The following is a 110,992-nucleotide window of genomic DNA, read 5'->3' on the forward strand; positions in this document are numbered from 1 at the left end:
GCAAACACGCCGCATAATCAAGCCAAACAGATGAGCCAAACTCTCTCTTAGTTCAGGCCGCCTTTAGTTCCACAAACTCTGACGACGGACATCCTCTTCCTAACAACGCAACGATCTCTTCTTCTTCCGCCGAAGCAAACGTGGTCTCCTCACCATCTAATGCAGCCAATGCTTCGAACAATGCTTCGCGCAGTTGGTCAACGGATTGAAATCGTCTTCGTGGCTGTCGGAAAGTGCATTTTTCAACTACGTCTTTCAGTGGACCCACTACACTTAGTTGATCATAAGGCAGTCTGTTTCTGAGGCCCCCAAAGATGTCATGAAGAATGGCTCCAAACGAGTATATGTCTGCTAGATTTGTCGCTCGGCGAAAGTTAGTTGTGCATTCTGGCGCGCAGTATAACGGAGTCCCACCTCCAGCGTTGGTCGCAGTCAGAGTCGTCGTTTGGCCTGCTGCAGGCGTCATGAGACCAAAGTCCGAGATTGCATATCGTTGGCTTCCAGCGGGATCGACAAACTTGAGGATGTTCTGGGGTTTCAGATCACGGTGTTTATAGCCCTTTGCGTGGATCACTTCTAAACCCGCCAATATGTCAAAAAGAACTGGCGAAACGTTACCTCCCAATGTCCTGTCCGCCTCAAGCTCATCCGCCAGGGTGCAGTTGGCAAGATCCATGACAAACCACGGCGGCTCACTGTCGAGACTGTATTCGACTATCCTAGCAACGTTTGGATGCACAATGGCGCTCTGGTATTTGATTTCGCGGCGAAAACGCGCCCCGATGCCGGCTTCAGGGTGCTGAAGCTCCACACCCTCTTTTAAAGTCTTCAGCGCAAATTTTTGACCGTTGTCATCAATGACTTCAAAAACAGCACCAAAACCCCCTTCACCTATTTGTCTAATTGTATGGTAAGGCAAAGCTAATCCTCAATCCTGCGTCCCCGGCGACACTAGTTCCGCGTTTTGTGAATGTCGAACAATACGATGCGAAACGCGAGAATGACCTATAGCGATCAAAGAGGATAGTGGTACCCGCGGCCGGACTCGAACCGGCACGGCCTTCCGGCCCAGAGATTTTAAGTCTCTTGTGTCTACCATTCCACCACGCGGGCATGCTTGTCGGGCCTATTTCGGGCCTGAAAAAACCAGTAAGGCCACAAGGCCATGAATACAATGCGCTTTACGGGCGGAAGCGAAGGATTTTAAGTCCGATATGTCTACCATTCCATCACGCCCGCAGACCTGCCCATGCTGCAGCCCAGACTGCACCGAACAAGATCGCGACACACTTACAGCCAACCAAATCGATTGAAAAGACGCGCGTTGCGTTGGATGTGTGTGAACATGCAAAGAAGCCTTTGCTTGACAGCGCCGGACCATTCCGGTCACGTCGGCGCATCATGTAAGGGAGCCTGCGATGAAGACAGTCAGCAACCCGTATCGGAATGGGGCAAAGCTTGCCAATCAAGCGCCCTATCCCTCGGTCGATACGTCCGGGCTGAGACGGCATCGGCTGTTTTCCCCGGACTTCACCGAAACGCCCCTGGTCGATGCCACGGCCCTTGCGCCGGTGGCAAAGCTCTGGGTCAAGGATGAACGGCCTCGGATGGGGCTTGGTTCGTTCAAGGCGCTGGGAGCGGCGTATGTTATTGCCTGCCAGGCTGATGAGGCCCCTGATCAGACCCTCAAGGGGCGCACCTATGTCACCGCCAGCGCGGGCAATCACGGGATGAGCATGGCTGCAGGCGCGCGTGTGTTTGGGGCTGATGCGGTGGTTTACATCGCCGAAACGGTCCCCGAAAGCTTCGCCGACCGCCTGCGGGCGCAGAACGCGCAGGTGGTGCGCGAGGGGGTCGACTATGCCGCCAGCATGGAGGCCGCCGCGCAGGCGGCGCAACAGAACGACTGGACCCTGTTGTCGGACAGTTCCTGGGATGGCTACACCGACCTGCCGCATCTGCTGATGGAAGGCTATTTGCAGATGGCGCTGGAAGCGGTGGAACAATGCACCGAGGCGCCGACTCATATCCTGCTGCAGGCCGGTGTTGGCGGCATGGCCGGCGCGGTCGCTGCCTATGCGCGCAAGGTCTGGGGGGATACTCCCCGGATCGTGGTGGTCGAACCCGATGCGGCCCCGGCGCTACAGGCCAGCATCGAGGCCGGACATTGCGTCTTCGCCGATGGCCCTGACAGTATCATGGGGCGGTTGGATTGTAAGGAACCCTCGCTGATTGCTCTGAACGGGCTGGCGCGCGATGCCGATCTGTTTCTGACGCTGACAGATGAGGAGGTGGCCGCGCAGCTTCCCGTCATGGCCGGGGCCGGGCTGGAAACCAGCGCGTCGGGTGGGGCAGGCATCGCGGCGGTGATGAACGACGCAGCGCGCGCAGCCATAGCGATCGGCCCGCAATCACGCGTCCTGTCCATGTTGACCGAGCAACCCGCATGACCGGTTTCGCGCCCGAGGAGTTTCAGGCGCGACTGGACCGCGCGCAACAACGGATGGCGGACGCAGGCCTCTCGGCGCTGCTGCTGACCACCGAGCCCGAGATACGTTATTTCACCGGCTATCTGACCCGGTTCTGGGAAAGCCCGACGCGACCGTGGTTCCTGATCGTGCCTGCCTCGGGCAAGCCGGCGGCGGTGATCCCCTCGATCGGCGCGGCTTTGATGGCGCAGACTTGGGTCGACGACATTCGTACATGGAGCGCGCCGGACCTTGAGGATGACGGCATTTCCTTGCTGGCGGATACGCTGATTGAACTGACCCCGAACGGTGCCGCAATTGGCTGCCCGGACGGGCATGAGACTCATGTGCGGATGCCACTGGCCGACCTGACGCGCCTGCAGACCGGAATTGAAACCCGCCGCATCACCGGTGATCACGGCATCCTGCGCGCCCTGCGCATGGTGAAATCCGAGACCGAGGTCGCCAAGATACGCACCGCCTGTCAGATTGCTGCCCGCGCCTTTGCCCGCGCGCCCGAAATCGCCTCTGCGGGTACGCCGCTGGATCAGGTGTTCCGCCGCTTCCAGATGCTGTGTCTTGAGGAAGGGGCCGACTGGGTGCCTTATCTGGCAGGTGGAGCCGAACAGGGCGGATACACCGACGTAATCTCACCCGCCACGCAGACGCCGCTGCGGCCGGGGGATGTGCTGATGTTGGATACCGGCCTCGTGAAGGATGGGTATTTCTGCGATTACGACCGCAACTGGTCGGTTGGTCCCGCTAGCGCGCCGGTTCGGGATGCACATGCCAGACTGATCGAGGCGTCGGATGCCGCATTCGAACAGGCGCGCCCCGGTGCCACCGCGTCGCAACTGTTTCATACGATGAACGCGATCCTGACCGATGGTGGCGTGGGCACCGATGCCGGGCGTCTAGGGCATGGGTTGGGGATGTCGCTGACCGAGTGGCCCTCGCTCATCCCCGATGACCATACTGAGTTGCAGGCCGGAATGGTGCTGACGCTGGAACCGGGCATCGCCGTGAATGGTAAGATCATGGTTCATGAGGAAAACATCCTGATCACCGAGGGCGCACCGGAATTCCTCAGCCCCCGCCTTGGACCGGAGATATCCGAGATATGACCACGCTGCGCTACACGCTGGACCCCGATGATCCCGCCGCCGTGCCCATGGGCCTGATCGTGCTGCAAACGGATGAGACCATCGAGCCCGAATTCCGCACGTTGTTCGCCCGTGACAAAAGCCCGCTTTATGTCAGCCGTATCCCAAGCGGGGCCGAGGTCAGCACCGATATGCTGGCCAAGATGGAAACCGCCCTGCCCGCCGCCGCCGACCTGCTGCCCAAGGCGCGGCCCTATCGGGTTGTGGGTTATGGCTGCACGTCGGCCAGTTCGGTGATCGGGTCCGAGCGGGTCGAGCAGATGGTCAAACAGACATGCGATGTCCAGACCGTGACTAACCCCCTGCGCGCGGCCGCCGCTTGTGCGGCAGATCGCGGCGTGTCGAAATTTGCGCTGCTGTCACCCTACGTTGAAGAGGTAAACACGCCGTTGCGGCGGGCCTTCGCCGCGCAGGGCATCTCGATGGATGTGTTCGGCACGTTTGGCGAGGCCGAAGAGGCAAAAGTTGTCCGGATATCAAACGATTCGGTGGTCGAGGCCGCAACCCGGCTGGGCGCGGATACAGCCGTGGATGCGGTATTTCTGAGCTGCACGAACCTGCGCACGCTGGCCGCTATCCCGCAGATCGAGGCGCGGATCGGCAAACCGGTTCTGTCGAGCAATCAAAGCCTCGCCTGGCATATGAATCACCTGAACGTGTCGTAAATTTGGGCAAAAGTGACGTTTTAGATGGCCCCTTCGCTTTACGGGCTTGCGACCTTTTGTTAGCTTCGGCATCAATGCACGAGAAGATCAATGAGATCCGGGTCAACCGGATAATCATTTGACGCAACAGGGGGTCTTGTGACCGACATAAATAACGACGGCGCGTTTGTTGAATTTCAGCGCGTTCAAAAATCTTATGACGGCGAGAATCTCGTCGTTAAAGATCTCAACCTGGCTATGCCAAAGGGCGAATTCCTGACCATGCTCGGGCCGTCCGGATCGGGCAAGACAACCTGCCTGATGATGCTTGCCGGATTCGAAACAGCCACCCATGGCGAGATTCTGTTGGATGGCAAACCCATCAACAACATCCCACCGCATAAACGCGGCATCGGGATGGTGTTCCAGAACTACGCCTTGTTCCCGCACATGACGGTGGCCGAGAACCTCTCGTTTCCGCTTGAGGTCCGCAAGCTGGACAAATCCACCCGCGAAGCCAAGGTCAAACGCGCTCTGGACATGGTGCAGATGGGCGATTTCGGCAACCGCCGCCCAGCGCAGCTTTCGGGCGGTCAGCAACAGCGTATCGCCCTGGCCCGCGCGCTGGTCTTCGAACCAGAACTGGTGCTTATGGACGAGCCGCTGGGCGCGCTCGACAAACAACTGCGCGAGCATATGCAGTTCGAAATCACCCGCCTTGCGCATGAGTTGGGCATTACCACCGTCTACGTGACCCACGACCAGACCGAGGCGTTGACGATGTCCGATCGCGTGGCGGTGTTCGACGATGGCCGCATTCAGCAACTGGCCCCGCCGGATCAGCTGTATGAAGAGCCTGAAAACAGCTTTGTTGCGCAGTTCATTGGCGAAAACAATACGTTGGAAGGCGTTGTTAAATCCATCGATGGCGACACTTGTCTGGTTCAACTGGATGACGGTTCGGAAATCGACGCGGTGCCGATCAACGTTCACAACCCGGGCGAACGCACCAAGGTTTCGATCCGCCCCGAGCGTGTTGAATTCAACAAGGACCGCCTGCATGCCGATGCGCATACGCTGAAGGCGACGGTCAAGGAATTCATCTATATGGGTGACGTGTTCCGCTTCCGCATGTCGGTGGCTGGCAATGACGAGTTCATCGTCAAGACACGGAACGCCCCCGATGCCATCCGCCTGAAACCCGGTCAAGAGATCGAGATCGGCTGGCTGCCACAGGATTGTCGTGCGCTCGACGCATAGACCAAATCGCGCGGTACAAGCGCGGTTTCACTGAGGGACCGGCTGGCGAAAACCCGTGCGCCAGCTGACCATACAACAAACGGGAAGTACTGGGAGTAACACATGAAACCAACAAAAACTCTGCTGACGGCAGCGGCTCTGGCAACTGCAGCTGGTGGCGTTTCCGCCGAAGAGATGACCATCGTCTCGTGGGGCGGCGCCTATTCGAAATCGCAGCTTAAGGCGTATCACGAGCCCTATTCGGAAAAGACCGGCGTCACCATCCTGAACGATGACAGCTCGGCCGAAGCGGTTGCCAAGCTGCGCGCGATGAACGAAGCGGGCAACATCACTTGGGACGTTGTTGACGTTGTTGCGGCGGATGCGATCCGCCTGTGCGACGAAGGTCTGGCGATGGAAATCGACCCTGACACCATGCTGGCCCCTGCACCCGATGGCACGTCGGCTGCGGATGACTTCGGTGACCTGCTGGTCAGCGACTGCTTTATCCCGCAGATCGTCTATTCGACCACTTTCGGGTATCGCACCGATCTGGTTGGTGACACTGCGCCGACTGACGTCTGTGCGGTTTTCGACACCGAGGCCTATCCGGGCAAGCGTTCGCTGGAAAAGCGCGCGATCAACAATATGGAATGGGCTCTGATCTGTGACGGCGTCGCCAAGGATGACGTTTATGACGTTCTGGCGACGTCCGAGGGGCAGGATCAAGCGCTGGCCAAGCTGGCAACGATCAAAGACGATGTTGTCTGGTGGTCTGCCGGTGCCGACACCCCGCAACTTCTGGCTGACGGCGAAATCGTCATGGGTTCGACCTATAACGGTCGTCTGTTCAGCGTCATCGAAGAGCAGAAGCAGCCTGTCGCCATGCTGTGGGACGCGCAGATCTTTGATCTGGACGGCTGGATCATCCCGGCCGGTCTGAGCGAAGAGCGTCAGCAGCGCGCGCTGGACTACATTATGTTCGCGACCGACACCCAGCGTCTGGCAGATCAGGCCAAGTACATCTCGTACGGTCCGGCCCGCGCCTCGTCGGCTCCGCTGGTGGGTCAGCACGCCGAACTGGGCATCGACATGGCACCGCATATGCCGACTGATCCGGAAAACGCTAAGAACACGTTCCTGTATAACTACGAGTTCTGGGCCGACTACCGCGACGATATCGAAGCCAAGTTCCAGGCATGGCTGGCGCAATAAGCGCTTGAATTCATGATACAGTCGGGGGCGGTGCGCCGCCCCCGGACCAAAGAAAACCCAAGGGGCACCGATGACTGACGCAAGCCAAAACGCCGGACCAATGCTGGCAGCGGATGGAACGCCGCTCAAGCAATCGCTGGCACGTTCGTTGCGGCGGCAAAAGCTGCGCGCGCTGATGCTGGTGGCCCCTCTGCTGCTGTTTGTTCTGTTCTCGTTCATCGTGCCGATTGCATCGATGCTGTTCCGGTCGGTGGAAAACAGCATGGTGCAGGAAACGCTGCCCCTGACGGTCGAGGCGTTGCAAAGCTGGGATGAGACCAGTGGCGAACTGCCGGACGAGGCCGTCTATGACGCGTTTGTCCGTGACATGGTCGTAGCCGTCGACAACAAGACCCATACGCGTCTCGGCTCACGTCTGAACTATGAAGAAACCGGTATGTCCTCTTTGTTCCGCCGGTCAGGACGCAAGCTTGGTAAGCTGGACCCTGAAACAGATGGACCGTTCAAGGAACAACTGATCGAGATTCACGAAGGCTGGGGCGAGCCGCAGACATGGGCGGTGATTAAGACCCACTCGCCCGCCATTACGAATGGTTACTTCCTGAACGCGGTCGATATGCGCCGCACGCCCGAGGGCGCGCAATCACAGCCCGAGGACAAACAGATCCTGATCAAGCTGTTCGGGCGCACGCTGTTCATGTCGCTGGTGATTACCGCGTCCTGTATCCTGCTTGCCTATCCAGTCAGTTATCTGCTGGCGACCCTGCCGATGAGGGTGTCGAACCTGCTGATGATATTGGTCCTGCTCCCGTTCTGGACGTCCCTTCTGGTTCGCACATCCGCGTGGAAGGTGATGTTGCAGCAACAGGGCGTTATCAACGAAACGCTTGTTTGGCTCGGACTGGTGGCGGATGACGCACGATTGGTAATCATCAATAACCAGATCGGCACAATCACTGCGATGACGCATATCTTGCTGCCGTTCATGATCCTGCCGATGTATTCGGTGATGCAGACCATCCCCGCATCCTACACCCGTGCTGCTAAATCCATGGGCGCGACGAACTGGACGACCTTCTGGCGGATCTATTTCCCGCAATCCATTCCGGGCATTGGCGCGGGGTCGATCCTCGTGTTCATTCTGGCCATCGGCTACTACATCACGCCCGAGATCGTCGGCGGCACCAAGGGCGTCTTCATCTCGAACCGGATCGCCTATCACATCTCGTCCTCGCTGAACTGGGGATTGGCGGCGGCACTTGGGACGATCCTGCTTGCGGTCGTGCTGTTGCTCTATTGGGTCTACGACAAGATCGTGGGCATTGATAACGTGAAGTTGGGATAATCGACATGGCCGCACTTACTCCGATATCCCGCAAACCTCTGTCCATGGTTCTGCCCAGCCTTGCGCTGGCAGGTGCCTTCGCCGGTGTCTTCGTCGGCGCGGGCAATGGCTCGGTCTTTCTTGGCATCGCTGGCGGGGCTGCTCTGATCGCAGCGCTAGGCTGGATCTACATCACTGTTCTGAAAAACGAGAGACTGGCCCGGTGGATCAATATCATCGGATTCGGCATCGTCGGGTTTTTGATGTCTGGCCCGATGGGCGGCATTCTTGGCCTGCTGGGCGGCTGGTTCTTCGGCTGGTTCACCTATTGGCTCTATGAGGGCCGCTATCGCCGGAAACTGCTGCCCTATCTGACGCCGAAACAGGTATTCTACCACTACCTGTTCCGGGTGATCTGCGGTGCGATCTTTGTCTTCTTGATCACGCCGATCCTTGTGGTTCTGCCGCTGTCGTTCAACGCGCAGGACTTCTTTACCTTCACGCCCGAGATGCTGCGCCTGGACCCCGAAGGATACTCGCTGAAGCATTACCGCGATTTCTTCACCAACAACGAATGGCAGCGCAGCTTCAAGAACTCGCTGATCATTGCGCCGATTGCGACGATCATCTCGGTCTCGCTAGGTACGCTGGCGGCCATCGGCCTCAGCCAGAGTCACGTTCCCGGTCGCCGTGCCATCATGGGCATCCTGATCTCGCCCATGATTGTGCCGCTGATTATCTCGGCCACCGGCATGTTCTTTTTCTACAGCGATATCGGCCGGTTCCTTGAAGGTACATTGGGCATGAACAAGAACTTCGTCGGCTATCTGAAGGTCATTCTGGCCCATGCCGTTCTTGGTATTCCCTTCGTCATCATCACCGTGACCGCGACACTTGTCAGCTTTGACCGCTCACTGACGCGCGCCGCTGCAAACATGGGGGCCGGACCGGTTCGTACCTTCTTTTCGATCCAGATGCCCCTGATCCTGCCTGGCGTGATCTCGGGTGGCCTGTTCGCCTTTATCACGTCATTTGACGAGGTGGTCGTGGTGCTGTTCGTTGGCTCTACCAGCCAGAAGACGCTGCCGTGGCAGATGTTCACCGGCCTGCGCGAACAGATCAGCCCAACCATTCTGGCAGTTGCAACGATCCTTGTTGTGCTGTCGATCGCACTGCTAACCACGGTTGAACTGCTGCGCCGCCGGTCCGAGCGTCTGCGGGGTCTTTCCCCCGCTTGACGCAGGCGATGGCCTGATTTAACGATTCACCCGTTCACCTCAGCCGCGATGGCGTCGCGGTATCATCGGGGGTGATCGGCTCTCGGACCCCGAGACCGCCTGTCCTGAACGCCGGGACAAGTGGCCGGGTTTGCCGCCCGGCAAAGATGAGAGACCTGAACATGACAAATCGCCCCGAATTCTTCACCTGTCACAATGGCGACAAAGCACCCCTGCCCTTCAGCAAGGGAGAATATGACCGCCGTCTTAGCAAACTGCGCGCCATCATGGCAGCGCGGGATATTCCTGTGGTTCTGCTGACCTCGATGCAGAACATCGCCTATTACTCGGGCTTTCTTTATTGCGCCTTTGGCCGCCCCTATGGCTGCGTCGTCACGCAGGACGCCTGCACCACTGTCTCGGCCAACATCGATGCGGGCCAGCCCTGGCGCCGTTCGGTCGAGGACAACGTGATCTATACCGATTGGAAGCGCGACAATTACTGGCGCGCGGTCGCCAGCCTGATTGGAGGTGCGAAACGGATCGGAATCGAGAGCGACCACATGACACTGGCTGCGCGCGACACTGCGCTGGCCATGCTGGGTCAGCTCGAATTGATCAACATCGCACCCGACACCATGGCCGCGCGCATGGTGAAATCCGCCGAAGAGATCGAACTGATCAAAGGCGGCGCGCGTACTGCTGATGTCGGCGGGGCTGCCATTCACGCGGCTATCCGTGAAGGCGCCACCGAGATCGAGATCGCCATGGCAGGCCGCGACGCGATGGAGGCCGAGATCGCCCGCGCTTACCCGGATGCCGAATACCGCGACACGTGGGTCTGGTTCCAGTCCGGCCTGAACACCGACGGTGCCCATAACCCGGTCACCAAACGCGCGCTGCAAAAGGGCGATATCCTGTCGCTGAACACGTTTCCGATGATCTCGGGCTATTACACCGCGCTGGAACGCACCCTGTTTCTGGGCGAGCCCGACGCCGAAAGCCTGCGTATCTGGAAAGCCAACGTCGCAGCCCACGAACTGGGCCTGAGCCTGATCAAGCCCGGTGCGACCTGCTCGGGCATCACCGCCGAGATCAACCGCTTTTTCGCCGATGAGGGCCTGCTGCAATACCGCTCGTTCGGTTACGGCCACTCCTTTGGTGTCCTCAGCCACTACTACGGGCGCGAGGCGGGCCTGGAACTGCGCGAAGACATCGACACGGCGCTGCAACCCGGCATGGTCGTCTCAATCGAACCGATGCTGTGGATCCCCGAAGGCCAGCCGGGCGCGGGCGGCTACCGCGAACACGATATCCTCGTGGTCGGTGAAGCCGGGGCCGAGAACATCACGGGCTTCCCTTACGGTCCGGGCCACAACATCATCGGTGCGTAAGAGAACACGTAAGGTTCAAGGCCAGTGCTTCACCGTGAGAGGTGCGGCCAAGCGATGATAACGCTCGGAGCGCATTGTCCGCTCCGAGCCCAAACTTACTTCCTGCCACCGAACCACCAGTTCGATAGCCCAACAACGGGTCCCAGCAAATAGAGCATCAAAAACAGCCAGCTCCAGACCAAAACGTTTGAAGCGATAGCAAGGTGATCTGGGAAAAGGGAAACAGCGGTTCTCCATAACAATAAGAAAACGAACTGCGTCGCCAATAATAAGGCAATTGCCCTTACTGGGTGTCGCTTCAGTTCTCCATCGAAATCAAAAAGTAACTTTTTCAATGTTCTGGCTCCAGCCTCTCAACCTACTCTGCACATCCCAGAACAAACGGTAACTTTGTCCGCGTGGCAGTCGCCGAAACCGAGCGGGGTGAATGAGCGTTCCGGTTCCATGGCAGACATCGGCACTACTCTTTATTGATCTCGGTCATTTAACAACCTAACCACAATCGCGGCAAAGTACGAACCGATACTAATCGCCGCAACAAGCAGCAAGCCAATCCTGTCTGAATAGACAAAGAGAAGAATTGCAACCAAAGCTAGCGCGAGCATCCATAAGTTCTTGGTGGCCTCAGATTTCACGGCTCCAACACTCCAGTTTGTAGACTATCTCGACTGTAAAATCAGGCCCGTCTTTGCCGTGAGACTGCCACAGGTTGCCTTATGCGTTTGTCTACATCCTGGACTTGCGACAATCCAGAGCGCACCCTCAGTGATTTCAGCCGCCCAATGTCCGATTTGACCGCCTCGCAGACATTCAGCTCGAAGAAGCTTCGCCCAAACTGTACCACGAGATGCGAAAGGCAGTTGTGGCAAGCCCGCCTTTATCGTTTGGCGCGTTCGTGAAAAATGAACCCCAGAAAGTTCAGCAACAGCTGCGCGGCCAGAATCTGAGTGCTCTCGGTCGGGTCATAGGCCGGGGCCACTTCGACCAGGTCGATACCCGCAACATCCCCGCGTTTCGCCAACCCCTGTAGTATCTCCAGCACATCATAGTACAGAAACCCGCCATGGCTGGGCGTGCCGGTGCCTGCCGCAATCGACGGGCAAAACGCGTCGATATCAATCGTCACATAATACCGTGCGCCCTGCGGGACGCGCGCCAAAACCGCCTCGGTTCCCAGCTTGCGCACCTGCCGCACTGAAAGGATATCCGACCCACGCGCGCGGGCATCCGCGTACCCTTCCTTCGCGGTGGACGAGACATTGCGAATGCCCAGCTGCGTCATGCCCGAGACATAGTCTTTTTCAATCGCCCGCCGCATCGGGTTGCCATGCCCGGCGGTCACGCCGTGGCGTTCATCGACAAAATCCAGATGTGCATCGATCTGAACGACATGGATCGGCCCGTTCTGCGCGCAATCTTCGGCAAAGGCGTTGATGCAGGGGATGTTGATCGAATGATCCCCGCCAATGATCACGGGCAAGGCCTCCGCTTGCAGGATCTTACCCACGCCATAGGCAATATTGGCATGGCTCTCGTCAGTTTTGGTGTGGATGATATCCGCATCCCCCAGATCGACCATCCGCACCGAGCCGTCCAGATAGGTCGCGTCGTCCTCGTGATCATAAGCCCCGGCATGGCCAAAACTGAACAGGGTCGAGGCCTCTCGCACCGCTCGCGGTCCAAACCGCGCGCCGGGCCGCCACTGGGTACCGAAATCGAACGGCGCCCCCAGTACGGCGACATCCGCCTCGATCCGATCCCAATCCGGTACGTATGGCGATTTGGCAAAGGTCGAAATTCCGACAAACGGCAGATTCAACCGCCCCGATTCATAGCCATGATCCTGCATTCATCCTCCTGTCACGTCCTGATCAGCGGGGTTGCGGTGTCGCTTGTCTGTCTCGGGCAAGTTCCAAAATCGCATCCCTCGGCTTTTTTTGAGAAACCAGGCGCCTGACCGGGCCGATTGATCGAACCTCCTAGATTGACCCGATATCCCCGAGAAAGCTCAGAACTCGCTGCTTTGCACAAGATCAATGGTCCGCAAAATCTCATCGGGATTGATATAATAGTCTTCCCCACGCCCCTCGCCAACGACAAAGCCGTATTTCATACCCAGGCCATCGGCGTAGTCTTTCATCATGTTGTTGAGCCGCCATGGCGGAAACAACATGATCAACGAGGTGCCAGGAGCCATAGCAAGCATTCCGTGCGTCATGCCACTGCCTTCAACGCCAACCAACACCTGCGCTCCGCGGGCCCGCGCGACAATCTGATCCACGGTCAAATGGCGCGGGTCGATGATCTCATATCCCTGAGCCGCAAAAAAGTCTTCAAGCGCAGCCTCGTTTGCCGGGGCCCGGTGAGCACCCCATCCACGTCGGCGGATGAAAATGCCATGACCGTCGCGCGTTCCGGGCAGAGCCCGAACACGGGCGCTCAGGTTTTCCAGGCGCGCAATCTTGTGACTGTTCATGCCTCGGTCTTCGAAAATCCAGGCATGGCGAATTCGCACATCCCCGACCGCCTCGTACGACAAGCCGAAAAGGTCCCAGTACCGCGATACATGCCCGGCCATGTCGGCCGCGACTTTGGCGTCAACATAGCTTTGACCAAAATCCGGGGCCATCAGCGCAGTCGCCCCCCCATCAAAAATCATATGGCCGAAATACATCGTCGCAAAACTGGACAGCGGCAAGACGGCTGTATCCAGTTCTCCGGTCACCTTTGCAAAAGGTCTGGTTCTTTGGGCACCACCCTGATCGTGCCGCATCCGACCGGTCAAAAGCCGACCGCTGGAAAACACCGCGCCATCTATCCTGTAGGCGACCGTCGCAACATCCAGGCGATCCCTCCCAGCCAAGCGGAGGTTCTCCAACTCAAAGGACGAGTAGCTGTCAACACCGGTCACACGATCCAGCTGGCCATTCAGGTGAATCGCCGCTGCCACCGGATTACGTTCTTCGGGGCAGATAACCACCTTTTCGGAAGCCACTTCCTCACAGGATCTTGCAAGACCCAGATGCCGCATCACAAATTGAAGCGTCGGCTTGGCGCTAATTCTTCTGCCGAAGACAGTGTTCATTGATCAGCAACCCAAGCGTCCGGAAAGTGTTTCAAGATAGCCTCTAGCACGACGGTTGATCGTAATCCCAGCCTAAGCTTCCGGCAATGACAAAAATCGCCGGTGGCAGATCCAACGGTGTAAACATCCTGCCATCTGGTCGATGAAGCACCGCGCCGGTCTTCGGACCGACCAGCCTTGCCGAGGATCGTGGAACCATGCCGAATCCTGCACCCTTCTTCGCCCTCTGAAGGCGGTGCACGACCGGCTTCGGTCGAACGCATACTTTACATACTTTTGGATAAGTCGGCAGACCTCATCTAAGGTACGTCCCTACTGGTTATCGATTTCTATTTTTAATGAATATGATCAACAAATTGACCTCATGCGTCCGTTCCAGGTCAATTGCGGCAGAAGGTCCGGAAATATCGTCCTCTCAAAGATACTTCTGATCGCAAGGTCTCAATTTCGTCAGCCGAAGTAAGCCCGCTCGCCCAGGCCCTTTTTCTGCCGGGTGAGTTGTACAGAATAAACAGAACTCATTCTATGGCTGCCAGCGTGTCGGATGAGATTGAAAAAGCTCTTGCATCGAATCTGATCAACACCGAAACGCGCGCTAATCTGATCCGAAACGCTGTGATTGCCGATAACCGGGTCAGCACCTGGTCTGGTTTCAAGGACCTCTCGCCTCGCGACGCTCGCACAAGGCCTGTCCACATCTCTGAGGCGCTCGAAACCGCCGCTCTGTGCTCCTCGTGGCCAGGCGACAACCATTTCGCGCATTTTCCAATTGATGGTGCCCCCACACGGACTCGAACCGCGGACCTACTGATTACAAATTTATTGATTTTTGTTTTTCTTCAAGAAGTTAGAATGCGGTTTATAACTGAAGTTTATAACTTCCGGTCGCTTTGCTGTGTCATTTGCCATGCAAATATGTTATTTTTCAATGAACTAGAACGATAAGAGCTCAGAGACACACGAAGGCTAGCCGCTACTATAATGCCCAAACTGCCATCTGCAAAGAAAGTTTCGAAAGGCGTCTCGATCTACCGGGTGAAGAACTCACCGTTTTGGATGGTCAGGGTTTGGGACCGACGCAAGAAGAAATACAAAACGAGATCGACCGGCGAGACTTCAGCCATTGAAGCAAAGGCGATGGCTCAGGAATTGGCGATAAGCATCTTCAGGTCTGAGCCTGTGGTGGACAGCGACTATCGCTTTGAAACTTTTGCCAAAAAGTTCCTTCACAAATCCCGCATTCAGGCTGAAGCAAAGGAACTCAACGCTAACTATGTCAAGACGATGCATTGGGCAGTCACCAACCAAGACTGGGGTCTCTACGAGTATTTCAAGGATGAGGACATTCGAGAGTTGAGGACACATCATTGGCAGCAGTATTTGATGTGGGTTGAGAAACGGAGACCTAACCTCTCGGCCTCCACTAAGAACACTCTCACTGCGACCTTTCGCAATGTCCTGAAGATCGCTCAAGAAGAGGGTGCCATCGGAAACCTTCCGCAAACCAGCCGATCAAAAATGAAAGACAACCCGAGGCCATTCTTTAGATTTTATCCTCTAGTTCCGAAGGAGGAAGATGCCTACCAAAAGCTCTTACGAACAGCCAAGAAGATGGCGGAAGACAAAATCGTAGTACGGGGTACAACCGTAACGGAAGAACTATACGACCTGATTTTGTTTGTGGTTCACTCATTCGTTCGCCCAACGACAACAGAACTGTACGCCTTGAAACATTCAACCGTCATGGTTGGTGATGATGAGCCACGGAGATTGATACTAACTATCAGAAACGGAAAGACTGGTTACCGTTCCTCCAATACGATGGAAGCTGCTGTATCTGTTTACGAGCGGATTTGTGCGAGAAACCCGGAAGCATCACCGGAGGATTTCTTGTTCTTCCCGGAGTACACCAATCGGACAACCGCAAGGGACGTAATAAAACGACAGTTCGCAGAGCTACTTAAAAGAGCCGATCTTATTATAGATCAAAACACCGGAAAGAACTTCTCGCTATACTCACTCAGGCATACGGCAATTTGCATGAGGATCGTCAACAGTAAGGGCAAAGTAAATATCTACAATCTAGCCACAACAGCAGGGACTTCTGTGGACCAGATCGAGCGTTTCTATACCAAGTATCTACCGGCATCGAGAGAGCTTGCTTTGAACTTGCAGAGCTTTGGAGAATGACAGCGTGTGAAAGATGCGATGTCTGCGACACAGAAGGACCCACCTCCGTCGTTTCGAGCGGAATTGCTCCCTATACATACGTCAAATGCAGCAACTGCAATGAAACTGGCGCTGAGGCCATGGAAATTGTTTTGACATGGCTGACCATCGACAATGCCGCCGACATTCATCCTGAGTTTTGTATGGGCTTGGTGTCATACTCTGACGGACAATATCTTCATTGGCCCGACATACTTAAGATATTTGAGCGAAGAAAATCGAGAGGGTAGCTTTTTCTTGTTTAGCTTTCTACATCCCTCATCACCTTCACTTTGCCATTTTAGCGACATCTACGAGTGTGTTGATCCACTCAGCCGGAAGTGGATCAACAGCAATCTCAAGACGAGCGATTGCTTCAGATTTAACTGCATCATAACCTGCGGAGCTATTTTTGCTGATGAGACGATCAACTGAGATCTCAAGAGCGGCAGCTAATGCAACGAGCATCTCGAAGGAGGGTTTGTTAACACCAGTTTCAAATTTACTGAGCGCTACAACCGAACAATCGGCTCGTTCGGCGAGTTGATCTTGGGTCAGACCAGAGTTCTTTCTGGCGGCCTTAAGGCGCTTTGGGAAGTTGGCAGAAGCTTGAAGGGCGTGTTCTTTAGGTGTCATACCCCTCTGATGGTATGAATTTTATCAACCCAACATATCCAACCGTATTAACTTTCACCACGACTAGTATATAAGGATAATATGAGCGAAAAAAGAGATACAACTAGGTGAAATTTGGAGCCCTCCCCGTACCAATCAAGGCAGGATCGCCAAACGTCTTCTTCGCCGAGAGTGGCTGATGCAGGTCCAGATGCAGATGTGTGTGCAGGTCCAGATGCAGATGTATGTGCAAATGCAGATGCAGATGCAGGTCCAGATGCAGATGCAGATGCAGATGCAGATGCAGATGCAGATGACCAAACGACGAAACTCGAAAAATATGTAACCCCGCTAGGGCTACCTTTTTCCCTTGTCCTCAATCAAAACAAATCAGGAAATTAAAAATGACCTCGACATGGAAAACCGCAACGAGACTGTCTCTAATAGCAGCAGCCGTTGCTCTTTCAGGATGCCGAGTAGACAGCGATTTTGATCTATTCACCTCAGACGTTTTCTTAGTTTCTGAGGGAAAGAATGACCTCTTAACAACCACAAGGATCAAAATTGAAACGACATCCCCCTCGGATTGTGAAGCAAACAAGGAACAGGTAAGAACTATCCTTTCCGACTATTATCCCATCACTGATGGCCCTGTTTGCCAAACTGAAGGTTTCGATACCTTCATGGCGTTCGGTGTCAAAGTTCCCGTGATGACGATGCCGAACCAGAGTGGGTTCGAAATACCAAACGACGCCCCCACTGCACTTGGGCTAAAAAATTCCGACAACGGATTAATTGAAGTCTGGGGCCTTGTTTCGCCTTCCCGATTTGACGCTATGGAAGAACAGTTTAAGCAGCTAAACTCTTCGCTAACCTTGGAGGTAGGGAAAGTACAGGTAACTCTTACCAATGATGAGAGGCATCCCTATAAAGTGTTTGGCCCTGCATCTTGGATCGACAACATTCCATATTTCGGGCCGTCAATTCTATTGAATCAAAGGGATAGAGTAGTTTGGCGGGCGTCAGACGTTGCCGTCGGGTTTCTTTCCGCAAACAACTTCGTCTGGCTCATGACGATACAGAAGTAAAGCACTCCTGGTCGATACCGTTCTAACCAAATCGGCTCCCTAGTTTTCAAGCCTATTTTCGTGGGCTTTCAGAAAACAAAGACCGCAAAGCCCAAATCAAATGAGGCAGATCAAGCATATGTTCAAAATCCGAAATAGATATCTCAAAATGACCTCAGTGGCATTATTTTGTTGGGCCACTACACTACCTCTATCAGCGACAGCAAATGTCTGCGATCCGGATCAATCCCTTGAGTTTTCGGTTAGCGGTGTCCGAGCAGACGACACATTGAACGTGCGAAGTGGGCCTACGACGGAATACCCTGTGGTCGCCGAGCTTCTGCCTAACGAAGTTGGCATTCGATATGGCGGAGACAAGTACTTTCTCGATTGGGAGTGCCAGGCGCTATGTCGAAAGGTTTCTAATGGTCGCCCAGAATTATTTGAAACAGCTCAATCGCAATGTTTTCAGAAAAACAAAGTTTGGTTTGAGATTATTACACCGGCCTCAACTATTGGATGGGTCTCGGCCAAATACCTTTCAAGTTCGTCTGGTCAACAAACTAGTAACTCACCCCAAGTACAAGAAGATGAAAATGATCTATCAACAGAAAATGGGATCGGCAGCATCAACGCTCAGGAGTTTTCGAATTTCGTTATAACTCGTTCCATACTCAATGTGTGTGCCAAGTACGGTTACATAACGCCAAGCACGATGGAAAATATTCGTACCACCTATGACGATTATACTTCAGAACTGCCTCTTCCCGACGGTGAGCTCGCAAACTTCGAAAAAATGGCACGAGAAAGCGACTTAGTCCGCTTGTATCAACTATCGTTCGCACAAAGTAACGGTATCTTCAATTACGACTTACAAACGGACTGCAACGATTTCACAGGTGCCTTTCTGGCGAAGCAAATGTTGTGGGGGCAGTAGCAAAAAACTCAAATTTGGCTTTGGGCTGTACGACTAATGCCCCTGCCCAAAGTCCAAAAAAATAACTTAAAAACAGTTAGTAACCGCATCTCAAAGATTCAAAGTGGCTATCAAAAGCAAGCCTGCCACAGCGCAAAAAAGGCATGGTCCCTTGACCATGCCTTACATTTAAAATTGAAGCTGACCGGCTCTAAGCCGCCTGATCCGTACTGTTTCCTCTGATCTTCTGCCGGTATCGAAGCTCAATGTACTCAGAAACCAGTTGCCGCTGCAGATCGACAAGATACGACTCAATTCGCTTTTGCTCGCTTACATTAATCATATGTTGCTTCATGTCGTGCATTTCTTGGCTATCGTCGAGTGTGCAGCCGCTATCCTCGATTTTCCGATTTATCCCGTTTTCAATTTTGGATAGATGCTCATCAAACATTATATCAAATCTCGAGGAGCTACACTGCCAATACAGCGACATGAAGGGATTCTGATTGAAACTTCTGTCGTCATTCACCTCGTTCACTACCGAAAATAACTTTTCAATGACATTTGGATCAAGCTGCATCCCTCGCACCAATTCCAAAAGCTGCCCAAAATTAGTTTCAGGAGGCAATGCCTTAAAGCCCTCGCCGCTACCCTCATAATCCATGTATCCCCAAAGGTGATCTACACATGAGTGATCTTTATCGCCTTCAAGGATGATATTATCAAATTCTACTTTTCTAACTGACAAATTTATCTCCATTAAAATATGAGGAGACCACCCCCTCACTTCAAACGCAGAACTATATAGGCGACAAGAACCTGAAACTGATGACCTTTTGGAAAAAATATAACAAATTCCTCTAAGAGGTTGATTTCAATTATTTTTAAATTCAGAAAGCAATATGTTCGATTTCAATTGGTTATATTATTATTTGATTTAGAAATTTTAACACCAGATCGGACGGATAATGGCACTAAAAAAACAAGCAAAGATACTAAGCCCAAAACAAGCACAGATACTTTTAAATTATGTATCCAGATTGAGGAATGGAACCAGAAATGCCGCTATTGTTCTTCTCTCGACTAAATCTGGCCTTCGAGCAAAAGAGATTGCAGAACTCAAATGGGAGATGCTCTTGAACCCTGACAGAACTCTAGCCGATGCGATCCACCTAACGGACTCTGCCTCCAAGGGGCGATCGGGCCGAACCATTCCTCTAAACAAACATCTCAAACGAGTACTGCAAGAGCTTCTGAAGCAGAGGAAGAAGAACGGCGATTTCGCTGTTACGTCAAAGGTGATCCAGACTGAGCGTTCAAGCCAAACTTCTGCTCAAGCAGTCGTTAATATGTTCAGTCGCTGGTACTCTGATTTGGGTTTCGTTGGTTGTTCGTCCCACAGCGGCCGACGAACCTTCATTACGTCAGCAGCAAAAAAGGCAGCCACGGTCGGCGGAAGTCTTCGTGACGTGCAAATGCTTGCAGGCCATTCCAGTCTTCAAACGACCCAAAGGTACATTGAAGCCGATACAGATGCCCAACGAAAACTCGTCGATTTGGTGTAATCAATAAGTCGAGATGGGGTGATCCTGAGAGACAGTATTAGCCTGTCGTAATTCAAAAACCTAAACATAGACAGGCAAGGCAGACATGGAGTCTGCGGTTACGTCTATTGCCGAGAAGGTTGGTGCACTTTTTTGAGCGGTAAGTCCGCAGGTAGCCTCATACCTTTTGATACTATTAACAACTCCGAGCCAAGTCGCTTAGTTTGTGCAGAATACTGCACACAGAATTCGTATTGTCGCCTCAGTTTGTAGATCTCGGCGATTTCAGGGCAGTTATCGTACGTTGTGATCCAAGGGCTTTTGACTTTCAACATGCTTGCAGCTAGCACGGCATGATCTTCCGGTTTGTAAAAGCTAGTGTAGAGGTTGGCACCTTTTCCGAAGTAAGGTGGATCAGCGCAAACAAGAGATCGTTGCGGAAGTATCTTTTCAAGTTTGGGAAGAAATTTTAGTGCATCTAGTTGTGTGAAATGTATGCGGTGACGGTATTTTGCGATGCGTTTTATTCGCTTGATGAGGTCAGGTTTGTTGAATCTGCAATCTAGCAGATAGTTTCCTGTCTGCCTGAGCCCCCCTATGACACCTGCGCCTTTAATAATACCGGATCGGTTGGTTCGGTTGAGAAACAAGGTTGCGAAGCCCAATTTTAGGTCATCGTTACCTTCCTGCAAATCCGCATACATTGATTTCTGCTCATGCCATTCGTCAATGGTAACGGGCGTTACCTCAATCAGCTCGCAGATATCGTCATTGTGCTCCAAAATTGCTCGCCAAAAGGCAGCAATCGCAGGATCAATGTCATTGAGGTGCACTTCACGCACTACACCCTCAAAAAGCAAAGACAGAGCGAGTCCGCCCCCGCCTGCGAAGGGCTCCGCATAGTGGCCGCCATCCAGTCCATTCGCATACAGAATGTCGCTCACTAGGTTATGGAGAGCAGATTTTCCGCCCGGATATCGCAGAGGTGAAGCTGTTCGTGTCATTGGAGTTGGGTAGCGCTATCCGGGTCAAGGGTAAATGAGTAATTTGGTCTGTTCACGGATCAACATCAGTCGGGTAGATTTCGTAACACAGCCAGCATCAACGGTGTCAAAACGTCGAAGTCATTTGCCACTTGATTGCCGTCAAAGCTGGCAGCGATAGCGCTGTGTTTAGTCGAATTGCCTTTGCTGGTCAGGTGCTTCAACGATGCTATTATGTTCTTCCGTTCTTCTTTGCCAGAAAAACCAAAGTTATTCTGCAACCTTTGGTGATTAAAGTATCCCTCGAAAGTACTTCCTTCGCCTCCGTGCAAGGCAGCGAGGCTTTCCATCAGTGACCAGAAACCAACTGTAACGATTGGGCAGTGTTGCTTCAATGAGAGGGTGGTAATGGAAACATACAGCGACTGTAGTTTCTGGCTTCCAGATTTTGCGAATGCTGTTTCTAGTTCCGAGGTACCGCCGATCTTCAGGCGAGGTCGGATGCCTACTTTTTCATCATCTTCTTGATTTTCGTCGTCACCCCCTTCACCGTCACCATCTTCATCGCCGTCACTATCGTCATCTTCTGGGCTTTCCGAGCCTTCAGAGTCACGCAGTCGAGCAATCTCTTCAAACGCAGCTTCAATCCGCAGCGGAGTAACACGATCATCTCCGACTCCCGTTTGATCCAACAACAGGTCAGAGTAACGAATGACCGCAGCAGCATTTGACCTAGATGATAAATTGCCTTGCCGTACGTCTTCTAGGAAAGCGCCTAACAACAGTGAAAAGTCAGCGATTTCACGGTCCACCCAATACTCTTTGTCATTGTCTCGAACGATGCCAAGGGCGTTTCTCATCGTTCGGTTTCCGAGGTATCTCTGAACCGTGGTCAACTTTGATGCTCTATCCGCTTCATCAATCATGCCCCTGGCCAAAGCTGGGTCCAGCAGTGCAGCTGCGTCTTGGTTTCGGCCTCCACCTATTGCACGGTTTTGTTGATCCGGAGTCCATCGACGGCGAGACCTACCGTCACGAATGTGCATTCGCTCAACCCACGGCTTCGCCGATTTCTTGCTCTTGAAAAGGACTACATTGATCCTCGGTGAGAGGTGCGCAGGTTTGGCAGCCGCTTCAAGGCGTTTTATCATTTTTGCCCTGCCAACGAGACCCGGTGGAATTTTTTCAGGATCATGTAAGAGCATTAACGCACAAACTCTGCGGTTACCTTCGGCAGCTACATAGGTGGCAGTATCGCCAGTACCCTTCTTCTTGAACACGCCCAAGAGGTCCATTGGGTTGGTGCCCTCTTTGGCAATATCAACAGCCAAATCAACCACATATTCCTTAAGCACCAAATACTCGATGGCCTGCGACGGTCGCTTGAATGGTTGGTGCCGTGGGTTTGATAAATCGAGTGCCAGTTGGTCGATATTGATTGATATTATATTGCCTTGATCTGCCATTCGACGCCTCAACTAAAAATTGTGCGTAGAGGCTACCCTGTTCCTAGGCACATGATCTAGTGCCTAAGTCAAAAAAGAACCTCACAAATTGATCCTGATCGGCTGTTTTTTCAGTACCCGAGGACGCACAGGGAGAAAGGCATTGCAATCCTTGAGTGACCATACAGTGCGTCAGCCACTGACACCGTGTGCTCGTAGTCCTTGCTGTGGACAACTTTTCCACCAGAACGGTATTTGTAAGCGAGCGGCACGGCAAGGAACAAGTAATCTAGCTCAACCATTACTAGCGCCTGTATCAGGTCTCGATATATGGCGTTGCCCATTTTGGCACGCCCGGCTTCTACTTCGAGGCCCACACGCCATTCCGGATGCCATGCGTCCACATCGTATTGTAGGAAAGGGACAGCGTTCTCGCCGAAGAACACTGGCCTTTGTATCTTTTGCGACTTTGTCTTCCCAGACTCAACTTGAAACCCTAGCGAAACTAATTCCGGCCGGACGGTTTCCAGAACTTTGTCACTGGTTAGCCCCTTGTCGGTTTCTAGTGTCGAAATCGTCATGGAATGCTGTTGGAAAGCAGAACGGACATCTGAAACGAACTCGGGAGGAGCCTCTGTTCTTGGGAACGTCGAAAACACTATGCCCATGTTTCTCTCGTACATCAGTTTAACACTTGATCGTTAATAAATTGGCTGAGTCCGCATTTTGTATATCCAGTCTCGAAGGGTGTCTCTGTCTGCATCAGAAACTGGATAGCCCCTAGCATTTCGCATCTGAGCTGCCCCCGGCGATAGACTAGACGTCGTAACAATCAATCCAGATTTCGCATTCTCGTGGAGCACATCAGCATAAACAGATTTGACCAAAGCCTTGTCTATCTTGGCTCGCTGCCGTTTGCACTGGACGATAATAAGCGCCGGGTCACCGTCAGTCGGATTTTGAGGATAAATTCGCAAGTCAATCCCATCATCGTTGCGTCCTGGACCTACATCGACCTGAAACCCCTCTCTCTCAAAGTACTCCGCAGCTAACCCCTCGAACTTTCTCCAATGGATATCGCCAATCTGAGAAAAGTTTTGGTGCAAATAGTCAATAAATCGTTGATCAAAAAACTTGCCGTAGCTGGCTTCCAAAGCTTCGCTTTCAAAGAGAGACTTGAGTTCGACGGTATCCGTCCAGTCGACGCTCCTGATTTTTCCCCACGGAGAACGGTGCATATCGCTGTTGGTGCCCAAGATCATTTCAAGCGCCATCTCTCCCCCTGTCGGGCCATGCTTTGCAAATGCCTGTCGGATGAAGCTAGATGGGTCCAGCATGCCTGACTCAGGAGGTGATATCCGAGCCTGCTCGTTTGCGGTGTTCAAGAACTTGATAAACATCTCCGAAACGGACAGGAAGCATTGGAATTTCGCTTCATCGCCCTTGTACTTGTGGTGTAAGGAAATGTGCGAATTTGTCGGGGTCGGATTGTCAGTGTTTCCTAGGCGGTGGAGCAAGAAGGCAGTTATTTCTTCGACTTCATTTGAATGCAACCGAGCCCACTTTTCGCCGTCTGGCTCCAATCGAACCCGATAGTTCCCTAGTTCATCAAGCAAAGAAAGAAGCTGATCTTGGCTGAGAAGTATGCCGGTCTTGTAGCCGACAATCTCAATGAAACTGTCTATGAAGTACTGCCTGTGGCTTGAGATTCCGCCCATCAATTTCTCCTGCTAATTTTTACCGGAAGACAGAAATCATAGCCGGCGGCGATGAAAGGTTGCGACGTTCTCATTAGACAGAATGCGGTGCAGTAACAACATCATTGCATTGCTGCCTATATACGCAAATTTGCTAAAAAAGTGCCCCAGATTTTGGTCAAATCTGTTTGGGGAACTCCTTTGTTGTCATCGGTTTTTTGGAGACCGCTACTGTAGGTGATAGGACAGGCCCGAACTGGGCGAGATTCGGTAAGTTTATTTCAGATCAGTTTACGGCAAGGGTGTCAGTGAAATGTGCTATTGGGCTCCTGCAAACGTCGAGAAAGAGCATCCATTGCTGCGACTGCTTGGCGAACTTCGGGAATTCCATTCTCCAGATCATCAAGTGTCATAAGCTCAATAGATCGAAACTTTGAATCGACCGAACGAAGCACTTCTGCCCCCTGTTTGCGGAGCGCTATTGTTTCCTGCTCTTCCTTCGACGGCGCAAACGGATTGGCGCTCAAAATCGGACCTTGGGCTAGTTGGTGTTGACGCCACTTCTGTAAGTTCAATTCGCAGTCCGAAGCGAGTTTTTGAAAACTACCCCTAGCGTCAGCAAGTGCAGACCTAGCTTGAAGCCTGACATCTCTCTCGTGTGCGCCGTCAGCGGACTGGACCGATTGCCTCGCAACACCCAACGCCAAGATTGCAATTCGTACGGCCAGAATACTCGCAACCACTGCGACCAGAGTGGAAAGAAGCATTGTCGCCTCTAACCAGTTGTTCTGAAACCACGAGATCACATTTGACATTGCAGCACCTGATTTGGAGATTTTTTTCCAGTTACGTCTATATATGGTGCTGTGAACGATCAATCACAAGCCCGCCCCAATCGTGTCAGGGACTTGGAACACCTTTGCTGAAGAAATTATGCCGGACCATTAGTCAAACGAGTTACCCATTGAAGACCATCATGTCGGCCTTGGTCTCATCCGATACGAACGGGATGTAGTTCAAAAAGTAGGACTTAGCCGAGTAACTGATCACGTTTGTCAGGTCATCGTCTGTGTTGGCTATTTCCCGCACGTCAATCTCTTGAATACAACTTGTGTTGCGACACCCATCATTCAGTCTGAACCCATCTTTCCATAGCTCTTGAAATCTATGTTTCACGGCAGGATGAACGATCAATATGGAGTGGGTGTGCGGCAGTTGGGTGAAGTTATGCTGATGAAATCTTGAACCTGAATAGTCCACAAACGTAAGCATATAGGGATGCAGCTTCCGTCTACTTGTATAGTGGTGATGCTTCACGGTCTTGTTGAGGATGTGATTGTAGACCCTTGGTACAGACAAAATCACATACTGCAATTTTTGCTCATTTGACCCGCTGGTGTTGGTGTCGTTGAAGTGCGTTGTCACAAGATAAAGCCCGGCCGCTAGATCGCTTGATCTTGTGTCCGACAGGCGATTGATCCGGTCTTTGAGGCTATCTTTAAGGCTTGATACGATGGGTCCTTTAGAGGACATCTGGTTAGTTGTTTTCATGATGGTAAGGTTCCTTAAATAAAATAAATCAATAGCCTCCCCGATCATCACAGGGACACTTTGAGGCCAAATGGCGGTGAACTTAGAAACGGGACTTTCCGCTGCGACGTTGCGCCTTCCAAGACAAACATGACCTCATCAACGATCACGTCTGATCTATATATGCTTCCAGCCCCACAAATTTGGTCAAAAAACCTAATTTTTTTCTGATTTTCAGCAACTTAATAGAAGATCGAAGGTCGTCCAGATGAGCGCCTAGAAAGCCTCCGCACACAGCGATTCCCAGCACGACTGAGGCTAAATGTGATTTATAAGTGTTTACAACTCGAGCTTATAAACAAACATAAGCCATCTATGCCGCTAAGTTATTGATTTAATGAGATTTAATGGTGCCCCCACACGGACTCGAACCGCGGACCTACTGATTACAAATCAGTTGCTCTACCAGCTGAGCTATAGGGGCACTGGGTTCCGATTAATATCTCGCACCGGCGACTGCAAGCCCGAATTTTTAGTTCGATCTTAACACCGGACGTTTTGCATGGCCAAAGGCTCGGGTCGACGCAAGCGTCGATTTGACTGCACCGGGCGCAGCCTGTAACCCAACAGGCAAGACACCGGATGGAAGGACGAAATTGACATGCAGGTGGCCATCCACGCCGGCGCGCTTTTCACGGACGAAGGTCGGTTGGAGAAGCTTTTGCAAACCAACGCAAGAGCACTTCGGCAGAATGGCGCACGCTATTGGGGGTTTCGGGCATATAAGAACATATTCCGGCCTGCCCTGGGGGCCGTGAGCGACCGACCAGTTGCCGAGGATACGCGGGCCAAGTTCCGGCATCTGATGCCGCCGCGGCGCCCGCTCCGCCGGGCCATCCTGGCCAGTGCCGAATATATCGGGGAACAGGCTGCGGTCATCATGGATGGGCAGTTCTATCCTCAGGCCGGGCGACGCATGGCGCATCTGGATCAAGTGTTCGACGACGCGACAGTCGAACTGTTCGTCGGATTGCGCAATCCGGGCAGTTTCATTCCCAAGGTTCTAATGTCCCTGTCCGCACCGGAACGCCAGCACATCCTCGGATCAACCGATCTGAGCTGCCTGAGCTGGCTAGCGATGATCGAGGACATCCGCGACCTTGCCCCCGACGTGAACATAACGCTTTGGAGCAACGAAGAAATTCCGCTGCTCTGCGGCGATATTGCATGTGCCCTTGCCGGGCTCCCCGCCGACACGCCGCTTGACGGCGAGTTTACGCTGTTGTCGTCGCTGGTATCAAAGGCAGGGCAGGACGAGCTCGACAACCTGACCAAGCAGGACCTGTCGCGCAACGATGCATCCCTCAGGGACGGGCTGGCTGCGATCTTTCGCCAGCACGCGCTTCCGGATGCAATCGAGGAAGAGGTCGAGTTGCCCGGATGGAACGACGATGTGGTCGCCGCATTCACCGAGCTTTATGAGCAGGATCTGGCCCGGTTGCAGACCATGCCGGATATCCGGTTTCTAAAGCCCTGACTGGTCGGGCTACATGCCCAACGCTTCTTTATACATCTCCAGCACCGCCTCTTCTTCGGCAATGTCATCTTTGTCGCGCTTGCGTAACGCGACGACCTTACGCATCACCTTGGTGTCGTAGCCGCGGGCTTTCGCTTCGGCCATGACCTCTTTCTGCTGGTCGGCGATGTCCTTCTTTTCGGCCTCAAGACGCTCGAACCGTTCGACAAACTGGCGCAGCTCGCCTGCGGTCACACGGTAGTTGGCTGCGGCCTGGTCTTCGGTGATGTCTTCCATCTGCATCTCTCCCAAGGGCTGAAAATAAGGCACCGGATCACCGGCCCCGTGCCGGATACAGTGCCGTCCGTCCGACCGCAAGCGCACATTCGGATCAGCGGGCTTGTCTGGCGTGCGACGATCCGCTAAGCGCGGTGACAATTCTTGAGATGAGCGTAGGAAACCATGTTCGACATCATCGTCTGGGGCGGGGCGGCCCTGTCTCTGGCCGGGCTACTCGGCCTTGTCTGGTGTATCCTGCGCGTGATGAAGGCGCGTAAATCCGGCCTGCCGGATGCCGAGTTGCGTGCCGCCGTTCAGGGCGTCCTGCCCTGGAACCTCGCCTCGCTGTTCCTGTCGGTTCTGGGGTTGATGCTGGTCATCCTCGGAATATCCTTTGGATAACCCGGCGGTCAGATCGGCATATTGTCAAACCGCGCTTCAAGCGCATCTTCGCACAGCGCCGCATCCAGCCGCCGCAACCGCGACGGAATCTGAACACCCTGCGCCCGCATTTGGTCCAGCACCTTGCTGACGCTGGGCTGCAACGCCAACCGGGTTTCCAGACCTGCACCGTCCAGTTTCTGTTCAAGCTGCTCCGCTTCGATATAGAGATCCTGAGCCGTCATTTGCATCCTCCCACATATGACCAGTCTGACCGATTTAGGTAACAACATTAAGACCAGCACGAGACCCGGTTAACGCCTCGCGGTTTCTTGCCTATGCTTGGAAAAAGCCGACCATGCGTCGCGGGTTGCACAAGACTTATACGAAAACAGGGCCAATTGCCTTGACGGACATCAACTCGTGATTTGGAACTTGCGTCACATTCCGCTATCACTATATGAAATCACCCGGCGCGGAGGACCCCATGACACCCCTTGTGAAAGCCTTTTTCGACCCTCAGACCTTTACCGTGTCCTACGTCGTGCAAGAACCGGAAGGTCAAAGCTGCGCCATCATCGACAGCGTGCTGGACTTTGATCATGCCTCGGGCCGCACAGATACGGCGTCAGCAGATCAGATCGTGGATTATGTCACGGCGCAGGGGCTGAAGGTCGATTGGATTCTGGAAAGCCATGTGCACGCCGATCACCTATCCGCTGCGCCCTATCTGCAGGAAAAGCTGGGCGGAAAGATCGGGATTGGCGAGAATATCGTGGTGGTCCAGGACACGTTCGGCAAGGTCTTCAACGAAGGGACCGAGTTCCAGCGCGATGGCAGCCAGTTCGATGCGCTGTTTACCGAAGGGGCCAGCTTTCACATCGGACAGATGCGCGGAGATGTTCTGCACACACCCGGCCACACTCCGGCCTGCATGACATATGTCATCGGCGATGCCGCATTCGTAGGCGATACGCTGTTCATGCCGGATTTCGGTACCGCGCGCTGCGACTTTCCGGGCGGGTCGTCGGCGGACCTTTATGCGTCGATCCACAAGATTCTGTCTCTGCCGGATAAGACGCGCATCTTTGTCGGCCATGACTACAAAGCGCCGGGTCGGGACGAATATGCATGGGAAACCACGGTCGGAGAGCAGAAGGCCCTGAACATCCATATCGGTCAGGGCCGCAGCATCGAGGAATTTGTCGAGATGCGCGATGCCCGCGATGCCACGCTTTCGATGCCACGCCTGATCCTGCCGTCGCTGCAGGTCAACATGCGGGCCGGGCAGATGCCGCCTGCGGATGAACAGGGCGATGTGTTCATGAAGCTTCCCGTCAACAAGCTGTGACGCACGGATAGGAGAGGACCGCGATATGATGATCGAGTGGTTTTGGGGCCTGGCCGGAGGGCTTCTGATCGGGCTGGCCGCCGCCGTTTACCTGCTGTGCAATGGCCGCGTCATGGGGGCCAGCGGAATTCTCGGCGGGCTGCTGGAACGCAGCGACCGCGGCATCCTGACCGAGCGTCTGGCTTTCATGGCCGGGTTGATCGGGATGCCGTTTCTGCTGCGCCCCTTGATCGCACCGCAGACGGAAACCCACCTGACCGGCGATCTGGCCATCGTGATCCTGGCCGGGCTTTTGGTCGGCGTCGGCACGCGCATCGCCAATGGCTGCACGTCAGGGCATGGTGTCTGCGGCATCTCGCGATTCTCGCTGCGGGGGATCGTCGCCACGGTATTCTACATTCTGGCGGGCGGGCTGACCGTTGCGCTGTTTCGCCATGCTTTGGGGGTGATCTGATGCGGGGACTCTTTGCATTCATTGCCGGTTCGCTGTTCGGCACCGGGCTTTTGATTTCGGGCATGACCGACACCACAAAGGTGCAGGGCTGGCTGGACGTTTTCGGCAACTGGGACCCGACACTGGCCTTTGTCATGGGCGGAGCAATCCTGCCCATGCTGATCGCGTGGCGCCTGACCCGTCACGGCGTACCGGTGACAGGCGGACACTTCCCGGCCCCACCCCGGGTCGAGCTTGACCGGCGGCTGATCGTAGGTTCGGTCCTGTTCGGGGTCGGTTGGGGGTTGGCGGGGCTTTGCCCCGGCCCCGCGATGGCCTCGCTCAGTTATGGGGGCGCTGGCGGGATTGTGTTCCTGATTGCGATGATTGCAGGCATGTTTGCGGCCCCCAAACTGGGCGCGCAACTGGACAGGATGGCCAACCCGGCCTAAGCAATTGTCATGGAGATTCGACCAATTACCCCCCGCTACGCCGTCTCGCCGCAAATCACGGTCGAGGATGTGCCAGCCATCGTCGAGGCAGGTTTCGTCAAGGTGATCTGCAATCGCCCCAATGCCGAGGTGCCGACGGACCAGCAGTCCGACGCGATCGGTCAGGCCGTGCGCGATGCCGGGCTGGACTATGAAGTTCTGGAGCTGACGCACCAGACCATGACACCCGAAAATGTCGCGCTGCAGCGCGATATGGCCGAGAGCTGCAGCGGGCCCGTGCTGGCCTATTGCGCCTCGGGGACGCGGTGTTCGGTGGTGTGGGCGTTGGGGCAATGCGACCGGCTTAGCACTGATGACATCCTTGATGCGACCAGCAAGGCAGGCTACGCGCTGGACAATCTGCGCCCCGCTTTGGATCAGATGCGCGAGCAGAGCTAAGGCGCTCAGAGGTCCTCATCTGTCTCAGGCAAACCCGCAAGCTGCGAAATCTCGGAAACCATTTGCACCGAGTCAATCGGCAGCAGATTCCCGGCCCCGATTGCATTTTCGGGCAGTGTCGGGTCCTCCATGACCTCGCCCATTGCCTGTAGAGGTGGCGCATCAAGCGTGTCAGGCGACCCCGAGGGAGTGGCGAGGAACGGCTGCGGCTCAGTGTAGGTCAGCGCAGTTGCGGGCTGATGTTCGTTGACCCGAACCGCCCGCATTCCACCGCATTGGCCCAGCCGTCCGATGGCCATCCGCGCCCGGTCGATGCTGACCACCTCAACCTTATCCAGCTTTGATCCGCTCAGCGGCAAGACATCCCCAACCGTCAGATCGGACAGGTTCGTCAGCGGCAGGGACATGCGGCCAAGCACAGCCGTCAGCTCGGCCCGCATCACGCCCGAGGCCTGATCCAGATTTCGGCCCGACCCAGTTTCCGGCCCGGCCTGATCAGGCTCTGTCAGAGGCGGATCGGGCAGCAGAATGCACATCTCTGCCTGCCGCGCGCCCCCGGCCAGTTCCACCGTCAGATCAATAACCCGATAGCTGTCTTCAGCCATCGCCAGCATCAGCGTCCGCACGTCGTCAGCCCGCGAGGCATATTCATATCCCGAAAGGCTGGCTACATCCGCCGGACCTTCGACCAGACCGCGCGCACGGCCCAGCATATCCTCAAGCAACGGCGCGGCCATCGCAGCATCCGTGCCGGTAAAAGCCCGCCCCGACGGCGGCTCGGCAGAGACCATTCCAACGGTCTGCTGCTGCACGATGGCCGAGACACATCCCGGGGCCAAGCAGACTGCCGCAGCACCCGCATGTTCCGACGTAAAAAGCAGCAGCAGCCACCCGTCCTGCACCCGGTCAGCCAGTTCAGGCTGTGGCCGCCGGGCCTGCTTGGCACCGATCACGGACAGCGTCAGCCCGATCCCCTCGCCCGCCGCGCGCGCCAACCCCAACCGCAGGGCCCGCAGAATCGAGCGGGGCGGCTCAGGCAGCCCCTCCTGCCCTGCCGAAAGCTTGCGCGCCAATGCCGTGTTGGCCTGAACTGTCATCGTCCGAATCCACCATTTGCCGATGTTTCGACCCTTGGTGTAGCCCGGCGACCGTTACGAATGTCTTTATGCCCGTGTCATTGCGCGGCCTGCCGATAGGCCAGCGGCATACTGACTCGGAACCCAGCACCGCCCTGCCCCGGCAAATAGGCGATCTCACCGCCAAGGCGCTGCATGATCTCGCGGCAGATCGCCAGCCCCAGACCGGCCCCTCCGGCCTTGTCCGACCCCACCCGGGCGAATTTCTCGAACACCACCGATTGCGCTTCGGGTGGAATGCCACTGCCATTGTCGATGAAGTCGATCACCACCTGCTCGCCCACATCATGGGCCGAGATCGTCAGAACCGGCTCTGCCGCATCGCAATATTTCTGCGCATTCGAGATCAGGTTGATGAACACCTGCCCCAGACGGTCCAGATCGGTGTGCAGCTGAATGCGCTCGGCCGCCCGGACGCGTCTTACGCTCAGGGCGCGATCGCCGCCCGCCAGCGCACTGGACACGGCGCGATCCAGAACCATCCGCAGCGTCCCGTCCCCCATATTCAGGCTGACCTGACCACTTTCCAACACGCTGAGATCCAGCAAATCGTCCAGCAACCGCGTCAGACGCAGCGCCTCATCGTGAATGATCGCGGCATAGCGAGTTTGTTCCGCCCCACTCAGCCCCTCGGTATCGCGCATGATCTCGGAAAAGGCGCGGATCGAGGTCATAGGCGTGCGCAATTCATGGCTGACCTGGCTTAGGAACGCATCCTTCTGCATCGAGACCTGTGTCAGCCTTGCGTTTACGTCCCGTAACTGGCGCGCGGTGCGGCTCAGCTCGGCCGATTTCGCCTCAAGCTGGCCGGAATATTCCAGCAGCTGCGCGGATTCGTCCGCCACCGCCAGCAGGTCCTCGACCGAGACAGACGCCCCGCCCACAATCTGCCCGATCATCGCATGGGCTGTTGCGGCTCCGACCGAGCCGCTCAGCTCTCTTTCCAGCCGCTCCAGAAAACCGGGTGTGGGTTCCGGCAGGCGTCCGGGGCGGCCCTTCTGGCGCTCGACCTCGGCCTGAAAGAACTCCTGCGCAGGTGCGGTTCCCAGAATGCGCTGCGTCATGATCATCAAGTCTTCGCTCTGCGCCACTGACCCGGTCCAGCCGCGCAGGGCTGTGGAATGGTCGAACACATTGACGAACTGCGCCCCCTGCAAACGCTCCAGCGGGCTGGGAAAGCTCAGCATCGAGGCAACGCAGAAGGCGATGGTGTTCAGCGACAGCGACCACATGACCGTGTGGACCATCGGGTCGATCCCCTCGACCCCGAAAAGCGCCTGCGGGCGCAGCCAGCCCCAACCAAATGGGCCGTTTTCGATCACCGAGGCGGGAATGACACCACCGCCCATCCCAGGCAGCAGCATGGTGTAAATCCACAGGAAAAACCCGACACTGAGACCGACCAGCGCCCCCGTTCGCGTGGAGCCACGCCAGAACAGCCCACCCACCAACGCGGGCAATATCTGCGAAATCCCGGCAAAGGCCACCAACCCGATCGAGGCCAGCGCCGCGCCGCCCCCGGACAGGCGGTAGTAGAAATAGCCCAGCGCCATGATCACCGCGATCGACACCCGCCGCGCCATCAGCACGATGGTCCGCACATCCCCCGAAACCGAGCCGCGGCGTTCATGAGTGCTGAGCCAGATCGGCATGACCACATGGTTCGACACCATCGTCGACAGCGCCATCGCGGTGACGATCACCATCGACGTGGCCGACGAAAAGCCGCCTATGAACGACAGCATCGCCAGCCCCTCATTGCCTTGCGACAGCGGCACCGTCAGCACGAACAGGTCGGGGTTCGACCCTTCGGGCAGCAGGTCCAGCCCGACCACGGCAATCGGCACCACAAACAGGCTCATGAGCAGCAGATACAGCGGAAAGGCCCAGGCGGCAGTGCGCAGGTGGCTTTCATCGTCATTCTCGACCACCATGACCTGAAACATCCGCGGCAGACAGACAAAGGCCGCCGCCGACAGGAATATGAGCGTCGTCCAACGCCCTGCATCCACATGCCACTGACCGATTTCCGAGCTATCAATCCGGTCCATCATCGGCCCCAACCCGCCCGCGATGCCCCAGACCACGAAGATGCCGACCGCAAGCAGGGCGAACAGCTTGACCACTGATTCCAACGCAATCGCGGTTACGACGCCATGGTGACGTTCGTTCGCGTCCAGATTTCGTGTGCCGAACAGGATCGCGAACACCGCCAGCCCGGCGGCCACCCAAAACACGCTGGACCCCTCGCGGTAGAGCCCGGTCGGGTCCGCCTCGGCAAAGATCGAAAAGGATAGCGTGATCGATTGCAGCTGCAGCGCGATATAAGGCGTGCCACCCAGAACCGCCAGAATGGTCACACAGACCGCCAGCGTGTTGGACTTGCCATACCGGGATGAGATCAGGTCGGCAATCGAGGTCACCCGCTGGCTGCGTCCGATCCGCACCAGCTTGCGCAGTCCCCACCACCAGCTGATCATCACCAGCGTCGGGCCCAGATAGATGGTGACGAATTCGAGCCCCGACCGCGCCGCGCTGCCGACGGCACCGTAGAACGTCCAGGCCGTGCAATAGATCGACAGCGACAGCGTATAGATCAAAGGTGAGCGCAACCATTTCCCGCCCCCCGCCGCCGCCAGGCGATCCGCCGCAAAGGCCACGCCGAATAACAGCACGACATAGCCCAGACAGACCAGAATCAGGATGTTCAACGTTGCCATGGCTCGGCCTCGGGCTCGGCGTTCTCACGCGCCACCATACGGCGCGCCGCGAACCCGAAGATCAGGCTGATCAGGATCAGAACACCCCAGCAGGCGAAGATGTAGAACATGGCCGACGACAGCGACAGCGCCCCGGCCCCATCGCTGCGGTCGGGCCAGAGCAGGGGCAGCGACAGCATCGCCGCGCCCAGAAACGGCAGCAACCGCGCCGCGTCGGCCAACCTGCGCCGGCGATAGCTTTGACGTTCCAGAAACAGCGATGGCCGGGCCTGCAGGGGCGTCTCTGGGTGCTCGCCCGGGGTGCTCATGACCGCGAGGCCTGAGCGTGCAAATCACGCACCGCCGTCAGAACCTCGGCGTTCGAGAACGGTTTGGTCATGAAACGACTGACTCCGGCCTGTTCCGCCATCTCACGGTCGCGGGATTGCCCGCGCGCGGTGAGCATCAGAACCGGCAGCCCCTGCATCTCATGCTGTTCGCGCAGATCACGCAAAATATCCATCCCGCTTTTGCCCGGCAGCATCACGTCGAGAATGACCAGATCAGGTTGGGCTGCCAGAACAACCTGCACCGCATCCGCACCATCGGCGTGTGTTTCTACCTGCCACCCCTCGCGCGTCAGCAGAAACCGGATCGCCTCGGTGATGTTGGGCTCATCCTCGATCAGCAGAACCTTGCGGCTCATATTTGCAATTCCTCCCCATGACCGGTCGCACGTCCGGCCACCTGTCCTGCACAGATTAAGCGCTGTGTCGGGAAACTGTCAAAACCCTTCGCTCAGGATTGACGGCTCACGCCGCGCGGGACAGTCGCGTTTGGGGCAAACCCGGCAACTGGCCCCAACCTGCGCCGACGTCCCGGCAGGCTGCGCTGAGTTTTCAACCGGCAGAACCAGCATGATGGACCGGTACACGGGTTCATCACCGAACCCGGCAACGGGCTGAGGCCACGCGATCGCAAAACACTCGAACTCAGCCGCCGTCCGGCCCAGCTGAACCACGCGTCTGCGGATCGGCACCAAAGGGCGGTTCAACGCCGCGAACAACGGCCAGAGCGGACAGGCCTCGCCATGACGCGGCAGGGCGAAGCCCGGGGTAGGTTTACAGAACAACACGCTGCCCGAGGCATCGCAGATCACCAGCCCTGCAGACCGCGCCAGGGCCCCTTCGGGCAGGAAGGCCAGCCGCCGCAACACGGTCGGCAGATCAACCGAAAACGCCGCAGCAAGCGCCAGCGGGTCAGGGTCGGCGGGGTCCAGCGCCGCCACCACCTGATCCAGCGGCATGGCCCGGGCATCTGCGGCATAGGTTTCAAGCATATCAGCCGCGACGGTTCTGGCGGCAGCGGACTCAAGTTGATCCAGCGCCACGTCGGGACCGGCCGCTCCGGCCTCGATCTGCGGAAAATGGAACCCCTGCTCGGCGAAAAACGCCTCGACCGCGTCCAGCGGGACACCGCGCAAATCCCCCTGCCCCTCGCTGTCATCCAGATAGCTCACCAGCGCCTTTGAACTATCGGCCAGCCGTTCCGCATCCTGATGCAGATTGCTGTGAAAGCGATCCCGCCACTCGGCCTCGATCTCGCCGGGTTCGGCCAGAATGGCGGCAGTCGAGCGGATCGCCGCAGCGGTCGACAGAACCTCATGCATCGACGCAGCAAGATGCGGGTCGTGGGTCAGCCGGTCCGACAGGGTTTCAACCGTCCGCTCCAGCGAGATCACGCGGCGATGCATCTGCGCCAGAACCCCGGACCAGCCCGGAAACCGCCCCGCAAACTCCTCCAGCCCGTCCACCTCGGCCTTCTGGCCCACCGCGTCTGCTGCCGCCTCTCGCAAGGCTGAGATGAGCGTCTCTTCGATACCCTGTGTCAGCAGCGACGGCTCGACCGACAACGCGCCCGCGATGTCGACCAGCAGCTTCCCCCCGATGCGACGGCGATTGTGCTCGATCAGGTTCAGATACGAGGCCGAAATCCCCACCTGCCGCGCCAGTTCGGCCTGGCGCAGCCCCGAAATCTGCCGCCTTTCACGTATCCGGCTACCGGTCAGAGTGTCTCGCATCGTCGCTGGACCTTTGGACTTGTCTTGTGATTTTGCAGAATTACCCGGTGATCTTTAGCCGTTGCGGCAGCCTTTTCAAACGAAATTTACAACCTTAACAAACCCCAGCGAGAGAAACCGTCCAATCGACACGCCCGCCCTTCTCTTTCTGCCCGATACGCGTCACCATAGGTATATGAGCGATCCCGCCTTCGAATATGCCCCTGTCGGCCTTGTCGAACTTGAAAACCGGATCATCCGCCGCTGTAATCTGCAGTTCGCACGGACCTTCGGCGGCGATGAGGCAGACTATCGCAACATGCCATTGCTGCATCTCTACCCCTCGGTCGCCGACTGGGAACGCATCGGCGCGCGCAGCCTTCAGGTGATGCGCGATACCGGGTATTACACGGATGAAAGGGTCATGCGCCGCCGCGGCGGCGACCTGTTCTGGTGCCGCGCGCGGGGGCGGTCGCTGACGCCGGATGACCCCTTCCGTCACGGCATCTGGAGCTTTTCGGATATCTCGGAAGAACGCCCCCTTGTCGAACTGACGACCCGCGAACGCGAAGTGGCCATCCTGTCCTGCCGGGGCCTGTCGGCCAAGGAAATCGGGGCCGAACTGGGCCTCAGCTATCGCACGATCGAGGCCTACCGCGCCCGGCTTCTGGAAAAATTCGGGGCCCGAAAACTGCCCGAACTGGTGGCCAAATTGTCGGGGATGCCGCTATGAAGCCCCACGTGCCGGAAACACGGTGCAAAGGTCCCGGATTTACAGGCTCAAACGGCGCTTTTCATGGCCGACGGCATGGCTTATAACCCTGCGTAATCAGACCAAGCCCGCAGGAACAGACGGGCCATAGGGGAACCTTCGAGGACACTCATGACAGATACCAAACACGAAGCGGATGTGGCGTTCATCAAGGCACTGGCCGAATTGCTGCGCGAGAATGATCTGACCGAGTTGCAGGTCAAGCGTGAATATGGCGAAGAAGACAGCCTGAATGTCCGCGTCAGCCGCATGTCGCAGACCGTCGCCGCTCCGGTTCAGGTGGCCGTTCCGACGGCCGCGCCCGCAGCCCCCGCCCCCGCGGCGGCCCCTGCGGCCGAAGCCCCCGCCGCAGTCGACGACCCGGCCAGCCATCCCGGCGCCGTGACCTCGCCCATGGTCGGCACGGTGTATATGCAGCCCGAACCCGGCGCCCCCGCCTTTATCAGCGTCGGCGCATCCGTGTCCGAGGGCGACACGCTTCTGATCGTCGAGGCGATGAAAACCATGAACCAGATCAACGCCCCCAAATCGGGCACGATCAAACGCGTTCTGGTCGGCGATGGCGATGCTGTGGAATTCGGCACCCCTCTGGTCATCATCGAGTAGGGCGGTCCCATGTTCGATAAGATCCTGATTGCCAACCGGGGCGAGATCGCCCTGCGCGTCATCCGCGCCGCGCGCGAGATGGGCATTGCGACGGTCGCCGTGCATTCCACCGCCGACAGCGACGCGATGCACGTGCGCATGGCGGACGAATCGGTCTGCATCGGCCCTCCGCCCAGCCCGCAAAGCTATCTGTCCGTGCCCGCCATCATCTCGGCCTGCGAGATCACCGGTGCGCAGGCGATCCACCCCGGTTATGGCTTTTTGTCCGAGAATGCCGAGTTTGTGCAGATCGTCGAGGACCACGGTATTACCTTCATCGGCCCCACCGCTGAACATATCCGCGTCATGGGCGACAAGATCACCGCCAAGGACACCATGAAAGCGCTTGGCGTTCCCTGCGTGCCCGGCTCCGACGGCGGAGTTCCCACGCTGGCTGATGCCAAGCGTATCGGTGAAGAGTTCGGCTATCCGGTCATCATCAAGGCCACCGCCGGCGGCGGTGGACGCGGCATGAAAGTTGCCAACAGCGCCGCCGAGATGGAAAGCGCCTTCATGACCGCCCGCGCCGAGGGCAAGGCTGCCTTCGGCAATGACGAGGTCTATATCGAGAAATACCTGACCACACCGCGCCATATCGAGATTCAGGTCTTTGGCGACGGCAAGGGCAAGGCGGTCCATCTGGGCGAACGCGACTGCTCGCTTCAGCGCCGCCACCAGAAGGTGTTCGAAGAGGCCCCCGGCCCCGCCATCAGCCCCGAAGAGCGCGCCAAGATCGGCAAGATCTGCGCCGACGCGGTGGCCAAGATCAACTATATCGGCGCGGGCACCATCGAGTTCCTTTATGAGAACGGCGAGTTCTATTTCATCGAAATGAACACCCGCCTGCAGGTCGAACACCCCGTCACCGAGGGCATCTTCGGCGTCGATCTGGTGCGCGAACAAATCCGCGTCGCCGCCGGCGAGGATATGTCGTTCGGCCAAGACGACCTTGAGATCAACGGCCACGCCATTGAGGTTCGGATCAACGCCGAGAAACTGCCCAACTTCTCGCCCTGCCCCGGCAAGATCACCGCCTATCACGCCCCCGGTGGTCTGGGCGTGCGGATGGATTCGGCGCTTTATGACGGCTATTCGATCCCGCCCTATTATGACTCGCTGATCGCCAAGCTGATCGTGCAGGGCCGCGACCGGGCCGAGGCTCTGGCACGCCTGCAACGCGCTCTGGGTGAGTTGATCGTCGACGGCATCGACACAACGGTGCCCCTGTTCGACGCCCTGCTGCAGGAACCCGATCTGCACAGCGGCGACTATAACATCCACTGGCTGGAGCACTGGCTTGCGGAGAATATGGCTCAATAACAACGCGGGACCGGACGGCTTCGGCCCGCCGGTCCCAAAGCATCATCCCGCATGAGCCTGTCCACCGAACTTCTGCTGCATGGCTACTCGATCGGCATCTTCCCGATGGCCGAACACCGCGACGACCCCGAACTTTTCTGGGTCGATCCCAAGTTCCGGGGGGTGTTCCCGCTGGACGGTTTCCATATCTCGCGCAGCCTTGCCCGCCGCATCCGCACCTGCGGGTTCACCATCAGCATCGACCGCGATTTTGCAGGCGTCGTGGACGGTTGCGCCGACCGCACAGATACCTGGATCAACCCCGAACTGCGCCGCCTGTACCAAGAGCTGCACCAGACCGGCCGCGCCCATTCGCTTGAGGTGTGGGAAGGTGAAACGCTGGTCGGGGGGGTCTATGGCGTGGTCCTGGGCGCGGCCTTCTTCGGCGAAAGCATGTTCTCACGCCGAACCGACGCGTCGAAAATTGCACTGGCCTATCTGGTGGATCGATTGCGGCAGACCGGGTTTGCCCTGTTCGATACGCAGTTTCTGACCGCCCATCTGGCCTCGCTGGGGGCCATCGAAATCCCACGCGCCGCGTATCATCGAGAATTGCAACAGGCCCTTGAGGCCAGCGCGGATTTCACCGCTGACTTGCAGCAGAGCCCTCAGGGCGTCATACAGCGGATCACCCAGACGTCGTAACGTGCATGATCCAGCGCGTTCAGCGCGGGCGAGGTCGCGATCATCCAGCCGTCAAACAGCTGCTGCGCCTTGCCCTGCTCCCAGATCGTCAAATAGGCAAACGCGTCACCCGTCGGGTTCTCAGCCGGATAGCGACAATCGCCCAAGGCTACGTCCAGCCCAAACACGGCCGCAGTCTGCCCGTTCTGAATCTCGACATCGACGGTCTGCCCGTTAACCTTATCCAGCCCGCGCAACATCGCACCTGGTCCGGATTCGACCTTCTGCTGGGCTGCAGCGATGCCCCCCGACAGCAGCAACGCCATCAAAGCAGCACGTATCATTCGCCGCCATCCCCTGCGACGAATTTCACCAGCAACGAGATCAGGCTGACTGCGCCTTGCGTATCCTCGATCTCATCCCCCGGCTCGAAGTAGAACGGAGAGCCGCCGGGCATCACTTCGACGAAATTGCCACCCAACAGCCCTTCGGACGAGATCACGATCGCGCTGTCATCCGGGATGAGAATTCCATCCGCCACCGAAAACTGCGTATCCGCGCGATAGGTGTCCGAGTTAAGCGTAACGCCGGTCACCGTCCCGATCTTGACGCCGGCAAGACGCACATCCGTGCCAACCCCGACGCCTTCAAGCGAACGGAACGACGCGCCCAGTTCATACCCCGAGCGGGTCTGAGCCAGGCCGGTGGACTGGCTCGCATAGACGCCAAATGCAACGGCACAAGCCAGCACGACGCCGCCGACAATAACTTCGGTCTTGGTGTGAGTAGACATCCTGGCCTCGCCTATTCCGGGCTCCACGCCTCATAATCGCTGCGGTCGACCGGGTCAGGACGACGCAGAGATCCGGCCGGCGCATATGCCAGCGCAGTTCCGGTCAGGTTCTCCTGATGAGGCTTTTCCCAGGATTTATGCGGCAGCGGCTTATCGGTCGGCGGCTCGTCCCATGTGCGGTGCAGCCAGCCATGCCAGTCGGGATCAATCCGGCTGGCTTCGGCCTCACCGTTGAAGATCACCCAGCGTTTGCTGTCATCGGCGTTGCGATAAAACACATTGCCTTCATCGTCTTCACCGACTTTGACGCCCTTTCGCGCGGTATAGAACTGCGTGTTCAGGGTGGCCCCGTTCCACCAGGTCACGGCCCGCAAGAGATTGTTCAGGATACCCATCGGCTGCCTCCGGCATTTCTGTCCCCGCAGATATGGACCAAAGGCGGGACAAGGTCCAGTGCCTCGGGCACGGTCTGCGTCAATCCGGCAAAAACGCGGTCACTTCAATTTCAATCCGGTATTTCGGATCAATCAATCCACACTCAATCATCGTCGCCGCTGGCGGATTGTCCCCGAACACCTCAGCCAGCAACGGCCAGCAGGACGCAAATTCAGAACGATCCGGCAGCATATAGGTCACGCGCACAACGTCCGAGAACGACGCGCCCGCCTCGACCAAAGCATTCTCGATGATCTCAAGAGCAGATCGGCACTGGTCAACGACCGTCTCACCCCGCCCAACGGTTCCGGCCACATGCACCCACCCGCCGGCCACGACCGCCCGGCAATAGCCCGCCTTGGCCTCAAATTCGCCTCCGGAAGATATGCGTTTAATCATCATGGCTTTCTTCTCACCAAATGCTGTTCTGAATGGAAACGTCCGCCCTTTGCGAGGCTCTGCCTCGCGCTCCGGGATATTTATAGCCAGATGAAGCAGGGGATCCGTACTTCATCTGGCTACAAATATCCCGGGGGAGTCGCAGCTTGCTGCGGCGGGGGCAGAGCCCCCCAATTACCTTAGCAATCTGGTGAAGCGATCGTGCAGGATCACCCTGCCGAAGCAGATTCCGGTGCCGCGTCCGCGTAGATAATCAACGGCTGGGTCTCGGAGGTCACGGCCTCTTCATTCACCACAACTTCGGTGACATTCTTAAGCCCCGGCAGCTCGAACATGGTATCCAGCAGGATATCTTCGAGGATCGAGCGCAATCCCCGAGCGCCGGTCTTCCGTTCGATGGCCTTTTTGGCGATGGCCTTCAACGCATCGTCGGTAAAGGCCAGTTCCGCATCTTCCAACTCAAACAGGCGCTGATATTGCTTGACCAGCGCATTCTTGGGGCTTGTCAGGATCGTCACCAGCGCGTCTTCGTCCAGATCTTCCAGCGTCGCCAGAACCGGCAGGCGGCCGACAAATTCCGGGATCAGGCCAAATTTCAGCAGATCTTCGGGTTCGAGATCCTTGAAAATCTCACCCACACCGCGCTCGTCATTGTCGCGTACATCCGCTCCGAAGCCCATGGCCGAACCCTTGCCACGCTGCGCGATGATCTTGTCCAGGCCCGCAAAAGCCCCACCACAGATGAACAGGATGTTCGTGGTGTCCACCTGCAGGAATTCCTGCTGCGGATGCTTGCGCCCACCCTGAGGCGGAACACTGGCCACGGTGCCTTCCATCAGCTTCAGCAACGCCTGCTGTACGCCCTCACCCGATACATCGCGGGTGATCGAGGGGTTCTCGGACTTGCGGGTGATCTTGTCGACCTCGTCGATATAAACGATGCCGCGCTGCGCGCGTTCGACATTGTATTCGCTGGCCTGAAGCAGCTTAAGGATGATGTTTTCAACATCTTCACCAACATACCCCGCTTCGGTCAGCGTGGTCGCATCCGCCATGGTGAACGGTACATCCAGAATCCGCGCCAGCGTCTGTGCCAATAGCGTCTTACCGCAGCCGGTCGGGCCGATCAGCAGGATGTTGGACTTCGCCAACTCGATATCACTGCCCGCCTTCTGGGCGTGATTCAGACGCTTGTAGTGGTTATGCACCGCAACCGACAAAACCCGCTTGGCGGTGGCCTGTCCGATCACATAATCGTCCAGAACCTCGCAGATATCCTTGGGCGTCGGCACCCCATCCGAAGATTTCAAGCCGCTGGCCTTGGTCTCTTCGCGGATGATGTCCATGCAAAGCTCGACACACTCGTCGCAAATGAACACGGTCGGACCCGCGATCAGCTTGCGCACCTCATGCTGGCTTTTGCCGCAGAAGCTGCAGTAGAGCGTATTCTTGCCGTCACCACCTGAATTGGTCGCCATGATTTACCCCTCGGGCTCCGTCTCAGCGGCCCCGCCCGGGACCGCGTTTGCCGTCAATGCCTGCAGCTTAGGCCAGCGCTCTGGCAGCTACAATCTCAAAATCACCCCTCACGCCCCAAGCGCGCGGGTTTGAACTCAGTCTTCGTCACCGTCCATCTTGGCCCGGTTTTCGACGATTTCGTCGATGTGGCCCCAATCCTTGGCCTCTTCCGGGCTCATGAAATTGTCACGATCCAGCGCCTTTTCAACCGCCTTTTTGGTCTGTCCCGTATGACGCACGTAAATGTCATACAGGCGATCCTTCAGTTTTTGCGTCTCGGCCGCGTGGATCATGATATCGCTCGCCTGACCCTGATAGCCGCCGCTGGGCTGGTGCACCATGATCCGGCTGTTGGGCAGCGAAAAGCGCATTCCCTTCTCGCCACCAGCCAGCAGAACCGACCCCATCGAGGCCGCCTGACCGATCACCAATGTGGAACATTTCGGCTTAATGTACTGCATTGTATCATAAATCGACAGGCCGCTGGTCACTACGCCACCCGGAGAATTGATGTAGATCGAAATCTCTTTGCTGGGGTTTTCCGCCTCAAGATGCAGCAACTGGGCCACCACCAGATGGCTCATCCCGTCATGGATCGGACCGTTGATGAAGATGATCCGCTCTTTCAGAAGGCGCGAGAAGATATCGTATGCACGCTCGCCCCGGCTGGTCTGTTCGACGACCATGGGGACGAGTGTGTTCATGTATGTGTCAACTGGATCGAACATGGGGAACCTGCCTGCTTTGCTATGGATCGGGACCTTACCCGAAGAAGTATTACACAAGTCTTAGTCCCGCCACCGGGGGGCTGCAAGGGGGGCTGCGCCCTGATCCGCTTTTGTCGCCTGACCGGTGGGCTGGGTGCCAACCCCGCTCACGGCGACCGCGCAATTTCGTGTTCTAAACATCACGCTATTTTGATCCGTGCATATAGAAAAAAAGGCCCGGAACCTGTACCAAGATAGCCCGCCACCGGGCCACGTGTTCCGCCCGGTTCGGTTGGAGAGATACGAGGAAAACAAAACATGGCCCTGCCCCAGCTGACCACGGATATGTCGCCCAACGATCTGGACCAGATGGTCGAAAACGCGACCCGGGCATCGAATTTCCTGAAGGCGATCAGCCATGAAGGGCGCCTGATGATCCTCTGCCACCTCGTGTCGGGCGAAAAATCGGTGACCGAGCTGGAACAGCTACTATCGGCGCGCCAAGCCGCCGTTTCGCAGCAGCTTTCGCGGCTCAGGCTGGAAGGGCTGGTTATGCCACGGCGCGAGGGTAAGGCGATCTACTACCGGCTGGCAGATGATCGCCCACTGCGTATGCTTGAGGTGGTGTACGAGCTGTTTTGCACCTCCAAGCCCGGTTGACGACCCTATTGCCCAGCGGCGCAGCGGCCGAAACTGTCTGCCATTGCCTGCAACATCTCGGGATACTGGCCCGCACCTGGGGTTAACGCCGCGCCGATCGGATCAATCGTCTGAATGCCCGCACCGCTGCCTTCGATCGCGGCTTCGACCAGCCGTGTATCGAATTGCGGCTCGGCAAAGGCGCAATCAATGCCATCCGCCTCGATCCGCGCGCGCAGTTCCGCCAGCCGGGCCGGGCTTGGTTTTTGGGCATCACTGAGGCTGACCGTGCCCGAGCTTTCCAGTCCAAAGCGCTTTTCGAAATACTGAAAGGCATCATGGAAGGTGATAAAGCCCAGCCCCTGCGCCCCGGCCAACTGCTCGGCGATCTGCGCCTGCACCGCAGCAATCTCGGCTTCAGCAGCGGCGGCGTTGCTGGCATAGGCTTCGGCGTTGTGGGGATCGGCTTCGGCCAGCGTCATGGCAATCACCTGAACCCAGACGCGGGCATTCTCGGGATCAAGCCAGGCATGAGGATCGACACCATCGTGGTGGTGGCCATGGGCATCCGCATGGTCGTCTTCTTCATGGCCATGGTCGTCGTGACCGTGGTCGTCATGTTTTTCCTCGGCATGATCGTGCGCGTCCCCATGATCATCGTGATCGTCATGCCCATGGTCGTCGTGGTCATGGTCATCATGGTCATGGTCATGGTCATCATGGTCGTCGTGATGCTCCTCTGACACATCACGGAACTCATGCAGGGTCAGCCCCTCTGCCTCAAGCAGTTCGACCTGCTGCGCCCCTTGGGCCAAGGCACCCAGGGGCTTGGTCATCCACGGCGTCAGGTCCTCGCTGACCCAAAAAACGATATCGGCCGATTGCAGCGCGCGTGCCTCGGACGGGCGCATGGCGTGGTCATGCGGCGACGCTCCGGGCGGGATGATCAGAGCAGGCTCTCCGACCCCGTCCATCACGCGCGCGACCAGTGAGTGAACCGGGGCGATATCGGCGGCCACATTCGGGCTATCGGCCATGGCCTGACCGGCCGCAAAGATTGCTGTCGCGCACAGAAGAGAGCGGTGCATGGGAACCTCGCAATGATATGTTATTACATTTCTCGCGCGCTTGATATGCTGGACGTTATAACATATCAAGGCCAAAATTCACCGGAGCACCCCATGACCACCATCGGCTTCAGGCATCATGATCACAGGACCTGTGTGCAAACCGCGCTGTCTCAGGCACAGGCGAAATGCACCGCGCGCAAGCTGCAGTTCACCCCCGTGCGCCGCCGGGTCCTTGAAATTCTGCTGGAAAAACACCAGGCTATGGGTGCCTATGACATCCTCGCCGTACTTGCTGCCGAGGGGATGGGCTCACAACCGCCGGTGGCCTATCGAGCGCTGGACTTTCTTGTGCAGCACGGCTTTGTCCACCGGATCGAGCGGATCAACGCCTATGCCGCCTGTGCGCATCCCACGCACGACCATGTTCCCGCCTTTCTGATCTGCAGGATGTGCAAGGCTGTCGCCGAGGCCGAGACCGAGCTGACCCAAGGCCGACTGGGGGCCGCAGCAGACGTATCGGGTTTTCAGATCGAGCGGATCGTGGTCGAAGCCGAGGGGCTATGCCCCGATTGCGCGGGAACCCCGCTGTGACCAAGCCTCTGATTTCTATTAAGGATATGTCGATCCGCGTTGATGGGCGGACGATCCTTGAACACGTCAATGCTTCGGTTTCGGCCGGAGAGATCGTGACCATCGTCGGCCCCAACGGTTCGGGCAAGTCGACGCTGCTGCGTGCGATGATCGGGGCTCTGTCGCCGTCCGAGGGCTTGGTCCGGCGCGCGCCCAACCTGCGGGTGGGATATGTGCCGCAGAAGCTGGCGCTGGATGCCGCGCTGCCCATGACCGTCCAGCGTTTCATGGGCCTGCCCCGCCGCATCTCGGCGCAGGCAGCGGTTCAGGCGCTGGATCTGGCGGGGGTGCCGGATCTGCGCAATCGGCAAATGACACAGTTGTCCGGCGGGCAGTTTCAACGCGTCTTACTGGCCCGCGCGCTTCTGGATTCGCCGCAGCTGCTGTTGCTGGATGAGGCAACGCAGGGGCTCGACCAACCGGGCGCGGCTGCATTTTACCAACGAATAGAACAGGTTCGGCGCGATCTGGGTTGCGCCATCGTCATGGTCAGCCATGATCTGCACGTGGTCATGGCGGCCTCGGACCGGGTACTGTGTCTGAACGGGCATATCTGCTGCGAAGGCGCCCCCCACACGGTCGCCGATGCCCCGGAATACCGCGCGCTGTTCGGGTCGGGCACCAAGGGCACCATGGCGCTGTATCAGCATCAGCACAGCCACTCGCACGATCACGACCATTCGCAGGACAAGGCCCACTGATGCTGGACGATTTCATGGTGCGCGCGGCGCTTGCCGGGCTCGGCGTTGCCATTGCAGCGGCCCCGCTGGGCTGTTTCGTGGTCTGGCGGCGCATGGCCTATCTGGGCGAAGCCACCGCCCACGCCGCCGTTCTGGGCGTGGCGCTGGCACTCAGCTTTTCGCTGCCGCTGCTGCCTGCAATCATCGCTGCAGCGCTGGCGATGGGGCTGACGGTGACGCTACTGCGCGGGCGCGGTTATGCGATGGACACGTTGCTGGGCGTAATGGCCCATACAGCGTTGGCTGCAGGGCTTGTGACGGTGGCCCTACTGGCCGACGTGCGACTGGACCTGAACGCCTTTCTGTTCGGCGACATTCTGGCGGTGACCCGAGGCGATCTGGCCACGATCTGGGGCGGGTGCGCACTGATTTTGTCAGTAATGGCGTGGCGTTGGTCGGCTTTGCTGGTGGCGACGCTGAACCCCGATCTGGCCCACGCCTCGGGCATCGATCCCCGGCGCGAGGAGCTGTGGCTGACGCTGGCCATGGCGCTGGCGGTAGCCGTGGCGATCAAGGTGGTTGGCGTGTTGCTGATCGCCGCGCTGCTGGTCATTCCCGCCGCCGCTGCACGCCCCCTGGTACGCACGCCCGAGGCGATGGCACTGGGTGCCGCGGTCATCGGATCTGCTGCGGCTCTGGGCGGTTTGGGCGGGGCCTATTGGGCCGACACACCGGCCGGACCGAGCATCGTTTGTGCGGGCGCCCTGATCTTTGCCATCACCGCTCTGTTGGGGCCGCTGATGCGCAAGACGGGCCGGCGCTAAAACCTGTAGCAGCGCCGTTGGAAAGCTGCTAATCAAGACGAAACAAGCACTTATGGAGTTCCCAATGATCCGCGCATTCATAATTGGCCTGGCCCTGTTCACACTGACCGCCTGCGAAACCGCAAAAGGTGCCGGCAAAGACATCGAAAAGGCCGGCGACGCCATTCAGGGCGCGGCCACGGACGTTCAGGAAAGCCTCTAATCATTCGACATATTGCGGCGATGCAATGGCGCGCCGCAATATATTGTTGCACCTCGACCTGTAACCCGCTAGCCTGACCACACAGGTGCATAGACGCGGCATTGCAGTCCTGACAGTTTAACGGGGTTCTTTTGCGCAAGCGAAAGAACCCCGTTTCCGTTTGAACGGTGACCTGTGGCAGCCTGTATAAAACCTTGATTCAAAAAAGGAAAAGACGTCAGGTGCGCAGACGCGGTCTTTGCATGTATCCTTGCGGACACCCCTGACGCCTTGCCGGTCCGATCCGCCCGAGGGACGTTCCGGTCCAGTTGCCGCAACCCCCGAAGGAGCCTTGGCCGCTGCGCCGTGTGCTATGTCACATCGCAGCACGCATCGACCTTCTGAGAGGCTGACCACCTGCCCCGAACACGAAGTCCGGACCACCTGATCCACCACCGGTAAGCCATTGCAACAAAGAACAAATCCTAAAATCTGCCTTCGTCACTCGGGCCCCCTTGGCCTTTGCGTCCCGCCCCGTTTCCGAAGATCCGTTGCGGTGACCTGACTGTTGCATCTGCCCCTGCGTGGGACAAGAAAATAGCACTGCAGCATGAAAATGAGACGGGGATAAGCTGTTGATATCCGCCGGGAGAGCGATGTGGATATCTCGGGAAACCGCGCCGCACCGCAGGGTTGTGAGGGGAAAACCGCGGACATAAGAAATCGCGCCCGATTTTACCGCTTTCTGCAACTGCAAAGGCCCGCGCGCCGCGTTAAGGGTGAATTGTTCGGTTTGTACAACACTCAGACCCCCGATCTTTCGTTTTGTACAACCGGAGATTCGCCCATGCGACTCACCATTTCGCACGCCCGCGCCCGGCTGGGCGAACTGATCACCCTCGCACAGGACCCGCGCGAGGTGATCGTGCTGACCCGCCATGGCAAGCCGCTGGCCGCGCTGGTCTCGATGGCCGAGGCCGAGCGGATCTGGCAACTGCAGGATGATGACAGGATCGGACGCAAACACCCGCTCAGCGGGCTGCGCGGGTGGTGGTCGAACGGGCGTGGAATTGCGGGGATGGAACCGGGGCCGGACGGCACATACCTCACCGCGCGCGACGCCGCGCTGAAGGTCCGCGAGATCCAGATGACCCGTGCCGAGGAACGCCGCATCCTCAAACGCGGGGGTCTGGACCCTGTCGCGGGCGGCGAGATCGCCGCCCGGCCCGTCGCCTCCCTGTGGAGACGTGTCTTCATGAGAAGCGCTCCGACCTGACCGGGGTACCTACTACTCCATGCCGCAGTCACAAATCTCAGCGGCAATGACCCCCTTTAACAACCGGTCAGGCCGAAGACGCTTCAGTTCACCTGACGCTCCAGAACGGTGCTGTAGGCCGTTCCCCGACGCAGGCTACGGAAATCCGCGTAAATCTTGCCGTCCTTGTAATAGGCATCGACGATGGCGTTGACGCCCACATCCGGATCGGCCGAGCTTTCGACCAGCCCGATCTTGCCCGAGCCATCCAGACTGATGGTGCCGGTGGCATCAAACACACGCCAGTCGGCATCGGCATTCGGACGCCACTTGCTGGGCCCCCAGAACAGGTTGTCCTGCTGCTGCTGGATATCCAGCATCCACTCGCCCTGATGAAAGCGCGGCGCATCCCCGGTGGCGGTGCGCGAGGGCGAGACCTTGGTATAGGTCCCCGTCCATGCACCGCGCAGGTCCGGCGTGGTGTCGGCCATCGAGGCGGTGGCGAGGGTGAGGCTCGTGGCCAGAGCGGCTGCTCCGGCAGTCATATATCTGGTCATGGTCTCTCCTCCTGAATGCGACCCTTTGGAGTTCAAATGCGAACATCCGTGCTGTGGGATACAGATTGGGAGGAGGTGCGGGGCTTACAAGTTTTCTAAAGGATTGTTCATGTGGGGTTCATGTTGGAGGGGTGAGGCCCGTCTCGGAAACGGTCCAGTGGAGTGAGAAAGCGTCCCGGAAACCATCCAGTGGATGGTTTCGCTTTCGAACGGGCGGAGCCCTCAGGGCCGAACGGGCGGAGCCCCGGGGGGCATGATGGGTGTGAACACCCATCCTACGTAGGGTGGGTTTTCAAACCACCGATGGGGACCGTAGGGCGGAAGAGGGTTGATCGACAGAACTGAGGGCCGCGCCGGCCCGCGGGGTGGCGCAAACGCGCCGCCCCATTGGGGGCGGGTCGGCGCGGCCCGGCGGTGCCGCCGGGCGGGTGGATTTGGGATTTCAATCAGACAAATCTATAACTTGGTGAACTTCTAGCACCTTGTAGACTACAGGTTTCCCGTTACGCGTCTGAACGACGACGTCCACGTTGAACCCTTTCTTGTAAATATTCTCGTCCGGCTCCCTTATCTCATGCTTTATCCGCTCTTCAGCCAATTCCGAGGCATACATGATCGGGAGGTCTTTTTCGGAGATCTCGTCGATAACCGCCCGTTCACCGCTACGCTTTTCTATTGGTGCATCCCCAATGTCGGAACGGGTAAAGTACATTAGAACCCGCTGGTGCTTTTTCTCACCCGGTTCTTCAAGCCGTTTGAACTCTCCCTCGATCGTCTTCTCAATTGCCCGAGCATCATTTGACGAGAATCTAAATGCCGCTTTCACCTGACGCTTGCCATCTTCGAAAGTTGCTGCCTCGAGCTTTTGGTTAGCGTCAGGGTCTCGAGCCACAGCTTGCACGGCATCAGTAAACGTTTTCAACTCAGACTTGGAAAGGCCTTCAGGCACCAAGCCGTCCTTCAACTTCTCAAGCCTCTCCTTCCAAGTATTAACAAAGTCAATGGCTTGACCTACTTGCTCCACACTGGCGGCGATAGCCGGAAATGCAGTCGCAATGACCGGCATCAGATCAGCTACAATAGAACCCGACCGCACCTCGGTGATGTAGATTTCAGCATCAGCATCCAAACCTTTACCTTCGAGGCTTTTCTTGTAGTCAGAGGCTAGTGATGTGAAAGCACTCACGAATGCTCCGAGCTCAATTGGCTGACTGTTATCTAGGGTTAATGTTAGAACAACGCTTGATTTATCTAGATAATTCTCTGTTTGCACGTTAGACACGAAAACCTCTTCTTCAAATCTTGAATTTGGCGGAGATTTACTAACAAAATCTTGAAAAGCAACAGAAATGGCTCTGGCCTAACCAGTGCCCGATTAATTAAGATACAAACTCCATTCTATCGTATCAACCCTGTGGGCACGCAGTTGGCTGCGCCAACCGCTTTCGCCCACCCGCCTTAAAAATGGCCAGCCTTTAGCTGTCCATTTTTAAGGCGCTAATAAACGCCTCCTGCGGGATATCGACCTTCCCGAACTGGCGCATCTTCTTTTTCCCCGCCTTCTGCTTATCCAGCAGTTTGCGTTTCCGCGTCGCATCGCCTCCGTAACACTTCGCGGTCACGTCCTTGCGCAGCGCCGAGAGGGTCTCGCGGGCGATGACCTTGCCTCCGATGGCGGCCTGGATCGGGATTTTGAACATATGGCGCGGGATCAGGTCTTTGAGCTTTTCGCACATCGCCCGGCCCCGCATCTCGGCCCGGTCGCGGTGAACCATGGTTGACAGGGCGTCAACGGGTTCGTCGTTCACCAGTACCGACATCTTGACCAGATTATCCTCGGTATAGCCGGTCATCTGGTAGTCAAAGCTGGCGTAACCCTTTGTTACCGATTTCAGGCGATCATAGAAATCGAACACGACTTCGTTGAGGGGAAGGTCGTACACAACCATCGCGCGGGAGCCCGCATAGGTCAGGTCCAGTTGGATGCCGCGGCGGTCCTGGCAGAGTTTCAGCACGTCGCCGAGGTATTCATCCGGCACCAGAATGGTCGCCTTGATGCGCGGTTCCTCGATATGGTCGACCTTCGAGGGGTCGGGCATGTCGGCGGGGTTGTGCAGCTCGATCATCTCGCCGTCTTTCATGTAGACGTGATAGATCACCGACGGCGCGGTGGTGATGAGCTCGATATCGTATTCGCGTTCGATCCGGTCGCGGATGACCTCTAGGTGCAACAGGCCAAGGAAGCCGCAGCGGAAGCCAAAGCCCAGCGCGGCCGAGGTTTCCATTTCGAACGAGAATGAGGCGTCGTTCAGCGCCAGTTTGTCGATCGCCTCGCGCAGGTCCTCGAATTCGGAACTGTCGACCGGGAAGAGGCCGCAGAACACTACCGGCTGCGCGGGTTTGAAGCCGTCCAGCGCGTCCTCGGTGCCGTTGCGGTCATTGGTGATCGTGTCACCCACGCGGGTGTCGCGGACCTGTTTGATGGACGCCGTGAGAAAGCCGATTTCACCGGGGCCTAGCGAGTCCACCATCTCCATCTCGGGGCGGAAAACGCCGACGCGATCGACATGGTGCAGGGTGTTGTTCGACATGAACTTGACCCGCATCCCCTTTTTCAGCGTGCCGTCCATGATGCGGACCAGAACGATGACGCCGAGATAGGCGTCGTACCACGAATCCACCAGCATCGCCTTGAGCGGCGCGTCCAGATTGCCCTGCGGCGCGGGCAGTTGCTGCACGATGGCCTCTAGCGTCTCATGGATGCCCTGCCCCGTCTTGGCGGAGACCTGAATGGCGTCGGTTGCGTCGATGCCGATCACATCCTCGATCTGTTCGGCCACGCGGTCACAGTCGGACGCGGGTAGATCGATCTTGTTCAGCACCGGAACGATTTCGTGGTCGGCGTCGATGGCCTGATAGACGTTGGCCAGCGTCTGCGCCTCGACCCCTTGGGTCGAGTCCACAACCAGCAGAGAGCCCTCGACCGCGCGCATCGACCGGCTGACCTCATAGGCAAAGTCCACGTGGCCGGGGGTGTCGATCAGGTTCAGCACATAGGCCTCACCATTGTCGGCGGTATAGTCGATGCGAACCGTGTTGGCCTTGATGGTAATGCCACGCTCGCGCTCGATATCCATGCTGTCGAGCAGCTGTTCCTTCATGTCGCGATCCTTGACTGTTCCGGTCTCTTGGATGAGCCGGTCAGCAAGGGTGGATTTGCCATGGTCGATATGCGCGACGATGGAGAAATTGCGGATATGAGCGAGGTCTGTCATGGGTTGGGGATATGTAGAGGAATCGTGGGTTGGTCAATGGGGATGTGAATGATCCAACTAGGGGAATTATATCTGGAAGACCACGACGCCGAGAAGTGGTTCAATAGTTTAGATGAAAGCATCGCTGAACAAGTCGCCTCTTTAGCCGCGCTACGAGCCTTCTTGGTCACTATGGCAGTCGCCACGAGACAACCAAAATTTGACCTAATACACTGGCGGGAAACACACGCAGATATTCGACTTGTGCTCTGTATTGTAAACAAAGCCTACTTGCCTTGGCGGCCTACCTTTTCATCTTCCCCCACGACCTTCCAAAAATTGGCTCATGCAGAACTTGATGTTACGTTAACAAGTCAGTCAAAGTTCGCGACTTACTGTTTGGAAAACGCAAACGGCACCGACAGGGAACACTGGTTTGAAGCGCTGAAATTTTGCGCGTTGGCCCTCGCGAAGCTATCTTCCGGAGATTCATCCGGATCCAAACAAGCTCAAGAAGCGGTATCACTCAGTTGGTCAAGAGTTATCGAACACGCTGAGGAAGACGCAACAGATCTCAATTCAACGCGCTTCACTGAACTTGCCGCGCCGCTCTTTTCCGAGGACTGGCTATCGGGTGAACTTTCAAATCTTTGGAAATTTGCGATAGCACGATACGATAACGATCCGCCAGAAGGCCCTCGTTTCCAATACTGGCGTGATTGGTATCGTGGATTGCTAATCGGCACGCCCTTGGACCTAGAGCTGCAATATCGACTGTTTGCGATCGATGATACGATTTGGGATAAAGGTCCAGAAGCAGTTTCGGAAGAAATCGAGAAAATCCACGCGAGACTGCAAACCGAAAGAGCTCTAGCTGAACTTAAAGATAGTTTGAGCACTCAAACTATCGCACGCCTCGGTATCGGAGGAAACAACCCTCCTGAGAACATTCAAGACGAGCACTTGTCTGGCGCAATCACATTGATTTGGGAAGCGACCGAAGAACTCTCGACAGCAATGGAGCAGGAACGTCCTGCTCGCGAGTGGGTTGAGGCGATACTAGCTAAGCTCAAATCAGGTTTGGCAAGTCTTCTTAGGTGGTGTGCAGGTAAAGTGAATTTAGCAGTTGGCACCGCAATCGTAGTTGGAACCACCAAAGGCGCGACCGTCGTTGCAGATACGTACATTGCCAAACATCCCGAGAAGATCGAAGCGCTGATTGAAGCATTAGAGCGCTGGCTGCCGTTTCTGTCCTGACCACTGCCGGGCTGAAGCCCGGCCTACGGGTGAGGAATGGGACGTTCATGACTCGGGAATGCACTTTTTCAAACCACCCGATTGATCCCTTAACCACTTTGATTCATACTCCCGCGCAGACCGAGAGGGGCATAAGACCCGTCCGGGCAGGCAAAAACGAGGCTCGAGTATGAAAAAGTTCCTCCTAATCGCATTTTGTGCGGCGTCGCTGACGGCGGTGGCTCCGGTTGCAGAAGCGGCCAAGATCAAGCAGGCGTGTTTGGCATCAGATCGGTCGGCGGCGACGCGGGATCGGTGTTCTTGCATTCAGCGGGTGGCCGATCAGGCGTTGACGCGCAGCGATCAGAAGACCGTCTCGAAATGGTTCGAAGACCCCCATCAGGCCCAGGAGTTGAAGATGTCGCAGACCGCGCGCGATGATGCGCTGTGGGATCGGTATCAGAACTTTGGCCAGATGGCGCAGGCGATCTGCAGCTAGCCTCAGGCAATCCTTGACCTGATGCCCGCTGCGCCTCAGAAATGGCGCAGCGAAAGGTGTATCTTATGGTGATGAAAGGGCTGACCCTGCGGGGCCTTGAGGTGTTCGAGGCGCTGGCACGGACCGGATCGGTGGCGCAGGCGGCCGAGATCACGGGGCTCAGCCAGCCCTCGGTTTCGCAGCAGTTGCGCAATCTGGAAAAGGCGTTGGGCACCGATCTGGTGGATCACGGGCGGCGGCCGATGCGGCTGACGCAGGCGGGGCGCAGCTTTCTGGCGCGCACGCAGGCGGTTTTGGGTGAGCTGCAGGTGGCCCAAAGCGAACTGGCGGTGATGGATCTGGGGCATCTGACCACGCTGTCCATCGGGCTGATCGACGATTTCGACAATGACCTGACGCCGCGTCTGGCAACCTTGCTGGCCGACAGTCTGACCCGATCGAAATTCAAGCTGACCACGCTGCCCAGCCTCGAGATTTTCGAGGCGCTGGTGGAACAGCGCCTGCATCTGGCGGTCTCGGCCCATAGCGGCGAGGTGCTGGAGGGGGTGGTCGAATACCCTCTGGTGCAGGATCCGTTCATTCTGGTTGCGCCCAAGGGGGCCGAGCAGCCGACGCAGCACCTGCCCTTTCTGCGCTATGCCCGCGAGCAGTTGATCAGCCGTCAGATCGAAGGCCATCTGGCCCGTCAGCAGATGGAGTTCGAGGAACGGTTCGAGATCGGCTCGCATCTTGCGCTGATGGCGATGGTAGCGCGGGGCTTGGGCTGGGCGATCACCACGCCGCTGGGCTATATGCGCGCGACCCGGTTCCATGACGGGATCGAGGTGCATCCCTCGCCCTTTGGTGAGTTTTCACGGATGATCTCGCTGTTCACCCGCACCGACTGGTCCGATCAGGTGCCGCAGGAGGTGGCGGACATGATCCGGCGGCTGATGCAGAGCCAGATCGTTGATCCGGCGGTGGCGCAGTTGCCGTGGCTGGGGGGACAGTTGAAGGTGATGGGATAGGTTCGTGCCGAGCGATCAGCCGGGCGGGTATCTCTGACCTTGCTGGTTGCTGTGTAGCCCCGCGGTGCGGGGCGGTCCGAAAGCGAGGAGCCAAGCATTTGTTAATGTTCACATCCAGCAGACTTGATCATGCTGACGGATAAACCTTTCTTAACTTGCAATCACAAGGCAATTGATCTCATAAATTGATAACCGGAGATTGTTTCGGCCAAGAAAGCGGCCTCGCTAAGGGAGAATATTGTGAAGTTCGACTTACTCGGAACAGGAATCATTGCAGGCCTTGTCGCTTGTGCCTCTGTAGCTGCCGCGGACGAATCCAAAAGCTGGCTGTTTATGGAAGTCGCGAATTCTGCGACGCTCGCCGATGGCAAGTTGGTGCTTGAAGGCATTGACGATCAGATCGTTCTGTTTGCGGACCGCCCCTATCGCGAGGCCCTGGATGCGCCCCTGCAGGGGGTCATCAAGAACTGGGACAAGGGCGACAACAGCTTTGCGGTGGACCCGCCCAATGCGGCCCTGACCGGGATCAGCGATGGGAAGCAGGTCGGGCTGATCGTCACCCTCAGCAACCCGAAGCTGGAGGGCGGCACGCTGCAGTTTGACTATCAGACCGTGAACGGGGTTGACGCCAGCGAGCTTGAATCGGTCTCGCTTGTGATCGACAACGCTCTGAAGTATCCCATTGATTGCATTATGGATAATAAAGCTTGCAGATGGTAGGGCGGCAACGTCCCGCGGCTGGCGTATCGGCCTGAACTGTGCCGTTGGTGCGGACCTCAGGCACAGTATTTGGTCATTTGGGCTGACGAGAGCGGTCGGCGATGTTCGACCCGCTGCGTCTAGGATTCCGCGCCCAGATGCGCGTCGAGCCCCGCGACCGCCTGTTCAATCAAATCCAGCGCGCCGTCGAAATCTCGGGTGTAGTAAGGGTCGGGGACGTGATCCGCGCCGGTATGGGGTGCGAAATCGGTCAGCAGGTGGACGGGGGTGTCGTTGCCCTCGGGGCGTAGGGCCTCGATTGCGGCGATGTTGTCGGAATCCATGCCGATGATCAGGTCGAAACGGGTGAAATCCCGTGCCTCGAACTGGCGCGCGCGCAGGTCGCCAAGGTTGATGTCGCGCGCGCGGGCGGTTTGTTGCATGGGCCCGTAGGGCGGTTTTCCGACATGCCAGCCCGCCGTTCCGGCGCTGTCGGTCTGGTGCTGCGGGGCGCGGGCACGGAAGGCACCCTCAGCCGCGGGTGAGCGGCAGATATTGCCGAGGCAGACGAATAGGATACGGTGTGTCATGGCAAAGGGTCTAGCGCGTGAGGCGGGTATGGGAAAGATCGTCATTCTGACCGGGGCCGGAATTTCCGCCGAAAGCGGGCTGGGCACCTTCCGCGACGAGGGCGGCCTGTGGGCGCAGCACCGGATCGAGGATGTGGCCACGCCCGAGGGTTTTGCCCGCAACCCGGCGCTGGTGCATGGGTTCTATAACGCGCGGCGGGTGCAGGCGGCCAAGGCGCAGCCCAACGCGGCGCATCGGGCGCTGGCGCGGTTGCAACGGGACTGGGGCAAAGAGGTGATCATCGTCACCCAGAATGTCGACAGCCTGCACGAGGCCGGAGGGGCCGCGCGCGTGATCCATATGCATGGCACGCTGGCGGGGGCTTTGTGTGGGGCCTGCGGGCATCGTTGGACCTCACCATCCGAGATGCAGGTGGGCGAGCGCTGCCCGGCCTGTCAGCAACCCTCGGCCCGGCCCGACGTGGTGTGGTTTGGCGAGATGCCCTATTTCATGGATGAGATATTCGACCATCTGGCTGGGGCCAGCCTGTTTGCCTCGATCGGGACCTCGGGTCAGGTCTATCCGGCGGCGGGCTTCGTGCAAGAGGCGCGGGCCGTGGGCGCGCGGACGGTTGAGCTGAACCTTGAATCCTCGGCCGGGGCGTCGCTGTTTGACGAGGCCCTGCTGGGGCCTGCGTCCGAGGTGGTGCCGCGCTGGGTGGACGGGCTGCTGGCGCAGGGTGACACGTGATAGGGGCAGACAGCGGCGTCCGTTCCCGTCTATGGTGCTGAAAACACGAAAAGAGTGAGTGATATGACTGATCTGCCGCCCCAAGATGGGGAAATCCTTGATGATGCCAGCATTAACGCCCGCGATACGCTCAGCACCAATCTGGCCAGCCTGTGGTGGACCTTTCTGCTGCGCGGGATACTGGCCGGTCTGATCGGGATCGCGGCGCTGTTCTGGCCGACGGGCAGTATCTCGGTTCTGCTGCGGCTGGTGGGGGTGCTGCTGATCCTGGATGGCGCGCTGACATGGCTGGGCTTCGGGCGGCGCGGGTTGATCGGAGGCGTGGGCATCGGCACCGCGTTGATCGGGCTGGTGCTGCTGATCTGGCCGCAGGGGGTGGCGTGGCTGGCGTTTACCCTGATGGGGGCGATGGCGCTGTTTGTGGCCATCGGATCCTTCATGGCGCTGCCGCAGATGCACCCGCAGGACCCCGAGCGCGCGACGGTGCGCAATTCAGGTATCGTGGCGCTGATCATCGGGCTGGTGCTGATCTTCTGGCCCGGCAGCGGCATGGTCGCGCTGGGCTGGGCGATTGCGTTCTTTGCGCTGACCTCGGCGGTGGTGATGTTCTTTCTGGCGGCGCGGTTCAAAAAGGCTGGCGACCGGGTGGGCATGAAAACCGTCAACCGCTAAGGCAACAGGCCGGGCATTGCCCGGCCTGACGCATGGATGATGGCCACCGGACCGGTGGCTTGAAGACAGGCGTCAGTTCGAGTGCCCGTGGCCGCCCTGACGCTCAAGGTCGATTGGGATCTCGACCACCACCTCTCCGGCGTTTTCGAAGATCAGCGTCACGGGCACGGTCGCGCCCTGTTCGAACGGCGCTTTGAGGCCCATGAACATCACATGATCGCCGCCACGCTGCAGCATGTGGGTTTCACCTGCGGGAATGGCAAAGCCTTCCTCGACATGCACCATCTTGGCAACGCCGTTTTCGTCGACCTTGTGGGTATGCAGTTCGACCCGGGCCGAAACATCCGAGGTCACGCCGATCAGGCGGTCATCGGTGTCGCCCTGGTTTTCGATCATCATGAAGGCCGCGCCCGCCTTGGCGGCCTTGCCGCCCGAGCGGGCATAGGCGTCGCCGATCACGATGGTGTCGGCGGCAAGTGCCCCCGAGGCGAGCGCGATGGTGGTCAGGGTGGCAAGCAGGGTGGATTTGAGGGTCATGTTAACCTCTCCTTTGTAACAGTCTGATTTTCCTTGGGATGGGTGTTACAAAGGCACGGGCGGCGCGCGGGCCGGTTGGCGGGGCTGCGGGGCCGCGATCAGGTTATCGGCGCGCAACAGTGGCGCAGGCAGGGCCCGGGACGGGGCCGCAGGCAGCGCCGCCTGGGCCGGATGGACCGCCCCCAACAGGCTGAGCGCATAGTCCGGGCAATAATGCGGCGCGCGTGCCGGCTGACCGTCTTCGTCCATATAGACGACGACAGGCCCGGTGCCGGTACACAGCACCATCTGCCCTACCGCACGGTCGATCCCGCGCGACGCCGCCAGCCCCTGCCCGGTGAGGATCACCAGCAGCGACAGGGCATAAGGCAGATATGTGCGGAAAAAGCCCGGCATCTCAGCCCGCACTTAACCCCGCCCCCCGGTATGCTTCAAGCGGAAAGGCGGGGCTGAGACAGTATGACAGGCTCAGGGTTTTGGGGGCCGCTGCGTCTGGGTGTTCATCCCGGTGTGCAGGCGGTTTACCCGGCGCTGCATCCGGGTGCAGCGGGCGACGACCGTGGCAATACTGGTCGGTAACAGAAAAAGGAAATTGGCAACTTTGAAAGGCATTATGAACCCTCCACAATGATAATAAGCGTGAAGATAGCTCGCATTCAGCGCCGCGTATGTGAACAACATCACCAATCCGGGCGTTTTATGGTCGATTTGGGAACAATCGACGCGAGGATGCGCAACGAAAAAGCCCCGCACCGGAAGGTGCAGGGCCGTAATCTCGGGTGAGAAAGGGGTTTAGGCCGAGGCTTGTGCCTTGGCGATTTCCTTTTTCACTTTCAGGGCGTTTGCCGACAGCTCATCATCCTTGGCTTTGGCCAGGAACGCGTCCAGACCACCACGGTGGTCGACCGAGCGCAGGGCAGCCGCCGAGATGCGCAGCTTGACGCCACGACCCAGAGTCTCGGACTGCAGGGTCACATCGTTCAGGTTGGGCAGAAAACGGCGACGAGTTCTGTTTTTGGCGTGGCTGACATTGTTGCCAGTCATCGGGCCTTTTCCGGTCAGTTCGCAACGGCGCGACATGGTTTCTTCCTTTGTTTCTGGAGGCCGGGTCCAGGACCCACGGCCAAATCACAAGAGGCGCAACCCGAAGTCGCGCCCGAAAACTGGTTGGATGCGTGTAGTGGGAATCGCCCGAAGGGTCAAGACGGGTGCGGCGAAATCTTTGCGCGCCCGTCGAATTCCTTTGTGGCGCAGGGCGCGGGGGCCTGCAACAGGGGTTTATTGTTCTTCAAATGGCGCGAGATCAGCTGCGCCTGAAGCCGCCCGCGCGGGATCGGGCGGGCCGGGTCGGTGCAGTGATCCATATCCATCAGCTCGGGGAAAATCGCGAAAATCTCTTGCCGAGCCGCCGGGCTGAGCGATTTCAGCGCCTCGGGGCCGGTGAACAGGCTTTCGGTCGGGGCGTCTTCGGCAAAGATCACCTGATGGCGGTCGAACAGCAGGTGGAAGTATTCGACGCTGTCGACGGTGTCATCGACATAAATCCCTGGCAGCGCGGTCAGTTTGATGGTGGGGATCAGCACTTCTGCGGCCCCGAACATGCGTTGGGCGATCTTGGACTGCACCAGCATCCGGTGCTGACGCGAGACCAGAAGATCGCGCTGTGGCAGGCCCCGGCCCAGCGCGCCGGCCAGAATGCGCACCGGCCAGAGCCGGGGATTGGCCCGCAACGTCGCGCGTTCGAACCGCCGCCGACCGATCCATCGAATCGGCTGAGGCCCCTGCCCCAGCGTGGAAATCAGGTCTCCGGCCTGCAGGGACTGAACCGGGGCGGGCCCCTGCCCGGTGGCAATCAGCGTGTCGCGGGTGAAACAGGGGATGCCCGCGCCGCCATCGAACGACCGGTAGCTGACGGTCGACCCCGAGGGCAGCGTGAACGAGCCGGTCGACAGGGAATAGCTAACGCCTTCCTCGACCGTGAAGGTGCCGAAGTTGTTGTCGGTGACAACCGTCCCCACCGGCAGGTTCAGGGTATCGGTGCCCGCCCCGCCGCGCAGGTCACCGCTGACCGTGGTGCTTTGAAAATTCAGCGTGTCGTTGCCGCCGCCCAGTCGAATACTGTCTACGTCGGACCCGCGCACCGTCACGGTGTCGCTGCCGCTGCCGCCGGCGATCAGGCCGCCGACGGTGCTGCTGGTGATGACGATATCGTCGTTGTCCTGATTGCCGCGGATGCTGCCGGTGATGGTGCTGCCGGTGACAGTGATCGTGTCATCACCCGCCTGCCCGCTGATATTGTCGATCGGTGACCCTTGCGGCGTCCCGTTCAGGGTGCCGGAGTCATTTGTGACTTCAATATCGTCATCGCCATTCGTGCCGTTGATATTGGGCATATGCGGCGGCTCCTGAACACTCGGTCAGCGGGTGTAATGCCCTATCGTATCACGATTTTCGCCACCGGTCAGCCCGGGATACAATCGGAGGGTTAACCGTTGCCGGGCCGGTACACCTAGGCCTGTTCCGGCATCAGCGCGCGCAGCATCTGATCGGCGGCCGCCGAGGGGCCGAGCCGCCCGGTGGTGACCTCGCTGCCCAGACGCTCCATCTCGGCGCGGGCCTGCGGGGTTGAGAGTCGCGCCAGCAGGGCCTGCCGGACCTCTTGTTCGAACCAGTATTGCGCCTGTTGCGCCCGGTTGGCGTCCCAGTGCCCGGCCTTGCGCCGCGCGGCGCTGAGCGCCTGCATCTCGTCCCACGCCTGTTCCAGCCCGTGTTCTTCAACCGCCGAGACGGTCATGGCCTTGGGGAACCCCTCGGGGTCCTGCGGGCGTTTGCGCAGCAGGCGCAGCGCCCCGGCATAATCGGCGCAGGTGCGGGTGGCGGTGGCTTTCAGATCACCATCGGCCTTGTTGATAAGGATCATGTCCGCCATCTCCATGATGCCGCGTTTGACGCCCTGCAACTCATCGCCGCCCGCCGGGGCCAGCAGCAACAGGAACAGGTCGGACATCTCGGCCACCACGGTTTCCGATTGGCCGACACCGACGGTTTCGATCAGCACGACGTCGAACCCCGCCGCCTCGCACAAAGCGATGGCCTCGCGGGTGCGGCGGGCGACGCCGCCAAGGTGGCTCTGGCTGGGAGAGGGGCGGATAAAGGCGTTTTTCTCGCGGCTGAGGCGTTCCATCCGGGTTTTGTCGCCCAGAATGGACCCGCCGGAACGGGCCGAGCTGGGATCGACGGCCAGAACCGCGACGCGCAGCCCCTGCCCCGTCAGCATCATGCCGAAGGCTTCGATAAAGGTGGATTTGCCAACGCCGGGCGTGCCCGACAGCCCGATACGCAGCGCCTGCCGCCCGGCCCCGGCCAACTGCTCCAGCAGCTCTGCCGCCTGCGCCCGGTGATCGGCGCGACCGCTTTCGACCAGCGTAATTGCCCGGGCCAGTGCCCGGCGGTCTCCGTTCAAAATCCTGTCACCAAGGCTGTCCATCTGCATTCCGAACCTAGTTTTACTCCGCAGGACCAGTTGCCTTTGCCAAAGGTGATTTGTCCAGAGCCAAGCGCTGAGGAATGACCGTGATACAGAATGTTCGCGCGCCTGTTGTGCTGATGATGCTGCTAAGTCCACCGATGGCGGCGCTCGCCGAGGTGGACCAGAGCAGCTTTGCCCTGCGCGCGTTGGGGGTCAAAGTTGGCGAGTTGACGCTTAACGCTGAGATCAGTGCCAGTCGCTATGCGGTGGCGTCGCGACTGGAGACCACGGGGCTGGCCTCGGCCATCAAACGGGTGCGGTTCGAGATCGCGGCACAAGGCCGTCGTCGGGGTGCGCGATTTGTTCCACAGCGCTATGTCGAGGATGAGGTCGCGGGCCAGCGCGAGACGCGCGTGCGGCTGGACTACACGCAGGGCGTGGCGCGAGCCAGCGGGACCGAGATCAGCGATCGGGGCGATCATGCGGTTACGGATGCGCAGCAGCGCGGGGCGGTGGACCCGCTGACCGCGATATACATGGTGCTGCGGGATCAACCGCCCGAAGACTTGTGCACATTGAGGCAGAAGATTTTTGACGGAGAGCGGCTGACCGAGATCACCCTGACCCGACGCAACGCGCGGGGCAGAAACGTGCTGTGCAGCGGGTATTTCACGCGGGTGGCGGGCTATCGCCCCGGTGATCTGCGGCAAGGCAGCCGGTTTGCCGTCACCGTGACCTATTCCCCTGCCGGGCCACTCATGCAGGCGATGCGAGTTGATGCGGAGACCGTGTTCGGGGCCGCCACGGTGGTGCGGAAGTAGCGGAAACTGGACCTCTGCCCGGCTTTGGCAGATAAAGCGCGGATGACGACGCCCCTGCCAATTGACGATGCTATCCCTGAATTGCTGGACGCCCTGCGCGCCCATGGCCGCGCGGTGCTGCAGGCGCCTCCGGGCGCGGGGAAAACCACGCGGGTGCCGTTGGAGATATTGCACGCGGGTCTGTGCGACGGGCGCATCGTGATGCTGGAGCCGCGGCGACTGGCCGCGCGCGCCGCCGCCGAGCGGATGACCGAGACACTGAGCGAACCCGTGGGTCAGACCGTCGGCTACCGCGTGCGGGGCGAGGCGAAGGTGTCGAAAACCACCCGGATCGAGGTCGTGACCGAGGGCATCCTGACCCGGATGCTGCAATCGGACCCCGACCTGCCGGGCGTTGGTGCGGTGATTTTCGATGAGTTTCACGAACGCTCCCTGAACGCCGATCTGGGGTTGGCGCTGTGCCTTGAAGTGACCGGCGCGCTGCGCGATGACCTGATCCTGCTGGCGATGTCGGCGACGCTGGATGCCGAGCCCGTTGGGCGGCTGATGGATGCGCCTTTGGTCACGTCCGAAGGGCGCAGTTACCCGGTCGAAACCCGCTGGCTGGACCGGCCCTTGGGGGCGCAGGCACGGCGGCTGGATGCGCTGATCGATCTGGTGGTGCGGGCCGAGCGCGAGACGACAGGCGGGATGCTGGTCTTCCTGCCCGGCGAGGGTGAGATACGCCGCGCCGAGGCGGCTTTGGCCAGCCGTTTGCCCGGCACATGCACGGTGCGGCCCCTGTTCGGTGCCCTGCCCTTTGCCGCCCAACGCGCGGCGATTGCGCCGGTTGAGGCCGGGCGCAAGGTGGTGTTGGCGACGTCGATTGCCGAAACCTCGCTGACCATTCCCGATATCCGGGTGGTGGTGGATATGGGTCAGGCGCGGCGGGCGCGGTTCGATCCGGGCTCGGGCATGTCGCGGCTGGTCACCGAACGGGTGACGCGGGCCGAGGCGACCCAGCGCGCGGGCCGTGCGGGGCGGGTGGCGGAAGGCGTGTGCTATCGGCTTTGGTCCAAAGGCGAAGAGGGTGCACTGGCCGCCTACCCGCCCGCCGAGATCGAAGCGGCGGACCTGACGGGGTTGGCGTTGGAGCTGGCGTTGTGGGGCGCGGAACCGGGTGATCTGGCGTTCCTGACGCCGCCGCCCGAGGGGACGATGGCTGAGGCGCGGGCCTTGCTGGGGATGCTGGGTGCGCTGGATGACAAGGGGCGGATCACCGACCATGGCCGGGCGCTGGCGGCGCTGCCGCTGCATCCGCGGCTGGGTCATATGCTGATACGCGCGGGGCCGGATGCTGCGCCTTTGGCCGCGCTGATGGCCGAGCGTGACCCGCTGCGCGGCGCTCCGGCAGATTTGTTATTGCGGTTGGAGGCGTTGCGCGATGTACGCGCGTTTCAGCGCAACCGTGTCTGGCAGGTCAACATGGGCGTGCTGGACCGGATCAGGGCCGAGGCGAAGCGGCTGCGATCAAAAGGCGCGGCAACCGATCTGAGCCCGGCGGCGATGGCCGCGCTGGCCTATCCCGACCGGATCGGGCAGCGGCGCAAGGGGGATGTGCCGCGCTATGTGCTGTCGGGCGGCAAGGGTGTGGTGCTGGAGAGCGGCGATACGCTGGCCGCAGCGCCTTATCTCGTCGTGACGGATACGGATGGGAACCCGCGCGAGGCGCGGGTGCGGATGGCGACGCAGATATCTGAGGGCGAAATCCGCGATCTGTTCGGGGATCAGATCGCATGGGTCGACAGCTGCGACTGGTCCAAGCGCGAGCGCCGCGTGGTGGCCCGGCGGCAGGAGCGGTTTGGGGCAATCACGCTGGACGACCGCATCTGGAAGGACGCGCCTGAAGACAGGATCGCGGGGGCGATGCTGGATGGGGTGCGCGATCTGGGGGTGCGGCTGTCCGGGGCCTCGGCCCGGCTGGCGGCGCGGGTAGAGCTGGTGCGCGCGGGCGGGGGTGATCTGCCCGATTTCTCGGATCAGGGGTTGATGGATACGCTTGAGGACTGGCTGCTGCCGATGCTGAGCGGTGTGCGCAACGCAGATGAGTGGAAACGGTTCGACCTGCTGCCTGCCCTGCGCGCGCGGCTGGACTGGGCGCAGACGCAAGAGCTGGACCAGCGCGCGCCGGGGTCGTTTGTGACGCCTCTGGGCCGCAAGGTGCCGATCGAGTATGGCGGGGCGGTGCCCGAAATCTCGGTCCGGTTGCAGGAGATGTTCGGGGTTACGCGGCATCCGGTTGTGGGGCGCGAGGCGCTGAAAATCACGCTGCTGTCCCCGGCGCAGCGGCCCATTCAGATCACCCGTGATCTGCCGGGATTCTGGGCGGGATCTTATGCGGATGTGCGCAAGGATATGCGCGCTCAGTACCCCAAGCATCCCTGGCCCGAAGACCCGACACAGGCCGACCCGACCCTGCGGGCGAAGCGGCGCAAGGGCTGAAAGGCCACGTCAGGCCGGGGACTTCCCCACGAATTTTTAGGAAGTACGAGGCATCAAACGCCACATATGAGGGCAATATCGCCGATATTCGGTCAAATATGACCATTTTCCAACCGGAACATTGCGCAATCGGTCATAAATGACTAATTAAGATCTATAACAAAGAATAACGACGACCGAGCAGGCGATAGATGACCAAATGGCTACGTAATATCTGGGAAGAGGTCGCCAGGCCGATGATCCTGCGTCCGCGACGGGTGCAGGTGGCGGCGCTGTGCACCCGTGCCTCGGACACCGGCCCGGACGTCCTGCTGATCACCAGCCGCGATACCGGACGCTGGATCATCCCCAAGGGCTGGCCGATTGATGGGCTGGACGGAGCTGAAACCGCGCGGCAGGAGGCCTGGGAAGAGGCCGGCGTGCGGGCCGCCGACGGGACTGCTGAGCTGGTCGGGGCGTTCTCGTACCACAAGGTCCTGAAGGACGGGTCGGCGCAGCAGGTCGTCACCAGCGTCTATCATATCGAAGTTGCCGATCTGGCTGATGACTATCCCGAGGCCGATCAGCGCAAGCGGTGCTGGGTCTCGCCCGAAATTGCCGCAGACCGGGTGCAGGAACCCGAATTGCAGGATTTGCTGCGTCAATTGTAACAATTATGTAAAATTCCGATGACACAGGTTGCCGCCCCTTCCGGAAAGGAGTAGCGGCGGGCGTCAAATCATACAGGCCCTGCAAAACCGATGTCTGATCCGACCCCCAAGTCCCGCTGGCACGCGCTGGACAGCGATCTTCACCGACTGTCGCGCGTCGAACACGCCAGCACCCATGTGGCCCGCCCGCTGCAGGGCCCCGGCATTGCACTGGCGTTTATCGTGCTGGCAGGACTGGTCGCCGCAGCGCTGTTCGGGCGCGCCGAGGGTGGGCTGATCGTTGCGGCGGCAGCGGCATTCGGAGCCTACATGGCGATCAATATCGGCGCCAATGACGTGGCCAACAACATGGGCCCCGCCGTGGGTGCCAATGCGTTGACCATGGGGGGCGCGATCCTGATCGCCGCTATCGCGGAAAGCGCCGGCGCGCTGCTGGCGGGGGGCGATGTGGTCTCGACCATTTCCAAGGGGATCATCGACCCGGCCTCGGTCCAGAACAGCAATGTGTTCATCTGGGCGATGATGGCGGCGCTGATTTCCTCGGCTTTGTGGGTCAATCTGGCGACCTGGGTCGGCGCGCCCGTCTCGACCACGCATTCGGTCGTGGGCGGCGTTATGGGGGCTGGTATCTCGGCTGCCGGGCTGGGCGCGGTCAGCTGGGGCACGATGGGGGCGATTGCGGCCAGTTGGGTGATCTCTCCGGTTCTGGGCGGGGTGATTGCGGCGGTGTTTCTGGCGCTGATCAAGTCGAAGATCCAGTATCAGGACGACAAGATCGCCGCTGCGCGCAAGTGGGTGCCCGTTCTTGTGGCCGTGATGGCAGGCGCGTTTGCGACCTATCTGGCGGTCAAGGGGTTGAAGCGGATCGTCAAGGTCGACATTCAGATGGCGCTGCTGATCGGGCTGGCCTTTGGTGGGCTGGTCTGGGCGGTGACGGTGCCGTGGGTGCGGCGCAAATCCGAAGGGTTGGAGAACCGCACCCGGTCGCTAAAGACGCTGTTCGGGCTGCCGCTGGTGATCTCGGCCACGTTTCTGAGTTTTGCGCACGGGGCCAATGATGTCGCCAATGCGGTAGGTCCGCTGGCGGCGATTGTTCATGCGGCTGAATTTGGGGATTTTGCCTCGAAAGTGTCGATCCCGTCATGGGTCATGGTGATCGGGGCGTTTGGGATTTCCTTTGGCCTGTTCCTGTTTGGCCCCAAGCTGATCCGGATGGTGGGCAGCCAGATCACCAAGCTGAACCCGATGCGCGCCTTTTGCGTGGCGCTGTCGGCGGCAATCACCGTGATCGTGGCCAGTTGGCTGGGGCTGCCTGTAAGCTCGACCCATATTGCGGTGGGTGCGGTGTTTGGCGTGGGCTTTTACCGCGAATGGCACGCGGACCGGCGGTGGAAGCTGTCGAACCGCCAGCGCCCTGCCGAGCTGCGGCTGGCGCGTGAGGAGCATCGGCGGCGCAAGCTGGTCCGCCGGTCGCATTTCATGACCATCGTGGCGGCCTGGGTGATTACGGTTCCGGCTGCGGCGGTGATGTCGGCGGTGATCTTCCGGGTGCTTACGGTGTTCGGCTGAGGTTTTTGCGAGGCTCTGCCTCGCGCTCCGGGATATTTATGGCCAGATGAAGCAGGGGATCAGAGGGTAATCTGGTCCGGTTGCAGGGGCGTGGTCGGGGCCTTGTGGATCAGGCTGGCCACTTTTTCGTTGATGGGCGTCGGGATGTTTTGGGTGCGGCCCAGGCGGATGACCTCGCCCTGCAGGCCGTCGATTTCGGTGGGGCGGCCTGCCATCAGGTCATAAGCCATCGAGGTGCGCGCGCTGGGGTCGATGGTGAGCATCTTTGCCGCGATCCGGGTGAACAGCGGTGTGGGCAGGCGCAGGATATAGGGTGTCATCCAAGCGGGTAGCGGCGTTGTGGAGGCGACGGGTTTGTGGGCCGCTTTGAGGACGGCCAACGCCTCGGCCATCTGGTCGGCCATCAGGCGGCGCCAGTTGCGGTCGCGCAGTTGCGCCTGCAGGGTCAGGCCCGAGAGCGCGTTCAGTGCGTTGTTGAGGTTGAGGAGCAGTTTGCCCCATTGCACTGCTTCGATCTGGTCGCTTTCCGAGATCGGCAGGTCCGGGGTGCTGAGATGGGTCGCCAGCGCCTTGGGGCCTGTTTCGATGATGATCTCGCCTGAGGTGGCGCGGTGATAGGTGGCCTCGGCCCTCGGGACCACGTTGAACGGCACCATGCCGGCGCGGATATCGCGCCCGGGCAGCGCTGCGCGCAGGGTTTGGGCGTTGTCCATGCCGTTTTGCCAGGACAGCACCGGGGTTTTGTCGCTTGCATGGGCCGCGATCAGGGCGGCCATATCAGCCGTTGCGCCCGATTTGACCGTGACGATGATCAGGTCGGTGTTCTGCAGGCAGGAGGGGTCTTCGGTCGGGGTCAGCTGGTCGGCGGGAATGGTGCGGGCCATGCCGGTGAAATCCGTCACCGCCAGCCCCTGCGCGCGAATGGGATCCAGCACGCGGGCGCGGCCCAGCAGGGTCACGTCGTGGCCCGCTGCGGCCAGATGTGCGCCGCAATAGCAGCCGATGCTGCCTGCGCCTGCGATGGCGATTTTCATGGCGGTCCCTCCGTCCCGCGAAGGATCACCGGGATGGTGCCATGTGGCCAGCGTGACGTGAGGTCAGACGCGGGCGCGGCGGGGGCGGGTGCGGTCGAGCTCGGGGGAAATCGGCGTGAATTCGTGATCGTCGCCGGGGGGCAGGTGAAAGGCCCCGTTGGCCCAGTCCGCGGATTTCCATTCGCGGGTGGCGGTTTCGATCTTTTCTTTCGAGGACGAGACGAAGTTCCACCAGATATAGCGGTCCTCGCTCAGCGTAGCGCCGCCCAGCAGCATCAGCCGCGCGCCTTGTGGCCCGGCCTTGACCGAAAGGGAATCGCCGGGGCGGAACACCATCATGCGGCCTGCGTCAAAGCTGTCGCCTGCTATCTCGACCGTACCTTGGGTGACATAGACGCCGCGATCCTCGTGATCGTCGGGCAGCGGGAAGGATGCGCCGGGGGCGAGTTGGGCGTCGAGATAGAAGGTCTCGGACAGCATCGTCACAGGGCTGGTCTCACCATAGGCCGAGCCCAGGATCAGGCGGGCGCTGACGCCGTGATCGGTGATATGGGGCAACGCGGCCTGTTTGTGGTGTTCGAATTCGGGGGCCATATCCTCGTGCGCTTCGGGCAGCGCGATCCAGGTCTGGATGCCGAAGAGGCTGTGGTTCTGGCTGCGGGTTTCGGCGCTGGTGCGTTCGGAATGGGTGACGCCGCGACCGGCGACCATCCAGTTGACCTCGCCGGGGTAGATCATTTGATGTGTGCCGAGGCTGTCGCGGTGTTCGAATTCGCCCTGATACAGGTAGGTCACGGTGCCCAGCCCGATATGGGGGTGCGGGCGGACGTCGATGCCCTGTTGGGTGAGGAATTCGGCGGGGCCCATCTGGTCGAAGAAGATGAACGGGCCGACAAGCTGGCGTTGAACGGATGGCAGGGCGCGGCGGACCTCGAACCCGCCCAGATCGCGAGCGCGGGGGATGATCAGGGCGTCGAGCGCCGGGCTTTTGGAGGTATCTTCGGGGCTGTGGGTGGGATTCCAGCTCATGCCTGCTCTCCGGGTTGGGTGTGGCTTAGAGTGCGTCTATGCAGAATATATGGCTAAAATTTCGAAGTCTATTTGCATCATCGCACAGAAGCGGTGCGCCTTTTGTGTTATGATATCTCATAACCTCTACTACTGGAGGCGTCTTGTCGTTCAAATCTGGCGGCGCGGGCTCGGAATGGAAGGCAATCATGCTATCTTTGTCAGGCATGAAGGCCCGGTATCGGTCCGGGGCGTCACCTGAGGAACAAAGCTTGCCATGACCGGTCATTTAACCTCTCGCCGTTCACTGATTGCCGCCGGGGGCGCGGTGCTTATCACCGGGGTATCCGGCCTTGTTGTGCCCGCGCGGGCCAAGGGTGTGGGCCCCACGCCGACAATGCGGGGCGGGGCCAATAACTATCGCCCCGGCGCGCCGATCGTCGAGCGGATCGGCGGCGGCGGGTTCTGGATGACCGGCACTGTGCGGCGCGCAGGTGACGGAGCCCCCCTGCCCGGTCAGCGCATCCAGATCTGGGCGCACACCACCGAAGGCCACGAGCGCGACCAGCGTAGCCATGGAGCGACGCGGACCGATGCCAATGGGGAATTCCGGCTGGAGATGCCGCAGATCGTGCCCGCCTTTGGGCAGGCGCATGGGCATCTGGCCTATGACAGCGGCGATTTCGAGACGGTGTTTTTGCGGCCTGTCATGGCCAGTTCAAAAGACACGACCTTGGCCGCGCATTTTGTGTTGCAGCCTGTCTGAGCCTTGGTGCTGCGCAATGTTCTGATCTGGGGCGCCGTGGTCGTGACCGTCTCGGTGCCGGTTATCGCCGCGGCGTTCAGCCCTTTGTTGGCGTGGCGGCAGCCGGTTTATATCGTGGCTGGGTTTGCCGGGATCATCGCGATGGGGCTGTTGCCGATGCAGCCGCTATTGGCGGGGCGCTGGTTGCCCCTGTCTGCGATGGCCAGTCGTCGCTGGCATCGGGCCTGCGGGCTGGCTTTGATCGCGGCGATTGTGGTCCATGTGGCCGGGCTGTGGCTGACGAGCCCGCCGGATGTTGTAGATGCGTTGCTGTTTGTGTCCCCCACGCCGTTTTCCGTCTGGGGCGTGAGTGCGATGTGGGCGGCCTTTGCGGCGGCTTTGCTAGGGGTTTACCGACAGCGGTTGGGCGTGCGGTTTCGTTTGTGGCGGCTGGGCCATGCAGGGCTGGCGATTGTCACCATATCGGGCAGCGTTGTGCATGCGCTGCTGATCGAGGGCACGATGGAGGTCATGACCAAGGTGGGGCTGTGCGGACTGGTTGTGTTGGCAAGCGTCGCGACGGTGATCAGGCTTCGCATCTGGGAGACGGGGCGGCGCAGCTGAGTTTGGATGCGCCGCCGGGTGGGTGTTATGGTCCTGCCAGCCGTTTGGCATAAGACGCACGGTTCATCTGAACGTCCTGCACCGTGATGCTGCCGACCCGCGGCAGGGCGTTGGCCAGAACATCAAGAATAAGGGCGTTGAGCGCTGTGCGCGTGGTCTCGTCACGCCCCTGCATCAGCAAAAGCGTGGCGTGGACAAAGCTTTGGGGCTCGGACCCGATGCGGTAATAGGCCACCGGGATGGCGCGGACCTTGATCGTTTCGGCGTCGAACTCGGGATGGTCGGCCAAGACCTCGAACAGCCGGTCGCAGAGGGCCTGAACATCATGGGTCTGCTCGATCTCTTTCGAGAATTCCAATGTCACGTGGGGCATGGTGCAGTCCGCTCAGACGTCCAGACACCAGCGCATCACCGCCTTTTGCGCGTGCAGGCGGTTTTCGGCCTCGTCAAAAATGACCGAGTTGGGGCCGTCCATGACCTCGGACGTGGCCTCCTCCTCGCGATGGGCGGGCAGACAATGCATGAACAGGGCGTCGGGCTTGGCGTGGGACATGAGATCGGCGTTGACCTGATAGGGGCGCAGCATGTTGTGGCGGCGCTCCTTGGCGGATTGGGAATCGTGCATCGAGACCCATGTATCCGCGACCACCAGATCGGCCCCTTCGACTGCTTTGAAGGGGTCGCGTTCGATGGCGATGGTCGAGCCCTTTTGGCGGGCGAAGCCCATGAATTCGTCCTCGGGGTCCAGTTGGACCGGACCCGTGAAGGTCAGGTCGAACCCGAACTGCCCTGCGGCGTGCAGGAACGACGCGCAGACATTGTTGCCATCGCCGGTCCAGACCACTTTTTTGCCCGCGATGGGGCCGCGGTGTTCTTCGAACGTCTGGATATCGGCCATGATCTGGCAGGGATGGGTGCGGTCGGTCAGGCCATTGATCACGGGCACGTCCGAGTATTCGGCCATCTCGGTCAGGATGGTTTCGTCAAAGGTGCGGATCATGATCATGTCGACATAGCGCGACATCACGCGGGCGGTGTCGGCGATGGTTTCGCCATGGCCCAGCTGCATGTCCTTGCCCGAGAGCACCATGGTCTCGCCCCCCATTTGCCGGACGCCGACGTCAAAGGACACGCGGGTACGGGTGGAGGGTTTTTCGAAGATCAGCGCAACCATGCGCCCTGCCAGCGGTTGTTCGTCGTCGGGGGCAGCTTTGGGGCGGCCAAGGCGGGCCTGCTTCATCGCGGCGGCCTGGTCGATCATGGACCGCAGGGCGGTGGCGTCGGTTTTGTGGATGTCGAGGAAGTGGTTCATATCGTTTCGCTTTTGGTTAAGGTCGCGTGGGGGCCAGCCCCCACACCCCCGAAGTATTTTTGAACAGAAGAAGGGTCAGGCGGTTTCGAGATTGGCCTCGATCTGCGTGGCGGCTTTGTCGAGGCGGATCAGGGCCTGGGCGATGTCATCCTCGGTCAGGGTGAGTGGCGGCAGCAGGCGGATGACGTTGTCGGCGGCGGGGACCGTGATGACTTCGTTATCATAGCCCGCGTTGACCGCGTCGATATTGGGGGCCTTGCATTTGAGGCCGAGCATGAGGCCCGAGCCGCGGACCTCTTCGAACACCTCAGGATGGTCGGCGATCAGGCCTTCGAGTTTCTGACGCAGGAGGCCCGCCTTACGGTTGACGCCTTCGAGGAAGGCAGGCGTTGCGACCTGATCGATCACCGCGCAGCCGACGGCGCAGCCCAGCGGGTTGCCCCCGTAGGTCGAGCCATGGGTGCCTGCGGTCATGCCCGAGGCGGCCTCTTCCGTGGCAAGCACCGCGCCCAGCGGGAACCCTCCGCCGATGCCTTTGGCGACCATCATGATGTCGGGTGTGATGCCTGCCCATTCATGGGCAAAGAGCTTACCGGTACGTCCCACGCCGCATTGCACCTCGTCGAGGATCAGGAGCAGGCCGTTATCATCGCAGATTTGGCGCAGGGCCTTGAGTTCCGCATCGGGGACGGGGCGAATGCCGCCTTCGCCCTGCACCGGTTCGATCAGGATGGCCGCCGTCTGGTCGGTGATGGCGTTGGTGACGCCGTCGAGGTCTCCGAACGTCAGGTGTACGAAGCCGGGCAGCAGGGGGCCGAAGCCCTTGGTCATCTTCTCGGACCCGGCGGCGGCGATGCCTGCCGACGACCGGCCATGGAAGGAGCCGTCGAAGGTGATGATTTCGACCCGTTCGGGCTGACCTTTGTCATAGAAATACTTGCGGGCCATTTTCACGGCCAGTTCGCAGGACTCGGTGCCGGAATTGGTGAAGAACACCGTGTCGGCAAAGGTGTGCTCGACCAGCTTGTCAGCCAGCGCCTGTTGCTGCGGGATGTTATAGAGGTTCGAGACATGCCACAGCGCGTGCGCCTGTTCCGTCAGCGCCGCCACCAGCGCCGGGTGTGCGTGGCCCAGCGCGTTCACCGCGATGCCCGCGCCAAGGTCGAGGAAACGTCGGCCATCCGCCTCGGTCAGCCAAGCGCCTTCGCCCTTCACGAAGGTCAGGGGCGCGCGGTTATAGGTCGGCAGAACGGACGGGATCATCGGATCATCCTTTTTACGTAGCTTGAGCCCAAGTGAGTGATACACCGGAGCCGGGTTCGTCAACTGATTTGGCAGGGAATGCGCCGTTTTGCCGGGCGCAAAGGGATCAAACGGGGCCGGTTACGCGGTCAGGCGTCGGCGTCGAAGGATATGTTGGCGTTTGATCATGCGGGCCGTATAGCGGGCCGAGCGCCGTCTGGGAAGCCGGAAAATCGGCTTGCGGGAAATTTCAGGGGCCGGGTGCATTTCCCGCTTGCCATTTGTCGCGCCCTGCCCCACCGCTGGGCCATGTTCGTTGCCAAGGCCCACAACCCGCCGCTTGCGGCACTGCTGATCGTTGCCGCCAGCGCCTTTATCGCGGGCACGACGCTGTTGGCCAAGGCGCTGGGGACCGACACGCTGGGACCGGCGCTGCATCCGATGCAGATCAGCCACGGGCGGTTTCTGTTTGCCTTTCTGGTCATCCTCGGCGCGGTCGGCGTCCTGCGTCCGCGCCTCAGCCGTCCGCATTGGGGCCTGCATGTGGGGCGGACAAGCTTTGGCTGGATGGGGATCACGCTGATGTTCGCCTCGGTCGCCTTTATCCCGATGACGGATGCCACGGCGATATCCTTCCTGAACCCGGTCTTTGCGATGATGCTGGCGATCCCGCTGCTGAAAGAGGGCGTCGGCCCGTGGCGCTGGCTGGCCGCCGGTGTGGCCCTGGCGGGGGCGCTGGTGCTGTTGCGGCCCACGCCCGACAGCTTTCAGCCCGCCGCTCTGCTGGCGCTGGCCGCCGCGATGTCGATCGGGATGGAGCTGATTTTCATCAAGAAGCTCTCGGGCCGGGAAATGCCGATCCAAATCCTGCTGGTCAACAACGCGATGGGTCTGACCATCGCCTCGGTCGCGGTGAGTTTCGTGTTTCAGTGGCCGACGCCCGCACAATGGGCCGCGCTGGCGGGGATCGGCGTACTGATGGCCTGTGCGCAGGCCTGTTTCGTCAACGGCATGGCGCGGGCGGATGCGTCCTTTGTGGCGCCCATCAGCTATGCGGCGCTGATCTTTGCGGCATTCTATGATTTCGCGGTCTTCAGCGTGGTTCCCGATGGGATCAGCCTGATCGGATCAGCCATCATCCTGACCGGCGGGCTGATCCTTGTCTGGCGCGAGGCGCTTGCCAAGCGGGCCTGATCGCCGTTTCAGCGACCCGCGACCCGGATATTGCGGAGCGTGGTTTGGCGCGGCTGCAACCACTCGGCGATGTGGGCCGGATGTACCGGCGCAACCGGGTTGACGATGAATGCGCCAAGCCTTGCATCGGGGTGGCTGTCCGACAGGTCGCCCAGCGCCACCTCGCGGCGTTCGTCCCGCATCACTTCGACGATCTTGAGCACCTGCGCCACAGCGATCGAGCCATCGGGTTTCACCCGCACCCAGAACGTGTAATCGGGCCCATATTCGGCCTCGGCAGCGCGGATATAGGCGGCCTCGATCTCATCCACCGCCTGCTGGCGGGGGATGCCGTGGGTGTCGGCCAGAAACCCGGCCAGCGACAGCAGGGTCCGGTCACTGTCGAGCACGAAAGGCCCCGGCGTCTCAAGAAGAAGGTCCTGCGTCATAGGCCAAGATCCACCACGGGTTTGTCATTTCGGATCAGGCGTTGGCACAGCCTGTCGATATGTTTGCCCCCCGAATGCAGCGGGCGCGCCGGGGTCGCGACCCCCTGCCCTTCGAACAGGTCGGGGAACAGGAATTTCAACTCTTCCACCGCCTCGGGGCTGAGCATCTTCAGCGCCTCGGGCCCTACATAGAGCGACTCGGTATAGGCCTGATCGGCCATGACGACCGAGTGCTGTTCGAGCGCGAAATGGAAGTATTCGACCGCGTCCCAGCTTTCGATCACCTCGACCCCCGGCAAGCTGGTGAGTTTCTTGGCCGGGACCAGCGCCTCGGTATCCCCCAGAACCCGCTGCGCCACTTTCGAGCGCACCAGCAACCGGTGTTGGGGCGAAACCACAAGATCGGCCCCCGGCATCCCGTCGCCCAGCGCGCCCTTGCGGATCAGAACCGGCCGCATCCGGGGATTGAGCATCAGGTCAAGCGGCCCCAGTTTCCGGGACCCGATCCATTTCAGCGGCTGCGGCACACCCTCGATGGTCGAGACCAGATCGCCCACTTTCAAATCCTCGACCGGAACCTCGCCCTTGGGGGTCTGAATGCCGGTCCCGGCGCCGAAACAAACCATAAGTGAGACATTATCGAGAACGGTGCCGAGGCTGTTATCAGGCCCTTGTTCGGTGAACCGCAGCGAATAGTCGCCAGCGGCACCAAAGGTGAATTCGAGTTCGAACCGGTCAAAACTGCCGGCCGAGGTCGGTGTAACCGTCTGCGTGAAGATGACGTTTCCGCTGTCGTCCAGAACCTCGACCAGAACCGGGTCTGCCGCGCCGCCGCTTGTATTCCGCGCACCCAGATCGAAGCTGAGCGTTGCGGACTGGTTGTTGTTTTCCACCGTAAAATCTTGCTGAACCACCGAGGTCGCACCGGAGTTGCCATCGAGTTCCACGATGAGGTTCGATGAATCTCCGCCCGAGAAAAACAGCGATTCTTGACCGACTTCGATCTCGTTACCAGTCCAACTGCCGTACGAGTCGAATATCTGGAACCCACCCTGGATTCCGGGTGACTGGAAATCTCCGCCGACGATCAGTTCCTGCATTGGCGCTGTTCAACCTTCACTCGTTAGACACGTGGCACTGGCAACATAGGGGACATTGCACACCAAATTCCTAACCCGCGTCTGCCGGCGGGCCAACCAAATTTCCCGTGGAGCGCGGATCACGCCTTGAGCCGGTAGCCCGTACGCAACATCTGCCATGTGAGCGCGCCCACCAGAATGGTCGCACCTGCGCAGATCACCATCCCCAGCCAGGGCGAGCTGTCCGAGACACCGATCATGCCGTATCGCAACCCGTCGATCAGGTAGAAGACCGGGTTCACATGGCTCAGGCGGTTCAGCACCGGCGGCAGCGCCTGCACCGAGTAGAAGGTGCCCGACAGGAACGCCAAGGGCGTGACGATGAAATTGGTGATCGCCGCCATCTGGTCGAACTTGTTGGCAAATATCCCCGCGAATAGGCCCAGCGCGCCCATGAAGGCTCCGCCGAGCACGACGAAGATCAGCGCAATCAGCGGGTTCTGCGGCACGATGCCCAGCACCAGCGCCAGCGCGACGGCCACGACCAGAGCGATCAGGACGCCGCGCGCGACGCCGCCAGCCAGATAGCCCAACAGGATTTCCAGCGGCGACAGTGGCGGCATCAGCGTGTCGACGATGTTGCCCTGCACCTTGGAAATCACCATCGAGGACGAGGTGTTGGCAAAGGCGTTCTGGATCACCGTCATCATCATGATGCCCGGGGCCAGAAAGGTCAGGAACGGCACGCCCATCACGTCTGACCGGCTGGGGCCGATGGCGATGTTGAAGATCAGCAGGAACAGGCCCGCCGTGACCAGCGGGGCCAGCAGCGTTTGCGTCCAGACCGCCAGAAAGCGCAGGGTTTCGCGCTGTGCCAGCGTGTAAAGGCCCATCCAGTTGACCGCTCCGAAACGGCGCGCATCGTGATCGGTGAGATTCTGCATGATCTGCCTCATAGCTGATTCGAAGTCGCTTGTAACTCGGCCCGCAGTGATTAGAATAGGGGGCTGAGACGAATTCCCAAGGCGGCCCGAATCCGGGGCCGCTTTCCGCTTTTGAAAGGCAAATGATGTCCTGGACTGACGAGCGTGTAGAGCTGCTGAAAAAGATGTGGGGCGAGGGCCAGTCGGCCAGCCAGATCGCCAAGGAACTGGGCGGCGTGACCCGCAACGCGGTGATCGGCAAGGTCCACCGTCTGGGCCTGTCGAACCGCGCCACCGGCGCAAGCCCGGCCAAGGCCGAGCCCAAGGAAAAACCGGCCCCAGCACCCAAGGCCGAGGCCAAACCCAAACCCGCGCCCAAGACCGAACCGGCGCGCCCTGCCCCGGCCCCTGAGGCCAAACCGGCCACCCCGGCCCGCCGTCAGATCATCCCCGCCGGTCAGCCGCTGCCCCCCCAGCCCTCGGCGAACGAGATCAGCCCTGAGGCACTGGCCAAGGTCAACGAGATCGAGAAGAAGGCCAAGAAGCTTACGCTTATGGAACTGACCGAGAAAACCTGCAAATGGCCCGTCGGCGACCCCGCAACCGAGGATTTCTGGTTCTGCGGTCTGCCGGTCGAGGCCGGGAAGCCCTATTGCGAGGCGCATGTGGGCGTGGCGTTCCAGCCGATGAGCTCGCGCCGCGACCGGCGGCGGTAAGATACGGTGCGCCAGGTTCCGACAGCGATGGAGGATACCTGGCTGGCCCGTGCGAAACGCCTGTTGGCGCTGGCCGAAACCGGTCAGTATTTTACCAAAGACCCGTTCGACCGTGAGCGTTACGACGAGATTGCAGAAATGGCCCGCGCGATGCTGGCCGATCTGGGCCGTGTCCCTCTGACGCAGATTGACGGGCTGATTACCGAACACGTCGCAGGCTACGCGACGCCCAGCATCGATATTCGGGGCGCTGTCTTCCGCGATGATCGTATCTTGCTCGTGCGTGAACGCAGCGACGGGCGCTGGACAATGCCGGGCGGTTTTGCGGATGTCGGCAGCTCTCCGGCTGAGAATATCGAGCGCGAGGTTTTGGAAGAGGCCGGTCTGCGTGTACGGACAGAACGGTTGTTTGCCTTGCGCCACAAGGCGCGCCATCCCTACCCGCCCAATCCGAAAGACTTCTACAAGATTTTCTTTCTGTGCGCTCAGACGGACAGTGCCGATCCTGCTCCCGGCCTAGAGACTGACGATGTGGGCTTCTTTGCGCAGGATGCCCTGCCTGATCTGTCACTGACCCGGGTTATTCCGGCCGATATCTCGGAGGCGTTTGCGGCGCGCAAACAGAACACAAGGCCTGCAATTTTCGACTGAGCCACCCTATTGCGCCGGATGGGACGGCAAATCCGGCATCGGTACCCAGCCGGGTAGCTCGTCCGGCGCGATTGAGACGTGCAGACGCTCGGAGCGGTCGCGCCCCACCTTCCGGTGCTTGCGCAGCAGGAAAATCTTGCCCCAACCGCGCCATGTACCGACCGAGCGCGCGGATGTGTCGGTCGGGAACCGGTCGCGCCAGCCTTCGGGCAGCGGCAACCCGTGCAGTTCGGCCTTGTCCAGCATCCAGATCAAGGAGATGTTGCTGAGGGGGCGGGCCTCTTCGAACCCATTCAGTTGACCACCCACATCGCCGTGGGTGCCGCGGAACCAGACCTGTTCGACATGCCCCTTGAAATCGGGGGTACATTTCCACAGCACCGGCTCGAACACTTCGCGGGTCTCGTCCAGGGCCATGGCGTGATAGCCGTGGCGCGTGGCTGGGCCAAGCTGGTGGTTGTGGAAGGCGTGGCGTTCCTCGGCCCAGCGCCACAGCAGCGGCAGGCGCAGGCCCAGCGCCTTGACCGTATCCCAGACGCCGACCATCTCGATGGCGACATCTTCGTGACAAAACTGTTTCCGAAACTCGGCCGCCGCCGTGCCGTTGGCGGTGCATTCATAGTGGCGATAGGCCTGTTTGATATTGCGGACGGTGGCGTGTTCGGCCTTGAGCAGCCCGATTGCGTCGATCACGCCCGCAAGGCTGCGGACGCCGTATGCGCCGCGCGAATAGCCGATGAAGAAAATCTTGTCGCCGGGTTTGTAGCGCGAGGCGAGATAGCCATAAGCGCGGCGGATCTGGCGGTTGATACCGCGGCCCATCATCACGTCCAGCGAGGATTTCCAGCTGTCCCACTGAACCCCGGCCTCGTAAAAGACCGAGACCTTGCTGCCCCTTTCGCAGGCCAAACGCAGGGTTTGGCCTGCATGAGTTTCGCGCCCGGGCTCCAGCGTCGACATGGTGCCGTCAAGGATGATCACGTGGCTGATCGGTTCGCGGTGGCGCGACTCGGCCGAGTGCTCGGACCGTAAAGGCCGTCCGAGCCATCCCAGTACCTTTCTACTCAGCCGCGACAGAACCATGTGTCAGCAATTCCCATACTTTATGAGGGGTGAACGGCATATCCGCCTGTCGCACCCCGTAATCCCAGAGCGCGTCCTGAACCGCGTTTGCCACCGCAGCCAGAGCGCCCACGGTGCCGGCCTCGCCACAGCCTTTCATCCCCATGGGATTGGCGGTTGACGGAACCGGCGCCGAGGTAAACTTAATGATGGGTATCCCGGCGGCGCGGGGCAAGGCGTAATCCATCAACGAAGCCGTGAGCAGTTGCCCGTCGGCATCATGCACCACATGCTCGGTCAGGGCCTGTCCGATGCCTTGCGCGACGCCGCCATGCACCTGCCCTTCGGCCAGCATCGGGTTGATAAGGTTGCCGAAATCGTCAACCACCGTATAGCGGTCAACGTGGGTTTCGCCGGTGTAAGAATCGATAACAACCTCGGCAACATGCGCGCCGTTGGGATAGCTGCGCGCATCCAGGTTGGCGCGCGCCTCATGGCGCAGCAGATCGGTGCGACCATCGGCGCGGGCCATGTCTGCGGCCTCGGTCAGTGTGGGGGTCTGGTTCGACCCCGGCGCGCGGAAGGTTTCATGATCGAAACGCACGTCGTCCTCCTTAACGCCCATCTTATCGGCCAGATAGGGCGTGAATGCGGCGATCATCACGTCGATTGTGGCCAGAGTGGCCGTGCTTTGCACCGTGACCGACCGGGACCCGCCGGTGCCGCCGCCATGGGACAGACGGTCGGTATCGCCCTGCACCACGGTGATCCGATCCACCGGAACCCCGGTCTGATCCGACAGGAACTGGGCATAGACAGTCTCGTGCCCCTGCCCGTTCGATTGCGTGCCGACATAGAGGTTGACGGTGCCATCTCCGCAAAACTCGATCTTCGCGTTCTCAGAGGGGTCGCCCAGAATGCTTTCGACATAATAACAAAGGCCCTGCCCCCGGATCAGGCCGCGTTTGGCATCAGCGGCCTTGCGGGCGGCAAACCCGCCCGTCTGCTCGGCGGCGCGGCTCAACACCATGTCAAACTCGCCCACATCATAGGTTTCGCCTGTGGCGGTCTTGTAGGGGAATGCCTCGGGTTTGATGAAGTTGCGGCGGCGTAGTTCCCACGGGTCGACGCCCAGCTCGCGCGCGGCGCGGTCCATGACGCGTTCAAGGACATAGATCGCCTCGGGGCGGCCTGCGCCGCGATAGGCGTCGACCTGTGTGGTGTTGGTAAAGAACCCCTCGACCCGCAGATAGGTGGTTTGCACATCGTAAACACCCATCAGCACCTTGCTGAACAGGCTGGTCTGGATCGCCTGCCCGAAATGGCTGCTATACGCCCCGAGGTTCACCTTGCTGTGCACCCGGTAGGCGGTGATCTTGTTGGTTTCGTCAAAGGCCAGTTCCGCCAGCGAGGTCAGGTCGCGCCCATGGTGATCAGACAGCATCGCCTCGGACCGGTCGGACATCCAATGCACGGTCCGGCCAAGCTTCATGGCGGCGACCGAGACGCAGAAATACTCGGGATAGGGCATGACTTTCATGCCAAAGCCGCCGCCCACATCGGGGGTGGTGACGCGGATCGCCTCGGGCGCAAGCTTTAGCTTCTGCGCCAGCTGGGCGCGCATCGCCCACACGCCCTGCCCGCCATAGGCAAAATGCAACCGACCCTCGTCCCAGCTGGCCTGACAGCCGCGCGGTTCGATCGAGGTGATGATCACGCGGTTGTCCACCACGTTCAAAGACACCGTGCGGGCGGCGGCGTTGAACGCGGCCTCGGTCGCGGCCTCGTCGCCCAGATCCCAGTCAAAAGCGCGGTTGTCCGGGGCCTCTGGGTGCAGCGGCGCGCCGCCCGCGTGCAGGTCCAGCTTGGCGGGCATCTCGTCGATCTCGGCCCAGACCAGTTCCGCCGCATCGCGGGCCTGCGCCGGGGTCTCGGCAATGACAACGGCAATCGGCTCACCAACAAACCGGACGCGGTCTGCGGCCAGCATGTGGCGCTTGGTCTCAAGGATGTCAGAGCCGTCGCGGTTCGGCACCGTCGCCGCGTTCATAAGCGTGTCGATCCCCGCCGCAGTCAGGTCATCCAGCGACAGCACCAGATGCACCCCATCGGCAGCCCGCGCCGCGTCCAGATCCAGCGCGGTGATCTTGCCATGGGCCAGCTGGCTTCGGACAAAGACCGCGTGCAGCGCGCCTTGGGGCACCCCATCGTCCATATAGCGCCCCTGACCGGTCAGAAATCGCTGATCTTCGGTCCGTTTGACGGGCTGGCTTTTGCCGAATTTCTGCATGGGGTTTTCCTTTGGGTTGCGTCAGCTGCGAGAGTAGGTTGCGCGGCATCATTGTCCAGAGCGCGTACCGCCCCTTCCCCTTTCGCAATCCTTCCGATATTGCAGGCGCTGACCTTCAATCCGATGACGCAGGACGCACCCGATGGCGATGGAAAAGACATTCAACGCGGCCGAGGCCGAGGCCCGTATCTACAAGGCCTGGGAAGAGGCCGGAGCCTTCAAGGCAGGCGCAAACCGCTCGCGCGACGAAAGCTTTACCATCATGATCCCGCCGCCCAACGTGACGGGTGCTTTGCATGTGGGGCACGCGTTCAACAACACGTTGCAGGACATCCTGACCCGCTGGCACCGGATGCGCGGGTTCGACACGCTGTGGCAGCCCGGTCAGGACCACGCGGGCATCGCCACGCAGATGCAGGTCGAAAAGATGCTGATGCTGACCCAGCAACCGGGTCGGCGTGAGTTGGGGCGTGAGAAGTTCCTTGAGAAAGTCTGGGAATGGAAAGGCGAATACGGCGGCACGATCATTGAGCAGTTGAAGCGTCTGGGCTCAAGCTGTGATTGGTCGCGCAACGCCTTCACCATGGCAGGTGCAGCGGGTGACCCGCGCACGGGGCACGAAAATTCTGCGAATTTTCACGACGCGGTGATCAAGGTTTTCGTCGATATGTACGAGAAAGGTCTGATCTATCGCGGCAAGCGGTTGGTCAACTGGGACCCGCATTTCGAAACCGCGATTTCCGATCTTGAGGTCGAGAATATCGAAACGCCGGGCCATATGTGGCATTTCAAATATCCGCTGGCTGGTGGCGAGACCTATACCTATGTCGAGAAGGACGAGGACGGGAATATCGTGCTGGAGGAACAGCGCGACTATATCTCCATCGCCACCACGCGGCCCGAAACCATGCTGGGCGACGGCGCGGTTGCGGTTCATCCGTCGGATGAACGCTATGCGCCAATCGTCGGGAAACTCTGCGAAATCCCGGTTGGACCAAAAGAACATCGTCGTCAGATTCCGATCATCACCGATGACTATCCCGACCCCGAATTCGGCTCGGGCGCGGTGAAGATCACTGGCGCGCATGATTTCAACGACAACATGGTCGCCAAGCGCGGCGGCATCCCGATGTACCGCCTGATGGACACCAAAGGCGCTATGCGGGCCGATGGTGCGCCTTACACCGAAGAGGCCGGCAAGGCGCAGGAATACGCGCGCGGCAAAGCGTTCACCGAGAACGAGATCGACGCGATCAACCTGATCCCCGATCACCTGCGCGGCCTTGACCGGTTCGAGGCGCGGGCGAAGGTGGTGGAAGAGATTACGGCTGACGGTCTGGCGGTGATGACCCGCGCCGACAATCCGGTTCTGGGCACCAAGCTGGGCGAAGATGACGACCCGGCGGCGCTGGTGCCGCTGGTCGAGAGCAAACCGATCATGCAGCCCTTTGGTGATCGTTCAAAAGTGGTGATCGAGCCGATGTTCACTGATCAGTGGTTCGTGGACGCCGAAAAAATCGTCGGCCCCGCGCTGGATGCGGTCAAGGACGGCACGGTCAAGATCATCCCCGAGTCGGGCGAGAAGACCTATTACCACTGGCTGGAGAACATCGAGCCCTGGTGCATCTCGCGCCAACTGTGGTGGGGACATCAGATTCCGGTATGGTATGGGCCGGGTGTCAAATCAGACAAAGCGAATGAGATTGACGGAGTCGTTGTTCGCAAGACGGAATGGGATTTCGATAACCCGGTGTCGTTCTGCGCCGCAAACTTCAAAACCGCACAAAAATTGGCAACCGATTTCTATGGTTCTGAGCGCGAAAACGGGGTCGGCAGCTTCGCCCTTCATCGAATCCATGAAGTAGATGATACGGGCATCGCACAGAGGCAGCTTAAGAGGCTTGATCCCAATGGAAGCGAGGCAGACGATTTCTTTTTGTGGCGCGACCCCGACGTCCTCGACACGTGGTTCTCCTCCGGCCTCTGGCCCATCGGCACGCTGGGCTGGCCCGAGCAGACCGAGGAACTGGAGCGCTACTTCCCCACGGATGTTCTGATCACTGGTGCGGATATCCTGTTCTTCTGGGTCGCCCGGATGATGATGATGCAACTGGCCGTGGTCGATCAGATTCCGTTCCACACCGTCTACCTGCACCAGCTTGTCCGCGACGAGAAGGGCAAGAAGATGTCCAAGACCACCGGCAACGTCATCGACCCGCTGGAGATCGTGGACGAATTCGGCGCAGACGCGCTGCGGTTCACTAATGCTTCGATGGCAGCGATTGGCGGCGTGCTGAAACTGTCGCGTGACCGGATCACCGGCTATCGCAACTTTGGCACCAAGCTGTGGAACGCCGTCCGCTTTGCCGAGATGAACGAGGTCTTCACCGATGCCGTCCCACAACTGGACGTGGCCGACCTGAAACCCAAGGCCGCCGTGAACCGCTGGATCATCGGTGAAACCGCCCGCGTGCGCGAAGAAGTCGATGCGGCGCTGGAAAGCTATCGTTTCAACGACGCCGCCAACGGGCTTTATGCCTTTGTCTGGGGCAAGGTCTGCGACTGGTATGTGGAGCTGTCTAAACCCCTGCTGCAAGGCGACGACGCCGAGGCACAGGCAGAAACCCGCGCCACCATGCGCTGGGTTCTGGATCAGTGCATGGTTCTGCTGCACCCGATCATGCCCTTCATCACTGAGGAACTTTGGAGCCTGACCGGCATCCGTGCCAAGATGGTCGTTCACGCCGACTGGCCGACCTATGGCACCGAACTGGTCGATGCAGACGCGGATCGTGAGATGAACTGGGTGATCTCGGTCATCGAAAACACCCGCTCGGCCCGGGCGCAGATGCGGGTTCCAGCGGGCCTCTATGTGCCGATGCTGGTGACCGAGATTGACGCTAATGGCCAGGCCGCATGGGATCGCAACGAGGCGCTGATCAAACGCCTCGCCCGCATCGACAGCCTGACCAAGGCCGCTGAACTGCCCAAAGGCACCATCTCGATCGCCGCCCCGGGCGCGTCCTTTGGCCTGCCGCTGGCGGATATCATCGACATTGGTGCGGAAAAGGAGCGGCTGGAGAAAGCCAAGGGCAAACTGGCCAAGGAACTCGGCGGCCTGCGCGGGCGTCTGAACAACCCCAAATTCGTGGCCTCGGCCCCGGAGGAGGTGGTCGAGGAAGCCAAAGCCAACCTCGCCGCCCGCGAAGAAGAAGAGGCGAAACTGAACGAGGCGCTGGCCCGTCTGGCAGAAATCGCCTGATCTTCATCTTTTCAAAAATACTCAAATTCCCAAACCCCGCCGCCTGCACTGACGGCGGGGTTTTTCGTACCGCGTCAGAGTTTTGACCTGTTCACGCGCACGGGCGATTGCTAGCACAGACACATGACCCAGCCTGCGACCCCGCTTCCCCCAATGCAGACCATCTCGACCGGGCTGGTGGTGGCCGTTGTCGGGTTCTTCAGCTCCTTCCCCATTGTCTTGCAAGGGCTGGGCGCGATGGGCGCAACACCTGCGCAGGCTGCATCAGGCCTGATGAGCGCGGCGATTGCCATGGGGCTGGCGGCGATCATCCTCAGCCTGCGGTACAAGCTGCCGATCAGCGTTGCATGGTCCACGCCGGGGGCGGCGCTGCTGGCTGTCTCCGCCGCCCCGGTCGAGGGCTATTCCGCCGCCATCGGAGCGTTCCTGTGCGCCGGGGCGCTGACCGTTCTGGCGGGCTCGTGGAAACCGCTCGGGCGGTTGGCGGCAGCAATCCCGACGTCGCTGGCGCAGGCGATGCTGGCGGGGGTGCTGTTGCCGCTGTGCCTTGTACCGTTCAAGGCGGCGGTCGAAATCCCGTGGCAGGCGTTGCCGGTGATCCTGACATGGTTCATCGCCGGACGGTTCAACCGACTGTTCGCGGTTCCGGCAGCTGTAGTCGCAGCCGCCATCGTTGTGACCCTGAATGCCGGAGAGGCGCAGGTAGTGCCCGACCGGCTGGTGGCGGCGCCGGTCTGGAACATGCCCACGTTCACGCTCGCATCGGTCATCGGTATCGGTCTGCCATTGTTCATCGTCACAATGGCCACGCAGAACATCCCCGGCGTCGCGGTGATGCGCAGCTTTGGCTTTGCCCCCGTCCCCGGGCCCCTGTTCTCAGCCGTCGGCGGCGCAAGTCTTCTGTCAGCCCCGTTCGGCGCGCCCGCAACCTGTCTGGCCGCCATCACCGCCGCGATGTGTTCGAATGAGGACAGCCACCCCGATCCAGCTCTGCGCTATTGGTCCGCGATCATGGGCGGCGTATTCTACTGCCTGTTTGGTGTCTTTGCTGTGGCGATCACCAGCTTTGCCGCTCATGCCGACCCGTTGCTGATGGGTACGCTGGCCGGGGTGGCCCTGATCGGAGTGATGGCGAACGCCATCCACGCCGCCTTGGATGTAGCCGCCGAGCGTGAGGCGGCCATTCTGACACTCGCCATCACCGCATCGGGCATCACGGTGTTCGGACTGGGTGCGGCGGTCTGGGGGCTGGTGGCCGGCGGCATCGCGTATCTTATCTCGAACAGGGTGCGCTAATCGCTTTTCCCCTGCCGCAACGGGCGGTAGAATGGGGCCATGTTCGGATCGTTGGGAAAACTGGTGGAACGCCAGATCAGGAAGGCGCAGGCCGAGGGCCAGTTGGAAGGCCTTGAAGGCGAAGGTGCTCCGCTGCCCGACCGCTCGGGCGAGGCGCAGAGCGATCCGGCCATTGCCGCCGGTCACCGGATCATGGCGCAGGCGGGCGTGCTGCCCGAAGAGTTCGACATCAAGAAACAGCTGGACGCGGCGCGCAAGGACTATGCCACGCTGACCGATCCTGAAGAACGCAAGGCCTCGATGGCAAAGATCGCGGATCTTGAGATGCGATACAACATGGCCCGCGATGCGCGACGGGCATTCATGCGGTGATCATTTGAACTCGGGCTTGCGGCCCTGCATCTGTGCCATCACGACCTCCATCTGGTCCGGCTTGCCGATCAGGTCCACCTGTTCCGAGGACTCGGCCAGCAGCACATCGGCCCGACCCCGGGTTTCGGCCACGTCGATCAGGCGTTTGGCTGCGCGGATCGCCGAGGGGCTTTGGCCTGCGATATCCTCGGCCAGAGCAAGCGCTTCGGTCAGAGGGTCATCGGACAGCTTCGTCACCAGCCCCCAATCGGCAGCCTGCGGTGCGCCGATTGGGCGGGCCGTGTATGTCAGCAGCCGCAGCACGTCCGAGCGGACAAGCTCGGGCAGCAGGACCATGCCGCCCATGTCGGGGATGATGCCCCATTTCATCTCCATCACGGCCAGCTTGGCCCCGGGGTGGGCGATGCGGATATCGGCGCCCAGCGCGATCTGCAGACCACCACCATAGGCCACGCCCTGAATCGCGCAGATCACCGGGACGGGGACGCGCCGCCAGATCAGGGCAAGCTCCTGCATTTCATTGGCGTCCTCATGGCTGCGGGTCATCAGCCATTCGGTCGGGTCGGTGTGGGCCATGCTGGCAAAGCTGGCCATGTCCAGCCCGGCGCAGAAGCTTTTGCCCTCGCCCGACAGCACCACGGCGCGGATATCGGCGGCGGCGACCTCTTGCCCTGCGGACAGGATCGCCTTGATCATCGCATCGTCCAACGCATTCATCTTGTCGCCACGGGTCAGGGTGACATGGGCGATGTGGTCTTTGTAGTCGATGGAAACACGAGACATGGGGACCTCCGGACAGCGTTATTGTGCCAACCCTGCCAGACCCATGGCACAAGCGCCACCGCGACGTCAGGGCAAATCGATGGCTGGGATGCGCCTGAACCCTGGCGGCGCGGGTTAGCTGCGAGGGGAAGGCTTGCCCCGCCCCGGAGGTTGCGCTTATCTGCGGCCATGACCGGTCCTCGTTACACTCTGCTTGCGCAATCCTTGCCCGCCACCGTGCCCTTTGTCGGCCCCGAAACGCAGGAACGCCAGCGCGGCGCGCCGTTTGCGGCCCGGCTGGGCGCGAACGAAAGCATCTTTGGCCCCTCGCCCCGTGCGGTTGAGGCGATGCAGCGGGCGGCGGCCGAGGTCTGGATGTATGGTGATCCCGAGAATTTTGACCTGCGTCATGCGCTGGCGGCGCATCATGGTGTTGCGCCCGAAAACATCGTGGTGGGCGAAGGGATTGACGGTTTGCTGGGCTATCTGGTGCGGCTGCTGGTTGGGCCGGGCGATGCAGTCGTGACGTCGGACGGGGCTTATCCCACGTTCAACTATCATGTTGCCGGGTTCGGAGGTGTCCTGCACAAGGTCCCCTATGCCGGGGATCATGAGGACCCGGTGGCTTTGTTTGCCAAGGCGGCAGAGGTGGACGCCAAGCTGGTTTATCTGGCCAATCCCGACAATCCGATGGGAAGCTGGCATTCCGGGGCGGACATCGTGGCTGCGATGGAGGCCTTGCCCGCTGGGTGCCTGCTGGTTCTGGACGAAGCCTATGTGGAATGCGCGCCCAAGGGGACTGCAGCCCCGGTCACGGTGGATGACCCGCGCGCGATCCGGATGCGGACCTTTTCCAAAGTGTATGGGATGGCGGGGGCTCGGGTTGGCTATGCGATGGGGGCAGTCGAATTGATTTCCGCGTTCAACAAGGTGCGCAATCATTTCGGTATGAACCGGGCCGCGCAGGCCGGAGCACTGGCGGCGTTGCAGGATCAGGCATGGCTGGCCGAGGTTCAGACGAAGATCGCAGCGGCGCGCGGCCGGATCGGGAAGATTGCGCGGGCGAATGGGTTGGAGCCTTTGCCCTCGGCCACCAATTTCGTGGCGATCGATTGTGGGCGGGATGGGGTGTTTGCAAAAGCCGTGTTGGATGCTCTGGTCGATCAGGGGGTGTTTGTGCGGATGCCATTCGCGGCCCCGCAGAACCGGTGTATCCGGGTGAGCTGTGGTAGCGATGCGGAGATGGCGGCTTTTGAGGCCGCGCTGCCCCGGGCCTTGGAGCGGGCCCGGGCCGTGTAGGGGGGCTGTCTGCCCCCCATCGCGCCTTTGGGCGCGATCCCCCCGAGGATATTTTTGGCCAGATGAAGACTGGATCAGTTGGCCAGGGTGGCGGCGGCGGCTTCGAGGGCGCCCGTGCCGCGAGGGATGTTGAGTGCGGCCATCGCTGTTTCCATACCGCCCAGCATAGCCATCACCATCTGAGCGTTCACGTGGCCCATATGGCCGAGGCGGAAGCAACCGTCCCAATCCTCCATCCCTAATCCGATACCGAGGGTCAGGCCGAGCTGGTTTTCGGTGTAGTTGCGCAGCGGCGTGCCTCGGCCTTCGGTCAGGCGCAGGGCGGTGACGGCGTGGCTGCGGTGGGCCGGGTCGGCGACGTTGAACTGCAGTGCTCCGCCGTCGGCCCAGACCTCGCACGCGGTCCAGATGGCATGGGCGAGGCGGGTGTGGCGGGCCCAGACCTGTTCGAGGCCCTCGGCATGGATCAGATCGAGGGCGGCGCGCAGCCCATAGAGGTGATGGGTCGGCGCGGTGCCGTTGAAATGCTGGTAGAACAGGTCGGGATTGGCGCGGGGCTGCCAGTCCCAGTAGTGCGAGACGCGGGGCATAGCGGCGCGTTTGGCCTGTGCCTTGTCGTTGAAATAGACAAAGCCCATGCCAGCAGGCGTCATTAGGCCCTTCTGGCAGGCGGTGACGGTAACATCGACGCCCCAGGCGTCCATCTCGAACCGGTCGCAGCCCAGCGAGGCGATGCAGTCGGCCATCAGCAGCGCCGGGTGCTGTAGGTCATCCAGCAGGGCACGCAGGGCCGGGATGTTGTTGCGGATCGAGGTGGAGGTGTCCACATGCACGGCCAGCACCGCCTTGATCCTGTGGTCTGTGTCGGCACGCAGCGCTTCGGCGATGCGGTTGAAATCCCAGGGCGCGGACATGCCGAAGTCGATCACCTGCGCCTGTGCGCCGAGGCCTTCGGCCATCTCGGCCCAGCCTTCGGCAAAGCGGCCCGAGGCGGGGGCCAGCACGGTTTCGCCGGGCGCGATGACGTTCGACAGCGCCGCCTCCCACGTGCCGTGGCCGTTGGCGATGTAGATGGCGACGTCATGGTCGGTGCGGGCGACGCGGCGCAGGTCCTGCAGCAGGGCGGGCATCATCTCGACCAGTTCGCCGTCGTAGATATTGGGCGACGGGCGGTGCATGGCCTGCAGCACCGCATCGGGCATGACCGATGGACCGGGGATGGCCAGATACTCGCGCCCTTGCGCGAGGGAAGTTTGGTTTGTCATGAGGGCAACCTGTTTGACTTGCGGTCTACCCTAGCGCCGAGTGGCGGCGCGTCAATCCGTCAGGCGGGCGGCTTCACGCGCCAGTGTCTCGATCCCCGCCCAGTCGCCGTTTTGGACCATCTGCTTGGGCGCGACCCAGCTGCCGCCGGCGCAGATGACGTTGGGCAGCGACAGGTAATCGCGGGCATTTGCGGGCGAGACGCCGCCTGTGGGGCAGAAGGTGATCTGCGGCAGGGGGGCACCGATGGCCTTCAGGGCGGGGGCACCGCCCGAGGCTTCGGCCGGGAAGAATTTCAGCATGTCATAGCCCTGTTCCAGCAGGGCCATTGCCTCGGTCGCAGTGGCTGCTCCGGGCAGAAGGGGCAAGCCTTCGGCCTCGCAGGCAGCAATGAGCGCGTCGGTTGCGCCAGGCGAGACGCCGAATTGCGCGCCTGCCGCTTTGGCGGCGCGGACATCTTCGGGCGTGATCAGAGTGCCTGCGCCAACGACGCCTCCGGGCACGTTGGCCATGGCGCGGATGGCATCAAGGGCTGCGGGAGTGCGCAGGGTGACTTCGAGCGCCGGGAGGCCCCCAGCAACCAGCGCTTCGGCCAGCGGGCGGGCGTGGGTGGCGTCATCGACGACCAGAACCGGGACGATGGGAGCCAGCGCGCAGATCTCGCGGGTGCGTTGGGTTTTGGACATGCTTACACTCCGAAAATGCTGGCGCCGGTGTCGGCTGAGCCGACGTTCTGGCGGAACGCACCGAAGAGGTCGCGCCCGACGCCGTGCTGGTTCGCGGTCAGGTCGGCGGTGGCTGGCGCCCGGTCGAGGACGCCGGGGGTGAGGATTTCCAGTTCTCCCTTCACAGCATCCACGCGCAGGAGGTCGCCGTCCTGCAGATAGGCGATTGGACCCTGATCCAGCGCCTCGGGGCAGACATGGATAGCCGCGGGAACCTTGCCAGAGGCTCCGGACATGCGGCCATCGGTGACCAGCGCCACTTTGTGTCCCCGGCCCTGCAGGATGGACAGCATTGGGGTCAGCGAGTGCAATTCGGGCATGCCGTTGGCCTTGGGGCCTTGGAAACGCACGACAACGATGGTGTCGCTCGTGAACTCTCCGGCCTTGAAGGCGGCTTTCACTTCGTTCTGATCATGGAACACGCGCACGGGGGCTTCGACCACCTGATGTTCAGGCGCGACAGCTGAAACCTTCATGACGCCGGTGCCCAGATTGCCGGTCAGGCGCGAGAGGCCGCCGGTCGGTTGGAACGGGTCGCTGGCGGGGCGGACGATTTTATCGTTCAGGCTGTGGCCCGCGCCGTCTTCCCAGACCAGCTCGCCATCTTTCAGCTTGGGTTCTTGGGTGTAGTTGTGCAGACCCTGTCCAGCGACCGTCAGCGTGTCGGGATGCAGCAGGCCTTCGTTCAGCAATGTGCCGATGGCAAAGCCAAGGCCCCCTGCAGCGTGGAAATGGTTCACATCGGCCAGACCGTTCGGATAGACCCGCGCGACCAGAGGGACCACGGCGGAGATGTCGGAAAAATCCTGCCAGTCCAGCACGATACCGCCTGCGCGCGCCATGGCGATCAGGTGGATTAGCAAGTTGGTTGAACCCCCGGTGGCCATCAGCCCGACGATGCCATTCACAAAGGCCCGCTCGTCAAGGATCTGGCAGACCGGGGTGTAGTGATTGCCCAGCGCGCTGAGGGATAGGGCGCGGCGGGCGCCTTCTTCGGTCAGGGCGTCGCGCAGAGGGGTGTTGGGGTTGACGAAGCTGGAGCCCGGCAAGTGCAGACCCATGAACTCCATCAGCATCTGGTTGGTGTTGGCGGTGCCGTAGAAGGTGCAGGTGCCCGGGCCGTGATAGGCGGCCATTTCGGCTTTCATCAGGTCTTCGCGGCCTATTTCTCCGGCGGCGAATTTTTGGCGGATTTTGGCCTTTTCGTCGTTTGGCAGGCCGCTGGTCATCGGACCGGCGGGCAGGAAGACAGCAGGCAGATGTCCGAAGGCCTGCGCGCCGATGATCAGGCCGGGCACGATCTTGTCGCAGACGCCGAGGAATACGGCAGCATCATAGGTATTATGGCTGAGCGCCACGCCAGCGGCCAACGCGATCACGTCGCGGGAAAACAGAGACAATTCCATCCCCGCCTCGCCCTGCGTGACGCCGTCGCACATGGCAGGCACACCACCAGCGACCTGAGCAGTACCGCCTGCGGCGCGGATCGCATCGCGGATCAGCGCGGGGTAGCGTTCGAACGGCTGGTGGGCCGAGAGCATGTCGTTATAGGCGGTGACGATACCAAGATTGCCTGCCGTGCCGGTGGCCATGGAGTCCTGATCTTCGCCCGCACCGGCATAGGCATGGGCCTGACCGCTGCAAGACAGGTGCGCGCGGGCGGGGCCTTTAGATTTGGCCTGCTCCATCCGCTCCAGATGCGGGCCGCGCAGATCGGCGCTGCGGTCGATGATGCGTTTGGTGACGTCGGATATTACTGTGTTGAGCATGATTATCCTCCGATCTGACGCCAGCGGCGACCATCGCGATGCATCAGCATCAGGGCTTCTTCGGGGCCGGAACTGCCCTGATCGTATTTCGCGGGCTTGTCGCCGCGTTCTTCCCAGCTGTGGATGATAGGGTCGACCCAGGCCCAGGCGGCCTCGGCCTCATCCCCGCGCATGAACAGGGTCTGGTCGCCGCGGATCACATCCATGATCAGCCGCTCATAGGCGTCGGGGGATTGTTGGCCGTCGACCAGCGCGTCGGCAAAGCTCATGTCCAATGCGACGTCGGACAGGCGGAAACCGCCCTGCCCCGGTTCTTTGATGGTGGTGCGCAGGGTGATGCCTTCGTCCGGTTGCAGTCGGATCACCAGAACGTTGCCGTGCAGAGGGCCCACATTCGGGAAAATCGTATGCGGCGGGTCTCGGAAGAACACCGCGATCTCGGATTCGCGGGCACGCAGGCGTTTGCCGGTGCGCAGATAGAATGGCACCCCGGCCCAGCGCCAGTTGCCGATATGAAGCTTTAGGGCAATGAAGCTTTCGGTGCGGCTGGCCGGATTGCCGACGTGATCCAGATAGCCATCGCCGCCTTCGTCGGTGCGGTACTGACCGCGGGCGATATCCTTGGGCGCGACCGGCTCCAGCGCTTCGATCACCTTGACCTTTTCATCCCGCACCGCGTTGGGGGCGAATTTTGAAGGTGGCTCCATCGCCGTCAGACACAGCAGTTGTACCAGATGGTTCTGGATCATGTCGCGCATCGCGCCGGATTGATCGTAATAGGCCCCGCGGCCTTCGACGCCAACCGTTTCGGCCACGGTGATCTGGACATGGTCGATATGGGTGGCATTCCAGAGCGGTTCGAACAGGGAATTGGCAAAACGCAGGGCCATCAGGTTCTGCACGGTTTCCTTGCCCAGATAGTGATCGATCCGATAGATTTGATGCTCTTCGAAACAGGCGCGCAGGCCCTCGTTCAGGGCTTGCGCCGAGGCCAGATCGTGGCCGAAGGGTTTTTCAACGACGATGCGGCTGTCGGGGGTGGCAAGACCATTGTCATTGAGACCCCGGGCGATGCCCGAAAACAGGCTGGGCCCGACCGAGAGGTAAAAGGCCCGCACCACATCGGGGCGCAGCTGAGCGGTCAGATCGGACCAGCCCGCCTCCCCCAGCGCATCCACCGGCACATATTCCACATGGCGCAGGAACCGATCCAACGTCTCTTTCTGGAACTGCGGCGCAAACTTCTGCATCGAGGCGCGCAGCACGTCGCGGAAACCGTCGCTGTCCATGTCTGAGCGCGCGGTGCCGATGATCCGTGCGTCTTCGGGCATCTGGCCCACTTCGAAGCGGTGATACAGCCCCGGCAGAATCTTCCGCTGCGCCAGATCGCCGGTCGCGCCGAACAATACGAGGTCGAACGGATCCACCGGAATAACGCGTGAGACCATGGTGAGGCTCCTTCTCGGGGTTCATTGCCTGTTTAGCAGCGGGCCGCCCGGATGTGTAAGGGTGAAGCGTTGCTTTGCCATGTTATCGCTAACAATCATCGGCTGGATAAGAAACCCGGGGGCAAAAATCAAGCCCGGATTTGTGTGCGGCGTTGAAACCGGGTGCTGGCGGTTTCTTGAAAAGAAACCGGTCTGAAACTTTGAAAGTTTCAGGCACCGCGGGTCAGGACTGTGTACGCAGCCATTCCATCACCGCCGGGCGCACCGATTGTTCACCGCGGTGGCGCGCGTCGGCGATGATCTTGCGCACATCCTGCAGGTTGGACCGCAACAGCAAGCTTTTGACAGGCCCGATTGAAGCCGGGCGCATCGACAGGGTGCGGATGCCCATTGCGGCCAGACACAGCGCCTCGACCGGGCGGCCCGCATCTTCGCCGCAAAAGCTAAGCGGGGTGTCCGAAATCTGGCATCGCTCGACAATGCGTTCGATGAAGCTGAGGAAACTGACATTCAGCGTGTCGTAGCGGCGGCGCACCAGTTCGTTTTCGCGGTCGGCGGCAAAGAAAAACTGTTTCAGATCGTTGCCGCCGATCGAGATAAACCCGACCTCGTCAAAGAATTTCTGCGGCGCAAAGGCCAGCGATGGGGTTTCCAGCATCGCCCCCACTTCGAGCGTTTCGGGCAGGACATGGCCCAGACGCCGTTCGCGTTCGATGGTTTTCTTGACCTCCCAGCGGGCCTCGCGGAATTCGTCGGCCTGCGCCACAAAGGGGAACATCACCGTCAGCGGGCGGCCATTGGCGGCGCGGATCAGCGCCTGCAACTGCATCCGCATCACCCCACGCTTGTCCAGACCAACCCGGATGGCGCGCCAGCCCAGTGCCGGGTTCGGTTCGTCCACATGCTTCATGTAGGGCAGAACCTTGTCGGAGCCGATATCCAGTGTGCGGAACACCACCCGCTTTTCCCCCGCCGCGTCCAGAACCCGCTGATACTGCGTCACCAGTTCCGACCGTTTGGGCATCTGGTTGCGGATCAGGAACTGCAGCTCGGTCCGGAACAGGCCCACGCCTTCGGCGCCGGAATTGCCCAGCGAAGGCAGATCAGCCATCAGGCCGGCATTCATCACCAAGCTGATCCGCTCGCCGTCGCGGGTGACTGTCGGGGTTTCGCGGATCGAGGCATAGCGTTCCTGCGCCTTGGCCTGCATCGCAACCTTGTCGCGGAAGGCGTTCACCACGGTGTCCTCGGGGCGCAGATGGACCACGCCATTGTCGCCATCGACAAGAATATGATCGCCGTTCAGCGCCTCGGTCGTGATCCGGCCCACGTGCACCACCAGTGGGATCGCCAGCGCGCGGGCAACGATGGTGGCATGGCTGCCGACCGACCCTTCCTCAAGCACGATGCCTTTGAGCGAGCGGCCATATTCCAGAAGGTCTCCGGGCCCGATATTGCGGGCGATCAGGATCGGATCGGGCGGCAGGTCGGCCCCGTTGGTGTTGCCCTGCCCGGTCAGGATGCGCAACAGACGGTTGCTGAGGTCATCCAGATCGGCCAGTCGTTCGCGCAAATAGGGGTCGGTCACCTGACCCATGCGGGCGCGGGCCTGCGATTGTTCTTTCTCGACCGCCGCCTCGGCGCTGAGGCCAAGGGCGATGTCTTCCTCCATCCGACGCATCCAGCCCTTGGAATTGGCAAACATGCGATACGCTTCGAGCACCTGAAGCTGTTCGGTATCCCCGCCCTGCGAAATCTCAAGCATCTTGTCGACGCCAACGCGCAATTCCTCAACCGCCTCGCTCAGACGTTCACGTTCGCGGTGCGGGTCCTCGGCAATAGGGTTGGTGACAACCACGCGGGGTTCGTGCAGCCAGACATGGCCTTCGGCCGAGCCCTCCTGCGCCGGGCCGCCGTTCAGCTGGACCGATTGCTGGTGCAGCGGCGACAGGGCCGCGCCCTCGCCCACGAAAGCACCCAGCTCGGCCATCTCGGCCAGCACCATGGCGACCACTTCCAGCGCATAGACCTCATCCGCCGAGAACTCGCGCGCATCGCGGGACTGCACAACCAGCACGCCCAGCTTCTCGCCCAGACGCTGTACCGGGACGCCCAGAAAGGAGGAAAACCGTTCCTCGCCCGTCTCGGGCATATAGCGGAAGCCCTTGGCCGAAGGCGCATCGGCGGTGTTCACCACCTTGCCCGACTTGGCAACGCGACCCACCAGCCCCTCGCCCATGCGCATCCGGGTCTTGTGTACCGCTTCGGGCGACAGACCTTCGGTGGCGCAGAGTTCCAGCGTGTCTTCATCGCGGAACAGGTAGATCGAGCAGACCTCGCGCCGCGTGCTGTCGGCGATCAGATGGGTGATCCGGTCGAGGCGCTCCTGACCGGCGGCCTCGCTGGCCATCTCTTCCCGCAGCCGCCCCAGCAGCTTACGGGATTCTGTTTCAGTGCCGTCCGCCATGGCCCAACCGTCTTATGGTGTCAGGCGTGACCCTTGGCCGATCAGCTCAGGCCGCCTTGTCCAGTTCAAAGGCATCATGCAGCGCCTGAACCGCAAGTTCCATGTATTTCCTGTCAATCAACACGGAAATTTTGATCTCAGAGGTTGTGATGACCTTGATGTTGATCCCCTCATCCGAGAGAACCCGGAACATTTTCGCCGCCACACCGGATTGCGAGCGCATCCCGATACCCACGACCGAGACCTTGCAGACGTCTTCGTCCGCAACCAGCTCGGCATAGTTCAGCTCACCCTTTTCCTTGATCGCCAGCAGCGCCTTTTCGGCGCGGGTGACCTGATTGGTGGGGCAGGAAAAGGTCATGTCGGTGCGGCCTTCATCCGAGATATTCTGGATGATCATGTCCACATTCACGCCCTCATCGCTGAGCGCGGTGAAGATGATCGAGGCGATGCCGGGGCGGTCGGCGACCGAAACGGCGGTCATCTTGGCCTCATCCCGCGAATAGGCGACGCCCGAAACTATGTTGGATTCCATGATTTCCTCCTCGTCGACGACCAGCGTGCCGGCCTCGTCGGATTGTTCTTCAAAGCTTGAGAGAACGCGCAGTTTCACCTTGTAGCGCATCGCCAGCTCGACCGAGCGGGTTTGCAGCACCTTGGCCCCCAGCGAGGCCAGTTCGAGCATTTCCTCGAACGAGATCTTGTCCAGCTTGCGCGCCTTTTCGCAGATGCGCGGGTCAGTGGTATAGACGCCGTCCACATCCGTATAGATATCGCAGCGCTCAGCCTCGAACGCGGCGGCAAAGGCAACGGCGGTGGTGTCCGAGCCACCCCGGCCCAGCGTGGTGATACGGCCCTCGGGGCTGATGCCCTGAAAGCCCGCGACAACCGCGACACGCATCCCTTCGCCGAACTTCTGGGTAATGTTTTCCGGCGGAATCTCTTCGATCCGCGCCGCCGAATGTGCACCATTGGTGATCAGCGGCACCTGCCAACCCTGCCAACTGCGCGCTGGGATATCCATTTCCTGCAGGGTCAGCGCCATCAGACCGGCGGTGACATTCTCGCCCGAGGACACAACCGCATCATATTCGCGCGCATCATACAGCGGCGAAATTTCATCGACCCAGCCCACCAGTTCGTTGGTCTTGCCGGACATGGCCGAGACGATGACGATCACGTCATAGCCCTTGGCAACCTCAACCCCCACGCGCTTGGCGGCGCGGCGGATACGGTCCAGATTGGCGACCGATGTGCCGCCGAATTTCATCACGAGTACGGGCATGGGGGCAAATGTCTCCGCGCCTTGGATTTCTGATCCCGTGCGTCTTATGCGAGGGGGGGCGTAAGGGCAAGGGCGCAAAGAAGTTTCGCCTGCGACGCGGGGCCGCTTTACATTGCATCGCCCCGGTGTCAGCCTGCGCACGAATATTCGCCCACGAGGATTTCCATGTACCGTTTCGCCGCTGCCCTGACCCTGATCTCAACCGCTGCCCATGCGCAGGTCGCCACCCTGTCGGGTACCGATGGCGAGAATTCGCTCGGCACCGTGCCCTGCGCCGCTTTGGCGGGCGAGCCGCTGGACAGCTGCCCCGCCGAGCTGCGCAAGCGCGAGGATGGCACGGCCACACTGGCCGTACAGCTGAAAACCGGAGAGGTCCGGCGGATCTATTTCACCGGCGGTGTGCCCGATTCCAGCAGTTCAACGTCCAAGCTGACCTATGAGACGCCCGGCGATATCATGGTGATCTTCATCGAGCCCGGCGAGGTGTACGAAATCCCCAAAGCGGCGCTTGGCACTCAGTAGGCGTGCGCGCGGCCATCCCAGGTTTCGAAACATCCCGTGGTTTCAAGGGATAGCGTATCGAACCGCCGGATCAGCCCCTCGGCGGCCTGATCAACGCTGATCTCGGCTGCGGCACCGCCCATATCGGTCTGCACCCAGCCGGGGTGATAGATACCAACCGCAATGCCATCGCTGCGCAGGTCCGTTGCCAGATTGCGCCCCAGATTCAGCACCGCCGCCTTTGACGCGCGATAGATATAGCTGCCCCCGGGCGCGTGGCTGTGCGAGGCCATCTGAGACGACAGGATCGCGATCCTGCCCCGCGCCGCCCGCACATTCGGCAGCAGCGATTGCACCGTCAGGAAAACGCCAGTGACGTTGGTCGCAAAACTCTGCGCCCACATTTCGGCGGGATAGCCGCTGATGTCGTGGCCCTTGTCCAGATAGACCCCGGCATTGCAGATCAGCAGATCGACCGGGCGGTCCTGTAACCCGCGGGCCATAGCCACGTGATCTGCCGGGTCGGTGACATCCAGCGTGATCTGCGCGCTGCCGTCCCGCGCAGTTCCGGTGACATCATGACCCGCCACACGGTATTGATCCGAAAGCGTTTTCCCGATCCCACGGCCCGCGCCGGTTATGACAACATGCATCACTTAGTTGGTCTTGCGTCTGGGGATGAAGGGCAGAGGCGCGACCGGCACACCATCCTCGACCAGGGCCCGGGCTTCTTCGGGCGGGGCCTCGCCATAGATGGCGCGTTCGGGCGCATCGCCCAGATGAATCCGGCGCGCCTCGGTGGCGAAATCGGTGCCGACATAGTCCGAGTTCTCTTCGACCTTGCGGCGCAGATCGGCCAGCACCTTTTCGACATCGGGCGTCGGCGTGGTCACGTCGATCTGTTCACTTGCAGGCGCTGGCGGGGTCTGTTCTGCCGCAGCGCTGCGCGCAGGGCGCACCCGGGGCGTCATGACCGCTTTTTCCACATGATTGCAGCCGCAGACGGCGCAGGTAACCATCCCCGCCGCCGCCAGCTTGTCAAAAGCGGCTGCGGACTGGAACCAACTATCAAAGCTGTGGCCTTCGCTGCATTTCAATGCGTATTGAATCATCACAAATCCAAGAACCGGTTGGCGAATAGATACCGACCAACATGGTAATATCAAGTCTTGATCTTGGCCCCTATTGCGGCAGGTGACCGAAACCACGCAGAAGTAAAGCCAGATCGGGCGACCCGACCCGCTGCGCCGCTTTTTCGGGCGACAGCCATTTACGCCTGCGTTGCCCCGTCTCGGGGAAATCCACCGCCAGCCGCCGCACATGCAGCGGAAACACATCGACCAGGCACAGCCCCGATCCCTTGTTACGGCGGTTCTTCACATAGGCGAACCGCCCCAGGCTTTCGGTGCCGCAAGTGCCCAGCACGCCCGCCTCTTCCCAGGCCTCACGGGCCGCCGTCTGCCACGGACTGAGGCCGTTTATCAGCCAGCCCTTGGGAATGATCCAGCGCCCCGCCCGGCGGGTAGTGACCAGCAATATCTCGGGCCGCCCCGCCTTGAGGCGATAGCAAAGCGCGGCGGCCTGCGCGAATACCGGAAGCGCCCCTGAAAGAGAGAGACCCTCGGTCGAAAGCCTGCCATTGCTCGTGCTGCTGCGCCCGTCAAACACGGTTCATACCTAACTGCTCGCTCCGCTTATGTTGCGGTTTATGCAGCCAGAATTACCACATGCAGGTTCATATTCCAAGCTTTTCAGAAGATGCGTCTATATCGCCATGCGTCCCGACAGGCGGCGGACGAGGTCATCGTGGGGGATATCGGCATCGATCGACAGCCGTCGCAAGCCGAAATGGACATGGGCGATCTGCTGATAATAGCGGGTGTAGATAAAATTCGTGCCGCCCCCGGCCAGCGCCCCCAGCAGAGGCACCGATTGCGCCGCCAGTTTCTGGCCCAGAACCACCGACAGACGTGGGGCCACCATGGCAATCAGCCGCTGCATGGTTGGGCCGGTCAGCGTCAGGCGCATCGAGAAAAACCCCAGATCGGCCCCGTCATCCTTGGTCAGAGGCCCCGCGGCGGACAGCACCCGGATCGAGTCGAATTTCACATTCTCCGCCGCCGGATCAAACCCTTCCCGCGCCGCCGCACCCTGAATGGCGCGCAGGATCATCGCCGTGGTTGCGGGCAGTTCGACCAGAGCCGTCGATGCGCCGCCCAAGCCCCCGGCAGCCCCCATCGCGGTGGTCAGCGCAGTGTTGACCCATGGTTTCTGATCCGGCACGGCACGTCTGGACCCTTCGGCGGCGTGCATGGCAAGCCACAGGGCCTGCTCGGTCGCATCGGTCAGGCCGTTGCGCACAGGTTCGGGCAGTTGGTCCAGCAGAGATTCCGCCGAACCGCCCAGCTTGTTTAACAGATTGACCCCGACCCCTCCGGCCGAGCTATAAAGCCGCGCCAGCCGGTCAAGTTCCGCCTCGGGATCGAGTTTTTCGACAAGAACCACGTCCTGCATCTGTGCCCTCCTGTCCTGAAAACATCGGCATTTTGCGGGAGGTTTTCAATGGGTCAGCGAGACCAGCGCGTCACAAGCCCCTGAATTCCATCCCAAACTCCGGGGGACAGCTCCATCCCGAGAACCCGGTCGGGGTTGGTGGGCGGCGGCATTTCAACCCCGACCAGCGGGGCAAATCCGAACCGGGCATAATAGGGCGCATCGCCCACCAGCATGACCCTGCCCCAGCCCCGGGCGCGCCCGGCCTCAACCCCCTGATGGATCAGATAGCCACCCAGCCCTTCGCCCTGATGGGTCGGATGCACTGCAACAGGTCCCAGCAACAATGCATCATGGTCACCCACATGCACGGGCCAGAACCGGATCGCACCGGCCAGAATATCCTGCCCGTCCCGCGCCACCAGCGACAACCCGGCCACAGGCGGCACATCATCGCGCAGCCGGTAGGACGACAACGCCTCGCGCCCCGGCGCGAAGCAGAGATCATAGAGCGCCTCGACCTCCCACCAGTCGTCCGCCTCTTCCGGCCTGATCCTGAACTGCTGCACGCGCGCCCTCTTTTCCCTGCTGGAATTCGCCCTAGCACTTCGATACGCCTTGGGCAAACGCTTGGAGACCTTATGTTCTATCGCCCCGAAGACGGCCACGGCCTGCCGCATAACCCGTTCAACGCCATCATCACGCCACGACCGATCGGCTGGATTTCCACCCGGGACGCAGACGGAATCAACAATCTGGCCCCCTATTCGTTCTTCAACGGTGTCGCTTACACGCCACCGCAAGTGATGTTCGCGACCACCGGCACAAAACACGACCAAGATGGCGGCAAGGACAGCATTGCCAATATCGAGGCGACGGGCGTGTTTTGCGTCAATGTGGTCGCCCATGCCCACCGGGACGCGATGAATGCCAGCTCGGCGGGCCTGCCGAAACATATCGACGAGTTCACCCATGCGGGGCTGACGGCTGCCGAATGCGAAACCATCACCTGCGCCCGGGTCGCAGACGCCCCCGCTGCACTGGAATGCAAACTGACTCAGATTGTCACCCTGCCCGGCGAAGCAAACCGTGTGGTATTCGGAGAGGTCACCGGCATACACCTGCAGGACGCGCACATCCGCGACGGCAAGTTTGATGTGACCTCATTCAAACCGCTCGCGCGGCTAGGATATCGGGATTATTCGGTGGTGAGTGAGCTGTTCTCACTGAACCGCCCCGACGATTGACCCCATGGGCGGAAGGGGGCGCTGCCCCCGCCGCCCTGCGGGCGACTCCCCCGGGATATTTTTGGCCAGATGAAGCAGGGGATCCGCACTTCATCTGGCTATAAATATCCCGGAGCGCGAGGCAGAGCCTCGCAAAAAGTCAGTGGCCGCCCAGAATCCCGGTGCGGACAGAGTAATCCACCACCAGTTCGTATTCAGGATCATCATCGCTGTCGACCATCAGGTGCCCCGCCTTGGTCAGCAGCTTGTGGCAATCGCGGCTGAGGTGGCGCAGCATGAGGCGTTTGCCAGCGGCCTCGTATTTCGCGGCGATGTTTTCAATTGCCTGCAGGGCGGATTGATCGACCACACGGCTGTCGGCAAAATCGACGATCACCGTGTCGGGGTCGCCCGCAACGTCAAAGAGCTCGATGAACCCGTCGGACGAGCCAAAGAACAGCGGGCCCTGCACTTCATAGACCTTGGCCCCCGCTTCGGTATGGGACTCGCGCGTGACCGCGTGGATGCGTTTGGCGTTGTTCCAGGCATAGGCCAGCGCCGAGACGATGACCCCGACCACAACTGCGACAGCGAGGTCTTCCATCACGGTCACCACCGTCACCAGCACGATGACGAAGGCGTCGGTCATCGGCACCTTGAGCAGGATTTTGAACGAGTTCCATGCGAATGTCCCGATCACCACCATGAACATAACCCCCACCAGCGCGGCCAGCGGGATCTGCTCGATCAGCGACGATCCGACGAGGATGAACAGCAGCAGGAACAGCGCCGCGGCGATGCCCGCGATGCGGGTGCGGCCTCCGGATTTCACGTTGATCATCGACTGGCCGATCATCGCGCACCCGCCCATGCCGCCAAAGAACCCGGTCACCACGTTGGCTGCGCCCTGCGCGATGCATTCCTGCGAAGCTCCGCCCCGCCGTCCGGTGATCTCTCCGACCAGATTGAGCGTCAGCAGGGATTCGATCAGGCCGATTGCGGCTAGGATGACCGCGTAGGGCAGGATGATCTCGAATGTCTCCCATGTCAGCGGCACCATGGGGATGTGGAACGAGGGCAGGCCGCCTTCGATCGAGGCCAGGTCGCCCACGCGTGGCACATCCAACCCCATGCCGATCACCAGCGCGGCCACAACCACGATCCCGGCCAGCGGCGCGGGAATGATGCGGGTGATGCGCGGCATGACCCAGATCACCGCCATGGTCAGCGCCACAAGGCCCAGCATGGTGTAAAGCTGCATGCCCGAGAGCCATTCGCCCCCGCCCATACCGTGACCGGTATTTTCCATCGTGCCTGGGACCTTGAACTGGCCCATCTGCGCCAAGAAAATCACAATCGCCAGACCGTTGACAAAGCCCAGCATGACCGGGTGTGGCACCAACCGGATAAAGCGGCCCCAGTGCATCGCCCCGGCAATGATCTGCAAGATGCCCATCAAGACCACCGTGGCGAACAGGTATTCGACTCCGTGCTGCGCCACCAGCGCCACCATCACCACAGCCAACGCCCCGGTCGCGCCCGAGATCATGCCCGGACGACCCCCGATCAGCGCCGTGATCAGCCCCACCAGAAACGCAGCATAAAGCCCGACCAGCGGATGCACCCCGGCGACGAAGGCAAAGGCCACCGCCTCGGGCACCAGTGCCAGCGCGACGGTGAGCCCCGACAACAGTTCAATGCGGATGCGTGAGACCGAAAAGCCCTCGTCCGGCATCCAGCGCAGATCGGGCATGGCAATACGGTTGGCAAAGCTGGCCAGCAAGGCTCGGGGCATGGATCGGTCCTGTCGGTCTATGGGGTTCGCGCGAAGGGGGCCTTCTACAGGGCAAACTCGGCGAGAGGTACTGCGCCAGGCGGGACCCTGATATGCGCCCAGAACATAGCTTGTGCAGCTTGGGCGGCGCGGGGCACACAAACCGTTGAAGCCGCTTGCCAAACCGGGCCGTGACCCGCAGAACTCGGACAGCAGTTTTTTTCAGCGGAGAACCAACGTGACCCAAACAAAAATCGCCGTCATCGGAGGATCGGGCATTTATGACATCGATGGTCTGGAAAATGCCGAATGGGTTACTGTGGAAACGCCCTGGGGTGATCCGTCGGATCAAATCCTGACCGGATCGCTGGGCGGGGTCGAGATGGCCTTTTTGCCCCGCCACGGGCGCGGCCATGTGCATTCGCCGACCGAAGTACCCTATCGCGCCAATATCGACGCGCTGAAGCGGTTGGGGGCGACGGATGTAATCTCGGTCTCGGCCTGCGGATCGTTTCGCGAGCACATGGCGCCGGGTGATTTCGTGATCGTGGATCAGTTCATCGACCGGACCTTTGCGCGCGAGAAAAGTTTCTTTGGCACCGGCTGCGTGGCCCATGTCAGTGTGGCGCATCCCACCTGTCCGCGCCTGTCGGATGCCTGCGAGACCGCGGGCAAGGCGGCGGGCATCACCGTGCATCGCGGCGGCACTTATCTGGCGATGGAGGGGCCGCAGTTTTCCTCGTTGGCGGAATCCAAGATGTACCGCGAACACTGGGGCTGCGACGTGATCGGCATGACCAACATGCCCGAGGCGAAGCTCGCCCGCGAGGCCGAGCTTTGCTATGCCTCCATCGCCATGGTGACCGACTATGACAGTTGGCACCCGGATCATGGCGAGGTCGACGTAACCGCGATCATCGCCACCCTGACCGGCAATGCGGAAAAAGGCCGGGCGCTGGTTAAGGGCCTGCCCGCCCTGCTAGGCGCTGACCGCGCGCCCTGCCCGCATGGCTGTGACCGGGCGCTGGAATACGCCATCCTGACCGCCCCCGAAAAGCGCGATCCGGCGGTGTTGGCCAAGCTGGATGCGGTGGCCGGGCGGATACTCTGAGCTTAGTTCTGCTGTAGCTGCTGATGCACGTCGTCCCACAGCCCATAGGACCAGAGGTCGTTATGGGTGCCGTCAGGGATGACGCGTAGCTGCGCCGTGTCGGACAGTTCAGCCAGCGCCGTGCCGTGGTGTAGCGGGATGGTTTCATCCTCGGTTCCGTGGAAGATCAGCGTGGGCACGGTGATGCGTTCGATCAGATCGCGGGTGGCGAACTGGTCTTTCATCAGGGCTGCGACCGGCAGAAACGGATAGCGCTCGGCCGCCACATCGACGGTGGCGGTGAAGGGAGCCTCAAGCACCAGCAGCTCGGCGCTGGGGCGCTCTGCGGCAACGGCGGCGGCGATACCGGTGCCGAGGCTCTGACCGTGCAGGACCACGTCTTTGCCCTCTCCATCCAGCTTGTCGAACAACTGAACGCCATCAGAAATCAGCGCCAGTTCCGAGGGTTCGCCCTCGCTGCCCGGAAACCCGCGATAGCTGGGCGCAAGCAGACCGTAGCCTGAGTTGAGGATTTCGCGCATCCGGTCGGCGCGGTCGCCCAGATTGCCGCTTTGACCGTGGAAAAACAGCACCGTGGGCGCATCTGCGGTAGCCGCGGGCGCGCTCCAAACCGTCAGGACGGTGCCGTCGGCCATCGGCAGCGACAGGGCGTCGACATCCGCCAGACCCACGCTGGCCGGATCGGGCAATTCGCCGTCGGGTTTGTAAAGCAGCGATTGCTGATTGAAATACATATAGCCGAGGATGCCCGCATAGAGCACCGCCCCCACCAGTACGAGACCCAGCAACACGGCTTTTGCGCGCTCGATACCGCGATGGGTCGCGCTTGGGTTTGCGTGTTGTATCTGCACCATCGGCCTCTCCTTTGGGTCTGAGGTTGGGCAGGTGGGCGCGGGTTTCAAGATGCCGGGGCGAGGCTTCATCCAATCTTTAACCTGTTGCCGCAAAGCCAATGTGCCGGGCTTTTGCGTTTGTGTTGCTTGAAATGGCCCCGGCCCTTGCCATGCTGACGCTGATTAATGAAGAAAAGGCAAGCACTTAGCGGTCTGTGAGGGATGATGAAACGACTCGATGCACTGGATGCCGCCCGATTTCTGGCCTTTTGCGGCATGGTGCTGGTGAATTTTCGCATCGCGGCTGAGGTCGCACCGGGGTCGGATTGGGCATCGACACTGATTGACGCACTGGAAGGGCGCGCAGCAGCTTTGTTCGTGGTGCTGGCCGGGATCGGCATCGGGTTGTCGCGCATCGAGGCCGGGCTGCTGCTGCGTCGGGCGGAGTTCCTGTTTGTGATCGGCCTGATCAACATGACGGTGTTCGACGCTGACATCCTGCATTTCTACGCGCTGTATTTCGTGGTCGGGTCCGCGTTTCTGACCGTCGCTCCGCGCGGGCTGTGGCTGGGGGCGTTGGGGATCGTGGCGCTGGCAGTTATTGCCAATCTGGTCTTTGACTATGATCGGGGCTGGGATTGGCAGGCACTAACCTATACCGACCTCTGGACCCTGCCCGGCTTTCTACGCAACGCGCTGTTTAACGGCTGGCACCCGGTGTTGCCCTGGGCCGCATTCCTGCTGATCGGAATGGCGATTGGACGGTGTGAACTGCATACGATCTGCATTCAGCACCGCTTGATCATGTGGGGCTTTGGCGCGGCGGTGCTGGCGCTGTTTCCGCAGATGCTGGTGTCGGACCCCGATCTGGTCGCCTATCTGGGAACCGAATCCATCCCGCCCGGCCCGTTCTATATACTCGCAGGCACGGGTTCGGCCTGCGTGGTGATCGGGCTGCTGCTGAAGCTCTGGCCCGCGATCGAACGTATCCGCATCGCACGGTTTCTGACCGCGCCGGGGCGGCAGAGCCTGACGCTTTACATGGCGCATATCCTGATCGGGATGGGGCTGCTTGAGGAGCTCGGGATGCTGGACGGATCGCTGAGCGCACCGCAAATCGTGGGCTATGCGGTGCTGTTCTGCGCGCTGTCCTCGGCGTTCGCACTGCTTTGGTTCCGCAAATTCAAGCGCGGCCCGCTTGAGGCGCTGATGCGGCACGTGACCGAGCGGGCTTGACCTGACCGGCAACGCCGGGCTTGGTGTGGGAAACGCTCCGATAGGATGACCCATGTCGCTTGATCTCTGGCTGGCCTTTGTCGCCGCATCGACCGCTCTGCTGCTGATCCCCGGCCCGACCGTACTGCTGGTGCTCAGCTATGCGCTGTCGAAAGGGCGCAGCGTCGCCGTTGCCTCGGCCACCGGGGTGGCTTTGGGCGATCTGGTGGCGATGACCGCATCGCTGTTGGGGTTGGGGGCGTTGGTACTGGCCTCAGCCACGCTGTTTGCGGTGCTGAAATGGGTGGGCGCGGCCTATCTGGTCTGGCTGGGCATCAAGCTGCTGCGCAGTGCGCCCTCGGGCGGTTTGCAGACGGTTGAAACCGGGCGCGACGTGACGGCGCGCAGCGTCTTTGGCCATGCCGCAGCGGTCACCGCACTGAACCCGAAATCCATCGCCTTCTTCATCGCCTTCGTGCCGCAATTTCTGCGCCCCGCTGACCCTCTGGGCCCGCAATTCGCCATCCTGATCGCCACGTTCGTCGGCCTCGCCGGATTGAACGCGCTGGCCTATGCGCTGCTGGCGGACCGTCTGCGTCAGATGATCGGACGCACGGGTGTGATCACCGCCATGACCCAGTTCGGAGGGTTGACGCTGATTGGCATGGGCGTCGCCACGGCGGTCCTGCGGCGCCCGGCCTGAGCTTAGTCTTCGGCGTTTTCCTTCATGAACCCTCGGATGAACCGGCGGATTTCCCGTGCAGCAGATGTGTCTAGTTCCTTGCACAGCTCGACAAAGGCATCCCGCTCATCCTTGTCGAGCCGCAGAACCAACTGACTGTTTTTCTTTGTGGATTTCTTCCCGTCTTTCTTCGCCACGCGCCCTGACCCCGTTCAGACCTTGATTCACAAAGCGATGCAATGTATATACAAAGTATAGAAGATGTAGATATCAAACACATAACAACAAAAGTGAGATCAACGCAATGAACCTTCACGTCGCGCAGGCATTTCTTCTTCGGGATCAACGCAATTGGCGCAAACCGCATCTTTCGTGGTTGCCGAACGCGCTTTACCGCTACTACGGGCTGCCCAACGCCATCAGCCGCCGCAAGTAGTCGCAGCGGCCAAACATTTCTTGCATGACCGACCCTGATGGGCCAAACACCCCGGCGTGTTTGATGCCAAAGGGGTGGATCATGTCCAGAAATAAAACGGTCAAGGATTACATTCGGACCATCGTCGATTTCCCGCACGAGGGGATCATGTTCCGCGATGTCACCACCCTGTTCGCCGATCCCCGCGGGTTCCGCATGGCAATCGACCAGATGCTGCACCCCTATGCCGGTGAGCGTATCGACAAGGTCGTGGGTCTTGAGGCGCGCGGCTTTATTCTGGGCGGGGCGATTGCGCATCAGCTGAGCGTGGGTTTTGTGCCGATCCGAAAAAAGGGCAAACTGCCCGGCACCACGATCAGTCAGGACTATAAGCTGGAATACGGCGAGGCGATCGTGGAAATCCACGATGATGCCATCCAGCCGGGTGAGAAAATTCTGGTCGTGGACGATCTTCTGGCCACCGGCGGCACCGCCGCAGCCGGGATCAAGCTGATCGAACGACTGGGGGGTGAGATCATCTCGTGCGCGTTCATCATCGATCTGCCCGAACTGGGCGGGCGCAAGATTCTGGAAGAGATGGACATGGATGTGCACGTGCTGTGCGAATTTGAGGGACTCTGAGAGTCACAGATATCACAAACTTGTGAGTGGAAATCGGACAAGCCGCAGGCTTAGCGCAGATGATCCGCGTTTCAACATCTGATGACATTCATATCCGGTGATCTTTTAGCGAGCAGCCTGCGTATCCCGTTTGATGCCACCTAGGGCATTCTCAATCAGGGAACCATACCATGTTGCGCAAATTCGCTGTTGCCGGAGTAGCCAGTATTCTTTTGACCACCTCTGCCATGGCAGACGGCCACGCCAAGGATATCGTCGATACTGCAGTCGGCGCGGGCAGCTTTGAAACGCTTGTCGCCGCCGTTCAGGCCGCTGAACTGGTCGATACGCTGAAAGGCGAAGGCCCCTTCACCGTCTTTGCCCCCACCGACGAAGCCTTTGCCGCCTTGCCCGAAGGCACGGTCGAAAACCTGCTGAAACCCGAGAACAAGGATCAGTTGGTCGCCATCCTGACCTATCACGTGGTACCGGGTAAGGTGATGTCGGGCGACCTGTCGGATGACATGACCGCCGCCACCGTTCAGGGTGGAGATATCACAATTGATCTCGACAACGGTGTGATGGTGAATGACGCCAATGTCGTGCAGGCTGATATCGAGGCCGAAAACGGCGTCATCCATGTGATCGACAAAGTTATCCTGCCTGCGTCGTAAGCCACAGGCGCGGCCCGGCATCGGGCCGCGTTCAACCCGGAAGCACAGCGCCCGGGTTCATGATGCCGTCGGGATCAAGAGCCGCCTTGATGGCCCGCATCGCCTCTAACCGCACTGGATCACCGTACCGTTCCAAGTCTTCGGTCTTGAGCCGCCCGACGCCATGTTCGGCGCTGACGGACCCTCCGAATTCATGCACCAGATCATGCACGGCTCGCTTAATCCCGGCCCTCTGCCCCACATATTCCGCCCGGTCATGCCCCTTGGGCGGAAAGACGTTGTAGTGCAGATTGCCGTCGCCCAGATGGCCAAAACAATTCACCCGGAATGGCCCCAGCCCCGCCACGATATCCTTCCCCTGCCGAATAAACGCCGGGATATCCGAGATCGGAACCGAGATATCGTGGCTGGATACCGACCCGATCAGCCGGTTCGCCTCGGGGATATTTTCCCGCACGGCCCACAGCGCAGCCCGCTGCGCCTCGCTCTGGGCGATCACCGCATCGCTGACCAAACCGCGCGCCTCTGCCGCCACATAGATCGTCTCAAGGATATACGAAGAGTCCTGCCCTTCCGACAGGCCCAGTTCGATCAGGACAGACCACTCGGACTGCGCGGCAAAGGGTTGTCGGACGGTCGGCAGAACTTCGGTCAGGAATTGCAGTCCCTGCCGGTGAATCAACTCGAAGGTGCTGACGGCCTCACCCACCTGATCACGCGCCAGCGACAGCAGATCAATCGCGGCCTCGGGCGAAGCCACCTGAAACACCGCCGTTCCAACCGCCTTGGGTTGCGGGAACAGCTTCAATGCGGCAGCAGTTATGATACCCAGCGTCCCCTCGGAGCCGATCAGCAGGTTGCGCAGATCATACCCGGTGTTGTCCTTCCGCAACCGGCTCAGCCCATGCCAGATTTGACCATCGGGCAGCACCGCCTCAAGCCCCAGACACAGATCGCGCGCATTGCCGTAGCGCAGCACATTCACCCCGCCCGCATTGGTCGCCAGATTGCCGCCGATCCGACAAGACCCCTGCGCGGCCAAAGACAGCGGAAACAAGCGACCGGCGTGATCGGCGGCGGCCTGTATGTCGGCCAAAATCGCGCCCCCCTCGGCGATCAGGATGTTCTCGGTCGGGTAAATGGCACGGATCGCGGTCATCCGCTCCAGCGAGATGATCAGCGGCGCAGGGCCGTCGGCCATGACCTGCCCGCCGACCAGCCCGGTCCCACCTCCGTAGGGCACCACAGGAACCCGCGCCTCAGCTGCGCAACGCAGCAGTGCTGAGACCTCCTTGGCCGAACGCGGTACCGCCAGCACCCCGCCTGAGCCGACAAACCGCCGACGCGGCTCCTCAAGGTAACGATCCTCAAGCGGGCGCACCACGTCATCG

At 60.1% G+C, this 110,992-nt stretch carries 116 protein-coding genes and 2 tRNA genes (1 of these 118 cut by a window edge); 56 read left to right on the forward strand and 62 right to left on the reverse strand.

All coding sequences use genetic code 11. From position 1 onward, the window contains the following. Window positions 1–52 precede the first annotated feature (52 nt). Window positions 53–919, reverse strand: coding sequence for a serine/threonine protein kinase (locus tag ACR0J1_RS08290; protein ID WP_480732728.1), 867 nt, complete (start codon window positions 917–919; stop codon window positions 53–55). A gap of 108 nt (window positions 920–1,027) precedes the next feature. Beyond that, a tRNA-Leu gene (locus ACR0J1_RS08295) sits at window positions 1,028–1,113 on the reverse strand. Between the two features lie 305 nt (window positions 1,114–1,418). On the opposite strand from ACR0J1_RS08295, the gene ACR0J1_RS08300 reads away from it, so the two are divergent. The 8 genes from ACR0J1_RS08300 (at window position 1,419) to ACR0J1_RS08335 (ending at window position 10,664) form a co-directional block, all read left to right on the forward strand. Beyond that, window positions 1,419–2,450: a pyridoxal-phosphate dependent enzyme gene (locus tag ACR0J1_RS08300; RefSeq protein WP_480732727.1), complete on the forward strand. Its 1,032-nt coding sequence runs from the start codon at window positions 1,419–1,421 to the stop codon at window positions 2,448–2,450. Beyond that, entirely contained in the window at window positions 2,447–3,592 is a 1,146-nt protein-coding gene (locus ACR0J1_RS08305) for a M24 family metallopeptidase (protein WP_480732726.1), read from the forward strand. Before ACR0J1_RS08300 ends, ACR0J1_RS08305 begins: the two co-directional genes overlap by 4 nt. Beyond that, window positions 3,589–4,296 (forward strand): maleate cis-trans isomerase family protein, encoded by a 708-nt coding sequence (locus ACR0J1_RS08310; RefSeq protein WP_480732725.1) that lies wholly within the window; start codon window positions 3,589–3,591, stop codon window positions 4,294–4,296. The genes ACR0J1_RS08305 and ACR0J1_RS08310 overlap by 4 nt, the downstream gene beginning before the upstream one ends. Window positions 4,297–4,434: 138 nt before the next feature. Then, window positions 4,435–5,535, forward strand: a complete 1,101-nt coding sequence (locus ACR0J1_RS08315) for an ABC transporter ATP-binding protein (protein WP_480732724.1) — start codon at window positions 4,435–4,437, stop codon at window positions 5,533–5,535. 102 nt (window positions 5,536–5,637) lie between these two features. Next, the gene (locus tag ACR0J1_RS08320) at window positions 5,638–6,729 is read left to right on the forward strand and encodes an extracellular solute-binding protein (protein ID WP_480732723.1); all 1,092 of its coding nucleotides are present in this window, start codon (window positions 5,638–5,640) and stop codon (window positions 6,727–6,729) included. Window positions 6,730–6,799: 70 nt separating this feature from the next. After that, window positions 6,800–8,074 (forward strand): ABC transporter permease, encoded by a 1,275-nt coding sequence (locus tag ACR0J1_RS08325; protein WP_480732722.1) that lies wholly within the window; start codon window positions 6,800–6,802, stop codon window positions 8,072–8,074. Between the two features lie 5 nt (window positions 8,075–8,079). Further along, window positions 8,080–9,291 carry an ABC transporter permease gene (locus tag ACR0J1_RS08330; protein WP_480732721.1) on the forward strand — a complete coding sequence of 404 codons (1,212 nt, stop codon included), beginning with the start codon at window positions 8,080–8,082 and terminating at the stop codon, window positions 9,289–9,291. A gap of 161 nt (window positions 9,292–9,452) precedes the next feature. Beyond that, entirely contained in the window at window positions 9,453–10,664 is a 1,212-nt protein-coding gene (locus tag ACR0J1_RS08335; protein WP_480732720.1) for an aminopeptidase P family protein, read from the forward strand. Window positions 10,665–11,541: 877 nt separating this feature from the next. Here ACR0J1_RS08335 and ACR0J1_RS08340 read toward each other — a convergent pair. Together ACR0J1_RS08340 and ACR0J1_RS08345 are read right to left on the reverse strand one after the other, a co-directional pair. Continuing rightward, window positions 11,542–12,513, reverse strand: a complete 972-nt coding sequence (locus ACR0J1_RS08340) for an agmatinase (RefSeq protein ID WP_480732719.1) — start codon at window positions 12,511–12,513, stop codon at window positions 11,542–11,544. Window positions 12,514–12,672: 159 nt separating this feature from the next. After that, window positions 12,673–13,659 carry a glycosyltransferase family 61 protein gene (locus ACR0J1_RS08345; RefSeq protein WP_480732718.1) on the reverse strand — a complete coding sequence of 329 codons (987 nt, stop codon included), beginning with the start codon at window positions 13,657–13,659 and terminating at the stop codon, window positions 12,673–12,675. Window positions 13,660–14,730: 1,071 nt separating this feature from the next. On the opposite strand from ACR0J1_RS08345, the gene ACR0J1_RS08350 reads away from it, so the two are divergent. Then, window positions 14,731–15,939, forward strand: a complete 1,209-nt coding sequence (locus ACR0J1_RS08350; RefSeq protein ID WP_480732717.1) for an integrase — start codon at window positions 14,731–14,733, stop codon at window positions 15,937–15,939. Window positions 15,940–16,245: 306 nt separating this feature from the next. Here the strand turns inward: ACR0J1_RS08350 and ACR0J1_RS08355 are convergent, their stop codons facing one another. Continuing rightward, complete coding sequence (locus tag ACR0J1_RS08355; RefSeq protein ID WP_480732716.1) at window positions 16,246–16,593, reverse strand: helix-turn-helix domain-containing protein; 348 nt, start codon at window positions 16,591–16,593, stop codon at window positions 16,246–16,248. A 178-nt stretch (window positions 16,594–16,771) separates the two neighbouring features. Here ACR0J1_RS08355 and ACR0J1_RS08360 point away from each other — a divergent pair, with 178 nt between their 5' ends. The 3 genes from ACR0J1_RS08360 (at window position 16,772) to ACR0J1_RS08370 (ending at window position 18,576) form a co-directional block, all read left to right on the forward strand. After that, entirely contained in the window at window positions 16,772–16,918 is a 147-nt protein-coding gene (locus tag ACR0J1_RS08360; RefSeq protein ID WP_480732715.1) for a hypothetical protein, read from the forward strand. Window positions 16,919–16,976: 58 nt separating this feature from the next. Further along, the gene (locus tag ACR0J1_RS08365; protein WP_480732714.1) at window positions 16,977–17,660 is read left to right on the forward strand and encodes a DUF7424 family protein; all 684 of its coding nucleotides are present in this window, start codon (window positions 16,977–16,979) and stop codon (window positions 17,658–17,660) included. A 304-nt stretch (window positions 17,661–17,964) separates the two neighbouring features. Beyond that, complete coding sequence (locus tag ACR0J1_RS08370; RefSeq protein WP_480732713.1) at window positions 17,965–18,576, forward strand: hypothetical protein; 612 nt, start codon at window positions 17,965–17,967, stop codon at window positions 18,574–18,576. Window positions 18,577–18,766: 190 nt separating this feature from the next. On the opposite strand, the gene ACR0J1_RS08375 is transcribed toward ACR0J1_RS08370, so the two are convergent. Next, window positions 18,767–19,303, reverse strand: coding sequence for a hypothetical protein (locus ACR0J1_RS08375; RefSeq protein WP_480732712.1), 537 nt, complete (start codon window positions 19,301–19,303; stop codon window positions 18,767–18,769). Between the two features lie 220 nt (window positions 19,304–19,523). Between ACR0J1_RS08375 and ACR0J1_RS08380 the strand changes: the two genes are divergently transcribed. Next, on the forward strand, window positions 19,524–20,120 hold the full coding sequence (locus ACR0J1_RS08380; RefSeq protein WP_480732711.1) for a tyrosine-type recombinase/integrase: 597 nt from the start codon (window positions 19,524–19,526) through the stop codon (window positions 20,118–20,120). A gap of 104 nt (window positions 20,121–20,224) precedes the next feature. Here the strand turns inward: ACR0J1_RS08380 and ACR0J1_RS08385 are convergent, their stop codons facing one another. The 7 genes from ACR0J1_RS08385 to ACR0J1_RS08415 form a co-directional block, all read right to left on the reverse strand. Continuing rightward, window positions 20,225–21,103: a DNA adenine methylase gene (locus tag ACR0J1_RS08385; protein ID WP_480732710.1), complete on the reverse strand. Its 879-nt coding sequence runs from the start codon at window positions 21,101–21,103 to the stop codon at window positions 20,225–20,227. 65 nt (window positions 21,104–21,168) lie between these two features. Further along, complete coding sequence (locus ACR0J1_RS08390) at window positions 21,169–22,548, reverse strand: hypothetical protein (RefSeq protein WP_480732709.1); 1,380 nt, start codon at window positions 22,546–22,548, stop codon at window positions 21,169–21,171. A 110-nt stretch (window positions 22,549–22,658) separates the two neighbouring features. Continuing rightward, entirely contained in the window at window positions 22,659–23,210 is a 552-nt protein-coding gene (locus ACR0J1_RS08395; RefSeq protein WP_480732708.1) for a hypothetical protein, read from the reverse strand. 18 nt (window positions 23,211–23,228) lie between these two features. After that, window positions 23,229–24,245, reverse strand: coding sequence for a restriction endonuclease (locus ACR0J1_RS08400; RefSeq protein WP_480732707.1), 1,017 nt, complete (start codon window positions 24,243–24,245; stop codon window positions 23,229–23,231). A gap of 284 nt (window positions 24,246–24,529) precedes the next feature. Further along, the gene (locus ACR0J1_RS08405; protein WP_480732706.1) at window positions 24,530–25,039 is read right to left on the reverse strand and encodes a hypothetical protein; all 510 of its coding nucleotides are present in this window, start codon (window positions 25,037–25,039) and stop codon (window positions 24,530–24,532) included. A gap of 142 nt (window positions 25,040–25,181) precedes the next feature. Beyond that, the gene (locus tag ACR0J1_RS08410; RefSeq protein WP_480732705.1) at window positions 25,182–25,775 is read right to left on the reverse strand and encodes a hypothetical protein; all 594 of its coding nucleotides are present in this window, start codon (window positions 25,773–25,775) and stop codon (window positions 25,182–25,184) included. Window positions 25,776–26,162: 387 nt separating this feature from the next. Beyond that, window positions 26,163–26,238 (reverse strand) — tRNA-Thr (locus ACR0J1_RS08415). 330 nt (window positions 26,239–26,568) lie between these two features. Here ACR0J1_RS08415 and ACR0J1_RS08420 point away from each other — a divergent pair. Then, window positions 26,569–27,291 (forward strand): hypothetical protein, encoded by a 723-nt coding sequence (locus tag ACR0J1_RS08420; protein WP_480732704.1) that lies wholly within the window; start codon window positions 26,569–26,571, stop codon window positions 27,289–27,291. A 9-nt stretch (window positions 27,292–27,300) separates the two neighbouring features. On the opposite strand, the gene ACR0J1_RS08425 is transcribed toward ACR0J1_RS08420, so the two are convergent. Beyond that, a complete protein-coding gene (locus tag ACR0J1_RS08425; protein WP_170397751.1) occupies window positions 27,301–27,567 on the reverse strand; it encodes a DUF2312 domain-containing protein in 267 nt (88 codons plus the stop codon). Between the two features lie 165 nt (window positions 27,568–27,732). Between ACR0J1_RS08425 and ACR0J1_RS08430 the strand changes: the two genes are divergently transcribed. Beyond that, window positions 27,733–27,951, forward strand: coding sequence for a hypothetical protein (locus ACR0J1_RS08430; protein ID WP_480732703.1), 219 nt, complete (start codon window positions 27,733–27,735; stop codon window positions 27,949–27,951). A gap of 8 nt (window positions 27,952–27,959) precedes the next feature. Here the strand turns inward: ACR0J1_RS08430 and ACR0J1_RS08435 are convergent, their stop codons facing one another. Continuing rightward, window positions 27,960–28,175, reverse strand: a complete 216-nt coding sequence (locus ACR0J1_RS08435) for a hypothetical protein (RefSeq protein ID WP_480528537.1) — start codon at window positions 28,173–28,175, stop codon at window positions 27,960–27,962. A gap of 242 nt (window positions 28,176–28,417) precedes the next feature. Between ACR0J1_RS08435 and ACR0J1_RS08440 the strand changes: the two genes are divergently transcribed. From ACR0J1_RS08440 to ACR0J1_RS08455, 4 genes are read left to right on the forward strand one after another with little or no spacing between them, the layout of a single operon-like run. Beyond that, window positions 28,418–29,281: an MBL fold metallo-hydrolase gene (locus tag ACR0J1_RS08440; RefSeq protein ID WP_480732702.1), complete on the forward strand. Its 864-nt coding sequence runs from the start codon at window positions 28,418–28,420 to the stop codon at window positions 29,279–29,281. Between the two features lie 25 nt (window positions 29,282–29,306). After that, window positions 29,307–29,735 (forward strand): YeeE/YedE family protein, encoded by a 429-nt coding sequence (locus ACR0J1_RS08445; protein ID WP_480732701.1) that lies wholly within the window; start codon window positions 29,307–29,309, stop codon window positions 29,733–29,735. Next, entirely contained in the window at window positions 29,735–30,166 is a 432-nt protein-coding gene (locus ACR0J1_RS08450) for a DUF6691 family protein (protein WP_480732700.1), read from the forward strand. Before ACR0J1_RS08445 ends, ACR0J1_RS08450 begins: the two co-directional genes overlap by 1 nt. Window positions 30,167–30,175: 9 nt before the next feature. Next, window positions 30,176–30,604 (forward strand): protein tyrosine phosphatase family protein, encoded by a 429-nt coding sequence (locus ACR0J1_RS08455; protein ID WP_480732699.1) that lies wholly within the window; start codon window positions 30,176–30,178, stop codon window positions 30,602–30,604. 5 nt (window positions 30,605–30,609) lie between these two features. Here ACR0J1_RS08455 and ACR0J1_RS08460 read toward each other — a convergent pair whose 3' ends face one another. From ACR0J1_RS08460 to ACR0J1_RS08480, 5 genes are all read right to left on the reverse strand, one after another. Further along, entirely contained in the window at window positions 30,610–31,701 is a 1,092-nt protein-coding gene (locus tag ACR0J1_RS08460; protein ID WP_480732698.1) for a FliM/FliN family flagellar motor switch protein, read from the reverse strand. A gap of 77 nt (window positions 31,702–31,778) precedes the next feature. After that, entirely contained in the window at window positions 31,779–34,460 is a 2,682-nt protein-coding gene (locus tag ACR0J1_RS08465; RefSeq protein WP_480732697.1) for an ATP-binding protein, read from the reverse strand. Continuing rightward, window positions 34,448–34,768, reverse strand: coding sequence for a hypothetical protein (locus tag ACR0J1_RS08470; protein WP_480732696.1), 321 nt, complete (start codon window positions 34,766–34,768; stop codon window positions 34,448–34,450). The genes ACR0J1_RS08465 and ACR0J1_RS08470 overlap by 13 nt, the downstream gene beginning before the upstream one ends. Next, window positions 34,765–35,145, reverse strand: coding sequence for a response regulator transcription factor (locus tag ACR0J1_RS08475; protein WP_480732695.1), 381 nt, complete (start codon window positions 35,143–35,145; stop codon window positions 34,765–34,767). The genes ACR0J1_RS08470 and ACR0J1_RS08475 overlap by 4 nt, the downstream gene beginning before the upstream one ends. Window positions 35,146–35,223: 78 nt before the next feature. Continuing rightward, window positions 35,224–36,519 (reverse strand): short-chain fatty acyl-CoA regulator family protein, encoded by a 1,296-nt coding sequence (locus ACR0J1_RS08480; protein ID WP_480732694.1) that lies wholly within the window; start codon window positions 36,517–36,519, stop codon window positions 35,224–35,226. Between the two features lie 175 nt (window positions 36,520–36,694). Between ACR0J1_RS08480 and ACR0J1_RS08485 the strand changes: the two genes are divergently transcribed. From ACR0J1_RS08485 to aat, 4 genes are all read left to right on the forward strand, one after another. After that, window positions 36,695–37,231, forward strand: a complete 537-nt coding sequence (locus tag ACR0J1_RS08485) for a helix-turn-helix transcriptional regulator (protein WP_480732693.1) — start codon at window positions 36,695–36,697, stop codon at window positions 37,229–37,231. Window positions 37,232–37,381: 150 nt separating this feature from the next. Continuing rightward, a complete protein-coding gene (accB, locus tag ACR0J1_RS08490) occupies window positions 37,382–37,876 on the forward strand; it encodes an acetyl-CoA carboxylase biotin carboxyl carrier protein (protein WP_480732692.1) in 495 nt (164 codons plus the stop codon). Between the two features lie 9 nt (window positions 37,877–37,885). Further along, complete coding sequence (gene accC, locus ACR0J1_RS08495) at window positions 37,886–39,235, forward strand: acetyl-CoA carboxylase biotin carboxylase subunit (protein WP_480732691.1); 1,350 nt, start codon at window positions 37,886–37,888, stop codon at window positions 39,233–39,235. 51 nt (window positions 39,236–39,286) lie between these two features. Next, complete coding sequence (gene aat, locus ACR0J1_RS08500) at window positions 39,287–39,919, forward strand: leucyl/phenylalanyl-tRNA--protein transferase (protein WP_480732690.1); 633 nt, start codon at window positions 39,287–39,289, stop codon at window positions 39,917–39,919. Here aat and ACR0J1_RS08505 read toward each other — a convergent pair. The 6 genes from ACR0J1_RS08505 to ACR0J1_RS08530 form a co-directional block, all read right to left on the reverse strand. Beyond that, entirely contained in the window at window positions 39,883–40,242 is a 360-nt protein-coding gene (locus tag ACR0J1_RS08505) for a DUF2155 domain-containing protein (RefSeq protein WP_480732689.1), read from the reverse strand. The two genes, aat and ACR0J1_RS08505, sit on opposite strands and share 37 nt — an antisense overlap. Further along, a complete protein-coding gene (gene mlaD / locus ACR0J1_RS08510; RefSeq protein WP_480732688.1) occupies window positions 40,239–40,691 on the reverse strand; it encodes an outer membrane lipid asymmetry maintenance protein MlaD in 453 nt (150 codons plus the stop codon). Before mlaD ends, ACR0J1_RS08505 begins: the two co-directional genes overlap by 4 nt. 11 nt (window positions 40,692–40,702) lie before the next feature. After that, a complete protein-coding gene (locus tag ACR0J1_RS08515; protein WP_480732687.1) occupies window positions 40,703–41,086 on the reverse strand; it encodes an NADH:ubiquinone oxidoreductase subunit NDUFA12 in 384 nt (127 codons plus the stop codon). Between the two features lie 79 nt (window positions 41,087–41,165). Then, window positions 41,166–41,528 carry a RidA family protein gene (locus tag ACR0J1_RS08520; protein WP_480732686.1) on the reverse strand — a complete coding sequence of 121 codons (363 nt, stop codon included), beginning with the start codon at window positions 41,526–41,528 and terminating at the stop codon, window positions 41,166–41,168. Window positions 41,529–41,734: 206 nt separating this feature from the next. Further along, complete coding sequence (gene clpX, locus ACR0J1_RS08525) at window positions 41,735–43,003, reverse strand: ATP-dependent Clp protease ATP-binding subunit ClpX (protein WP_480732685.1); 1,269 nt, start codon at window positions 43,001–43,003, stop codon at window positions 41,735–41,737. 135 nt (window positions 43,004–43,138) lie between these two features. Next, complete coding sequence (locus tag ACR0J1_RS08530; protein ID WP_480469244.1) at window positions 43,139–43,771, reverse strand: ATP-dependent Clp protease proteolytic subunit; 633 nt, start codon at window positions 43,769–43,771, stop codon at window positions 43,139–43,141. Window positions 43,772–44,068: 297 nt separating this feature from the next. Here ACR0J1_RS08530 and ACR0J1_RS08535 point away from each other — a divergent pair, with 297 nt between their 5' ends. Then, window positions 44,069–44,410 carry an ArsR/SmtB family transcription factor gene (locus tag ACR0J1_RS08535; RefSeq protein ID WP_480732684.1) on the forward strand — a complete coding sequence of 114 codons (342 nt, stop codon included), beginning with the start codon at window positions 44,069–44,071 and terminating at the stop codon, window positions 44,408–44,410. Between the two features lie 5 nt (window positions 44,411–44,415). Here the strand turns inward: ACR0J1_RS08535 and ACR0J1_RS08540 are convergent, their stop codons facing one another. Continuing rightward, complete coding sequence (locus ACR0J1_RS08540) at window positions 44,416–45,477, reverse strand: zinc ABC transporter substrate-binding protein (RefSeq protein ID WP_480732683.1); 1,062 nt, start codon at window positions 45,475–45,477, stop codon at window positions 44,416–44,418. A 93-nt stretch (window positions 45,478–45,570) separates the two neighbouring features. On the opposite strand from ACR0J1_RS08540, the gene ACR0J1_RS08545 reads away from it, so the two are divergent. From ACR0J1_RS08545 to ACR0J1_RS08565, 5 genes are all read left to right on the forward strand, one after another. Beyond that, entirely contained in the window at window positions 45,571–46,050 is a 480-nt protein-coding gene (locus ACR0J1_RS08545) for a Fur family transcriptional regulator (RefSeq protein ID WP_480732682.1), read from the forward strand. 26 nt (window positions 46,051–46,076) lie between these two features. After that, on the forward strand, window positions 46,077–46,790 hold the full coding sequence (locus ACR0J1_RS08550; protein WP_480732741.1) for a metal ABC transporter ATP-binding protein: 714 nt from the start codon (window positions 46,077–46,079) through the stop codon (window positions 46,788–46,790). Beyond that, on the forward strand, window positions 46,790–47,593 hold the full coding sequence (locus ACR0J1_RS08555) for an iron chelate uptake ABC transporter family permease subunit (RefSeq protein ID WP_480732681.1): 804 nt from the start codon (window positions 46,790–46,792) through the stop codon (window positions 47,591–47,593). The genes ACR0J1_RS08550 and ACR0J1_RS08555 overlap by 1 nt, the downstream gene beginning before the upstream one ends. A gap of 64 nt (window positions 47,594–47,657) precedes the next feature. Further along, window positions 47,658–47,795, forward strand: coding sequence for an entericidin A/B family lipoprotein (locus ACR0J1_RS08560; RefSeq protein WP_480732680.1), 138 nt, complete (start codon window positions 47,658–47,660; stop codon window positions 47,793–47,795). An 826-nt stretch (window positions 47,796–48,621) separates the two neighbouring features. Beyond that, window positions 48,622–49,050, forward strand: coding sequence for a type II toxin-antitoxin system Phd/YefM family antitoxin (locus ACR0J1_RS08565; RefSeq protein ID WP_480732679.1), 429 nt, complete (start codon window positions 48,622–48,624; stop codon window positions 49,048–49,050). An 83-nt stretch (window positions 49,051–49,133) separates the two neighbouring features. Here the strand turns inward: ACR0J1_RS08565 and ACR0J1_RS08570 are convergent, their stop codons facing one another. From ACR0J1_RS08570 to lepA, 3 genes are all read right to left on the reverse strand, one after another. Continuing rightward, entirely contained in the window at window positions 49,134–49,586 is a 453-nt protein-coding gene (locus ACR0J1_RS08570) for a hypothetical protein (protein ID WP_480732678.1), read from the reverse strand. A gap of 442 nt (window positions 49,587–50,028) precedes the next feature. Further along, entirely contained in the window at window positions 50,029–50,868 is an 840-nt protein-coding gene (locus ACR0J1_RS08575) for a hypothetical protein (protein ID WP_480732677.1), read from the reverse strand. 193 nt (window positions 50,869–51,061) lie between these two features. Continuing rightward, window positions 51,062–52,861, reverse strand: coding sequence for a translation elongation factor 4 (gene lepA, locus ACR0J1_RS08580; protein WP_480732676.1), 1,800 nt, complete (start codon window positions 52,859–52,861; stop codon window positions 51,062–51,064). 48 nt (window positions 52,862–52,909) lie between these two features. On the opposite strand from lepA, the gene ACR0J1_RS08585 reads away from it, so the two are divergent. The 4 genes from ACR0J1_RS08585 to ACR0J1_RS08600 all read left to right on the forward strand — a co-directional run bounded on the left by ACR0J1_RS08585 (window position 52,910) and on the right by ACR0J1_RS08600 (window position 56,302). Beyond that, a complete protein-coding gene (locus tag ACR0J1_RS08585; protein WP_480732675.1) occupies window positions 52,910–54,097 on the forward strand; it encodes a hypothetical protein in 1,188 nt (395 codons plus the stop codon). Window positions 54,098–54,266: 169 nt separating this feature from the next. After that, window positions 54,267–54,575 (forward strand): hypothetical protein, encoded by a 309-nt coding sequence (locus ACR0J1_RS08590; RefSeq protein ID WP_480732674.1) that lies wholly within the window; start codon window positions 54,267–54,269, stop codon window positions 54,573–54,575. A gap of 65 nt (window positions 54,576–54,640) precedes the next feature. Further along, the gene (locus tag ACR0J1_RS08595) at window positions 54,641–55,582 is read left to right on the forward strand and encodes a LysR family transcriptional regulator (RefSeq protein WP_480732673.1); all 942 of its coding nucleotides are present in this window, start codon (window positions 54,641–54,643) and stop codon (window positions 55,580–55,582) included. Between the two features lie 333 nt (window positions 55,583–55,915). Then, the gene (locus ACR0J1_RS08600; RefSeq protein ID WP_480732672.1) at window positions 55,916–56,302 is read left to right on the forward strand and encodes a hypothetical protein; all 387 of its coding nucleotides are present in this window, start codon (window positions 55,916–55,918) and stop codon (window positions 56,300–56,302) included. A gap of 119 nt (window positions 56,303–56,421) precedes the next feature. Here ACR0J1_RS08600 and ACR0J1_RS08605 read toward each other — a convergent pair whose 3' ends face one another. Beyond that, window positions 56,422–56,871 carry a low molecular weight protein-tyrosine-phosphatase gene (locus tag ACR0J1_RS08605; protein WP_480732671.1) on the reverse strand — a complete coding sequence of 150 codons (450 nt, stop codon included), beginning with the start codon at window positions 56,869–56,871 and terminating at the stop codon, window positions 56,422–56,424. Window positions 56,872–56,899: 28 nt separating this feature from the next. On the opposite strand from ACR0J1_RS08605, the gene ACR0J1_RS08610 reads away from it, so the two are divergent. Together ACR0J1_RS08610 and ACR0J1_RS08615 are read left to right on the forward strand one after the other, a co-directional pair. Further along, entirely contained in the window at window positions 56,900–57,601 is a 702-nt protein-coding gene (locus tag ACR0J1_RS08610) for an NAD-dependent deacylase (protein WP_480732740.1), read from the forward strand. 63 nt (window positions 57,602–57,664) lie between these two features. Continuing rightward, a complete protein-coding gene (locus ACR0J1_RS08615; protein WP_480732670.1) occupies window positions 57,665–58,273 on the forward strand; it encodes an HdeD family acid-resistance protein in 609 nt (202 codons plus the stop codon). 72 nt (window positions 58,274–58,345) lie between these two features. Here the strand turns inward: ACR0J1_RS08615 and ACR0J1_RS08620 are convergent, their stop codons facing one another. From ACR0J1_RS08620 to meaB, 5 genes are all read right to left on the reverse strand, one after another. Then, a complete protein-coding gene (locus ACR0J1_RS08620) occupies window positions 58,346–58,810 on the reverse strand; it encodes a copper chaperone PCu(A)C (protein WP_480732669.1) in 465 nt (154 codons plus the stop codon). A 45-nt stretch (window positions 58,811–58,855) separates the two neighbouring features. Next, window positions 58,856–59,218 carry a hypothetical protein gene (locus ACR0J1_RS08625; protein WP_480732668.1) on the reverse strand — a complete coding sequence of 121 codons (363 nt, stop codon included), beginning with the start codon at window positions 59,216–59,218 and terminating at the stop codon, window positions 58,856–58,858. A gap of 384 nt (window positions 59,219–59,602) precedes the next feature. Next, a complete protein-coding gene (rpmB, locus tag ACR0J1_RS08630) occupies window positions 59,603–59,890 on the reverse strand; it encodes a 50S ribosomal protein L28 (RefSeq protein WP_008756960.1) in 288 nt (95 codons plus the stop codon). Window positions 59,891–60,009: 119 nt separating this feature from the next. Next, window positions 60,010–61,203 carry a Hint domain-containing protein gene (locus ACR0J1_RS08635; RefSeq protein ID WP_480732667.1) on the reverse strand — a complete coding sequence of 398 codons (1,194 nt, stop codon included), beginning with the start codon at window positions 61,201–61,203 and terminating at the stop codon, window positions 60,010–60,012. Between the two features lie 116 nt (window positions 61,204–61,319). Beyond that, entirely contained in the window at window positions 61,320–62,303 is a 984-nt protein-coding gene (meaB, locus tag ACR0J1_RS08640) for a methylmalonyl Co-A mutase-associated GTPase MeaB (protein ID WP_480732666.1), read from the reverse strand. Window positions 62,304–62,383: 80 nt separating this feature from the next. Here meaB and ACR0J1_RS08645 point away from each other — a divergent pair, with 80 nt between their 5' ends. The 4 genes from ACR0J1_RS08645 (at window position 62,384) to ACR0J1_RS08660 (ending at window position 67,800) form a co-directional block, all read left to right on the forward strand. Further along, window positions 62,384–63,100, forward strand: coding sequence for a DUF3108 domain-containing protein (locus ACR0J1_RS08645; RefSeq protein ID WP_480732665.1), 717 nt, complete (start codon window positions 62,384–62,386; stop codon window positions 63,098–63,100). Window positions 63,101–63,142: 42 nt separating this feature from the next. Further along, window positions 63,143–65,581, forward strand: coding sequence for an ATP-dependent helicase HrpB (hrpB, locus tag ACR0J1_RS08650; RefSeq protein WP_480732664.1), 2,439 nt, complete (start codon window positions 63,143–63,145; stop codon window positions 65,579–65,581). A 191-nt stretch (window positions 65,582–65,772) separates the two neighbouring features. Continuing rightward, complete coding sequence (locus ACR0J1_RS08655) at window positions 65,773–66,231, forward strand: NUDIX hydrolase (protein ID WP_480732663.1); 459 nt, start codon at window positions 65,773–65,775, stop codon at window positions 66,229–66,231. Window positions 66,232–66,321: 90 nt separating this feature from the next. Next, entirely contained in the window at window positions 66,322–67,800 is a 1,479-nt protein-coding gene (locus tag ACR0J1_RS08660) for an inorganic phosphate transporter (protein ID WP_480732662.1), read from the forward strand. 59 nt (window positions 67,801–67,859) lie between these two features. Here ACR0J1_RS08660 and ACR0J1_RS08665 read toward each other — a convergent pair whose 3' ends face one another. Both ACR0J1_RS08665 and ACR0J1_RS08670 read right to left on the reverse strand, forming a co-directional pair. Next, complete coding sequence (locus ACR0J1_RS08665; protein ID WP_480732661.1) at window positions 67,860–68,834, reverse strand: 2-dehydropantoate 2-reductase; 975 nt, start codon at window positions 68,832–68,834, stop codon at window positions 67,860–67,862. Between the two features lie 63 nt (window positions 68,835–68,897). Then, complete coding sequence (locus ACR0J1_RS08670; RefSeq protein WP_480732660.1) at window positions 68,898–69,863, reverse strand: pirin family protein; 966 nt, start codon at window positions 69,861–69,863, stop codon at window positions 68,898–68,900. 256 nt (window positions 69,864–70,119) lie between these two features. Here ACR0J1_RS08670 and ACR0J1_RS08675 point away from each other — a divergent pair, with 256 nt between their 5' ends. Both ACR0J1_RS08675 and ACR0J1_RS08680 read left to right on the forward strand, forming a co-directional pair. Next, window positions 70,120–70,608, forward strand: a complete 489-nt coding sequence (locus ACR0J1_RS08675; protein ID WP_480732659.1) for a twin-arginine translocation pathway signal — start codon at window positions 70,120–70,122, stop codon at window positions 70,606–70,608. Between the two features lie 9 nt (window positions 70,609–70,617). After that, window positions 70,618–71,211: a ferric reductase-like transmembrane domain-containing protein gene (locus tag ACR0J1_RS08680; RefSeq protein WP_480732739.1), complete on the forward strand. Its 594-nt coding sequence runs from the start codon at window positions 70,618–70,620 to the stop codon at window positions 71,209–71,211. 25 nt (window positions 71,212–71,236) lie between these two features. Here the strand turns inward: ACR0J1_RS08680 and ACR0J1_RS08685 are convergent, their stop codons facing one another. The 3 genes from ACR0J1_RS08685 to ACR0J1_RS08695 form a co-directional block, all read right to left on the reverse strand. Continuing rightward, a complete protein-coding gene (locus tag ACR0J1_RS08685; RefSeq protein ID WP_480732658.1) occupies window positions 71,237–71,584 on the reverse strand; it encodes a 5-carboxymethyl-2-hydroxymuconate Delta-isomerase in 348 nt (115 codons plus the stop codon). A gap of 12 nt (window positions 71,585–71,596) precedes the next feature. After that, the gene (gene argF, locus ACR0J1_RS08690) at window positions 71,597–72,523 is read right to left on the reverse strand and encodes an ornithine carbamoyltransferase (RefSeq protein WP_480732657.1); all 927 of its coding nucleotides are present in this window, start codon (window positions 72,521–72,523) and stop codon (window positions 71,597–71,599) included. Between the two features lie 75 nt (window positions 72,524–72,598). After that, window positions 72,599–73,786, reverse strand: coding sequence for an acetylornithine transaminase (locus ACR0J1_RS08695; protein WP_480732656.1), 1,188 nt, complete (start codon window positions 73,784–73,786; stop codon window positions 72,599–72,601). Between the two features lie 288 nt (window positions 73,787–74,074). On the opposite strand from ACR0J1_RS08695, the gene ACR0J1_RS08700 reads away from it, so the two are divergent. Then, window positions 74,075–74,959, forward strand: a complete 885-nt coding sequence (locus tag ACR0J1_RS08700; protein ID WP_480529275.1) for a DMT family transporter — start codon at window positions 74,075–74,077, stop codon at window positions 74,957–74,959. 8 nt (window positions 74,960–74,967) lie between these two features. Here the strand turns inward: ACR0J1_RS08700 and ACR0J1_RS08705 are convergent, their stop codons facing one another. The 3 genes from ACR0J1_RS08705 to ACR0J1_RS08715 all read right to left on the reverse strand — a co-directional run bounded on the left by ACR0J1_RS08705 (window position 74,968) and on the right by ACR0J1_RS08715 (window position 77,410). After that, window positions 74,968–75,387, reverse strand: coding sequence for a NusA N-terminal domain-containing protein (locus tag ACR0J1_RS08705; protein ID WP_480528489.1), 420 nt, complete (start codon window positions 75,385–75,387; stop codon window positions 74,968–74,970). After that, complete coding sequence (locus ACR0J1_RS08710) at window positions 75,384–76,487, reverse strand: Hint domain-containing protein (RefSeq protein ID WP_480732655.1); 1,104 nt, start codon at window positions 76,485–76,487, stop codon at window positions 75,384–75,386. Before ACR0J1_RS08710 ends, ACR0J1_RS08705 begins: the two co-directional genes overlap by 4 nt. A gap of 119 nt (window positions 76,488–76,606) precedes the next feature. Next, window positions 76,607–77,410 carry an ABC transporter permease gene (locus ACR0J1_RS08715; protein WP_480732654.1) on the reverse strand — a complete coding sequence of 268 codons (804 nt, stop codon included), beginning with the start codon at window positions 77,408–77,410 and terminating at the stop codon, window positions 76,607–76,609. Between the two features lie 125 nt (window positions 77,411–77,535). Between ACR0J1_RS08715 and ACR0J1_RS08720 the strand changes: the two genes are divergently transcribed. Together ACR0J1_RS08720 and ACR0J1_RS08725 are read left to right on the forward strand one after the other, a co-directional pair. Continuing rightward, window positions 77,536–78,105 carry a GcrA family cell cycle regulator gene (locus ACR0J1_RS08720; RefSeq protein WP_480732653.1) on the forward strand — a complete coding sequence of 190 codons (570 nt, stop codon included), beginning with the start codon at window positions 77,536–77,538 and terminating at the stop codon, window positions 78,103–78,105. A gap of 27 nt (window positions 78,106–78,132) precedes the next feature. Next, a complete protein-coding gene (locus tag ACR0J1_RS08725; RefSeq protein WP_480732652.1) occupies window positions 78,133–78,756 on the forward strand; it encodes an NUDIX hydrolase in 624 nt (207 codons plus the stop codon). 6 nt (window positions 78,757–78,762) lie between these two features. Here ACR0J1_RS08725 and ACR0J1_RS08730 read toward each other — a convergent pair whose 3' ends face one another. Then, window positions 78,763–79,839 (reverse strand): DUF2235 domain-containing protein, encoded by a 1,077-nt coding sequence (locus ACR0J1_RS08730; protein ID WP_480732651.1) that lies wholly within the window; start codon window positions 79,837–79,839, stop codon window positions 78,763–78,765. Continuing rightward, window positions 79,817–82,108, reverse strand: coding sequence for a xanthine dehydrogenase family protein molybdopterin-binding subunit (locus tag ACR0J1_RS08735; protein WP_480732650.1), 2,292 nt, complete (start codon window positions 82,106–82,108; stop codon window positions 79,817–79,819). The genes ACR0J1_RS08730 and ACR0J1_RS08735 overlap by 23 nt, the downstream gene beginning before the upstream one ends. Before the next feature lie 142 nt (window positions 82,109–82,250). On the opposite strand from ACR0J1_RS08735, the gene ACR0J1_RS08740 reads away from it, so the two are divergent. From ACR0J1_RS08740 to ACR0J1_RS08750, 3 genes are all read left to right on the forward strand, one after another. After that, the gene (locus tag ACR0J1_RS08740) at window positions 82,251–85,370 is read left to right on the forward strand and encodes a valine--tRNA ligase (RefSeq protein ID WP_480732649.1); all 3,120 of its coding nucleotides are present in this window, start codon (window positions 82,251–82,253) and stop codon (window positions 85,368–85,370) included. A gap of 123 nt (window positions 85,371–85,493) precedes the next feature. Further along, window positions 85,494–86,666 (forward strand): benzoate/H(+) symporter BenE family transporter, encoded by a 1,173-nt coding sequence (locus tag ACR0J1_RS08745; protein ID WP_480732648.1) that lies wholly within the window; start codon window positions 85,494–85,496, stop codon window positions 86,664–86,666. Window positions 86,667–86,705: 39 nt separating this feature from the next. Continuing rightward, window positions 86,706–87,038 (forward strand): DnaJ family domain-containing protein, encoded by a 333-nt coding sequence (locus ACR0J1_RS08750; RefSeq protein WP_480732647.1) that lies wholly within the window; start codon window positions 86,706–86,708, stop codon window positions 87,036–87,038. Here ACR0J1_RS08750 and ACR0J1_RS08755 read toward each other — a convergent pair whose 3' ends face one another. Then, window positions 87,039–87,821 carry a crotonase/enoyl-CoA hydratase family protein gene (locus tag ACR0J1_RS08755; protein WP_480732646.1) on the reverse strand — a complete coding sequence of 261 codons (783 nt, stop codon included), beginning with the start codon at window positions 87,819–87,821 and terminating at the stop codon, window positions 87,039–87,041. A 168-nt stretch (window positions 87,822–87,989) separates the two neighbouring features. Between ACR0J1_RS08755 and ACR0J1_RS08760 the strand changes: the two genes are divergently transcribed. After that, window positions 87,990–89,099, forward strand: coding sequence for a pyridoxal phosphate-dependent aminotransferase (locus ACR0J1_RS08760; RefSeq protein ID WP_480732645.1), 1,110 nt, complete (start codon window positions 87,990–87,992; stop codon window positions 89,097–89,099). Between the two features lie 74 nt (window positions 89,100–89,173). Here the strand turns inward: ACR0J1_RS08760 and ACR0J1_RS08765 are convergent, their stop codons facing one another. The 6 genes from ACR0J1_RS08765 to ACR0J1_RS08790 form a co-directional block, all read right to left on the reverse strand. Beyond that, complete coding sequence (locus ACR0J1_RS08765) at window positions 89,174–90,364, reverse strand: pyridoxal-phosphate-dependent aminotransferase family protein (protein WP_480732644.1); 1,191 nt, start codon at window positions 90,362–90,364, stop codon at window positions 89,174–89,176. A 51-nt stretch (window positions 90,365–90,415) separates the two neighbouring features. Further along, complete coding sequence (locus tag ACR0J1_RS08770) at window positions 90,416–91,048, reverse strand: bifunctional 4-hydroxy-2-oxoglutarate aldolase/2-dehydro-3-deoxy-phosphogluconate aldolase (RefSeq protein WP_480732643.1); 633 nt, start codon at window positions 91,046–91,048, stop codon at window positions 90,416–90,418. A gap of 2 nt (window positions 91,049–91,050) precedes the next feature. Beyond that, window positions 91,051–92,856, reverse strand: coding sequence for a phosphogluconate dehydratase (gene edd / locus ACR0J1_RS08775; RefSeq protein ID WP_480732642.1), 1,806 nt, complete (start codon window positions 92,854–92,856; stop codon window positions 91,051–91,053). 2 nt (window positions 92,857–92,858) lie between these two features. Beyond that, complete coding sequence (gene zwf, locus ACR0J1_RS08780; RefSeq protein ID WP_480732641.1) at window positions 92,859–94,304, reverse strand: glucose-6-phosphate dehydrogenase; 1,446 nt, start codon at window positions 94,302–94,304, stop codon at window positions 92,859–92,861. A 223-nt stretch (window positions 94,305–94,527) separates the two neighbouring features. Beyond that, a complete protein-coding gene (gene ptsP, locus ACR0J1_RS08785; protein WP_480732640.1) occupies window positions 94,528–96,771 on the reverse strand; it encodes a phosphoenolpyruvate--protein phosphotransferase in 2,244 nt (747 codons plus the stop codon). A gap of 46 nt (window positions 96,772–96,817) precedes the next feature. Continuing rightward, window positions 96,818–98,056, reverse strand: a complete 1,239-nt coding sequence (locus ACR0J1_RS08790; protein WP_480732639.1) for an aspartate kinase — start codon at window positions 98,054–98,056, stop codon at window positions 96,818–96,820. 165 nt (window positions 98,057–98,221) lie between these two features. Here ACR0J1_RS08790 and ACR0J1_RS08795 point away from each other — a divergent pair, with 165 nt between their 5' ends. After that, window positions 98,222–98,578 carry a hypothetical protein gene (locus ACR0J1_RS08795; RefSeq protein WP_480528469.1) on the forward strand — a complete coding sequence of 119 codons (357 nt, stop codon included), beginning with the start codon at window positions 98,222–98,224 and terminating at the stop codon, window positions 98,576–98,578. Here the strand turns inward: ACR0J1_RS08795 and ACR0J1_RS08800 are convergent. From ACR0J1_RS08800 to ACR0J1_RS08820, 5 genes are all read right to left on the reverse strand, one after another. After that, window positions 98,572–99,210 (reverse strand): SDR family NAD(P)-dependent oxidoreductase, encoded by a 639-nt coding sequence (locus ACR0J1_RS08800; RefSeq protein ID WP_480732738.1) that lies wholly within the window; start codon window positions 99,208–99,210, stop codon window positions 98,572–98,574. The genes ACR0J1_RS08795 and ACR0J1_RS08800 overlap by 7 nt on opposite strands. 3 nt (window positions 99,211–99,213) lie before the next feature. Next, window positions 99,214–99,669, reverse strand: a complete 456-nt coding sequence (locus ACR0J1_RS08805; RefSeq protein ID WP_480732638.1) for a DUF1178 family protein — start codon at window positions 99,667–99,669, stop codon at window positions 99,214–99,216. Window positions 99,670–99,739: 70 nt separating this feature from the next. Continuing rightward, window positions 99,740–100,225 carry an NUDIX hydrolase gene (locus ACR0J1_RS08810; RefSeq protein ID WP_480732637.1) on the reverse strand — a complete coding sequence of 162 codons (486 nt, stop codon included), beginning with the start codon at window positions 100,223–100,225 and terminating at the stop codon, window positions 99,740–99,742. Between the two features lie 96 nt (window positions 100,226–100,321). Further along, window positions 100,322–101,071 (reverse strand): EcsC family protein, encoded by a 750-nt coding sequence (locus ACR0J1_RS08815; protein WP_480732635.1) that lies wholly within the window; start codon window positions 101,069–101,071, stop codon window positions 100,322–100,324. Between the two features lie 53 nt (window positions 101,072–101,124). Next, the gene (locus tag ACR0J1_RS08820) at window positions 101,125–101,619 is read right to left on the reverse strand and encodes a GNAT family N-acetyltransferase (RefSeq protein ID WP_480732633.1); all 495 of its coding nucleotides are present in this window, start codon (window positions 101,617–101,619) and stop codon (window positions 101,125–101,127) included. Between the two features lie 72 nt (window positions 101,620–101,691). On the opposite strand from ACR0J1_RS08820, the gene ACR0J1_RS08825 reads away from it, so the two are divergent. Then, window positions 101,692–102,297 carry a flavin reductase family protein gene (locus tag ACR0J1_RS08825; protein WP_480732631.1) on the forward strand — a complete coding sequence of 202 codons (606 nt, stop codon included), beginning with the start codon at window positions 101,692–101,694 and terminating at the stop codon, window positions 102,295–102,297. Between the two features lie 139 nt (window positions 102,298–102,436). On the opposite strand, the gene ACR0J1_RS08830 is transcribed toward ACR0J1_RS08825, so the two are convergent. Further along, window positions 102,437–104,071: a SulP family inorganic anion transporter gene (locus ACR0J1_RS08830; RefSeq protein ID WP_480732629.1), complete on the reverse strand. Its 1,635-nt coding sequence runs from the start codon at window positions 104,069–104,071 to the stop codon at window positions 102,437–102,439. Window positions 104,072–104,288: 217 nt separating this feature from the next. Here ACR0J1_RS08830 and ACR0J1_RS08835 point away from each other — a divergent pair, with 217 nt between their 5' ends. Next, complete coding sequence (locus tag ACR0J1_RS08835; protein ID WP_480732627.1) at window positions 104,289–105,161, forward strand: S-methyl-5'-thioadenosine phosphorylase; 873 nt, start codon at window positions 104,289–104,291, stop codon at window positions 105,159–105,161. Window positions 105,162–105,163: 2 nt separating this feature from the next. On the opposite strand, the gene ACR0J1_RS08840 is transcribed toward ACR0J1_RS08835, so the two are convergent. Further along, entirely contained in the window at window positions 105,164–106,015 is an 852-nt protein-coding gene (locus ACR0J1_RS08840; RefSeq protein ID WP_480732625.1) for an alpha/beta hydrolase, read from the reverse strand. 204 nt (window positions 106,016–106,219) lie between these two features. On the opposite strand from ACR0J1_RS08840, the gene ACR0J1_RS08845 reads away from it, so the two are divergent. After that, window positions 106,220–107,230, forward strand: coding sequence for a DUF418 domain-containing protein (locus ACR0J1_RS08845; RefSeq protein ID WP_480732623.1), 1,011 nt, complete (start codon window positions 106,220–106,222; stop codon window positions 107,228–107,230). Between the two features lie 52 nt (window positions 107,231–107,282). Further along, window positions 107,283–107,912, forward strand: coding sequence for a LysE family translocator (locus ACR0J1_RS08850; protein WP_480732622.1), 630 nt, complete (start codon window positions 107,283–107,285; stop codon window positions 107,910–107,912). 2 nt (window positions 107,913–107,914) lie between these two features. On the opposite strand, the gene ACR0J1_RS08855 is transcribed toward ACR0J1_RS08850, so the two are convergent. Beyond that, window positions 107,915–108,088 carry a hypothetical protein gene (locus ACR0J1_RS08855; RefSeq protein WP_480732621.1) on the reverse strand — a complete coding sequence of 58 codons (174 nt, stop codon included), beginning with the start codon at window positions 108,086–108,088 and terminating at the stop codon, window positions 107,915–107,917. Window positions 108,089–108,195: 107 nt separating this feature from the next. Between ACR0J1_RS08855 and ACR0J1_RS08860 the strand changes: the two genes are divergently transcribed. The 3 genes from ACR0J1_RS08860 (at window position 108,196) to ACR0J1_RS08870 (ending at window position 109,601) form a co-directional block, all read left to right on the forward strand. Beyond that, complete coding sequence (locus tag ACR0J1_RS08860) at window positions 108,196–108,327, forward strand: hypothetical protein (protein WP_480528453.1); 132 nt, start codon at window positions 108,196–108,198, stop codon at window positions 108,325–108,327. Window positions 108,328–108,408: 81 nt separating this feature from the next. Continuing rightward, window positions 108,409–108,948 (forward strand): adenine phosphoribosyltransferase, encoded by a 540-nt coding sequence (locus tag ACR0J1_RS08865; RefSeq protein WP_480528452.1) that lies wholly within the window; start codon window positions 108,409–108,411, stop codon window positions 108,946–108,948. Between the two features lie 170 nt (window positions 108,949–109,118). Further along, window positions 109,119–109,601 (forward strand): fasciclin domain-containing protein, encoded by a 483-nt coding sequence (locus ACR0J1_RS08870; RefSeq protein WP_480732619.1) that lies wholly within the window; start codon window positions 109,119–109,121, stop codon window positions 109,599–109,601. Between the two features lie 31 nt (window positions 109,602–109,632). On the opposite strand, the gene ACR0J1_RS08875 is transcribed toward ACR0J1_RS08870, so the two are convergent. After that, window positions 109,633–110,992, reverse strand: the 3' portion of a protein-coding gene (locus ACR0J1_RS08875) for an FAD-binding oxidoreductase (RefSeq protein ID WP_480732618.1). The gene runs 56 nt beyond the window's last position; 1,360 of the gene's 1,416 nt are visible here — the last part of the coding sequence; its start codon lies beyond the right edge, outside the window; its stop codon occupies window positions 109,633–109,635.

The organism is Ruegeria sp. CJ3 (genome assembly GCF_056536725.1).

Bases quoted from the DNA above. Each gene is read 5' to 3' on its own strand.
- ACR0J1_RS08335 (WP_480732720.1), top strand. From the start codon at position 9,453: ATGACAAATCGCCCCGAATTCTTCACCTGTCACAATGGCGACAAAGCA.
- mlaD (WP_480732688.1), bottom strand. From the start codon at position 40,691: ATGTCTACTCACACCAAGACCGAAGTTATTGTCGGCGGCGTCGTGCTG.
- ACR0J1_RS08390 (WP_480732709.1), bottom strand. From the start codon at position 22,548: ATGGCAGATCAAGGCAATATAATATCAATCAATATCGACCAACTGGCA.
- ACR0J1_RS08805 (WP_480732638.1), bottom strand. From the start codon at position 99,669: ATGATTCAATACGCATTGAAATGCAGCGAAGGCCACAGCTTTGATAGT.
- ACR0J1_RS08475 (WP_480732695.1), bottom strand. From the start codon at position 35,145: ATGAGCCGCAAGGTTCTGCTGATCGAGGATGAGCCCAACATCACCGAG.
- ACR0J1_RS08765 (WP_480732644.1), bottom strand. From the start codon at position 90,364: ATGACAAACCAAACTTCCCTCGCGCAAGGGCGCGAGTATCTGGCCATC.
- ACR0J1_RS08380 (WP_480732711.1), top strand. From the start codon at position 19,524: ATGGCACTAAAAAAACAAGCAAAGATACTAAGCCCAAAACAAGCACAG.
- ACR0J1_RS08565 (WP_480732679.1), top strand. From the start codon at position 48,622: ATGCGACTCACCATTTCGCACGCCCGCGCCCGGCTGGGCGAACTGATC.
- ACR0J1_RS08620 (WP_480732669.1), bottom strand. From the start codon at position 58,810: ATGACCCTCAAATCCACCCTGCTTGCCACCCTGACCACCATCGCGCTC.
- ACR0J1_RS08735 (WP_480732650.1), bottom strand. From the start codon at position 82,108: ATGCAGAAATTCGGCAAAAGCCAGCCCGTCAAACGGACCGAAGATCAG.
- ACR0J1_RS08710 (WP_480732655.1), bottom strand. From the start codon at position 76,487: ATGCAGGAACTGATCGTCGGCGGAGATTTCCAGTCACCCGGAATCCAG.
- ACR0J1_RS08340 (WP_480732719.1), bottom strand. From the start codon at position 12,513: ATGCAGGATCATGGCTATGAATCGGGGCGGTTGAATCTGCCGTTTGTC.
- ACR0J1_RS08330 (WP_480732721.1), top strand. From the start codon at position 8,080: ATGGCCGCACTTACTCCGATATCCCGCAAACCTCTGTCCATGGTTCTG.
- ACR0J1_RS08320 (WP_480732723.1), top strand. From the start codon at position 5,638: ATGAAACCAACAAAAACTCTGCTGACGGCAGCGGCTCTGGCAACTGCA.
- argF (WP_480732657.1), bottom strand. From the start codon at position 72,523: ATGAACCACTTCCTCGACATCCACAAAACCGACGCCACCGCCCTGCGG.
- ACR0J1_RS08325 (WP_480732722.1), top strand. From the start codon at position 6,800: ATGACTGACGCAAGCCAAAACGCCGGACCAATGCTGGCAGCGGATGGA.
- ACR0J1_RS08435 (WP_480528537.1), bottom strand. From the start codon at position 28,175: ATGACGGCTCAGGATCTCTATATCGAAGCGGAGCAGCTTGAACAGAAA.
- ACR0J1_RS08865 (WP_480528452.1), top strand. From the start codon at position 108,409: ATGTCCAGAAATAAAACGGTCAAGGATTACATTCGGACCATCGTCGAT.
- ACR0J1_RS08795 (WP_480528469.1), top strand. From the start codon at position 98,222: ATGTACCGTTTCGCCGCTGCCCTGACCCTGATCTCAACCGCTGCCCAT.
- ACR0J1_RS08800 (WP_480732738.1), bottom strand. From the start codon at position 99,210: ATGCATGTTGTCATAACCGGCGCGGGCCGTGGGATCGGGAAAACGCTT.
- ACR0J1_RS08770 (WP_480732643.1), bottom strand. From the start codon at position 91,048: ATGTCCAAAACCCAACGCACCCGCGAGATCTGCGCGCTGGCTCCCATC.
- ACR0J1_RS08310 (WP_480732725.1), top strand. From the start codon at position 3,589: ATGACCACGCTGCGCTACACGCTGGACCCCGATGATCCCGCCGCCGTG.
- ACR0J1_RS08585 (WP_480732675.1), top strand. From the start codon at position 52,910: ATGATCCAACTAGGGGAATTATATCTGGAAGACCACGACGCCGAGAAG.
- ACR0J1_RS08790 (WP_480732639.1), bottom strand. From the start codon at position 98,056: ATGCCCGTACTCGTGATGAAATTCGGCGGCACATCGGTCGCCAATCTG.
- accB (WP_480732692.1), top strand. From the start codon at position 37,382: ATGACAGATACCAAACACGAAGCGGATGTGGCGTTCATCAAGGCACTG.
- ACR0J1_RS08715 (WP_480732654.1), bottom strand. From the start codon at position 77,410: ATGCAGAATCTCACCGATCACGATGCGCGCCGTTTCGGAGCGGTCAAC.
- zwf (WP_480732641.1), bottom strand. From the start codon at position 94,304: ATGGTCTCACGCGTTATTCCGGTGGATCCGTTCGACCTCGTATTGTTC.
- rpmB (WP_008756960.1), bottom strand. From the start codon at position 59,890: ATGTCGCGCCGTTGCGAACTGACCGGAAAAGGCCCGATGACTGGCAAC.
- ACR0J1_RS08400 (WP_480732707.1), bottom strand. From the start codon at position 24,245: ATGGGCGGAATCTCAAGCCACAGGCAGTACTTCATAGACAGTTTCATT.
- ACR0J1_RS08555 (WP_480732681.1), top strand. From the start codon at position 46,790: ATGCTGGACGATTTCATGGTGCGCGCGGCGCTTGCCGGGCTCGGCGTT.
- ACR0J1_RS08750 (WP_480732647.1), top strand. From the start codon at position 86,706: ATGTTCGGATCGTTGGGAAAACTGGTGGAACGCCAGATCAGGAAGGCG.
- edd (WP_480732642.1), bottom strand. From the start codon at position 92,856: ATGCTCAACACAGTAATATCCGACGTCACCAAACGCATCATCGACCGC.
- ACR0J1_RS08825 (WP_480732631.1), top strand. From the start codon at position 101,692: ATGTTCTATCGCCCCGAAGACGGCCACGGCCTGCCGCATAACCCGTTC.
- ACR0J1_RS08720 (WP_480732653.1), top strand. From the start codon at position 77,536: ATGTCCTGGACTGACGAGCGTGTAGAGCTGCTGAAAAAGATGTGGGGC.
- ACR0J1_RS08485 (WP_480732693.1), top strand. From the start codon at position 36,695: ATGAGCGATCCCGCCTTCGAATATGCCCCTGTCGGCCTTGTCGAACTT.
- ACR0J1_RS08685 (WP_480732658.1), bottom strand. From the start codon at position 71,584: ATGCCCCACGTGACATTGGAATTCTCGAAAGAGATCGAGCAGACCCAT.
- ACR0J1_RS08405 (WP_480732706.1), bottom strand. From the start codon at position 25,039: ATGTCAAATGTGATCTCGTGGTTTCAGAACAACTGGTTAGAGGCGACA.
- ACR0J1_RS08520 (WP_480732686.1), bottom strand. From the start codon at position 41,528: ATGATGATTAAACGCATATCTTCCGGAGGCGAATTTGAGGCCAAGGCG.
- ACR0J1_RS08515 (WP_480732687.1), bottom strand. From the start codon at position 41,086: ATGGGTATCCTGAACAATCTCTTGCGGGCCGTGACCTGGTGGAACGGG.
- ACR0J1_RS08535 (WP_480732684.1), top strand. From the start codon at position 44,069: ATGGCCCTGCCCCAGCTGACCACGGATATGTCGCCCAACGATCTGGAC.
- ACR0J1_RS08350 (WP_480732717.1), top strand. From the start codon at position 14,731: ATGCCCAAACTGCCATCTGCAAAGAAAGTTTCGAAAGGCGTCTCGATC.
- ACR0J1_RS08570 (WP_480732678.1), bottom strand. From the start codon at position 49,586: ATGACCAGATATATGACTGCCGGAGCAGCCGCTCTGGCCACGAGCCTC.
- ACR0J1_RS08385 (WP_480732710.1), bottom strand. From the start codon at position 21,103: ATGACACGAACAGCTTCACCTCTGCGATATCCGGGCGGAAAATCTGCT.
- ACR0J1_RS08610 (WP_480732740.1), top strand. From the start codon at position 56,900: ATGGGAAAGATCGTCATTCTGACCGGGGCCGGAATTTCCGCCGAAAGC.
- ACR0J1_RS08600 (WP_480732672.1), top strand. From the start codon at position 55,916: ATGGAAGTCGCGAATTCTGCGACGCTCGCCGATGGCAAGTTGGTGCTT.
- ACR0J1_RS08660 (WP_480732662.1), top strand. From the start codon at position 66,322: ATGTCTGATCCGACCCCCAAGTCCCGCTGGCACGCGCTGGACAGCGAT.
- meaB (WP_480732666.1), bottom strand. From the start codon at position 62,303: ATGCAGATGGACAGCCTTGGTGACAGGATTTTGAACGGAGACCGCCGG.
- accC (WP_480732691.1), top strand. From the start codon at position 37,886: ATGTTCGATAAGATCCTGATTGCCAACCGGGGCGAGATCGCCCTGCGC.
- ACR0J1_RS08665 (WP_480732661.1), bottom strand. From the start codon at position 68,834: ATGAAAATCGCCATCGCAGGCGCAGGCAGCATCGGCTGCTATTGCGGC.
- ACR0J1_RS08755 (WP_480732646.1), bottom strand. From the start codon at position 87,821: ATGTCTCGTGTTTCCATCGACTACAAAGACCACATCGCCCATGTCACC.
- ACR0J1_RS08830 (WP_480732629.1), bottom strand. From the start codon at position 104,071: ATGCCCCGAGCCTTGCTGGCCAGCTTTGCCAACCGTATTGCCATGCCC.
- ACR0J1_RS08740 (WP_480732649.1), top strand. From the start codon at position 82,251: ATGGCGATGGAAAAGACATTCAACGCGGCCGAGGCCGAGGCCCGTATC.
- ACR0J1_RS08595 (WP_480732673.1), top strand. From the start codon at position 54,641: ATGGTGATGAAAGGGCTGACCCTGCGGGGCCTTGAGGTGTTCGAGGCG.
- ACR0J1_RS08745 (WP_480732648.1), top strand. From the start codon at position 85,494: ATGACCCAGCCTGCGACCCCGCTTCCCCCAATGCAGACCATCTCGACC.
- ACR0J1_RS08655 (WP_480732663.1), top strand. From the start codon at position 65,773: ATGACCAAATGGCTACGTAATATCTGGGAAGAGGTCGCCAGGCCGATG.
- ACR0J1_RS08470 (WP_480732696.1), bottom strand. From the start codon at position 34,768: ATGAGCACCCCGGGCGAGCACCCAGAGACGCCCCTGCAGGCCCGGCCA.
- ACR0J1_RS08670 (WP_480732660.1), bottom strand. From the start codon at position 69,863: ATGAGCTGGAATCCCACCCACAGCCCCGAAGATACCTCCAAAAGCCCG.
- ACR0J1_RS08700 (WP_480529275.1), top strand. From the start codon at position 74,075: ATGTTCGTTGCCAAGGCCCACAACCCGCCGCTTGCGGCACTGCTGATC.
- ACR0J1_RS08550 (WP_480732741.1), top strand. From the start codon at position 46,077: ATGTCGATCCGCGTTGATGGGCGGACGATCCTTGAACACGTCAATGCT.
- ACR0J1_RS08450 (WP_480732700.1), top strand. From the start codon at position 29,735: ATGCGGGGACTCTTTGCATTCATTGCCGGTTCGCTGTTCGGCACCGGG.
- ACR0J1_RS08545 (WP_480732682.1), top strand. From the start codon at position 45,571: ATGACCACCATCGGCTTCAGGCATCATGATCACAGGACCTGTGTGCAA.
- ACR0J1_RS08615 (WP_480732670.1), top strand. From the start codon at position 57,665: ATGACTGATCTGCCGCCCCAAGATGGGGAAATCCTTGATGATGCCAGC.
- ACR0J1_RS08300 (WP_480732727.1), top strand. From the start codon at position 1,419: ATGAAGACAGTCAGCAACCCGTATCGGAATGGGGCAAAGCTTGCCAAT.
- ACR0J1_RS08730 (WP_480732651.1), bottom strand. From the start codon at position 79,839: ATGGTTCTGTCGCGGCTGAGTAGAAAGGTACTGGGATGGCTCGGACGG.
- ACR0J1_RS08695 (WP_480732656.1), bottom strand. From the start codon at position 73,786: ATGATCCCGTCCGTTCTGCCGACCTATAACCGCGCGCCCCTGACCTTC.
- ACR0J1_RS08705 (WP_480528489.1), bottom strand. From the start codon at position 75,387: ATGACGCAGGACCTTCTTCTTGAGACGCCGGGGCCTTTCGTGCTCGAC.
- ACR0J1_RS08870 (WP_480732619.1), top strand. From the start codon at position 109,119: ATGTTGCGCAAATTCGCTGTTGCCGGAGTAGCCAGTATTCTTTTGACC.
- ACR0J1_RS08675 (WP_480732659.1), top strand. From the start codon at position 70,120: ATGACCGGTCATTTAACCTCTCGCCGTTCACTGATTGCCGCCGGGGGC.
- ACR0J1_RS08425 (WP_170397751.1), bottom strand. From the start codon at position 27,567: ATGGAAGACATCACCGAAGACCAGGCCGCAGCCAACTACCGTGTGACC.
- ACR0J1_RS08815 (WP_480732635.1), bottom strand. From the start codon at position 101,071: ATGCAGGACGTGGTTCTTGTCGAAAAACTCGATCCCGAGGCGGAACTT.
- clpX (WP_480732685.1), bottom strand. From the start codon at position 43,003: ATGGCGACCAATTCAGGTGGTGACGGCAAGAATACGCTCTACTGCAGC.
- ACR0J1_RS08760 (WP_480732645.1), top strand. From the start codon at position 87,990: ATGACCGGTCCTCGTTACACTCTGCTTGCGCAATCCTTGCCCGCCACC.
- ACR0J1_RS08410 (WP_480732705.1), bottom strand. From the start codon at position 25,775: ATGAAAACAACTAACCAGATGTCCTCTAAAGGACCCATCGTATCAAGC.
- ACR0J1_RS08480 (WP_480732694.1), bottom strand. From the start codon at position 36,519: ATGCGAGACACTCTGACCGGTAGCCGGATACGTGAAAGGCGGCAGATT.
- ACR0J1_RS08395 (WP_480732708.1), bottom strand. From the start codon at position 23,210: ATGTACGAGAGAAACATGGGCATAGTGTTTTCGACGTTCCCAAGAACA.
- ACR0J1_RS08460 (WP_480732698.1), bottom strand. From the start codon at position 31,701: ATGACAGTTCAGGCCAACACGGCATTGGCGCGCAAGCTTTCGGCAGGG.
- aat (WP_480732690.1), top strand. From the start codon at position 39,287: ATGAGCCTGTCCACCGAACTTCTGCTGCATGGCTACTCGATCGGCATC.
- ACR0J1_RS08530 (WP_480469244.1), bottom strand. From the start codon at position 43,771: ATGTTCGATCCAGTTGACACATACATGAACACACTCGTCCCCATGGTC.
- hrpB (WP_480732664.1), top strand. From the start codon at position 63,143: ATGACGACGCCCCTGCCAATTGACGATGCTATCCCTGAATTGCTGGAC.
- ACR0J1_RS08430 (WP_480732703.1), top strand. From the start codon at position 27,733: ATGTTCGACATCATCGTCTGGGGCGGGGCGGCCCTGTCTCTGGCCGGG.
- ACR0J1_RS08540 (WP_480732683.1), bottom strand. From the start codon at position 45,477: ATGCACCGCTCTCTTCTGTGCGCGACAGCAATCTTTGCGGCCGGTCAG.
- ACR0J1_RS08845 (WP_480732623.1), top strand. From the start codon at position 106,220: ATGAAACGACTCGATGCACTGGATGCCGCCCGATTTCTGGCCTTTTGC.
- ptsP (WP_480732640.1), bottom strand. From the start codon at position 96,771: ATGGCGGACGGCACTGAAACAGAATCCCGTAAGCTGCTGGGGCGGCTG.
- ACR0J1_RS08505 (WP_480732689.1), bottom strand. From the start codon at position 40,242: ATGATACGTGCTGCTTTGATGGCGTTGCTGCTGTCGGGGGGCATCGCT.
- ACR0J1_RS08365 (WP_480732714.1), top strand. From the start codon at position 16,977: ATGACCTCGACATGGAAAACCGCAACGAGACTGTCTCTAATAGCAGCA.
- ACR0J1_RS08635 (WP_480732667.1), bottom strand. From the start codon at position 61,203: ATGCCCAATATCAACGGCACGAATGGCGATGACGATATTGAAGTCACA.
- ACR0J1_RS08840 (WP_480732625.1), bottom strand. From the start codon at position 106,015: ATGGTGCAGATACAACACGCAAACCCAAGCGCGACCCATCGCGGTATC.
- ACR0J1_RS08440 (WP_480732702.1), top strand. From the start codon at position 28,418: ATGACACCCCTTGTGAAAGCCTTTTTCGACCCTCAGACCTTTACCGTG.
- ACR0J1_RS08860 (WP_480528453.1), top strand. From the start codon at position 108,196: ATGAACCTTCACGTCGCGCAGGCATTTCTTCTTCGGGATCAACGCAAT.
- lepA (WP_480732676.1), bottom strand. From the start codon at position 52,861: ATGACAGACCTCGCTCATATCCGCAATTTCTCCATCGTCGCGCATATC.
- ACR0J1_RS08305 (WP_480732726.1), top strand. From the start codon at position 2,447: ATGACCGGTTTCGCGCCCGAGGAGTTTCAGGCGCGACTGGACCGCGCG.
- ACR0J1_RS08560 (WP_480732680.1), top strand. From the start codon at position 47,658: ATGATCCGCGCATTCATAATTGGCCTGGCCCTGTTCACACTGACCGCC.
- ACR0J1_RS08850 (WP_480732622.1), top strand. From the start codon at position 107,283: ATGTCGCTTGATCTCTGGCTGGCCTTTGTCGCCGCATCGACCGCTCTG.
- ACR0J1_RS08465 (WP_480732697.1), bottom strand. From the start codon at position 34,460: ATGGCAACGTTGAACATCCTGATTCTGGTCTGTCTGGGCTATGTCGTG.
- ACR0J1_RS08445 (WP_480732701.1), top strand. From the start codon at position 29,307: ATGATGATCGAGTGGTTTTGGGGCCTGGCCGGAGGGCTTCTGATCGGG.
- ACR0J1_RS08605 (WP_480732671.1), bottom strand. From the start codon at position 56,871: ATGACACACCGTATCCTATTCGTCTGCCTCGGCAATATCTGCCGCTCA.
- ACR0J1_RS08360 (WP_480732715.1), top strand. From the start codon at position 16,772: ATGCAGGTCCAGATGCAGATGTGTGTGCAGGTCCAGATGCAGATGTAT.
- ACR0J1_RS08355 (WP_480732716.1), bottom strand. From the start codon at position 16,593: ATGACACCTAAAGAACACGCCCTTCAAGCTTCTGCCAACTTCCCAAAG.
- ACR0J1_RS08725 (WP_480732652.1), top strand. From the start codon at position 78,133: ATGGAGGATACCTGGCTGGCCCGTGCGAAACGCCTGTTGGCGCTGGCC.
- ACR0J1_RS08590 (WP_480732674.1), top strand. From the start codon at position 54,267: ATGAAAAAGTTCCTCCTAATCGCATTTTGTGCGGCGTCGCTGACGGCG.
- ACR0J1_RS08455 (WP_480732699.1), top strand. From the start codon at position 30,176: ATGGAGATTCGACCAATTACCCCCCGCTACGCCGTCTCGCCGCAAATC.